Genomic DNA, 115343 nt, shown 5'->3' with positions numbered 1-115343 from the left:
GGTGGTGTTGTAGCCGGTGTTCCAGGCATCTGCAATCTTGCGCAGCTGCTCGTTTTCTTCACCGGGGGTTGCGGTCTCGATAGCTTCGATGAGCTCGTCTTCGGTCATGCCAGCCAGCTCAGCAACAACGTGGGCGGGCTTGTCGATGTCGTAAGCGATTTCCCAGTCAGCGAAAGCCTTGGGGTAGGTGAAGGAGATGGAGCGGCCGTCTTCGCTCACAACGGGGACCTCTGCGCCGCCGAGGCCAGCGGTTTCACCTGCGAAGTCGAAGTAGGTGAGTTCGCCGTCTTCGCTGTCGAAGTGGCCTGACTGAGCAGCCCATGCCAGGAGCAGGTCGCCCTTGTCGATGTCGTTGCCATCTGACCACTTCTGGTCGTCGTTGACCTTGTAGTCAACCTTGATGCCTTCGCCCTCTTCAGTCATGGAGTAGGTGCCGAACCACTCGTTGTGGCGGATGTCGAAGGTGTTGGTGATGGTGTAGAAGCCACGGTTGGTCATCTGAGCGATGATGCCGTTGGTGTCTGAGTTACCTTCAGCGGTGCCTACGTTCAGTGAGGAGAAAACGTTGGTGATAGCAATTGAAACTGACTTGTCTGATGCAGCTGCGTCGGAGCCTGAGGTGCTGGAGGCGCCGGTGTCGGAGCTGGCGCAGGCTGAGAGAGCCAGGGCAGCTACAGCTGAGAGGCCGAGAGCTGAGGAAATGCGGGTCTTACGCATTGGTGTCTCCTTGCTGAAAAGGGGAAATGTATGTTGTGGTCCGCGATCTTCACCCTGTGTGTGCGGGGGTGGCGGGAGCCTCCCCAGCTCTTGGGTGTGGTGAGTCACACGATGTGTAATGTATATACTAGGTCACTTTTGGGGAACTGTGCCACACAAACCCCTGTTTATATGTAAAACTCTTCAAAAAAATGTAAAAAGTACGTTACAGCGTCGTATTAGCTCATGAAGTGGCGTGGCTTTTCTTCTTTTGCTAGCGCTGGATGGGGCGCACCATATGCACGTGCTCGATACCGGCCTCAAGGTAGGGCTCACCTACGATTTCAAAGCCTGCCGCCCCGTAATAGCCCTCAGCTAGGTAGGCCTGGGCACTAATAGAGATACGTTCAGCCTCGGTCTTCTCTTCAATCCAGGCTATGGCTTCGTTCAGAAGGCGGCGGCCCAGGCCGGTGCCGCGGGCGTCCGGATGTACTGCCACCCGCCCCAGCGTCCAGGCGCCGGGCTCTGCCGGGTGGGACTCGTCCGAGAATGTCGCCAAATCAAAGAGCCGCAGATAGGCCAGCACCTCGCCGCGCTCATTGGCGTGGAAGAAGTGCAGGGCCTGCCGGTCTGCCCGGTCGATTTCGTTCTCTTCGGTAATCTTCTGGCCCACCACAAAGACCAGCCCGCGTAGCAGGTAAATCTCGTTGAGTTCATCAAGAGTCAGGTCATAAAAGGATTTCACGGTAAACATACAGTCATTCTAAAACCCGTTGAACTGCGCTTATTACCGGGCAGTAACTATGAGATTTGCTTAAAGGCATAGAAAGCCGCCCCGCACCGTCCGGAAGGACGATACGGGGCGGCACGCCTAGGCTGCGGCGGGATTACTTGGTGGTAACCTTCAGCAGCTCAGAGCCGGGCTGGACGGCGCCGGTAGCGCCCTCAACCTCAGCGAAGCGGTTGGTATTGGTGACCAGAACGGGGGTTACCAGGGAGTAGCCGGCGTTCTTGATGATCTCGGGGTCGAAGGTCAGCAGGATGTCGCCGGGATTGACGCGCTGGCCCTTTTCAACCTTCACGTCGAAGCCTTCGCCGTTCAGGTTGACGGTGTCGATACCCACGTGAATGAGAAGTTCTACACCGTTGTCGAGCTTCAGGCCGATAGCGTGGCCGGAAGGCATGGTGACGGAGACCTTACCGGCGGCGGGGGCTACCACGGTGTTGCCGGTGGGGACGATGGCTGCACCCTTGCCGAGCTTTTCGGCGGCAAAGATGGGGTCGGGGGTCTCAGACAGGGGAACTGCCTGGCCTTCGAGGGGGGATGCCATGGTCAGGACGGTGCCCGCTGCGGGAGCCGCTGCTTCTTCAGCGGCCCAGGGGGTAGCTGAGGTGGTGGCGGCGTCCGCTTCGTTGCGAACCTCGGTGGCTGCGGGGGTAGCTGCCTCGGCAGCGGATTCGCCAATGCCGGTTTCTGCAACGGCTGCGGCCTTGGCGGCGGCTTCAGCCTTCTGGTCCTTGGACTCGTAGCCGAAGATCAGTACACCTGCCATAGCGCCGAAGAAGGCGATGGCCAGACCAATCATGTAGAGGTACCAGGGCTGCATTGCGGGGATAGAAATCAGCGAGGTGAAGGCGAAGGCGTAGGACTTAACACCCAGGGCTGAGATGGTGGCACCACCGATGATGGCGGGGACCAGAATCAGGGGGAAGACACGCTTGTAGCGCAGGACGATGCCGTAGAGGGAGGGCTCGGAGATACCACCGAGCAGACCCGAGGCGGCCGCACCGACAGCGGTCTGGCGCAGTTCCTTGTTGCGGCGAGCCACAATAGCAACACCGGTGACAACGCCGAAGACAGCAAAGTTGTAGGCGCCCATGGGGGACTGGATGAAGTCCACACCGTCGGTCTGCAGGTTGTTAATCATGACGGCGTTCAGGGGCCAGTGCAGACCCAGGGGAACCATGAAGAGGTAGAGACCGGCGATGAGGCCACCGACCAGCCAGGGGGCGATTTCGTTAACGCCGCCGATGAAGTCAGAGATAGCCAGAGCGAACTTGATGCCGATAGGGCCGATGAGGAAGGCGGTCAGGGGCACCAGAATCATGACGGAGAGCATGGGCACGAAGACCATGTGCAGCATGGTGGGGATGACCTTCTTCAGGAAGCGCTCCAGGGGAGCCAGCAGAGCTGCTGCGAAGAGGGGCGGGAAGATCTGGCCGGTGTAGTTCATGACGTACAGGGGCAGGTCGAGACCCAGGAAGGGGACACGGACGACGCCGTCCACCGCGATGTCTGCAAAGCCCTGGAAGGTGCCGGTCATGAGGGCTGCGGGGATAGCCGCACCGACCCACATGTTGGCGCCCAGGCGCTTAGCTGCGGTTGCACCCAGCATGATGGGCATGAACTGCAGGACTGACAGGGAGGCTGCCAGCATGATGAACCAGAAGGGGAAGGCTGCGCGCCACTCATTGAGCATGGCGGCTGCGGCATCGGCGTCGGCCAGGCGGGGGCCGTTGACGATGTCGATGTTAACGACCTGGCCGGTGAGGTCGGTGTACTGACCGAAGTAGCCCAGCTGCTGCAGGAAGACGATCAGGGTCAGGATCATGGAGGTGCCCAGCAGCGCCCAGAGGATGGGGCGGAAGGAGTCTGAGAGCACGTCGAAGACGCGGGTCAGGGCGCCGGCCTTCTTCTCGTCGGTGGCTACTGCGCCCTTGGAGGAGCTTTCGCCGACGGAGCTCATGCCGGGCAGCTTGACCATTTCGTTGTAGACCGATTCGACCTTGTCGCCGAGGACGACCTGGGTCTGGCCGGACTGCTCGATGATGGAGAGCACGCCGGGGATATTTTCGATCTTGGTGCGGTCGATGGCGCTGTTGGACTTGGGGGTCACGCGCAGGCGGGTGGCGCAGTGGGTAAAGTGCGAGATGTTCTCGGGGCCTCCCAGGCCTTCGAGAATCTTTTCGCCCATCTGTGAGTTATTCACGAGTGGAACCTTACTGGTGGGTGCGGACTGCTAGCCGGTTGTTTAAGACGAAAAAGACCCGAGCTGCCTATCGAACCGTGTGCCCTGATGCGGGTAGACGGGTGCTCATGGAAGCGGCGTGGGTGCGGGTGCACCGGTGCCGTATGAGCTGATAGCAACTCAGGTCTTGCCTGCTGAACCAGTAACAATCCTGATGATTGACTACATAGAGTGTGGGGTGTTAACCCCGTTCGTGCTCAAGCGTACTCCCTGATGTTAGCCCTGTGCAAGTACCTGGGGGTGTTTAGCTCGCAACCAGGCGGTGTGCAGGCGTAGGTTGATTTCGATAGCTAGGCAGCCCAGGGCGGCTGATCCTACAGTGGCTAGTAAGTATGCCCCGGTGGGAATGGTGAACTGGTGGTACCAGAGTGAGGGAGGAAGCAGCAGAGCCAGGGCCAGGCCAGCGTACATGGCCGCCACGATAGCCAGGCGGACGCCGCGCACGGGCCGCACTACGGTGGTGATGTTGTAGATACCCATGAGTACAAGGGCGATGAAGGTGGCGGTCTGAATTTCCGCTGTCGCCACCCCGGCGAGAGCGTGCCCGTAGCCGTTGACGAAGACCAGTACCGCTGTGATGATAACGGCTGCCGGTAGGGCATAGTGCAGGGCCCTGCCCAAGAAGCCGCTGACGTAGCGACGGGTGTTGGGCAGCATGGTCAGGAAGAAGGCGGGACCGCCCACAATGAGCAGGTCGGCGGTGGAGTACTGGCGCGGCAGGAAGGGGAACTGCCAGCAGAGCACACCCAGGGTGAGGCCCAGCAGGATAGCGAAGGCGGTCTTGGTGAGGAAGAGGTTGGTGACCCGCTCGATATTGGCGATAATCTTGCGCCCCTCGGCGAGTACGCCGGGTAGGCGGTCAAAACGTCCGTCGAGAAGCACCAGGCGCGATACCGCCTTGGTGGCGGGCGCTGCGTTGCCCATGGCGATACCCAGGTCGGCGTGCTTGAGGGCCAGGGCGTCGTTGATGCCGTCACCGGTCATCGCTACTACGTGCCCGGCCTCGCGCAGACCCAGCACCATGTTCTTCTTCTGTTCGGGGGAGACCCGGCCAAAGACGGCGTGGGTTCGGGCAGCTTCTACCAGCTCAGGGCCAGATTCGGGCAGGGTTGAGGCATCGACCGCGCCTGCTGAGACGTCCATACCGGCGGATGCCGCTGCGGCCGCTACCGTGCGGGGGTTATCGCCAGAGAAGACCTTCAGGTCGATGCCCTGGCTTCTGAAGTAGGCCAGGGTTTCGGGGGCTTCGGAGCGTACCTGCTCACGGAAAATCACGAGCACCTGGGGCTCAAGACCGGCAGGAACCCGGGCGGCTACCTTGCCGGAAGGCTCGCGCAGAAGGGCGGGGGCGTGGGCCAGCACCAGCACACGCAGCCCGCTCTCGGCCAGCTCACCGGCCAGGTCGCGGGTAGCAGATCCCTCGGGCAAAAGTGCCTCGGGGGCACCGAGTAGCCAGGCACCGGTGCCCGTGAACTCAACGCCGCTAAAGCGCAGGGCAGATGAGAAGGGCAGGACGCCTGCGGCAGCCGGAGCGCTAGCACCGGCAGGGGCTGCGGCGCCCGCTGCCTCAGCAAAGGGCTCTTTCAGGGCAGCCGCGGTGGGGTTGGCGTTCTGGTCGGCTCCCAGCCAGCCCAGGGCGGCAGCCCAGCCGTCCTTAACCCGGGAAGCGGCGGCGGCGTCCTGATGCCCGGTCTCTGCCCAGAGCACCTGCCCGGTTAGGGAGCGAACCGAATCAAAGCGCACCCCGCCCTCGGTCAGGGTGCCGGTCTTATCGAAGCAGACGGTATCAACGCGGGCCAGTACCTCAACGGCGGGCTGCTCTTGAATCAGCACCTCGGTGCGGGCCAGCTTAACCGATGCCACGGCAAAGGAAATCGTGGTCATCAGGGCCAGGCCCTGGGGAATCATGGAGGCCACCGACGAGACAGAGGTAATTAGGGCATCACGCCAGGCCCCGGAATCAAGGGCCAGCTGCCAGCCACCAGCGGCCTGCATCTGCCCGTTCAGCACAATCGCGATGATGGGAACCAGAGCCCAGGTAATCCAGGTGACCACCCGCTCCATACCCGCCCGGAGCTCCGAATGGATGGTGGTGAACTGGCGGGCCTCGGCCGTAATTTTCGCGGCGCGGGAGGTAGCCCCCACCGCCGTCAGCCGCACCTTGCCCGACCCGCCGATCACGGATGAAGCCGACAGGACGCCGTCCCCCGGTACCTTGCCGACGGGGTCGTTTTCGCCGGTGAGCAGGGATTCATCAAGGTCCAGGCCGTCGCTGGTGAGCACCACGGCGTCGGCAGGAACCTGGTCCCCGCGCTTGAGCAGCACAACGTCGTCAAGAACCAGCTCATCGAGGGCAACCGGCACCAGCTTGCCGTCGCGCAGGGCGGTGGCGGGGTCGCGGCGTAGCAGAGCAATGCGGTCTAGCTGACGCTTCGCCGAGAACTCCTGGGTGAAGCCGATGACCACGTTGGCAATAGCAGCCAAAAGGAAAAGGGTATCGAGCCAGGAACCCACCAGAATCACCGCCAGCCCGCAGAGCCCCAGCACCAGGTTAAACATGGTGAACAGGTGGGTGCGGATAATGGTGGCGGTAGAGCGGGAGGTCGCATTATTCTGCGTATTCACTAACCCTGCAGAGGTGCGCTCAGCGACCTGCTCGCTGGTGAGCCCACCGGCCTCAAGGACGCTGTCTGGAGGGGTACTCACATTCACGCGGTGTGCAGGCGCGGTGTGAGACATAGGGGCTCCTTGGGCGTCGGGCTGGTCAGGGTAGTAACCAGTCTAGTGGGAGAAGCCGAGGGTACACGTCCGTCTCAAGGATGAAAACAGCCTCAGTTGCGGGCCGGAAGTACCAGCAGGCGCCCGGTCACCGGGTGGGTAAGCACCTCGATAGGGTGGCCGTAGACCGCGCTGAGCCGCTCGGCGGTGCAGACCTGCTGCGGGCGTCCTTGCGCCACCACCTGCCCCTGGGCAAGAAGCACCAGCCGGTCAGAGTAAGAGGCTGCAACATCGAGGTCGTGAAGGACCACCACCACAGCAGCCCCCTGCCGGGCGTAGGCGCGGGCGCGGGTGAGGGTCTGCTCCTGGTGCAGAATATCGAGGGCGGCGGTGGGCTCGTCGAGCAGGAGCAGGGGAGTGTGCTGGGCAAAGACCCGGGCCAGGTGGGTGCGGCCGGCTTCGCCGCCCGAGAGGGTGCGGACGTCCCTGCCCGCCAGGTGCCCGGTATCGGTGTCGGCAAGGGCAGCGGCGACAAGCTCGTGATCCTGCTGGGCCTGCTCGGTACCCCGCCAGGGAGCCCTGCCCATTTGGACCACCTGCTGCACGGTATAGGAGAAGGCTACCGAGGTGTGCTGCAACAGCATGGCACGGGTGCGGGCCAGCTCTACCGGCCGGTAGTCTGCCAGCGGACGTCCGCCCAGGGTAACCTGCCCCGAGCTGGGGGCAGCATCCCCTGCCAGTAGGGACAGCAGGGTCGATTTACCCGCCCCGTTGGGGCCGATAAGAGCTAGGACCTCACCGGGGGCAACCTCAAGTGAGACATCGTGCAGAATCTGCCGCCCGTTCACCCGGTAGCTGACCGAATCGGCGACGAGTAAAGGTGCGGTCACAGGGCCCCCTTGGTTAGGGTTCGGCGGAGCAGGATAAAGAAGGTGGGGCCGCCCACCAGGGCGGTGAAGATGCCGATGGGCAGGTCGGCGAAGCTCACCAGGGTGCGGGCGGCGAGGTCGGAGGCCGCAATGAGCAGGGCACCGCCCAGGGCCGAGGCGGGTAGTAGTACCCGGTTGGAGGGCCCCACCACCATGCGGAGCAGATGCGGCACAATCAGACCCACAAAAGCGATAATGCCCGCGTAGGCGACCGCGGCCCCGGTGAGCAGGGCGGTGCAGACGATAGCTGCCAGGCGTAGGCGCTCTACATGAACACCCGAGTGGGCAGCGGCCCGCTCACCCAGGGCGAGCAGGTTGAGCTGCCGGGCCAAGAGAAAGCTACCGATAATACCGACACCCACAATCGGGGCACTGGTGGCTACCGCCGCCCAGGTCGCCCCGTTCAGGGAGCCCATCTGCCAGAAGATAACCTGGTCGCGACTGGCGTCGTCGGCGATAAAGACCATCAGGGCAATCAGTGCGTTAGCCACGGCGGTTACGGCAATGCCGGTGAGAATCATCGACAGTACCTCTGCCCGCCCGCCGGAGCGGGAGAAGAGATAGACCAGGGCGGTGGTGGCTAGCGCGCAGGCGAAAGCGCAGAGGGGTACGGTGAACATACCCAGGGCATTCAGGCCCAGCACAATAGCCCCGCAGGCCCCCACCGCAGCCCCGGCTGAAATGCCGATGACGCCCGGCTCAGCCAGCGGGTTGCCAAAGACCGCCTGCATCAGGGCGCCGGACGCCCCCAAGGCGGCGCCCACCAGCAGCCCCAGCAGAATGCGGGGTAGGCGGATATTCCAGAGGGTGGCATCTGCCAGCTGCATGGCAGGGTCGGCGGACGCCAGCCCCAGGTTGCGCAGAATACCCCCGGCAACCTGGGGGAGGGGAATCTCAAACTGGCCCAGGCTAGCTGATATGAGTACCGTGCCGAGTAGCAGGAGGGGCAGGGCGGTAAAGACCGCCGTGAGGGTAGAAGAACGTACCTGCACAAGAACCTACTGCTGGGTGTAGATAGCGGTGGCCAACGACAGCAGCACCGCAGCACTGTTGGGCCCGAACGAGAGAACCTGGCCGTCTGCCATGTCGACCACGCGCTGGTTTGCGCCGGCAGTTGTTTCAGCTACCCCGGGGCGGGCGAAGAAGGCCTCGATACCGCCGGTGGACTCCACCCCGCCGGTCATGGTGAGGATCAGGTCGGGGTTAGCCCGCGAGAGCGCTTCGGCGTTAGCGGGCACGGTACCCGAAGCCCCGCCCTCACTGGCCACATCGCGACCACCCAGGGCGGTAATCAGCTCATCGGCCCCTGAACCGTCACCCAGGATAAAGAAGACACCGGCAGTACCCCGAACGTAGAGGAAGGCCATGCCCACCTTCTGCGCCGAATCCTGCGGGGCAACCTCGGCAATGGTGGCTAGCGCCGAATCAATCTCAGCCTGCACCCGGGCACCCAGCTGGGCGCCGGCGTCCGGAACTCCCAGAGCCTGCGCAACCGCCTCAATCTGCGGCACTACCTGACTCAAGGAACGCGAGGGGTCAAAATGCACCACGGTCACCCCGGCGGAGCGCAGCTGCTCGGTAATTTCGAGGGGGCCGTTGGTGGTGTCCATGAGCACCACGGTCGGGGCGAGAGAAAGAACCGCCTCAGCCGAAATGTCGTGGCCGTTCTGGGTCACTAGGGGCAGGTCTGCCAGGGTCGTTTCGGTCGAGGACGTGACTCGTCCTACCAGGTTGTCACCCAGCCCCAAAGCGATGACGGTCTGGGCTAGGGTGCCGTACATATCCAGGGCCAGAATACGGTCGGCACTGGTCACGGTCACCTCGGTGCCCTGAAAATCGGTGACGGTCACCGGCAGTTGCGGGGCCTGCGGGTTCTCAATCGGCAGCACGTCGGGCACGGACGCCGCCGTGGCTAGACCTGTCAGGCTCTTGGGGTTCTCTACAGCATTGGCTTTGAGGTAGTCCTCGGCCTGCTGCAGGGCGGTGCGGTGCACCTCTTCAGTCTCTGCCGCTTCGATGCCCCCGGCCGTTGCCGATGACTCTGCCAGGCCCTCAACCGATGACGAAGCTGCCCCTGTCTGCGGGCCCGTGGTGGCGGCGTCCGCCCCGCTATCTGCTGACCCTGAGCAGGCTGTCACCGCCAGAACCAGGGCCGCACTCAGAACAGAAAAACCCCGGCGCAGGGGCAGGGAAGAAAAAGAGCGCGTGAGCACCAGAACCTCCTAAGAGAAAGAAAGGGGGTGGGAACCGGGCACATTCCGGCTCCCACCCGGGGAAGGGAGAATTAGGACGCGCGGCGGCGGGCTACCACCACAGCACCAGCAGCCAGCAGGGCGGCACCTACGGTAATCAGTGTGCCCACCGAAGCGCCGGTGTTCGCCAGCTTGCCACCCTGGGCGGCAGCGCGGGCAGCCTCAGCCTTCCACTCTGCCTCAGCGTTCAGGGCATCGCAGTTAGCGCCATTCTGAGAGATATACTGGGTCTTCTCAATGGTCTGGGAAGCACCGGTGACGGTCTTTGAACCCAGGGTGCCGGTGAAGCTAATGGGGTCAAGGGCTTCACCTGCCTGGTAGAAGCCTGCGAAGGCAGCTTTGCCCTCAGCAGTTAGGGTGGCAGAAGCACTGCTGACGCTAATGCTGGATCCGTTAACAGTCAGGCCAGCCAAATCGACATTGGCGAAGGGCACCTCACCGTGGTGGGTTGTCTGCCCCTTCATGTCATTAGAACTTACGGTCAGGTAGAGGGTGCCGGTAGAACCGTTGATCTCAAGGCGGGGGTTAGCCATCAGAGTGTTCAAGGTGCCGCCGTGGCCGGTGAAACGGACAGAGCCCTCGAAAGCCACAGAGCCCTTGCCGTTAGCGTAGGTGCCTGTACCGTTGGACCAGCCAAAGGCCTGGTTAGCGTAGGTAACGCCGCTCAGTTCCCAGCCACCCTTAGCGATACCGCCACCAATGTAGTTACGGAAGGAAGAACGCACACCCCAGTCGAAAGTAGCAGCTGAGACGGTCCCGTCAGCCTGAGTAGTGGTTGCGCCGGGCACGGTTTCGGTCACGGTCACCGGCACGCACTGGGGCGCCGGGTCAGCAGGGTTAGTAGAGGGCTGGGCTGAGGGAACGACGGTCGGCTCAGCGGTCGGCTGGATAGAGGGGGCTGCCGTCGGGTCAGCAGAAGGCTGGGCTGAGGGGGCCACGGTCGGCTGGGCGGTGGGCTCTGCGGACGGGCTCGGTGCAGGGGACTCACTCGGAGCAGGAGCCGGGGTTTCGCTGGGAGCCGGGGCGGGAGCGTCCTCAACAACCGGCGCAGCCACGCGCAGGTAGAGGGGGTCAAACTCCAGACCCTCAGCGTAGCGGGACCCAAAAATGGTTGCCGCGTGCCCGGTGGCGTAGGTGGTGACGCCGCTCAGGAGCAGATTGCCCTCGGCATCGGTGGTCAGGGCGCTCGCATCGAAGCTGGCGATGGGCTGATCGGTAATCTCGCCGGTGTTAGCCGAGGTGCCGGTGGCGTAGATGTAGCCGTTTGCACCGTCGGTAACCACACGGAAGCTATGCAGGTTGATATTTAGTACCCCGCCGTGGGCGAGTAGAGAGAAACTGCCCGGCACGGTAATGGAGTAGCCGGTTTCGGTCTTCTGAGCGGTTGCACCGGCAAAGACAAAGTTGTTGCCTTCTAGGCTGGTGTGTTCGCCAGGAGTAACGGCGTTCTGGGCAATCAGGTAGTTGAGGAAGGAATCCTTGATACCCCAGGTGACGGTACCCGCTGCGTTGGTGACGTCGTCAGCGGTAGGCTCGGGTGTGGGCGTGGGGGCCGGGGCCTCGGCAGGCTTCTCGGTGATATCTGCTGAGAAAGTGAGCGGGGACAGAGCTTCGCCGGCCTTGTAAAAACCGGCGAAGGCGGCTGCGCCGTCGGCGGTGAGGGTAACGGGGGTATCGGTGGCTGATACGGTGCCGTTGCTGAAAGTGACGCCAGAAAGGTCTACGGTAGCGAAGCGGACGCCGGTGGCATCAACATCGGGAGAACCGTTGTAGCCCTTGGACTTCACATCAGCTACCAGGGTGCCCTGGTTGCCGTTGACGACCAGTTTGAGGTTGGCGTAGGTGATATCAAGTTCACCCTTATGGGCGGTGAAGTGGATGGTACCGGGGTAGGAGATAGTGCCGTTTGCACCGGTGAACTCGCCCTTGGCCCCTTGCCAGGAGAAGGTGGAGCCGTTGAAGCTGGGACCACCGGTTACCTCGACGCTACCACCGGCAAAAGCGCCGGTGACGTAGCGGATGAAGGAGTCCTTGAGCGACCAGGTCAGCTGGGCATTGCTGGCGACGTGAGTTGCGGACGCGGCAGCGACGGTGCTGCTGGTGGCGTCCGCCGCGTCAGCTACGGACGCGGTGGCTAGGGTCATGCCTGACAGGGTGAGTGCGGCTGTGGCTAGGAGGGCGCAGGAGCGCCGGGCGCTGTGCTGGGGAGACATGGGCATCCTCGTGAAAACTATGTGGTGTAGGGTGGGCATATTTCGCAACATGCCCTGCCTTATTAAATTTAATGGCATGCCTAAATTAGCATTAAGGCAAGCCTAATAAAAATAGGTTACAAGTGCTTGACTTAATTCTTTCTTGGTGACAGTCTGTCAATAAATAGTGTTAATCTAGCCCCCAACCAAGGAGGACTCCATGACCACCGCTCTCGCCAACACCGAGCGTCCTACCTTCTCAGCCCGCCTTAAGGCAGAAACTGCTGCCCGCCACGAGCAGGCAGAACACTCCAGCTTCATGGCCGACCTGATGGGCGGCAAGCTCGACCGTAAGGCCTACCGCATGCTGCTGACCCAGTACGTCTATATTTATGAGGCCCTCGAAGAAGTAGCGGCCGGCTTCCGCGCCCACCCCACCCCCATCACCGACCCCTTCGTGCTCGAGGGCCTTGATCGGCTTGCTTCTATCAAGGCTGACCTAGCTGAACTGGGCGGCCCCACCAGTGACCAGCCGCTACCGGCAACCGCTGACTATGCGGCAGCTATCCGGGCGACAGCGTCCGCCCCCGAACGCTTCTTGGCTCACCACTACCTGCGCTACCTGGGTGATCTGTCGGGCGGGCAGGCCGTGGCTGCCCTGGTCGCCCGGCACTACGGTGTGCCCGCTGAGGCTCTGAGCATGTACCGGTTTGAGGCGCTCCCGAAGCCCAAGGTATTCAAGGACTCCTACCGGGGTCTTCTGGACGATGCCCCGTTGACGGACGCCCAGCGTGACGCCCTGGTTGATGAGGCCCTGGTCGGGTTCGACTGCAACACCCGTGTGTTTGCGCAGCTGGGTGAGAGCCTAGCCCCATAGATGTGTAGCTAGGGGCCTCCATGCTGTGTGCAGGTTTCTTGGGCTGTGTGCAGGGTTTTCTCTGCACACAGCCCAAGAACCCTGCACAGGGTTAAGAAAGAAGGATGCTCCCCGGGTCGGTAACTGCCACGCTAACGCACCCGACTTATCCACAGGCCTGGCTGCTATATGACCTGTTTGTGAACCAAAAGAGCCTGCGATGTTCACACCCCTTGCAAGAGGTGAACGGGGTCGGTGACACTGCCCTTATGAATGATGTTGCAGAGATTTACCAGCAGGTGCGCTGCCTTAAAGATTTACAAGATATCGGTGTAAGCCCCTCTGTGGCTTCGACCCGTTTTAGGTCTGGTTACTACACCAAAATCAAGCAGGGGATCTATATTGAGACTTCTATATGGAACCAGTGGGGCACTCGCCAGAGATGCATAGCCCACCACGCTGCGCATATCAAAACGGTGCCGAGCGGGGTGCTGAGTCACCAGTCGGCTGCGCTTTGGTTAGGGGCTCCACTCCTGACCCTACCTAATAAGGTGCATATGAGTTTTGCGTCAGCTTCTGTGCAGCACCGCCCTTCAGTGACGGCACATCGAGGACGCATGGACGTAGTTCCCGAGTCTCGGCTGGTGACAGGGGCCCGTATTACTGCACCAGAGCAAACTCTGTGCGATGTTGCTCTGTCTTTACCTCGTGTTGAGGCGCTGGTGATTGGCGATTATTTTCTGCGGCAGGGTGTTATATCTGTAGCGTCGGCACGTACTGCTCTGACTGAGGCGGGTGGAGCTGCGCTTGCCGTGGGGCAGAGACTGAGCGCTTTAGCAGATTCTCCGGCTGAGACGATCGCGCGCGACCTTATTTATGAGTGGAATCTGCCTCTACCTCAGGAGCAGTTCGAGGTATTCACCCACTACGGCCGTGTCTACCGTGCTGACTTCGCTTGGCCTGAGCTCGGGGTCATTCTTGAGGTCGACGGTGAGGTGAAGTATTCGGGAGTCTATGGCCGCGCTGACGATGTAGTTCAGGCGGAACATCGGCGGCATCGCGAATTAGAGATGGCTGGCTGGAAGGTGGTGCGTACGCGCTGGAAGGAGCTGATGTCGCACCCTGCTACTCTCCGGCAGCGGCTGTGGGAGACCGGTGTCTGGTGAGCCAGACTGGAGGTGTGCAGGTTTCTTGGTTCGTGTGCAGGGTTTTCTCTGCACACAGCCCAAGAAACCTGCACAGGCTAAGACAGAAGGACGCCGCCACGCACCTGCCTGCCCGAAGGCAGGGGAGGGGCGGGGCGGCGTCCTTACCCAGAGTAGCTAGAGACTAGCTGGGGGCAACCTCGCCGAAGTGGCGGGCGAGGGTGCCCTCGTGGGCTTCGCGCAGCTCGTCCAGGTCGATAGCGACCTCACCCTGAATATCCAGGGCATTAGAGGCAGCATCGACCACGCCGATACGGGCAAAGGGGTAATCGCGGGCGGTACACATATCCTTGAAGCGAACTTCCTCGGAACGGGGCACAGACACAACCACGCGGCCCAGGGACTCTGAGAAGAGCAGGGTGAAGAGGTCGATACCGTCGCGCTCAGCAACCTCACCCAGGCCAACGCGGGCACCGACGCCAAAGCGCAGGCAGCCCTCAACCAGAGCGGCAGCCAGGCCGCCGGCAGAGACGTCGTGGGCAGCATCAATCATGCCGTCCCGGCTCATATTCACCAGCATGTCGCCCAGCAGCTTCTCGGCAGCCAGATCAACCTTGGGGGGCAGGCCGCCCAGGTGACCCTTAAAGCGGGCCCACTCGGAGCCGTCTAGCTCATCGCGGGTGGTGCCCAGCAGGTAGAGGGCCTGGCCGTCATGCTCAGGAGCCCAACCGGAGGGGGTGCGGCGGGTGACGTCGTCCATCACGCCCATCATGGCAACCACGGGGGTGGGGTTAATGGCCTTGCCGCCGGTCTGGTTGTAGAGGGAGACGTTACCGCCGGTCACGGGTACGCCCAGTTCCATACAGCCGTCGGCGATACCGCGCACGGCCTCAGCGAACTGCCACATGATGTCCGGATCCTCGGGGGAACCGAAGTTCAGGCAGTCAGAGACAGCCACGGGGCGGGCGCCCACGGTAGCTACGTTGCGGTAGGCCTCAGCCAGGGACGCCTTCGCACCCTCGTAGGGGTCGAGCTTGGTGAAGCGGGGGTTAGAGTCGGTTGCCAGGGCAACACCCAGGCCGGTCTCTTCGTCCACGCGGATCACGCCGGAGTCATCGGGCATGGACAGGGCGGTGTTGCCCTGAACGTAGCGGTCGTACTGGTTAGTAATCCAGGACTTGGAGCACATATTGGGGGCAGCCATAAACGCCTTGATAGCCTCGCCCAGCTCAGCGCCGGTGGGGCGGGCATCGTCCGCGTCCGAGCCAGTGAACTTGTCGGCCTGCAGGGCGTCCTGCCACTCGGGGCGGGCGTAAGGACGCTCGTAGGTGGGGCCGTCGTGAGCGACGGTCTTGGGGTCCACATCGACGATGATCTCGCCCTGCCACTCGATGGTCAGGCGGCCGGAGCCGGTAACCTCACCCAGGATGGAGTATTCGACGTCCCACTTCTTCATGATGTCTTCGAAGCGGCTCAGGTTCTCGGGGGTCACAACCGCCATCATGCGCTCCTGGGACTCAGACATGAGAATCTCGCCCGGGGTCAGGGTGGGGTCGCGCAGCAGAACCTTGGTCAGGTCGACGTGCATGCCGCCGTCGCCGTTGGAGGCCAGCTCGGAGGTGGCGCAGGAGATACCTGCGGCGCCGAGGTCCTGAATGCCCTCAACGATGGAGTTCTTGAAGAGCTCCAGGCAGCACTCAATCAGCACCTTCTCAGCGAAGGGGTCGCCCACCTGAACGGCGGGGCGCTTGGAGGGCTTGGCGTCGTCGAAGGACTCAGAGGCCAGCACGGAAGCGCCGCCAATGCCGTCGCCACCGGTGCGGGCGCCAAAGAGAATCACCTTGTTGCCGGTACCTGAGGCGTTAGCGGTGCGGATGTCCTCGTGGCGCATGATACCCACAGCCAGGGCGTTGACCAGGGGGTTGGCCTGGTAGCACTCGTCGAACTCGACCTCGCCGCCGATGTTGGGCAGGCCCAGGGAGTTGCCGTAGCCGCCAACACCAGACACAACGCCGGGCAGGACGCGGGCGGTGTCGGGGTGGTCGATGGCACCGAAACGTAGGGGGTCCATGACGGCCACGGGGCGGGCACCCATCGAGATGATGTCACGCACGATACCACCCACGCCGGTCGCTGCACCCTGGTAGGGCTCAACGTAGGAGGGGTGGTTGTGGGACTCAATCTTGAAGGTCACGGCCCAGCCGTTGCCAATGTTGGTCACACCGGCGTTCTCGCCGATACCGACCATGAGGTCCTTCTTCATCTCGTCGGTGACCTTAGCGCCGAACTGCTTGAGGTGCACCTTGGAAGACTTGTAGGAGCAGTGCTCTGACCACATGACCGAGTACATAGCCAGCTCGGCTGCGGTGGGGCGGCGGCCGAGAATCTTCTTGATGTCCTCGAACTCGTTCTCCTTCAGACCCAGCTCAGCCCAGGGCAGCTCGGTCTCGGGGGTGGCAGCGGCGTGCTCAACGGTGTCGAGGTTAAACTTCTTTTCGCTCAAAATTCTTATTCCTTATGCGAGGCGTTTAGGCCGAAACCAGCTGGTTGAGTACGGAGGTGAAGACGCCCAGGCCGTCCGCGCCACCGCGCAGACCCACGGTGCCAAAACCGGAGGACGAGGGGCCGAAGCCGGGTTCGACGGCGTGCTCGGGGTGGGGCATGAGGCCCACGACGTTGCCGCGCTCGTTGGAGATACCGGCGATGTCGTTGCGAGAGCCGTTGGGGTTAACATCCACGTAGCGGAAGACCACGCGGCCTTCAGCTTCAAGCGCCTCAAGGGTCTTGGCGTCGGCGACGTACTGACCGTCCTGATTCTTGAGGGGAACCACGATGTTCTGGCCTGCTTCAAAGTCGCCGGTCCAGGCAGTCTGGTTGGTTTCAACGCGCAGGGTCTGATCACGGCAGATGAATTTGCGGTGATCATTCTTGATCATGGAGCCGGGCAGCAGGTGGGTTTCGGTCAGAATCTGGAAACCGTTGCAGATGCCGAGCACCGGCAGGGGAGCGGATCCGGAGGTGCCAGCGGCGCTGGCTGCCTCAACGACCTTACTCATGACCGGGGCCTTAGCGGCGATAGCGCCTGCGCGCAGGTAGTCACCGTACGAAAAACCGCCGGGCACAATCACAGCATCTACATCGTGTAGAGCTGCCTCATCGTGCCACAGCGGTACGGGGGTGCCACCTGCCAGGCGGACGGCGCGGGAGGCGTCGCGGTCGTCCAGGGTGCCGGGGAAGGTGATGACGCCAACGCGCACATCGGCCAGGGCAGGGTTGGGAGTGGTCTGGGAGAAGTCGCCCACCAGGGGCACTTCGGTTGCTGCGAGGGATTCTGCCACGTCTTTTAGTCCTCCAGAGCTTCGACGTTGACGACGTCTTCAATCACGGGGTTAGACAGCAGCTCTTCAGCTGCCTGGCGGGCCTGCGCGAGCAGTTCTTCGGTGACTTCACCATCAACGGTCAGTTCAAAACGCTTACCCTGACGAACATCGGTGAAGTTGTTCAGACCGATACGGGGAAGCTCGTGAGCGATAGCCTTGCCCTGGGGGTCGAGGATTTCGGGCTTGAGCATAACGTCAACAACAATACGGGCCATGAATGGGCACTCCTTGGGTGCTGGAATCTATATAGAGCCGGGTCTCATTTTACCGGTTTGTGGGGGCTTGTGCCCCAAAGTGAGACGGCGGGGCGCAGGGCTTTTCTGCGGCATCCGATCATGACGAGCGTGCGTTGTATCGCTGAGCGTGCGGCTGCCCGGTGCACGCTCGGCGATATGGCGCACGCTCGTCTGGCTGGACCGCTGTGTGCGTGCCTAGCTTTCGGCGGCCAGGAGTTCTTGTGCGGCGTGCAGGTTGGCCAGGGCCAGGGGCTTGCTGGTGCGGGCCAGGGTCAGGGCTGAGATGGTGAGGGCAACCAGGGCGCGGGCTTGGCCGTCCGCTTCGGCCTCGGTGAGGTGCGGACGCGCCCTGCCCAGCCCCGCGCGGAAGGCGGCAAACAGCTCGTCGTAGTAGCCGCTGATGGCTGCGCTGACCACTGGGTCGGTGCCCACCGGGGCGTTAGCTGCCGCTATGAGTAAGCAGCCGGGGTGTCTATCGGTAGAGCTAATAGAGCTGGCCAGGGTTGCAAAGTAGTCGTTGAGGGCATCGGGCTTTGCGTCTTCGCTGGTGACGCGGGCAAGGAGCGGGCGGACGCTTTCTGCCAGGTAGTTCTCTACCACTTCGTCAAAAAGCCCCTTTTTCGACTCGAAGGCGTGGTAGAGACTGGAGCGCTTGAGGCCGGTTGCCTGTTCAAGGTCGGGGATTGAGGTTGCCTCGTAGCCCCGGTCCCAAAAGACGCCACGGGCTGCCCTGACGGCGTCCGCTCGGTCGAAGGTTGCTGCGCGCCCCATGGTGTGCCTCGTTTCATAGCTAACAAAATTGTGTACTGACCATTCTAGTATATATTGGAATAAGCGTTACAAAAACCTATGAAAGGATTTTCCCATGACCGTCGCCGGTATCATCGCCCTACTGCTCGCCGTTGCCCTGCACGTTTTTATCTTCTACCTCGAATCCTTCGCCTGGACCACCCGAGCCCTGCCCGTCTTCGGCATGAGCCGTGAATCAGCCGAACAGACCAAGGAAATGGCCTACAACCAGGGCTTCTACAACCTCTTCCTGGCAATCATCGCCGCCGCCGGTGCCGTGGCCCACTTCGCCGGTGCCCCCACCGTGGGCCTAGCCCTCATGCTCGCCGGTACCGGGTCAATGCTGGCCGCCGCAGCCGTCCTCTTCATCACCTCACCCGACAAGCGCTCCGCCGCCATGAAGCAGGGTGCCTTCCCGCTGCTCGCTGTCCTTCTGCTCGCTCTGGGCGCAACCCTTTAACAAACGCCCTCGACAGGCGTAGAACTGGTTAAACAGCTTTCGAAAGGAAAAATCATGACACAAGCACGTGAAATCCGCCTTGCCTCCCGTCCCAGCGGCTGGCCCACCTCCGACAACTTCGAATTTGCCACCGTTACCCTGCCTGAGCTCACCGATGGCCAGGTACGCGTTAAAAACGAGTTCATCTCGGTTGACCCCTATATGCGCGGGCGCATGAACGACGCCAAGAGCTATGTAGCCCCCTATGGCCTGGGGGAACGCATCACCGGCGGGGCCGTCGGACGCGTTGTCGAATCGCACGATGAAAGCCTGCCCGTAGGCACCCTCGTATCGCACCAGCAGGGCTGGGCAGACTACGCCCAGGGCGCCGCTCGCGAGTTTACCGCCCTGCCGGAACTACCTGCAGGGGCACCGTCCTCGCTCTACTTGGGCATGCTGGGCATGACGGCAATGACCGCCTATGCAGGGCTGACCCGCATTGCCCACCTGAAAGAAGGCGACGTCGTGTTCGTCTCTGGCGCAGCGGGCGCCGTGGGCACCGCCGTCGGGCAGATCGCCCGCCTACTCGGCGCCTCCCGTGTTGTCGGCAGCGCTGGCTCGGCTGAGAAGGTTGAGCTGCTGACCAGCAAATACGGCTACGACGCCGCCCTCAATTACAAGGATGCCCCCGTGCGGCAGGCCCTGCCCGAGCTAGTTCCAGATGGCGTAGACGTCTACTTCGACAACGTCGGCGGCGACCACCTCGAAGCAGCTCTCGACGTGATGAACCGCGGCGGCCGACTGGCGCTCTGCGGTGCGATCTCGGCCTACAACACCAACGAGACCACCCCCGGCCCTGACAACATGACCAACATGGTCAAGCAGGGCCTGACCATGCAGGGCTTCACCCTGGGGGAGTACCTGGACGTCGCCCCCGAGTTCCGCGAAAAGATGGGCCGCTGGTTTGCCGACGGCAAGATCGCCTATGACGAGACCGTCTACGAGGGGCTCGACTCCACGATCGAAGCCTTCATTGCCATGATGCAGGGCGCGAACACCGGCAAGATGGTGGTCAAGCTCTAGGCTCCGGCAAGCTGAACACGCTGAAAGGGGATCGCAAAACCCAAAAGGGACCGCATACTACGCGGTCCCTTTTAAGTTTTCAGGTCCCCTCGCGGTCGAGAGGCAACCCGTGCCCACAGGCTTAGACGCACTCGATAGCATCGAGCAGCCTCTGCCGCAGGGCCACAGATCGGTCGGCGAAGAGTCTTTGCTGGCGTACGTACTTGGCCTTACCCTCGGGGGTTTCAATGGCAACCGGCTCGTAGCCCCAGTCTTTTAGGTCATAGGGGGCGGCTTTCATGTCGAGTTCGCGCACGTCCCAGGCCAGTTCGAAGCAGTCCATGACCAGGTGTGAGGGCACCAGGGGCAGGAGCTTGTAGGCCCACTTGTAGATATCCATGTTGGCGTGCAGGCAGGCTGGCTGCTCTAGGTTGCGCTGTTGCTCGCGCGTGGGCTGTAGCTCGTTCATGGGCACCGCCTGGGGCATGAAGAACCGGAAGGCATCGAAGTGGGAGCACCTAATTTTATGGCTCTCAACCACCCGGTCGGTGCCCTCTGGCCCCAGGCGCAGTTCTAGGTAGTCGTGGCGGATATTATTCTCCACCGACTTATAGGCCATAGCCCACTCGTGCAGGCCAAAACAGCCAAAGAAACCGGGCTTGGCCGCGGTTTTACCCAGGATAATCCGCGCAAAATCAATGGCTGAGGCGCGGGCCTCAGCAAACTTTTCGGTATCGACAAGGACGCTGGTGCCCGCCTGCGCCGCCGCGGCGGCTTCGGCAGGTGGTAGGCCTGCCTCTTCCAATTCTTGCTGGGTAGCGGCCCGGTAGAACTTCCAGTCTGCCCGCTCACCGGCGTCCTGCAGAATGACCCCCGCGCCGGGGTGCCAGCGCATAAACTGCCCGGGTTTTAGGGTGTAGTAGGTGAAGAGGAAGTCTTCAACGGGGTGGGCTTGGCCGCGCTCGCGGCGGGCTGCGAAGGGGAGGGCGTAGCGGCCGGAGCGTTCTTCGTGGGCGCGCGCGAGTGCACGCCAATCGTCCGGGGCAAGGAGGGTGAGGGGCATGGGGTCTATTCTAGTGGGCAAAAGCCGGGCCCCGGGCCAGCAGCGTGGTGCTGCCAGCCCGGGGCCCGAGCGTCCTCGCGGACGAACCTAGTTACCCCTGTGGTGGGGTTGGTTATTCATCATGAGTAGTAAAGCGTACTGCCCATATGACAAGAGTGCAAGCGGTTAAAGCGATACTGAGTAGGCCAAATTGAAGGGCGAGAACTCCTGCGCCGATGTAAGCTTCGCTGTTAATGTGTGCGATAAATGCGAATATAGTTGTAAAAATATATGTAGTAAAGCATAGAATTACTAGAGTTTTCGGTATTTTGCTCAGTTTAAATATTTTTATCATGAGGGATCGCCGGAGCCTTTGTAGTGTGGTCGCCCAAATGTTCTTACCGCCCAGTAATAAACATTCGATTCATTAAGGCAGCTTATATTTTTGCTAGAATGCGGTGAGTATAGAAAATTGCATATAGAGCGCATTGAGCTATAGAAGTTATTGTCACACTCTGCGCGTGATCGCCTAAAATTATACTGTGCGGAATAACAGTAGTCATGAGTGTTGCACGCTGGGAGAAATGTTTGTTTGTATGATGACCAGGATCGGGGATCTGAGCATCCATTGGGAATGTAGTTTGATGCTGGGGTTAGGCTATTTTCTTCTAATATGTAATTCTGTGTGAAAAATTCTTCAAAATTTTTTACCTCTTGACTGGTGTACCCTGCGTGGGAGGCTGCCTCAATAAACTTTGAGTATGAATATGGGTCAGGAAAGCTTGAAATGTGGGATGGGCTGGAGAATTGAGGTTCTTTGGTGAGCGCAACAGCGCTAGGAGGTGCGAGTGTGGTTAGGGTAAATGTTATTGCTAACAGGGCAGTTGCTGTAATATTTCTTACTTCGCGCATTGATATACTCCTTTAGTGCTTGACCAGCCGGTTGGCTGAATTTGGGGGTAAAGAAGATATGATGTACAGCAATACTATATTGGTCTATATATTCCCGACAAGTCTTTGGGTGGAAAATATAGAAAATTTTTTATAAGCCCTTGAAATGGGCAAAAGCCGGGCCCCGGGCCAGCAGCGTGGTACTGCCAGCCCGGGGCCCGAGCGTCCTCGCGGACAAACCTAGTTCACGACCTAGCGGCCGGTACCACCGTACACGGTAGCCTCACCCTCGGTATCAAGGTCAAACGCTGAGTGCACAGCGCGCACAGCCTCATCAAGCTTCTCAATATCGGTGATAACCGAAATGCGAATCTCAGAGGTAGAAATCATCTCAATATTGATGCCGGCGGTGCTCAGAGCATCAAAGAACTTAAAGGACACACCGGGGTTAGACTTCATACCCGCACCCACCAGCGACAGCTTACCGATGGACTCGTTGTACTGGACCTCTTCAAAGCCCAGCTCAGCCTTCTTAGCTTCAAGCGCAGCCAGAGCGGCAGCGCCCTGGTCCTGGGGCAGGGTGAAGGAGATGTCGGTGACGTCGGGGCGGTCGGTTGAGACGTTCTGAACAATCATGTCGAGGTTCACGTTGGTCTCATTGAGAATACCGAACACCTTGGCCGCGGAACCGGGCACGTCGGGTACACCAATAACGGTGACCTTAGCCTGGCTACGGTCGTGGGCGACGCCCGAGACGAGGGGCTGTTCCAAGGGGATCTCCTTCAAATTAGTTTCCATACCCTCATTGTCGGGGATAACGAGAGTGCCTTCAAGCTGTGAGAACGAAGAGCGAACATGTAGCTTCAGGTTGAAACGGCGCGCATACTCCACCGAACGCAGGTGCAGAATCTTGGCGCCGTTAGCAGCCATCTCAAGCATTTCTTCGCTCGTAACGGTATCGAGCTTGTGGGCGGACGGCACGATACGCGGGTCAGCGGTGAACACACCATCAACGTCTGAATAAATCTCACAGACATCAGCATTCAGGGCTGCCGCCAGGGCAACCGCGGTGGTGTCTGAGCCGCCACGGCCCAGGGTGGTGATGTCGCGGGTCTGGCGGTTCATGCCCTGGAAGCCTGCGACAACGGCGACGTAGCCTTCATCAAGGGCAGTGCGAATACGCTCGGGGTTAACCTCAACCAGGCGGGCAGAACCGTGCACGCCGTCGGTAATCATGCCGGCCTGGGAGCCGGTGAAGGACTGGGCGCGGCCGCCCATGTTGTTAATAGCCAGGGCCAGGACGGACATAGAAATTCGCTCGCCGGCGCTCAGCAGCATATCGAGTTCACGCGAGGGGCCGGCGTTGGGGGTTACTTCAGCCGCAAGGTCGAGCAGTTCATCGGTGGTGTCGCCCATTGCTGAGACCACCACGACGACCTCGTTGCCAGCCTTCTGCGTGTCCACAATGCGGCGAGCTACACGCTTAATACCCTCGGCGTCAGAAACCGAGGACCCACCGAACTTTTGGACAATCAGGCTCATTGAAACTTCTCCAGTACAAAGGTGTTGAAGGTGCCGGGCATTTTCCGGCCTAAATCTATCGTAGGGGTGGGTGTCGCACTTGGACGATTTTTGCTCACATGACGGGAATATAACGTGTGTGACGGTAGATTACGCAAGAGCTTTAGCCTATAAAAATGTGGCTCCTCTAGGTATGAGGAGCCACGTTTTATGCCAGAAAGACGCTGAACTACTTGCTATGTGTTACTAGGGGCGATGCTCGGTTGGCATTCCAGCGGAAGAGACCCAGTAGGGCCGTTAGGCCGGCTACTACTGCCAGGATGTTTGTGGTGAGGTAAAGGTAGTCCGATACCGCATACAGCTGTGATACTGATGTCTGGCTAATTACCCAGGCACAACCCAAGAGCGCGATAAAAGCAAGAAGTAGCCCCGTTATGCTTTGGATATAGTTGCTGGCCGTTGTAACTGCCAGAGCCAGTACGATGCCTGCTGTTAAGCCCGGTAGTCCCAAGGGTAGAGAAAGAAGGGCAGCTATAGAAATAGAGCTAGCAATCGCTGGGAGTAAAGCGGGGGTGTGCTCTTGAACAAATCGCGTGGTGGCAAGGCAGAGAGAAAGCAGGGTAAAGATATGAGTCAGGTTAAGAGCTTGGCTCCAGAAAACACTCTGCTGAGAGAAAAATTGATCGTAATGATAATGAAGGGGTGGCGCGGAGGCTACGAGTAGGCTGTAGACAGCGTTCTGTAGAAAAATAAGCCCTAGAGTGATGATAAAAATTATGGCTATTTCCACAGGGCGAGAAACCTGGGAAGTGCCGCGGTCTTTTGTGCCGGATAGAGCTAAAGCAATAAGGCTTAACAGTAAGGATATAAGGCTCATGCTGACAATGGTCAGGTCAACATGACGGGCTGGACCGCTGTAGAAAATGAACTGAGTTATGGTTGCAAGTGCTAATGAAATTGGTATTAAAACGAGTCGGATGCGCATTGTGCCTCCTTCCGATTGCATGATTTTTAACGCCTACAGATAATGAGCTTTGGGTCGCAAACATCGCGTGGGTCGAGGTAGTCACGCCAGTTTTCGCAAACGACCGAAGGCTGGGACGTGCCAGCAGGGAGCGCACAGGGAATAGGATGTGGAAAGGCCTGTGCCGATGGGGTGAGGCCTATGAGGAAAAGAGAGCCGGCTAGAAACGCTAGGCTGATGATTTTTTTAGACATGTCTATATTTTTCCACAGGTAAAAGTGATTTTCAATACTTTTTGTGGTTTGATAGATGTCCTCTGGGTTCGACTAGGTCCAAGGGTTCACGTAGGTCTTACCCGGAATCGGCGGAATCTCGGGAGCGACCGTGCGCAAGGGAGTCTTTTTCAGCTCTTCCAGCTTGGCCTCGTAGGCATCGCGCAGCTCTTCTGACTGCACGCCCTTACCGGCTTCTTCAGCCTCAAAGGCGGCGGCCGCCGCGAGTTCAGCCTTCTCTTCGGCAGACAGCTCACCCGGAATGCCCGCCAGCTCCTGTTCCAACAGCTCTTCGTTCAGGTCCCCCTGCTGCCCCTCAGCCGGGGACGGTTCGCTGGGAGCTGCGGGGGTAGCGTCCGGACGCTTCCCCCCGCCTTCCTGCCCTTCGGCAGGGGATGGGGTGGCGGCGTCCTCGCTATCAAGATCATCGAACATGGAACCAGACCAGCGGGCCCGCGGGCCCTTAGCTGCCTGCTCCGCTGCGGCCTGCTGCTCCTTGGCCTCGGTTTCTGCCTCAAGGGCGGCCTCAAAATCTTCGGCGGGGTTTGCGGCCTCGGCACGGGTACCCTCGCTGATAATGCGGCGGCCCTCAAGGGCGCGACCCAGGGTGATTTCGTCGGCGTATTCCAGGTCGCCACCCACCGGCAGACCCGACGCCAGGCGCGACACACGAATACCGATGGGCACCAGCAGGCGCGAGAGGTAGGTGGCGGTAGCCTCACCCTCAAGGTTGGGGTCCATGGCGAGAATCAGCTCGGTGATGCGCTCATCCGACAGGCGGGCCACCAGCTCGCGGATGCGCAGCTGTTCCGGCCCGATACCGGCCATAGGGTTAATGGACCCGCCCAGCACATGGTAGCGGCCGGTGAAAGAGCGGGTGCGCTCAACGGCCACCACGTCCTTGGACTCTTCCACCACGCACAGCACCGCCGGGTCGCGCTGCTCGTCGCGGCAGATAGCGCAGAGCTTGGTTTCAGAGACATTGCCGCAGATTTCGCAGAAGCTCACGGTCTTCTTCACGCGCGCGATAGCGTCGGTGAGCTTGGCCATCTCAGAGCTTTCCGCATTCAGAATGTAGAAGGCGATACGCTGGGCTGACTTGGGGCCCACGCCGGGTAGGCGGCCCAGCTCGTCAATCAGGTTCTGGACGGCACTCTCGTACACAAAAACTCCTTGTTAGCCCTGGTGAAGGGGCTGTTCGTCAATTACTTTGCCGCCCAAAATCTTCTCAACGGCTCGCTGGCCAATCAGCACGGACGACTCAAGGGCGGCGTCGTCGTCGCTGGGGGTGAAGTCCTCGGGGGCTTCTGCCGGGGCGGGGGCCTGCGCCTGCTGGACGGCCCGCTGGCCGGCCGCAATCTGCGCCGCGTGGCGCTCTCGGAAGGAGAGCTTCTTACCGCCGGGCTGTTGGGCGGTGGCCTGCTCGGCAGCTGGCTGAGCAGCTGGTTGAGCTGGGGCACCCTGCGGAGACTCAGCCTTAAGGTAGCCGATCCCGGCGACGTACTCGGGCTCGTCCTCGGGTGCATCGTCAAAGTAGCCGCCGTCGTAGTCACCGTATTCGTAGGCTACCGGGGCCTGGTTCTGTGTCGGTGCTTGGCTCGGGGCCTGAGCCGGTGCCTGTTCCTGGTGTTGAGCCTGGGGCATGGCGCTGTTCTCGCTCTTGGCCTCTTCTTGGAGGGCGGCGTTATCGGCGTCCTTATGCCCCTGCTCGGCCAGACCCTCACTGGTGGGGACGGGCTCAAGGGAAACCGCGTGCGGGCTATCCTCGTGGGGCTCCTGGGAGGCGGGGTCGGCGTCCTCTGACTCCTGGGCAGTGTCGCGTGCCAGGGCAATATTCTGCTGTTCCTGGGGGCCGCGGGAGGGGTGCTGGGCCTTGGCGATCTCAACGGGGTCGGCCTCACCCTCAATCACACGCAGACGCGGGGCTGATGGCGCCTGTTCCTCGGGGGTCTCGGCCGCATCGCCACTGGGGATAGCTGCTACCGACCAGGAGGTGACGGGGTTGTTCCAGTCATCGGGGCTCCACGAGGGAGGCTCCGGTGAGCGAGGCTGGCCGTGCGCTGCCCAGGCCTGGTCGCCACCGCGCGGGCCCTCAGCAACATCGGCAGTGGGCTGCCTGTTCGCAGCCTGAGGCGCGGGGGTCGGGCTTCCGCCTGACGGGCCGGAGCCGCCGGGGCCGCCGGGACGTCCGCCACTAGGGCGCCCACTGCCGGGGTTATCGCCGCCGTCGCTGGGCTTCTTGATTTCACCGCGCAGCTGCACCTGCAGACCCAGCACCTGGAAGAGGGCCTGCTGAAGCTGGGGTAGGTACTCCTTGACGGCCTTAAGTACGGGCAGCTCGGCCCGCAGGAAGAGGGCTCCGTTCTCAAACTTGGACGGCTCACACAGGGCAAACTGGGCCCGGGCAAAGGGGGCGGGCACCTTAGCCACTACATCGGCCCAGGAGTTCGCCACCATATCGACCGTGTTTTCACCGGGCACCGGACGTGCTGGGCTCTGAGGCGCGGACGCCTGCTGCCCGGTCTGGACAGGCTGGGCGCTCTGGGGAGATTGGGCAGACTGCTGCGGCCCACCGAGCGGCGGAACACCCCGGCCTGCTAGCGGGGCACCGCTCAAGGGAGCGCCCGCTAAAGGAGCCCCAGCCAAAGGGGCACCGGACGTACCGGGCGTACCGGCTAGAGGCGCGCCGCCCGACTGGGCAGGAGCCTGAGGTTGCTGAACGGGCTGGCCCTGCTGGCTAGGCTGGTCTTGACGTTGGGGCTGAGCTTGCTGCTGAGACTGGGTCTGCTGAGACTGAGCCTGCTGAGCAGGGGCTCGACCTTCGACGCCACCCTGCTGGGCTAGCTGCTGCCGGGCGCGCGCCAGGGGGCTGGCGGCGTCCGCACCGGTGCCAGAAGTGGAACCTGCCGGTGCAGAATGACCGCCCGCGGGCGCAGGGAACTGACCCGAGGCCAGCCTGCGCTCAAGCCGATCCAGGCGGGCCGCTAGATTGCCAACCCCCTGCTCCCCGGCGGCCAGCAGAATGCGGGCGCACAGAAGTTCCAGGTGAAGCTGGGGGTTCATAGCCCCGCTCATCTCATTGAGAGCCTCGTTGGTGACGTCCGCAGCCCGCGACAGCTCCGCCGAACCCAGCTGCTCAGCCTGAGCCCGCATACGATCGAGCTGGTCAGCGGCCAGGCCGCGCAGAATTGAACCCGCTGAATCGGGTACAGCTTTGACGATAATCAGGTCGCGGAAACGTTCGAGCAGGTCCTCGACAAAACGGCGGGGATCCTGACCGGTCTGAACCACCCTGTCAACCGACGCAAAAACCTCGGCGGCAGAACCAGAAGCAAAAGCATCGACGACCTCATCCAGTAGCTCGCCGTGGGTAAAGCCCAGCAAGGCAACGGCCAGATCATAGGAGATGCCCTGCTCATCAGAGGCACCCGCCATGAGCTGGTCAAGAATAGAGAGCGAGTCACGCACCGACCCGCCACCGGCACGAACCACCAGCGGCAGCACGCCGTCGGCAACCTTAACGCCCTCTTCGGCACAGAGCTTAGCCAGGTAGTCCCCCAGAATCTGCGGGGGTACCAGGCGGAAGGGGTAGTGGTGGGTACGCGACCGAATAGTCCCCAGTACCTTGTTGGGCTCGGTGGTCGCAAAAATAAACTTAATATGCGCCGGAGGCTCTTCCACGATCTTGAGCAGGGCGTTGAAGCCCTCGCGGGTGACCATGTGGGCCTCGTCGATAATGAAAATCTTGTAGCGGTCGCGCACCGGCGCAAAGGTGGCGCGTTCACGCAGGTCGCGGGCGTGGTCCACACCGCCGTGGGAGGCAGCGTCCATCTCAATCACATCGAGGGAACCGCCGCCGTCGCGGGAAAGCTCCTTACAGGACTCGCACACACCGCAGGGGGTAGGCGTAGGGCCCTGGGCACAGTTGAGGCAACGCGCCAGAATACGCGCCGAGGTGGTCTTGCCACACCCGCGCGGACCCGAGAACAGGTAAGCGTGATTGACCCTGTTCTTTTCAAGGGCAGTCATGAGAGGTTCGGTGACATGCTCCTGCCCGATAACGTCGGCAAACGACTCAGGACGGTAACGGCGGTACAGTGCAGTGCTCACAAGAAACCTTCGGTAGGACGGCAGGGCCACACGCAGGGGACCCGGAGGGCTGGTTAACAGTCTAGTGGGGGTGCCTGACGTTTTAAGCGTCCCCCGCTCTCAGCAGAAGCCCCGGCGGCGGCGTCGGGGCACATGTGCCGGAAAACTTCAAATGTTCCGGCAAAGCCCACACATATGATGGCCAGCGAAACATGTTCTGCTGGTGCCAGGGTCGGGCAGCTACCAGCGGGCATAAAAAGACCCCTCACGCACCCGTCAGAGCCCAGATACCCTTGCTGCCTTCCGGCCCTGGGGGAGTTTTCCAAGATGACGCCACGTAAGGGGCTCCAATAACTGTACCCTAAGCCGCCGCGAAAAACAAAGGGCGGTAGAGAGAGCTTCTTAAGTAAGGATGGGGTGCTCCCGGGCGCGACGAGGGGAGGACGGTCGCGCCCGCCGCAGCTATGAATTTGCGCGGACGCCCGGGCATGGGGTATGCTCGTATCTGTTCGCTTTCGTGAAGCTGCGTAAGTAGCTAAGCAACAGCCTGGAGGATTCGCCTAGCGGCCTATGGCGCACGCCTGGAACGCGTGTTGGGTTCACGCCCTCGGGGGTTCAAATCCCCCATCCTCCGCTGAAGCCGGTTTCATCGCCCACTTGATGAAACCGGCTTTTTCTTTTTAGCTCTTGCGAGACAGCTTGGTCCAGTTGTACCAGCCGTAGACCGAGTTGGCGATAAAGCCCAGGTACATGGCCATAATGGCCATGTTGCCGCCGCCCTCCACGGTTGACCACAGGTAGATCTGCACGGCGTTCAGTACCAGCCAGCCGACCCACTGCTCGCGGAAGCGGTAGACCATCAGCACCTGCGAAATCAGGGCAATCACGGTGGTGAAGGCGTCAACGTAGGGCTGGTTGGACCCCCAGCCGTTCAACAGCACCCCGTAGCCCCAAGAAGCCGCTGCCAGGAGGGCCAGGACGCCCGCGATAGCGGGGAGGGTCAGGCGGCGGGTCTGCACATCCAGGGCGGTGCCTTGGGCGGCACTAGCTAGGGCGGACGCCGCTCCCTGCCCACCGGCGTCCGCGCCCGTGCTGACCGCGCGGCTACCGGCCAGCTGGCCTGCCCCGTCAAAGGAGGCACCGCCTAGCTCGGGCCGGGTCTTGGCTGCCCGCATGTTCTTGCGCCACATGTAGAGGCCCCAGAACTGGGTGAGCACATAGAAGGCGGCGATGGTGATTTCGCCGATGAAGTAGGCCTGGTAGGCCAGCACCAGGTAGGGCACGTTCTGCACGATGCCGAAGAAGTAGTTCGACAGGCGCCCCTTGCCCACCAGAATCACGCAGACCATGCCCGCAAAGGCCGTGATAAAGCTCAGCCAGCCCTCAAAGGCCACGGTGCTGACCACGACCTGCAGCAGAATCAGCGCCGGGAAGAAGACCTTCTCAAAGGGGGTGTAGCCGGTGAAGAGGTCGGTGTAGGTGGCCTTGGCAAGACGGGCCAGGGGGTTGGTCGGGGCCTGACCGGTGGTGGATGCGCTCATGATGAATCTTTCGGGTGACTGGGGTAGGAGTTAGGGGAGGAGGCGTTCGATAGCGGCCTTGGCCTGCTCGTAGCGCTCAGCGTAGCCCGCGCCGTCCAGCAGGACCAGGCGGTCGAGCAGACCGGCTGCCTCAACCTCGGCCAGCATGATGCGGGAAATCTCGCCAAGGTAGTCATCGGAGTTATTGGTTTGGGAGCGGAACCCGTCGAGGGTGTAGCCGGAGGCCCCCACCGGCGGGATAAAGAGAATCAAATCCCAGCGAGCCTTGGCAATCAGGGAATCGGCCAGGGGTAGGAGCTTGGCGTAGTCGCTCTCGCTCAGTTCACTGGCGAGGTCGGTGGCGCTCATGGCGGCGTAGGCCTTGGTGACCATGGCGTCGGTGTCCATGAGGGTAAGGCCCCGGTTGCCGGGGTTGTCGATGGTCTCCCGGTTGAGGTTGAACTGGCCGGTCAGGACGTTCTGGTAGTCCAGCAGGTCATAGTCCTCATCGCGGATATTGGCCTCGACCTGGTAGACCCGGGCGTACTCGTAGGAGTAGGGGGCGTTGTAGAGCTTGCCGAGGTCCTCCACCAGGGTGGTTTTGCCGCCCGAGGCAGCCCCCATCACCAGGACGTTGCGGGTAAAGAAACGGCGGAAGGGCGGGGCGATAAGGTCCCAGTGGGCCAGCGGGTTTTCTCGGATGTCCGGTTCGGACGCCGCCAGCTGGCAAGGTGCCAGGCGGGAGGTAGGCTGCCCGCCGGCGTCCTGATTTCCTGCCCGAAAGCGGGAGGTGTGCTCTTCACCGAGCAGGTAGAGGCGGCGCTCAGCGCCCGCCGCCACGTGGGTAGCCCAGAAGCCGTCCAGGGCTTTAGTCCAGGCTTCGGGGCTGGTGAGATCGGTTTCATCGAGGGAGTCGACAATGACGAGGGGATCGTTCTTAAAGTGCTCAGACACATAGCGGTAGCGCTTGGTGTGCTTCATGCCTGCCTGCTCACCGGCGTCCTGCTGGGAACCGGCGACAATCACCAGGGTGCCGCCGGGATTCTCCTTCTTGGCACGCAGAATCTGGTCAATGTGGCCGCGGTGCAGGGGAGCGAAGCTGCCCACCACAAGCCCCACGTGGGAGCCGGTGAGCTGTTTTTTGTAAAGCATGGTGTCCTTGGGCTGAGGCGGGCTGGTGGCCCGCGCATAGCCACGATTAAACACCGCGCGGGCAACCAAAGCAAATAAGGTCAACATGACTTTAAGTAATAGAGTGTCATGAATATGATCGGCGGCACGTTGGGGTGCCGGTGGGGCAATTCTCACCGGGCTTTACTTAGGCCCTGCCCCCCCCGCCCGGCGTACAATAGACCGCATGATTTTCAAAGGTGTAGGCGACACGCGCCCTTACCCCGATCACGGGCTTACTCAGCGTACCTGGGGCTCCATTGCCCCCTCACAGGTGCGCCTCGATCGCCTGATCACCACCCAGAAAAACCTCAACCTCGAAACCCTCCTGGCCGAAGACTCCACCTTCTACGGTGACCTCTTCCCGCATGTCGTCCGCTATCGGGGTGAACTCTACCTTGAAGACGGCGTCCACCGCGCCCTGCGTACCGCCCTACAGCGCCGCGCCGTCATGTACGCCCGCGTGCTCGACCTAGATGCCCTAGCCCCCTCGCTGCTGGCCCAGGGTTAGGGGGTGCCAGCTTCGGCTAGGAAGCAGCTACCAGGTGCACCTCGGGGGTGCCGTCCAGGCGGACGGGTCGCCCGCTCTCGTCGAAGCGCGCACCCAGGCCCAGTTGAATAAAGCGAATCGTGTTTTCAATGTGGCGTTCGCGGGCTGCCCTATCGCTGGCCTCGTCGGTGCGGTCGGCGCTGGATGATAGGGAGCCGTGAACCAGCTGCGCCAGCTCGCGGATATCATTCTCGGGCAGGTAGCCGCGCTCGATGGCAGCAGACAGAATACCTGCCAGGACCATCTGGAGCTCGCGCACATGGTCACCCAGCTTGGCAAAAGCCTCGGGGGAGAGGACCGATCGCATGGCGGGGCCGGGGGGCATGTGGCGGCGGGAAAGGTCCTCAATCTGTAGGCGCACGTAGACAGCCAGCTGGTCGATGGGGTTTTCCACTCCGGCCAGGGCCTCACGCAGTTCGGTGAGGAAGCGCTCGGTCTCATCCAGGGCATAGGCAATGAGTAGTTCGCCCATGTCGGCAAAGTAGTTATAGACCGCGGTGCGGCCGATGCCAGCGGTTTTGGCCACGTGGGTCATGGTGAGGCCGGGTAGGCCGTGCTCATAGAGCAGGCGGCCGAAAGAGTCGAGGATGGCGCGTTTGGTGTTCTCGCGCTGGGCGGCATTGGTGGCGGCAGTAATTCGAGGCATAATGACACCCTATCGCTATCTGTCACTAAAACCTATTTTTTGCCACAAAACCCAGCAAACTGTCAGCAAAACCTTCCATCAACTCACTCGCGGACGCCCCCTGCACCCCATTGCACACCCGGCGGCTCGTGCGACGCCGCCCAAAAATCGGTAAGCTAGTGGGCGCCCAGGTGGCAGGTGGGCACCTTTCAAACCGATACTCAACCCAGGGGATAACTGTGTCTACACCCACCAGCAGCTCACCGGCGTCCGCCCATCACACCACCGCCGATACCGGCTTTGCCCGCCCCACCCGCACCTACTACGACCTGCTCCTGGCAGCTACCTGCGTGGTCTTCATCCTCTCCAACATCGGAGCAACCAAGGGCGTGACCTTCGGGTCTATCATCACCGATGGGGGTTTCTTCCTCTTCCCCTTTGCCTACGTGCTGGGCGATATCATCAGCGAGGTCTACGGTTTCAAACTAGCCCGCCGCGCTATTATCACCAGCTTCATCGCCGCCGCAGCTGCCGCAGCTAGCTTCTGGATCCTCATTGCCCTACCCGCAGCCGACTTCTACGAGGGCCAGGCCGCCCTTGAAACCGTCCTTGGCCCCGTACCCCAGATTCTGGCAGGCTCCCTGCTGGGCTTTTTGACCGGCCAGCTACTCAACTCTTGGGTGCTAGTCAAGCTCAAGGCTGCCACCGGCGGCCGCCACCTCTGGGGACGCCTCATGGGCTCAACCCTGGTCGGCGAGCTAGCTGACACCCTCATCTTCTGCGCGATCGCCGCCCCCATTATTGGAATTACAACTTTCGGCGACTTCCTCAACTACGTCATCGTGGGCTACATCTACAAGTGTGCCGTTGAGTTCCTCCTGTTGCCCATCACTTACCCCGTTATCGGCTGGTTCAAGCGCCACGAACCCACCTACCAGCTGACCCGCTAAGGCAAGTGCCCACCAGACTCGCGCAGTGCCCACCTGCGGCGTAAGCACGGCGAGAGTCTCGTAGACAGCCAAGGGGAGAGGCGCGGACGCCCGCCGCCGCTGGCGTCCGTCCGTTGGCCTGGCGCGGGGTCGGCTGGCCACTGGCGTCCGCCCGCCGCGCACTGCCCGCCAAGTGCCCTGCACCTGCCGCCAAGAGGGTGATGTGTCTCTCACTGCATAATGGTGAGCGCTGAAGACCGGTTTTCCCTCAGAAAACCTGTGTAAACTTTCGGTTCATTGCATACACCACACTCTCTTGAAAGGGAGGGCACCCGTGGCATCAACCACCACCGGCCAGCAGGAGGGCGGCAACCTCAGCCGCGCCCTCTCCCACGGCCAGCTCACCATGATTGCCCTCGGCCTCGCCGTGGGCACCGGCCTCTTTTTGGGCTCCGGCGCAGCTATCTCTATCGCGGGCCCGGCCGTCATCGTCTCCTACGCCATCGGCTCACTGATCGCCGCTATTATCGGTGCCTGCGCCGGTGAAATGGCCGTGCGCTACCCCGTGCGTGGCGGCTTCGGCACCATCGCCGGTAAGTTTCTCAGCCCCTACGCGGGCTACCTCACCCGCTGGGCCTACTGGATGACCACCGTAACCCTGGCCGGTGCCGAGGTCGTAGCCGTTGGCGCCTACATGGCCTACTGGTACCCCAACGTCCCCCTCTGGGTCTGGGTGCTCATCGCGGGCGGTGCGATCTTCGTGCTCAACCTGACCAGCGTCAAATCCTTCGGCGTGGTGGAATTTTTCCTGTCCTCTATCAAGGTGAGCGCGGTCGTCCTCTTCATCATCTTCGGCCTGGCCCTGGTCTTCTTCGGCTTGCCCGGCCAGGACGCCACCGGCGTCTCCAACCTCACCGTCCACGGCGGCTTCATGCCCAACGGCCTTTCCTCCATCTGGATCGCCCTGGCCGTGGTCATGTTCTCCTTCGGCGGTATCGAGCTGATCTCCATTTCAGCGGCAGAAGCCAAGGACCCGGTCCGCTCCGTGCGCTCCTCGGCTAAGGCTATGATGTGGCGCCTGGCTACCTTCTATGTGCTCTCCCTCTTCATCGTGGTCGCCATCATCCCCTGGACCAGCGCAGCCACCCTGGGCAAGGACATCGAAGGTTCCCCCTTCGTTATGGTCTTCACCGAACTGGGTATTCCCTACATCGGCGGTATCACCAACTTCATCCTGCTGACCGCAGCCCTCTCCGGCGCAAACGCCGCCCTCTACGCCGCCACCCGCCTGCTGCACGCCCTGGGACACGAGGGCATGGCACCCAAGGTTCTCTCCCGCACTAGCTCCTCGGGCATCCCCGCCCTGGCCCTGACCGTCTCGTCCCTGGGAGCTGTGGTCGCCATGATTATGGCCATCTCGGGCGTCGGCGGAATCTTCGGCTACATGATGGCCCTGGTGACCGTCTGCGTGCTGGTGGTCTGGTCCATGATTCTGCTGTCCTACATGGCCTACAAGAAGGTCGAAGGCGACGCCTCCCCCTTCCGCGTCTTCGGCGGCTCCGCCACCGCAGCGGTTGGCCTGACCGGCGTGATCGCCACCTTCATCGCCATGTTCTTCGCCGGCGGCTCGATGATTCCCTCCGTCTTGGTGGGTCTAGGCTTCTTCGGCCTGATCACCGTCATCTACTTCGCCGGTGTCAACAAGAACATCAGCACCTCAGACGACGCCTTTGAAGAGGTCCGCACCGTCACCACCCAGGTGCCCGTCGTCGACGGCACCAAACAGCGCTAAAATCAGTAGCAGGTCTACACAAGGACGCCGGTAGCCCGCTCCCCGCCACCCGGCAGGGGAGCTGCGCACCGGCGTCCGCGCATTAACACCGCTACCGCACACGACGTTTTCTCACAGTAAGGCTTACCGTGGCACACACACCTTCGCAGGGGCAGGCCCAGGCGACCACCCTCAAACGCTCACTCACGCACGGGCAGATGACCATGATTGTGCTGGGCTCAGCCCTGGGCACCGGCCTCTTCCTCGGCTCATCTGGCGCGATTGCGCTGGCGGGCCCGGCCGTCATTCTTTCCTACGCTATCGGTTCGCTGGTAGCTGCGATCATCGCCGCCTCCACGGGCGAAATGGCCGTGCGTTACCCCGTGCGCGGTGGTTTCGGCTCCATCGCTGGCCGCTACCTGGGCCCCTACGCCGGCTACCTGACCCGCTGGGCCTACTGGACCGTCACCGCCATTATCACCGGTATTGAGCTGGTCGCGGTTGCCACCTACTTGCAGTACTGGTGGCCCTCCCTGCCCTTGTGGGTGGGCATCGTGCTCTTTGGTGCGGTGATCGTGCTGCTGAACATTCGCTCGGTCAAGTACTTTGGCACCATGGAGTTCTTCCTGTCCTCCATCAAGGTCATCGCCCTGCTGCTCTTCGTGCTGGTGGGCCTGGCCCTGGTTTTCGTGGGCTTCCCCGGTCACGAGGCCACCGGCATCACCAACCTGACCAACGACGGCGGCTTCATGCCTACCGGCTTCCACGGGGTCTGGCTCTCGCTCGCGGTGGTCATGTTCTCCTTCGGCGGTATCGAAATGCTCTCTATTTCCGCGGCCGAAGCGAAGGACCCGGTGCGCTCAGTGCGAGCCTCAACTAAGGCGAATATGTGGCGCCTGGCTACTATCTATGTGGTCGCCCTCTTTATCGTGGTATCGATTATTCCCTGGCAGTCAGCCGCTCAGCTCGACGGCTCCGTTGAAGCCTCACCCTTTGTGCTAGTCTTCTCGGAAGTCGGTGTTCCGGCCATCGCCTCTATCACCAACTTCATTATTCTGGTTGCCGCCCTGTCTGCCGCCAACGCCAACCTCTACGCGGGTACCCGCCTGCTGCACTCCCTGGCGAGTGAGAAGATGGCACCTGCGCCCCTGGCCCGCGTCAGCGGTGGCGGTATTCCCGTGCTGGCCATGTGGGCCTCAACTTCGGGCGTGGTGCTGGCGATTCTGCTGGCCCTCTTCCTGCCCGGCCAGGCCTTTGGTCTGATGATGACCCTGACTATGGTCTGCGCCCTCACCGTATGGGTTCTGATTCTGCTGGCCTACATCGCCTTCAAGGGGGTTGAGGGTAACTCTTCGGCCTTCCGCATGTGGGGCGGGCGAATCACCGCTGGCCTGGGTATCTTCCTGCTGCTGGCCATCTGGGCGGCTCTCTTCGCTCGCACCGGCAACGCTGCTCCGGCCACCATGGGCATCGCCTACTTCCTGATTCTGACCATGATTTACTTCGGCGTGGTCAAGCGCGTGCACACCGGGCACGAGGACGCCTTCGCCGAGGCGGACGCCGCCGTGGCAGCCCACAGCGGTGACAGGGGCTAGGTATGGGTGCAGTCTATGAGGTCGAGGTTCCCCTGCGCTGGGGCGACATGGACGCCTACGGCCACGTCAACAACGTGACCATGATGCAGGTGCTCGAAGAAGCCCGCGTGGCCCTCTTTGGGCCGCCGCCCTCGTCCGGTGAACCTGCCCCGCTGGTAGGGGAGGGCTCTGCCGGGGAAGTGGGGCGGGCGTCCGCTCACCTGCCCCTCTTTGAGAGTTTGCCTGCCGGCACCCAGGCCCTGGTTGCTGAAAACCACGTCAAGTACCGCAGCCCCCTGGCCTACCGCGGGGTGCCGGTGCGGGTGCAGATGCAGGTCAGTAAGGTTACGGCCGCCTCGCTGGTGGTTGCCTACGAGCTGTATGACCCGGTGACCGGCGTCCACTGCGTTTCAGCCAGCACCACCCTGGCCTTCTTTAACGTTGAGACCGGCTCCCTGGTGCGCCTGAGCGCCGAACAGCGGGAGCAGCTGGCAGCCTAGACCGCAGATGCCCTTTAAAAAGTGCACGTGCCCTCCACTTTTGGCAGGGCACGTGCACTTTTTGTATGGCGCTTGAGTCTTTAGGCTGCGAGGACGCGGTTGAGCTTATTGAAAGAGGACTTCCAGCCAGCTACCGACATCTCGTGCATAGCCGGGTCGAGCGGACCCTGGGTGATGGTGACGCGGGTGGTGGACTCGTCAATCTTCTCGAAAGCGGTGCGGTTGAGGAAATAAGAACCAGTCTCCATGCCATGGGCTTCAGCCAGTTCCTCACCAATAGCCTCGTAGCCCTCAATCAGCTCACCGGGCACCAGCTTGTGGAAGGTGCCGTTGACGGGAGAAGTGAACTCCGGGTTCTCCTCGCTGACCATGACGAACTTCTGGGCACCACCCTCACGCACGTCGATATCGACGGTATCGAGGGGCACGGTGAAGCCCTCGGGGCCGAACCACTGGGGCATCAGTTCTGCCGAGGTGAAGGCTTCGTAGAGGGCCTCGGGGGTGGCCTCAAAGTCGTGGTAAAGGTCAGGACCTCTTCAGGGGCAATGGTGCCAAAATCAAAGTTCATGGATTCTCCTTGTTGGGTAGATACCGCTTAAAAAGTGCATATGCCCTGTGAAAAATGACAGGCATGTGCACTTTTGCGGGGGTGTAGAGGACGAGAGCGAGGGCGCTTAGCGTGCGAGCAGTTTGGCCAGCTTGCCGAAGGAGCCCTGCCAGGAAGCTAGAGTCTGCTCGTGTACGCCGGCGGGTAGGGGGCCCTGGGTGAGCTTAAGGATGGTACCCTCGCCGACGCCGTCCTCGGTCACCGCGGTGCCCGCCTCAAACTCAAGGCGCAGACCAATCAGGGTATCTGAAGGCTGACCGGACGGGGTGGGCAGGGCCTCCCGGTACTCGATAGTGTGGGGCTCAGCCAGGGTCACAAACCGCATGTACATGGGGGCCTGGAACTTGGCCTGGTCCTTGTGCCGCATAACGAACTGCTTGCGGCCGCCAATCACAGGTTCCAGGGTCAGGGTGTTGGGGATGATCTTCCAGTCGGCAGGCCCAAACCACTTGATGAAAAGCGTGGGGTTGGTGAAAGCCTCAAAGACCTGCTGCGGGGTCGCCGCGAACTCGTGGCGGTAGGTGATGGTTTCCTCGGGTTTGAGGTCGTCAATCTTAAAGTCGTTCATGCTCTACTTCTCGTCGCTGGTGGGCTTGGTGGTGTCGGCCTGGTCGGTTTTAGGCTGCGCGGACGCGTCCGCCCCGGCGTCCTGACCCTGGGCCGCCTTCTCGGCTGCCCGGCGGGCCTCGGCCTCAGCTTTTGCCTTCATATTGGCCTCCCAGCGGGCCTGGGCGGCAGCTGCCCGCTCGGCGTCCTTAGCGGCCTTACGCGCTGCGGCTTCGTCCTGGGCCTTTTGCTGGGCAACCTTCTTGGCGTAGTACTTACCCAAGAACTCATCGCGGTAGTCGAAATATTCCCCGGAGTCGATCGCCGCGCGGGCGTCGTCCACCATCTTCACAATAAAACGCTCATTGTGAATCGAGGCCAGGGTCGCTGAGAGGCGCTCGTCGGCCTTGAAGAGGTGGTGCAGGTAGGCGCGGGTGTAGTGGGTGCAGGTGTAGCAGTCGCAGCCCTCGAAGATGGGGGAGAAGTCGGTGCGGTAGCGGGCGTTGGTCAGGTTGAAGCGGCCATCGGGGGTGTAAACGGCCGCGTTGCGGGCCACACGGGTGGGGGAGACACAGTCGAAAGTGTCGACGCCGTTTTCAATGCCGGTGAAGATGTCATCGGGCTCTGAAATGCCCAGCAGGTGGCGGGGCTTGTTTTCGGGCAGCTCCTCGTTACACCAGCGCACGATAGTGCCCAGGTTTTCCTTTTCGAGCGCCCCGCCCAGGCCGAAGCCGTCAAAGGGCATAGCGCCCAGGTCGCGGCAGGCCTTGCGGCGCAGGTCCTCGTACTGGGCCCCCTGAATCACACCAAAAAGGGCCTGGTAGGGCTTGCCCACCCGCTCAGCGGTCAGGCGCTGGTGCTCAGCAATACAGCGCAGGGCCCACAGACGGGTGCGCTCTAGTGCCTCCTCCTGGTAGGCACGGGAGTTATAGAGGGTGGTCAGCTCATCAAAGGCAAACATGATGTCAGCGCCAATCTGGTGCTGCACCTGCATGGACACCTCGGGGGTGAAACGGTGAATATCGCCGTTGATGTGGGACTTAAAGTTGACCCCGTCATCGTCCACGTGGGCCATGCGTTCCTTGCCCGCCGCCACGTCGTCGTCGCCGATGGGGCGGCCGTCCGCGCCGTTAGCTCCGGCCACGGTGCCCATATCAATCACCTTTTTGAAACCCGAGCCCAGGCTCATGACCTGGAAGCCACCGGAGTCGGTGAAGGTGGGGCCGTCCCAGTTCATGAACTTACCCAGGCCGCCTGCGGCGTCGAGGACGTCCGGCCCCGGCTGCAGGTAGAGGTGGTAGGCGTTGGCCAGTAGGGCCTGGGCACCCAGGTCTTTCATGGCCTCGGGCAGCACGGCCTTGACGGTTGCCTTGGTGCCCACCGGGGTGAAGGCGGGGGTGGCAATGTCGCCGTGGGGGGTGTGAATGACGCCGGTGCGGCCCTGGAAGGCCCCGCCGTTGGCGTCCACCTGCTTGCCGGTGGGCTGGGCGGTATCGGTCAGGCGGTTGCCCAGTTCAAAAGAAAAAGTGGGATCAGAAAATTCGGTATTGAGCACGGGAACAAGTCTACCGGGTGAGTGGGGAAGGACGCTGTGGCCCCGCTCCTTGAGGGTAAGCGAAAGCTTCATAGGTATGCAGGAAGAACATACCTATGAAGCTTTCGGCGATATTCGGTGCGAGTGTGGGGTGCGAGCTTAGTCGTCGGAGACGGTCACGGTCACGGGGATGTTGCCGCGGGTGGCGTTGGAGTAGGGGCAGACCTGGTGGGCTGCGTCGGCCAGCGCCTGGGCCTCGTCCTGGGGAAGTTCAGGAATGACGACCTCAAGCTCAACAGCCAGGCCAAAGCCCTCGCCCTGCTTGCCGATAGAGACCTTAGCCCCTACGGAGGAGCCCTCGATGTTCTTCTTCTGCATGCGGGCAACCATCTGCAGGGCAGAGTGGAAGCAGGCTGCGTAGCCGGAGGCAAAGAGCTGCTCGGGGTTCAGGCCCTTGCCGGAGCCACCCATCTCAACGGGAATGGCGAGATCGGCGTCAAAAGCGCCGTCAACGGTGCGGACGTGGCCGTTGCGGCCTTCGCCGGTTGCTAGGGCTTCGGTGGTGTAGAGGGGTTCCATGGGGTTTCCTTTCATGAGGTTTTAATTAGATTGTACACAATCTGATTGTGTGCAAGTAAATTGTTGGCTGATAATTTGCCCACAACCTATACTGGGTGGAATGAACCAAGACAGCAGCCTCGCCCTCGACAATCAGCTCTGCTTCTCCCTCTACCGCTCTAGCCGGGCCGTCACCCGCGCCTACCAGCAGCACCTGGGAGAGCTGGGCCTGACCTACCCCCAGTACCTGGTCATGCTGGTCATGTGGGAGAACCCCAACGGGCTGGGCATGAAAGAACTCGCTGCCCGCCTCGACCTCGACAGCGGCACCCTGACCCCGCTCATCAAACGCCTGATTGACCACGGCCTGCTGACCAAGACCCGCGACGCCCGCGACGAGCGTCGCACCCTCATCAGTCTCACCCCTGCCGGGCAGGAGCTGAGAGGACGTGCGGCGTCCGTCCCCGGGGCCATCTACGCCGCCTGCGCGGTCGAGGGCCTGGACGTCCTGGCCCTCAAAGCCGAACTCGACGCCCTGGCCGAGCACCTGGCCGAAACACCTCCACGGGCAGACGGAACCAAGTAGATTAGGGGTATGGTTCTTGCGCGTTTCAAAGCCCGACCCTTGCTCACCTGCGTCGCTCTGGTCCTCTGCATAGCGGTTGCATCGCTGCTGAGCAATATCACCACAGAAGCCCAGCTCTCGGGTCAAGCTGAGGCCATCACCTATGTGCGTAAAGTGGTGAGTAAGCTCCTCAACTCGGGCACCCTATGGGCAGCCCTGGGGTTCTACGCGGGCTGGCTGTGGTCCGATAGTAAGACGCCCCCCGCCCCGCTCTGGGTGCCTGTGGCAGCCGCGGTAGCAGCGTCCTTAGGTGCCCTAGCTGGGCACTACGCCCTGGGGAACCTGCTGGGCATCATGGAAGCCAGCATCTGGATTGAGAACTACCACTGGTTTATTGCAGCCGTCATCATATCGGGGCCCCTGGGTTGGTTGGGCGCTAGGTCCGCGCAGGACGATCGCGCAGGGAAGCTCCTGCGCTATCTGGTTCCCGCGGGGGCTGTAGCAGAGCCCCTCGTCACCGGCATGTTCTGGTATCCGTCAGGGTTCAGTTTCCCGGTGTCTGAGATTGCCTCAAGCTATACCGTGGGCTTGCTGCTGATGCTTCTGGGGGCGCTGGGATCTTGGGGCCTCTACCGCGCGAATAAGGCGGCCGCGCCCGCCCTAGAAAACCCGCGCCGCCGCTTCTAACACCATCCAGGCTTGAAGCTGGGTCGAAAGATCAACCGGCTGGGCTGGCTTGAGAACCTCAGAAATATGCCGAGTGACATCGGGTGAAAAGAGCGCGACAGCCTCACCGCGGATCTCGGTCGGGTCGATGCCGAGCTCGTTCATGGGCAGGTCGGGGTCGAACTCGCGGCGTCCGTCCCACAAGAGCTCGGCGGTTGCAAGGACGAGATCCTGCGCCTGCTCCCGCACGCCCTGCGGCAGGGCAGTGTGTGCGGCAATCTCGGCAAGGTAGCGTACCAAAATACCGGTGAAGAGCCCGCCGTCCCCGCCGCCCTGGGTCGCTAGAACCCGCAGGGTTTCTGCCTCTGACACCTCAAAATCGCGGCCAAACTCCCGGTCAATACCGGCTAGAACCTCGGCGATATGCTCAGCCGGGTCAACCGTCAGCAGCTCAGACTTACCGGCATCAAGCATCGCCAGATAGGCCGCGAGAACCGGCCCCTGGTTATAGGTGTAGAGACCACGCTCCACCGAGGAGATCTCGGCACGATTCCCGCGCCCGGCCACCTTGACCCCGTCCAGGTAGAGGCCGTGCTTGGCGTCAAAGAGGTTGGCGTGCAGCCAGTTCAGCAGGGCAGCCGCCTCGTCATACCGGTGGGCCCGCGCGAGAGCCAGGGCAATGGGAGCGGTTGCCGGGGTGTTCTTAAAATCGTGGTCCTTCGACCAGAAGGCACCCCCACCCACCTCAGGGGTGCAGGCAGCTGCCAGCTCCCGGTAGAGCCGGGTGGCAGCGTCCTGGGCAGCAGAATCTCCGTTCCCCTCCACCGCGAGCGCCAGCCGGTTGAGGCGCTCGCAGGCCAGGGTCAGCCAGGCCATGTCGTCGTAGAAGGAGTTGGGGTAGGAGCCGAAGTTGCGTACTTGAATGCCACGTAGCACCGCGCGGGCCTGCTGGAGGAACGCCCGGGCCTGCTCCTGCCCGTCGGGTGCGGTGAGCTGGCGGAAGCCGGCATCGACCAGGTTGTCGAGTAGGTGGGCCTGCCACCAGTAGTGCCATTCGCCGTGCCGCTGGCTGCGGCGGCGGGTGTCGGGGTGCAGGGTGCGTCCTAGTAGAGTGCCGGGGAGGCCTGCGACCCGGTGCCCGAAGAGTCGTGTCACAGAGTAGGCGGCGGTACCTGCCCGCTGCCCCAGCGCCTGGCGGTGCTCGGCGGTGAGCGCTGCGAGCTGGTCGGGTGAGTGCTGCAGGTGCTTGGGGCGCATGGTGTCTCTTTCTGTGGCGCGTCGGTGGGCGGTGGCCTGGGCCGGTTTTTAGTCTACCGGCTGGTGGGGCTAGTGGGTCTGCGCTGAATGCGCCTCTTATTCCCGAGCGGGGCAGTCTAACCCCCCACGCTCGGGAGTAAGTGGCACCTCTTGGCACTGGGGGGGGGGGTATCGGCTAGAGTTTGTGTTTATGCATACCTCTTCTTCCACCGGGCGGGTTTCTGCTGTCTGGGTTTATTTGTCTTCTGCTGCCCTGTCGATGCTGGGCAATTCTATTGCCGGTATTGTCTGGCCCTGGCTGGTGCTAGAGCGCACCGGTAACCCGGCTGCTGCCGGTATCGTGGCGGCTGCGATTGCAGTGCCGTCGCTGGTTTTTGCCTATTTTGGGGGCAACCTGGTCGATAGTCTGGGTCTGAAACCGGTGTCGGTGATTTCGGATATTATTTCGGGTCTGTCGGTGGTGGCCGTGATTGCGGTTGATATGGTTTTTGGGCTGACGCTGAGCTGGTTCATTGTTATCGGTATTTTGGGTGCGGTGGGTGATATTCCCGGTATGAGCGCCCGGGCTGCCCTGGTCGGCGATGTTGCTGAAACCTCTGGTAAGAAGGTCGCCCAGATTTCTGGCTGGAATCAGGCCCTGAGCGGGGTGAGTTACTTGGTCGGACCCGCTGCGGCTGGTGTGCTGATGACGGCCCTGCCCATCGAGCAGGTTCTCTGGATCACGGCTGCTTGCTCCCTGGTGGCCGCCGCGCTGACCGCCTCCCTACGCCTGCAGAAGGCAGGGGCGGACGTCCTTGCTGAGGGTCAGGACGCCCCCGCCCAACCGGGTGCGGACGGGCAGGTGCCAGCGTCCTCCCCTGAAGCCCCTACCGAAGACCCCCTCAAGGGGCTTGCGGGCTGGAAGAAAGCCCTGGGCTACCCGGTGATTCGTCTGCTGGCTCTGGATTCTTTGCTATCGATGGTCCTGGTAATGCCCTATCTGATGGTGCTTCTGCCTGCCCACTTCCAGGGGATTAACCAGCCGGGGCTGTACGGGGCGTCCATGTCTGCCTTTGCCGTGGGCATGATGGTGACCAGCATGGTGGCGGGGAAGATTATTCCCTTCCCGCGCCGGGCCTGGGTGGTGGGTATGGTCTTCTATACCCTGGCCTTCTTTGGCATGGCCCTGCTCGAAACTTCCTGGTTAGCCATCGTGGGCTTGGGGATTTCCGGCTTGGGCGGGGGTATTATGAACCCCCTGCAGACCCTGCTGGTGACCGAGGGTGTACCCGAGCAGATTCGCGGCCGGTCCTTCTCTATCTTTATGGCTATTAGCCAGGTGGCCGGGCCGATTGGCCTGGTGGCGACCTCGGCGGTTTTGGCCTTTGTGACGATTTACCAGGTGGCCTGGGTACTCGCTGGCCTTTGGCTACTGGCGGCTATCTACCTGGTGATTCGGGGCCTGCAGTTGCTGCCGGCTAGGAGCGCTGAGTCGGTAGAAGAGAGCAGTTCTGTTCCTGTAGCTGACTAGCTTCAGCCCGCCTGTATCGAATGTGCCACGTATTCCCGAGCGGGGGAGTTTATCCCCGACATTCGGGAATACGTGGCACATTCGGCATTAGTGGGCAGCTCCCTCGATGAGCCGCAGGCTCCGCCCACTTCGCACTGTCACGGTTTGCCCGGTAAAGGGGTGGGGGAAGGTCAGCGACCTGGCCAGTAGCTGGAGGGGTAGGGCGGGTTCGTCCTCGGCTATGGGTAGGACGGCCGGGTAGACCACATCCCCCACAATCGGCGCCCCGGCTGCCGCCAGGTGCACCCGTAGCTGGTGGGTCTTGCCGGTATGCGGCTCCAAAAGATAGTGGGCCAGGAGCGTACCCGCCTGCGGCAGGGGCAGGGCCGGGTTAGCCTCAGATATAGCGGGCAGGACGCCGTCCGCCACCTCAAATACCTTCAGGCAGGTAATACGTGACTGGGCATTCAGCCCCTCAAAGGACGCCCCCAAGCGGCGGCGCTCGCGCCGCTCAGCCTTGGTCTCTACCGGCAGGGGGCCGGTGTCACCGGGCAGGAGCTCAACACCGGTATGGGCTACCTGCATAGCCCCGTGCTGGTTATCAATGCGCGAGCGTACCGTCAGGCTCTCACCCACCTCCAGCCCGGTGATAGGGGCCGCGATGGCCTCGTAGGTCTTGGTGGGTTCGCGCCGCTGGAACATGGTTTGAAAGGGGGCACGGGCCTCGGGGGTCTTGGCAAAGAGAACGACCCCGGCGGTTGCCCTGTCCAGGCGGTGAATCGGAATCAGGTCGGGGTTGTTCTCCCGAACCCGCAGCTGGGTCAGGGCCGTGTGGGCGACAAAGGAGCCGTTCGGGGTGGTGGGCAGGAAGTGGGGCTTATCAATGGCCAGTACCCACTCGTCCTCGTAGAGCACCGGCATGTCAAAGGGCACCGGCTTCTCAATGCCCAGTTCCCGGTAGTACCAGATCTTTTGCCCCGTCAAAGGGGCGTCGGGGGCAACCGCTTGCCCGTCGGCGTCCTTCACCTCATCGCGCTCAAAGCGGGAGGTGAAGAGGGAGCGCTCGTGGGGGTAGAAGCGGGCCACCAGGTAGTCCAGCACCGTGGTTGCCCCCAGGGCGTCGTCCTCGGGGTTGCCCGCGTCGGGCAGCACAAAGGAGACAGCGTCAATCCCCTTGCGCTGGGGCAGGGGCTTGGGGGCAAGGTGGCGGTTGATTCGGCGCATGGGCTCTATTATCTCAGGTAGACCCCAAGGCCTGCTTGATAGAGTTGAACTGCTTCTCTCGTGGACTCCACGCGGTACATCCATCCTTAAGAAAAATCTCCGCGAGTGTGAGACCAGGGAGGAGGTAATGGCTGTGGCTAAAAGCAAGGCTAAGAAAAACAGCCCCGACAAGATTGCAGTCAGAATCGTCGCTACTGCAATACTCATCGGAGCTGTAGCAAAGCTTTTGGAAGCTATCGAACCGTTCATTCGATAGGTCCTACAGCAAGGGGCGACTCTGGTAGTAAGCGGCTACCGGGGTTGCCCCGCCTTGTTTGCTGTCATCCTTAAGATAAAACCAGTTTATCTGCTTTGTATTGTGCGTCAAGGGCGGCTAAAAGGAGCCCGCCATCAGCTCCCGCACCACCCGGTAGCTGGCCTCAAAGGCGGGTAGGGGCAGGAACTCGCAGTTGGAGTGGAAGTTGTGCGCCCCGGTGAAGAAGTTGGGGGTGTAGATTCCCTGGGTGGAGAGGTAAGAACCGTCGGTGCCCCCGCGCATGGCCAGGTTGATGGGCTCGATACCCAGCCGGGTGAAGGCGGCACGCAGACGCTCGGACGCCACAGCGTTGACGCTGGTCTTGGCATCCTCTAGGTTGCTGTAGATATCTGAGATATCCAGCTGCACGGACGCCCGCGGGTTTGCTTCTGCTGTCCGCTCAGCTAGGTCGCGCAGGAAGTCCTTTTTTGCCTCGTAGCCGGCCCGGTCATGGTCGCGGATGCTGATATCGACGGTTGCGGTGGCCTGGTTGCCCGCTATCCCGTTGACCCAGAGGTAGCCCTCACGCCCCTCGGTATACTCGGGGGTCTGGGTGCGGTCGAGGGCCGCTACAAAGTCGTGGGCCACCAGGATTGGGTTGACCAGGTTGCCCTTGGAATTCATGGGGTGGGCGGTCACGCCCTCAACGTGCAGGCGGGCATGCCCGGCATTGAAGGTAGCCTCAACCAGCTCACCCAGTTCGCAGCAGTCCAGGGTGTAGGCATAATCCACGGGGAAGCGCGCTAGATCCATGGTGCGCACGCCCAGCAGGCCGATTTCTTCATCCGGCACAAAGGAGAGGTAGATATCGGGATGGGCGGACGCACCCGCCCCGCTTCCCTGCCCCTGGGCACCTGCCTGCCCGGCGGCGTCCGCGTCCGCAGCTAAGAGCCGCACGGCTGCCTCCATGACCGAGGCGACCCCGGCCTTGTCGTCCGCTCCCAGCACGCTGGTGCCGTCGGTGACGATGATGCGCTGGCCGGTGTAGCGGGTGATTTCGGGGTGCTCGGCCTCGCGTAGCCAGATGTCGAGGTCGGTGTTCAGGCATATATCCCCTCCGGTGTAATCGACGACGCGGGCATGAACATCGGGGGAGAGGTTTACGTCAACCGTATCGAGGTGGGTGCAGAAGCCGATGGCGGGGGCTTTAGTGTCCGCGGGCAGGGTGGAGGGAATACGGGCGGTCAGCACGCAGGTGTCGCTCAGGTGCACGTTGTGGGCACCGGCTGCCGTGAGTTCGTCCTTGAGTAGGTGGGCCAGCTCCCACTGCCCCTGGCTGGTGGGCACGACCGATGCTGAGGCATCCGACTGGCTAGAAATCGCCGAGTAGCGCAGAAAGCGGGCGGCCAGGGCCTCCTGTACATCTGCATCTGGGGTATAGGCGGGGGTAAATGTGGTGGTGCTCATGGTGAGTAGTTTACTCTTGGGGCGCGGAAACTTAGCTTAGTAGCTCCTGGCAGCCGGGGCAGCGGAAGCTGATGCGGTCGGTGTCTTCCTCGCGGGCGTAGAGATGGTCGGCGGCGTAGCGGTTGGCGCCGGTGCCGGTTTCTGAGAGGTCTTCCTTGATGATGGTCTCCCCGCAGCGGTAGCAGGGGCGCTGACCCCGCCCGTAGCACCAGAGCGGCTCGGCGCTGGTGTGGGTGACCCGGTGCGGACGCCCGCGGTTAGCATCCAGCAGCAGGCGGGCAATGGAGACCACGGCAGCGATATCGGGCACCGCCCCCACCGGGGTGCGCGGGTCAAGGCCCGCGAGAAAACAGGTCTCAGCCCGGTAGATGGTGCCGATACCGGCCAGGTTCTTCTGATCGAGCAGGGCTACCCCTAGGGGACGCTCCGGCCGGGCGGTCAGGTTAGCTACCGCCTGCTCAACCGACCAGTCGGGGCCGAGCAGGTCGGGGCCCAGGTAGGATAGGTGGTCAGCCTCCTGGCTGGTGGGGAAAACCTCAAGTAGCCCCAGGGTAAAGCCCACGGCTTCGACCGGGTGGCTGCCGGGCACTACCTGCCCGTCGCTATCAAGCCTTGCATTAGCCTGAATCAGAGCCCGTACCTGATCAGCCGGGCGCCGCCACTTCTCCCGTGCACCGTCTGCATCTAGCCCATAGAGGTGCCAGATGCCGTCCATCTTCAGGTGAGAGTGCACGGTCATCTCACCGATACGTAGCAGAATGTGCTTACCCCGGGCGAGGGCCCCGTGAATGGGCTGACCCGCTAGATTGATGTCGGCAACCTGGGGGTAGCGGAAATCTGTAGTGTGGGCTGTTCTACCGGCAAGGGCGCGGTGGAGAGAGCGGGCCTGCCGCCATACGGTATCGCCTTCAGGCACTGCTAAGCACCCCTCCGTGTTATCAAAATGTGACCTGTCTAATATGACTTATCTATGACGTCCTGCGCGCCCCTCTGCTCACAGTGTAGACCAGAATTGCTGCAAAACTTGCGTGCCACCTGCTGAAAGGGTGTATAGTCGTTTCACGTCATGCTTCACCGTTGAAGTTTATGGCCCAGCACTAACTTAATACAAAGGGCAGGCTCATGCGATGTTGCTAGAGTAGGCCCTGACTCCTTAGGCGGTCTCCCAGCCGCCTGTCCCCTAGATGGAGGTCAGAACAATGAATCTGCTCTTTACCGTATTCATGATTGTTATGGTCATGATGCTTGTGATGTCTCTCGGTGCTTTCTACGTGCACCTTACCCGCAGCGTCCGCGCTTTCCGCGCTGGCTACGAGGGTGTGGAGTGCAACCTCACCGCCTAATCCATTAGAGACAGCTAGCTACAAAGAACCTCCCCTGCGCCCCAGGCAGGGGAGGTTCTTTTAAAAGCTAGGTGTAGTCCTTCCGCATACGCAGTCCGCGCGGGGTGGCGTAGAAACCAGCGGTCAGCAGGGCTCTGCGCAGTACGAGTACGGGGTGCTCACTAGCCTCACCCGATGCATCCGGCTGGTCGGGTGCGGGTGGTAGCGGCGTGGGAGAGCTCAGCACATCTACCCCGCCAGCGGTCTCAATAACGATTTTGTCGGCTACCCCGGCCCGCACCAGCTGGCCGATGAGGGGTGCGGCTACCTCCACCCGTTCGGGGCTGTCGGTGAAGGGTAGTAGAGTTTTGCCGCCACGCTCTAGGTAAAGGGTGAGTTCCCCATCCACCAGAACTACTACGGCCCCCGCCTTACGCCCGGGCTTGTGTTTGACGGGGGTGCGGTCAGCATCCCAGGGCACCGGTGCAGGCCAGGGCAGGGCAGCTCCGTAGGGGTTGGCGGGGTCAGTAGCAGCAAGCAGGGTCACTGACTGGCGGGTGCGCCGCACCGGGTTATACGAGGACGCACCCCCAGCGCTTCCCTGCTCTTCCTCACTTGCTGGGGCGGTGCCGTCTGCCGCCCGGAGCCTATCGACGGTAGATGAGGTGGCAAACTGGGCAGCGCCCAGGCCCTCGATGAAGTAGCCGCGGCGGGTCAGGCCCTTTTCTTCGGCGGCCGACAGTACCCGGTAGACCCCGGCGAAGCCGCCGGGGGTGTCCTCAACGGCCACGGCCCCGCGGGTGAGCACCCCGTAGCGGTCCATGAGCAGTTCGGCGCGGGCGGCAGCTGCCACGGTGGCATCGAGCGGTTCGGCCTCGATACGGGCCCAGCGTCCGCCGTCGATAGGGGCGACCTGGGCGGATACCGCAGGGGCCCGGCCCACGCCCACCCCTAGGCGGGAGGCCGAGAGGCGGGAGGCCCCGCGTCGCATTCCCACGGAGCGGGCCCGGGGAGCGGGGGCGGCCACCTTGTGGGCCGAAGCCCCGCCCGAGATCAGGGCCCGCACCGGGGCGAAGGTATCGCCGGTGACTAGCCCGGCCCAGATCAGGTTCCAGAGGGCGGTTGAAATCTCCTGGGCGTTCGGGGGCGTGTTACCCAGTGAGGTGGCCAGGGCGGCGAGCTGGGTCTGAATCTGGCTGAAGAAGAGCCCGCCGGTTAGCAGCTCGTAGATGGTGTTTTCGAGGGCTCCCAGGGCGGCGAGCGCCTCGGTGCGTTCTACCTCATCGGGCAGGGTCAGGGCTGCGCTCTCACCCAGGTGTAGAGCGACCCAGCCGTCGTCCCCGGCGAGCTGGCCGGCGCCCGTCCAGATGACGTCCCCGGCGCTCAGAGCCGAGTCGAGCAGGGCGGGGGTGTAGTCGCTGATACGGGCCCTAAGAATGAGCGGTTCGAGGGCTGAGGCGGGCACCCGCACCCCGGCGAGCTGGTCGATGACGGTGAGTAGGCCGTCGTAGCCGCTGAGCATGGCGCTTTCGTCCCGGCGGACGCTGATGGGCTGGGCCGGTGCCCCGAAGGTGCCGGGTGCGGCGGTGGTTTCGGTGACCTGCCAGGAGCCCACATGCTGCCAGGGCGGCAGGAAACGGGCGTAGGTGCCGGGGGTAACGGGTTCGACGTCGGCGCGCAGGGCTGCCAGGGAGCGGGAGCGTAGGGTGCGCAGGACGGAGGCGTCCACCCATTCGGTTCCGGCCAGGTAGGCGGGGTCGGTGGAGCCGGTACGGGCAGCGGCTAGCTCGGCGCGCAGCTCTTCGGGTAGGAACTCACCGGAGATAACCCGCCGGTCTGCTGCCAGGGTGCGCAGGGCGGTATCGACCACCGAGACGCCCAGGGAAAGGGCGGCAGCAGCCTGGGCAGCGGTAAAGGGGGCGTGAGTGCGGGCGTAGCGGGCTACCAGGTCAACCAGGGGAGCCTCGACCGGCTCCAAGAAGGCCAGGGGGACCCCAATCGGCAGGGGCACACCCAGGGCGTCGCGCAGGCGGGCGGCGTCCTCAATGGCGGCGTAGAGTTCCCGCCCGTGCAGGCGGAAGCGCAGGGCCCGGCCGGCTTTCACCAGGGCCTCAAGGTGGTCGGTGGCTTCGGCTTCGGTCAGGACGCGCTCACCCGGCTGACCTGTCTCGGCCTCGGCAGTCGGGGCGCTGGCGTCCACACCGGAGCCTGCCCCCGCGTCCTCACCGGTGCCCTGATCCAGGAGCACCCGCAGGCGCTGGGCTGCCTCGGCGGCGGTCAGGGGGCCGAGCAGGCGCAGCAGGTCGGCGGCTCCCTCCACCCCGCGCAGGCGGTAGCCCGCAGCGGTGCGCTGGAGTCGAGCCTCGGTGGAACGGATGACCTCAACATCGAGCAGTTCGCGCAGCTCGTCCTTGCCGAGTAGTTCAGCTAGCAGGGCAGGATCCAGGGCCAGAGCAGCGGCGCGGCGCTCGGCCAGGGGGGAATCCCCGTCGTAGAGGAACTGGGCCACATAGCCAAAGAGCAGGGTGCGGGCGAAGGGGGAGGGGGTTTCGGTTTCCACCTCGCTGATGCGTACCTTTTTGGCCTCAAGGTCCTTGTGCAGGGCGGTGAGGGCCGGTAGGTCGTAGACGTCCTGCAGGCACTCGCGGGCGGTCTCCAGCAGGAGGGGGAAGGTGGGGTACTTGCGGGCCACATCCAGGAGCTGGGCGGATCGCTGGCGCTGCTGCCACAGGGGAGTGCGGCGGCCCGGGTCCTTGCGGGGCAGCAGCAGGGCACGGGCGGCGTTCTCGCGGAAGCGGGAGGCAAAGAGGGCAGAGTTACCCACCCGCTCGGTCACGATGTCTTCGAGCTCGGCCGGGTCAAAGATGAAGAGGTCAGCCCCGGGCGGTTCGGCCTCCATAGCAGGAATGCGCAGTACGATGCCGTCATCAGCGGCCATAGCTGAGGCATTGACCCCGTAGCGTTCCTCAGCCCGGGCGCCGACGGCCAGGGCCCAGGGGGAGTGGACGGGCATACCCAAGGGGGAATGCAGAATCAGACGCCAATCCCCCAGCTCATCACGGAAGCGCTCAACCAGCAGGTGCTTCTCGCTGGGCACCTGGCCGGTTGCCTCTGCCTGCTCTGCCACGTAGGCCAGCAGGTTATCGGCGGCCCACTGATCCAGGCCAAGGCCGCGCAGGCGGGCATGGGCGGCACCGGTGTCCTTACTGTTCTCAAGGGCCAGCTCCCGGGTAAAGGCCCCCAGAGCCCGCCCCAAATCGACAGGACGGCCCGGTGAATCCCCGTGCCAGAAGGGCAGGCGCCCGGGGACGCCGGGGGCAGGGGTCACCGTCACCCGGTCGTGGGAGATATCCTCAATCCGCCAGGACGAGGCACCCAGGGCAATGACGTCCCCGGCCCGGGACTCATAGACCATCTCCTCATCCAGCTCACCCACCCGCTTGGGGGCCTTGGAATCCTCAGCCCCTGCAATGAAGACCGGGAAGAGGCCGCGGTCAGGAATCGTACCGCCGGAGGTTACCGCCAGGCGCTGGGCCCCGGGGCGGCCCTCAATCGTCCCGGCGTCCCGGTCCCAGACAATACGGGGGCGCAACTCGGCAAACTCGTCCGAGGGGTACTTACCGGCCAGTAGATCCAGGGTTGCCTCAAAGGCCGCCCGGGGCAGAGTCGCAAAGGGGGCTGTTGCCCGCAGGGCCTCGAACCAGGCCTCCACACTGATGGGCCCCAGGGCGCAGGCCGCCACGGTCTGCTGAGCCAAAATATCGAGCGGGTTAGCCGGAACAGCTAACGGCTCAATCTTTCCCGCCAGCATGCGCTGTACGGTCACCGTCGCATTCAGCAGATCACCCCGGTGCTTGGGGTAGAGGTAGCCGCGCGAGACCTCGCCTACCTGGTGGCCGGCACGGCCAACCCGCTGCAGGCCAGAGGCTACCGAGTGCGGGGCCTCCACCTGAATCACCAGGTCAACATGGCCCATATCGATACCTAGCTCCAGAGAACTGGTCGCTACCACACAGCGCAGCTGGCCCGACTTCAGAGCCTCTTCAATCAGGGCGCGCTGGTCCTTCGATACCGACCCGTGGTGGGCCCGCGCCAACACCGGTGGAGCACCGGTGGCTGTGGGCGATCCCCCCATCATCTGGGCAGGGGGCTGAGTTGAAAGGGGTAAGGACGCACCCGCCCCCGGCAGCCGTTCATCGTCAGCTTCCAGCCGGGCGGGGGCATCCTTGGCTAGAGCCTCAGCCAGCACATCGGCCAGGGCCTTCGGCTCCCCGCCGGTGGAGGCGTAGGTGCGGGCACCGGTGGAGGCGCTCGCGGTCACCTCACCCAGCTCCCCGCGAGCCTCTAGACGGCCCAGATAAATCTCGTTGAGGCGGGCCGTTAACTTCTCAGCCAGCCCGCGCGAGTTAGCAAAGACAATGGTGGAGCGGTTAGCCTCCACCAGGTCCACAATACGCTCTTCCACGTGCGGCCAAATGGAGGCCTGGTAGCCGTTAAGGTTCGGGGTTTCGCCCCCGGCGCCGGAGCCCGGGGTGGACGCCGCCACCTGCACCTCCTCGATAGTGAGGGCAGGCTGAGTTTGGGTCTGTGCCTGGGGAGCGGATTCTGTTTCCTCACCGGGGAAAACACCCACAGCGTCCCACAGAGCCTGCTCGGCACTTGCCTGCTCGGCACTTGCCTGCGCAGTGCTTGTCTGCTCAGTGCTTGCTTGCGCAGCGCCTGCTTGCTCACCGCCCACCTGACTACCGGGTGTGCGCGCAGGCAGGGGCTGGTCAAAGTAGTCAGAGGAAGACTCGTCTGGCTGGGAGCCCAGGGCAGGGCCCGCCACCGGGTGGATACCCAGGGCCTCGGCCACGGTTACCCCCTGAGGCAGGGACTCCGCCAGCCGCACAGAGACTTCCGGCCGGGTGCCAGCGTCCGCCAGGGTATCGGCCTGCACGGCCCCGTCATCGAAAGCGCGGTCCTCGAACTCGGTGGCGTCCAGGGAGCGAACCTGGGAGCGGGTACGCTCGGTGAGCTTATCCAGGTAGGCGCCCGACCCGGCGGGTGCTGGGGCTGGCCGGGGGCTACTGCCCTGCTTGAAGGAGTTATCCCCCTCCCCGTAGGCATTGGGGCCACCCAGAGCCGTCATATCGGGCACCGGCACCGAAAGGGTCAGCTCCCACTCCTTGGCCGAGGGCGGGCGCACAATCTGCACCGGCACACTACCACCCAAAAAGCGGGCGACGGTTTCAACCGGCTCCACGGTCGCCGACAGCCCCACCCGCTGGGCCGGGGTCTCAAGAATCTGGTCCAGGCGTTCAAGGGTCACCGCCAGGTGGGCGCCACGCTTGGTACCGGCAACCGCGTGTACCTCATCGATAATGACCGTATGCACCTTGGTCAGGGTCGAGCGGGCCTTAGAGGTCAGCATCAAAAAGAGGGATTCAGGGGTGGTAATCAGAATATCTGGCGGGTTAGAAATCAGCTGGCGGCGTTCCTTAGCCGGGGTATCGCCGCTGCGCACACCCACCCGCACCTGTGGAGGCTCTACCCCCAGCTGCCGGGCGGTCTGGGCAATACCGATCAGTGGAGCGCGCAGGTTGCGCTCAACGTCCACACCCAGGGCCTTGAGGGGGGAAATATAGAGGACGCGGGTGCCCCCGCCCTCGTGATTCTCAAAGTGAAGGCGGTCAAGCGCCCACAGAAAGGCCGAGAGGGTTTTACCCGACCCGGTCGGTGCCACAATCAGGGCATGGTGACCAGCCGAAATCGCCTCCCAAGCACCCGCCTGGGCAGCCGTGGGCGCAGAAAAAGCCCCCTCAAACCAGCGGCGGGTGGGGGCCGAGAAAAAGCTCAGGGCACGGGAGGTAACGGGTTCTGCCATAGCCCCCATTATCCCCTTAAAAAATGAGCCGGGCGTATCGGCCAGCCTAGTGAGACTGATCGATACGCCCGGGGTTCAGCGTGAGGACGCTGGGCGCACTGTTTTAGGGGGTGGCCCCCACAGCACCCACCGACAGCTGGGCGACGGCAGGGTTAGAGCAGGCCTCTGCTGCAAAGTTCAGCACCAGAGCCTGGGAGGAACCGGGAGCTTGAATCGAGTAACCGGCCGCGGAAACGCTCTGGCAGGTGTCCCCGTAGAGCTGGGCGCGGGTTTCACGCAGGGTAGCGGTCAGAGATCCGCCGGGGGTAATTACACCGCCCGAGGACGACCACTCGGTAGCGTTCGCAGCTGCTGCACCTACCTGCTGACCAGCAGCATTGACATAGTGCACAGCGGGGTAGCCGCTCATGGTGCAGTTGGTGCTGCCGGTGTTGTTGAATGTCAGAGTGATATAACGAGAGCCAGCTGCACCACCACCTTCAGCAACAGCTGCTTCGATGTAAAGCTGGTCGTAGTCGCAGACCGCTACACCGGCAGCCGAGCTAGCGAGCTGTCTACCTGTGACCGCCGGAGCAGGCGCGCTGGCGGTTGGCTCTACGGTAACGACAGTGCCGGTAGGCACCGGTTCAGGGGTTGCAGAGACGCTTGGGGTCGGTTCAACCTCTTGCACGGTTGGCTGAGGTGTTGTGACCGATGGAGAAGGAGAAGCGCTGGTGGGTGCTGGGCTGCCGGTGGGGGACGCCGGGGCCGATGCCGCCGCTACAGATGAGCTGCTGGGGGTGCTCTCAGCAGTGGTAGTGCCGGTGGTGGCACTACCACACGCCGTGAGAACGGTTAGCAGACCTAGAGCTGCGAGGGGGAGAAGGGGGGTGCGTATCTTCATGCAGCCTACATTCCGGGCTGCAGGGTGACGTGTGCCCCGTCCATTCCCTCGGTGTATTCGGTCTGGCAGCTCAGGCGGGAGCATTCGTTGGCGATATCGTCAATCATGTCGAGCAGGTCTTCTTCTGCTTCTTCGCGGGGCAGGGTTGCCTCGATGTGCTCGGGGTCGATGAAGGCATGGCAGGTGGCGCAAGAGGCGTTGCCACCGCAGGTAGCCAGTACCGGGAAGCCCGCGGCAAGGACGGCCTCAAGCATAGTCTGGTGGGGCTCCCAGGTGACGTCCTTGGTGGTGCCGTTCTCGTCGGTGACCGTGATGTTTACGCTCATGTGTTCTCCTGTGCTGGGGGCAGCTCTGAGGCTGCTGGTCTTGGTTCTGTCCCTATTTTATGGGTGGCGGGCCATCTAACCCCGCTTTTTGTGGTTAAAACTACGATGAGCGGACGCCTGCCGCTAGCTCCGTGACAGGATGTTAGGCTGAGCGATGGGCGGGTGCAGATAACAAAAAACCGGCCTCCCGAAGGAGACCGGTTTGATATGTGGTGCGCCCGAAGGGATTCGAACCCCCAACCTTCTGATCCGTAGTCAGATGCTCTATCCGTTGAGCTACAGGCGCATTATGCGTTGACCGGCTGTGTCAGCCCGTCGCGGCAACAGGTAATACATTACGCAGGTTTGCACCGGTGTGCAAATCGAAAATGGGTGACCCTGCTCTCAAAAAAGCTAAAGATGGGGTGAAAACCGCGTAAACACGCGGAAAAATAGGGGGTGAAGAAAGTTGAAAAAACTTACTAGGGCGCCCTGGGTGTTGGTCAGGCCACATTCTTATGGGTCTGTAACGAAATATTTACATACCAATGAGGACAAACCGGGTTGAGCTATGTACCCTGGAAACACACGATGAAGTGAAAGTGCACCGCACGACGCGTTTATTCATTGATATGGGTGGCGCGTTTTTCTGTTTCTATCGGCCTGTAGGCAGGTAGTTAGGGGAGCGGCGCATACTTACCTGAGGCACAGTGGAGTGTTTCAGGTCAACGATTTATAAGGGGAAGCGTCAGATGACTGACATTTCAATCGACAACGTAACCGCACAGGCACCCACCACTCACGCAGAACTGCTGCAGTGGGTTGCTGATATTGCCCAGATGACTCAGCCTGAGCGTATCTACTGGGCCGATGGTTCGCAGGAAGAATACGACCGTCTGGCCGGCGAACTGGTTGAGGCCGGTACCTTCCGTAAGCTCAGTGACCATGAGTTTCCAAACTCTTACGTTGCCTTCTCTGACCCCGACGATGTAGCTCGTGTGGAAGAGCGTACCTTTATTTGTTCAGCGACCGAAGAGGGCGCTGGCCCTACCAACAACTGGCGTGACCCTGCCGAAATGAAGGGCACTCTGACCGAGCTCTTCACAGGTTCGATGCGGGGCCGCACCATGTACGTCATTCCTTTCGTCATGGGCTCACTGGACGCCACCAACCCCAAGTTCGGTGTTGAAATCACCGACTCTGCTTACGTCGTCACGTCTATGCGCATCATGGCAACCATCGGTTCTGATGTGCTGAAGAAGATGACCGAAACCGAGGCCTTCTTCGTCAAGGCCCTGCATTCTGTCGGTGCGCCTCTCGCCGATGGGCAGGCGGACGTCCCCTGGCCCTGCAACCCCGAAAAGTACATTGTGCAGTTCCCCGAGGATCGTGAAATCTGGTCCTTCGGCTCCGGCTACGGTGGTAACGCTCTGCTGGGTAAGAAGTGCTACGCCCTGCGTATTGCTTCAGCCATCGGTCATGACGAAGGCTGGATGGCCGAGCACATGCTGGTGCTTAAAATGACCAACCCCGAAGGTGAGAGCAAGTACATCTCGGCAGCCTTCCCTTCAGCGTGTGGCAAGACCAACTTTGCCATGATGGACCCCACCATTGACGGCTGGAAGGCCGAAATGGTTGGCGACGACATTGCCTGGATCGAATTCCGCGACGGCAAGCCCTTCGTTGTCAACCCCGAGGCAGGCCTCTTCGGCGTAGCCCCGGGTACTGGCTGGTCCACCAACCCCAACGCTATGCGCGCCATTGCCAAGGGCAACACCATCTTCACCAACGTGGCCCTTACCGACGATAACTCTGTCTGGTGGGAGGGTAAGACCGACGAGGTGCCCGAGCACCTGATTGACTGGCAGGGCAATGACTGGACGCCTGAATCTGGCCGTCCTGCTGCCCACCCCAACTCGCGTTTCTGCACCCCTATTTCCCAGGCAGACATGCTGGCTGAAGAGTACTACGCACCGGACGGTGTGCCTCTCTCAGCCATCATCTTCGGTGGCCGCCGCAAGACCACCGTGCCCCTGGTGGCTGAGGCTTCCAGCTGGGAGCAGGGTGTCTTCCGTGGCGTAACCCTCTCATCCGAGACCACCGCTGCCGCCAAGGGTGCTGTGGGTGTGGTCCGCCGCGACCCCATGGCTATGCTGCCCTTCATCGGCTACAACGCCGGTGACTACATCCAGCACTGGATTGACCTGGGCAAGAAGCACGGCGAAGAGAACATGCCCAAGATTTACTACGTCAACTGGTTCCGTCGCACCCCCGATGGCGGCTTCGCATGGCCCGGCTTCGGCGAGAACTCCCGTGTGGTCAAGTGGATTTTCGACCGACTGGATGGCAAGGCTAGCGGCCAAGAAACCTTCCTCGGCGTGGTGCCCGGCAAGAGCGACCTCGACCTCACCGGCCTTGATATCAGCGATACCGAACTCACCGCTGCCCTGGCTGTCGACAAGGACGAGTGGGCCCAGGAACTGCCCGGAATCGACGAATGGCTGGCCTTCCTCGGCGACAAGGTGCCCGCTGAAATTCACGCCCAGCGCGATGCCCTAGCCGCTGAGCTGAACTAAGGTATATCGGACTTTCGCTCATGTAGGGCACTGTTATCAGCGTCCTTGCAACCGAAAGTAAAATAGCGACACGGTTAAGGAGGTGACCTGTATAAAAACTTTTTATACAGGTCACCTCCTTAACCTCATGGGCGTAGTAGGACGACCCCAAAGAGTGGACGTAAAGCCGACTTAATATTCTGTAGAATGCTTAAGAATGGCTGAATACTGTGTACTCTTGCTGTGCTTCCCCCACAAGCTCATCGGCTAGCCACCGACCTACCACAGAGCTTCGTGCACGGCGTCATGGGTATATCACTCGCATGTTGGAAGGAAAGAACAGAGTGGGAAATCTGCTGAGTGTCAAGAACCTCACCAAGAACCACGAGCACCTTCGCGCACTTAAAGGCGTGAATTTAGAGGTAGCTGCCGGTGAGATCGTAGGTCTTCTCGGCGAAAACGGTGCAGGAAAGTCAACCTTCCTGTCAATTCTGGGTGGCTGGGATCGCCCCGGTGGTGGCACGATCACTCTAGACGGTGAAAAGTACGCCCCCCACACCCCCGAAGAAGCTCTTGAAGCCGGTGTCGGTTCAATCCGCCAGAAATTCAAGGTGGATCCCGAACTTACCGTCGCTCAGGCGATTTTCCGCTCCACCGAGCACGCTGGTGAAGAGGAAGAAGCTCAGGTTGCCCGTGCCCAGGAACTCATTTCAGAAATTGGCCTGGCAGTAGACCCCCGCGCTAAGATGGGCGATTTGGTCCGTGCTGAGCAGGCCTTGGTCGAAGTTGTGCGTATGGAAGCCGAGAACACCCGTCTGGTGCTCATGGACGAAGTCGCTGCAACCTTCAACGACTACGAAATTTACCAGCTCCACGAGGTGACCCGTAAGCTGGCCGCCGAAGGTCGCGCGGTCATTTACATAACCCACCGCATCGACGAGATCCGGTCCCTGGCAAACCGCGCTGTCATCCTTTCTGAGGGCACCATCAATACCGAGATCAACCCCGGTACGATGACCGCCGAAGAAATTGCCTTTAAGATGTTCAACCGTGAAATCGAGATGGGTGGACGCCCTGACGAGTTCGTGGGCGAGGACGCCAAGCTGGTGATCGAGAACCTGACGAGCGCCAAGGGCTCTCTCAACAACGTCAGCTTCTCCGTAGACCGCGGTGAGATTTTTGGTCTGACCGGCCTGCGACGCTCAGGTATCAACGAGGTCGCAGCGGCTCTGGTGGGCGTGGACGAGACCGCCAAGTTTGGCACCCTCAAGATTAACGGCGAGGACGCCACTATCGGCTCCCCCGAGGAATCGGTTGCCCACGGTATTGGCTATCTGTCAGATAATGACGATGAGCTGGGCCTGGCCAACGAACGCTCCATCGCTAAGACCCTGATGGAAAACGCCGGCCTCAAGGAAAGCCCCGAAGGCTTCTTGCACGAGGTATCTGCCCTACGTGAGGTAGCTGAGCAGATTCAGAAGCTGCGCATCAAGACCACCAATATTCAGGGTGAAGTCGGTAAGCTCTCGGGTGGTGACCAGCAGAAGGTCGCCCTGGCCCGCTGGATGACCACCGACTGCGAGATTCTGATTCTCAACCACCCCACCCGCGGCATCGACGTGAGCGCTAAGAGCGAGATTTACAAGATGCTGACCGAACTCACCGAAAAGGGTACCTCTATTATCCTGATTGGGTCAGACATGTCTGAGCTCATCGGCCTCTGCAACCGCATCGCTGTGATGCGCTCCGGCGAACTTGTCTCAATCCAGCAGAACAAGGCCGCGACCGAAGACACCCTCATGGGCGAGGCCCTGGGCGAAGACCTGGTCTAGCCGCCCACCGGCGTCCTAACGCTACAAAGAACCCCGGCAAGGTAATCTGCCGGGGTTCTTGAGCTATCAGGCTTGAGAGACTGCCTCTACCTGCGACTTACAGGGAGATGCGGCCTGAGATGGCGTTCAGCTTGTGACGAGCCAGAGCCAGGTTAGCGGTGTTACGGTCGAGCACCAGGTAGACGAAGAGGCCTGAGGTCTCTGAAGCGTTCAGCACGTTAATCAGGTGGTACTGGGAAGACAGGGTAATCATGATGTCTTCGATGTTGCCGTTCAGACCCAGGTCGTTCATGGTCTTGAGCTTGGCACGTACTACGTTGGAGTTACCAGCGGCAGCAACAGTCAGGTCGAAACCGGGTGAACCGCCGGAGGCAAGAGCCATACCGGAGGAGATATCAACGAGAGCTGCACCGGTTGCGCCTTCAATGGACAGGAGTTCCTGGATGGAGGTATCAAGCTGTGACAAGATAATTCCTTATGTCTAGTTCTGCACCGGCCCGCTACGGGGGAGCGACAGGTGAAGAGACGGTGGGTGCGGTCAGCCTAGCCCTTGTCTTCAGCTGGTGTGTGATGACTGGGTGCGTGCCCGCGAGTGTTTACAGTATCAATACTACTCTCACAGGGGCTCGAACTGCTACAAGTGACTGGACAGGTGTGCCGTGTGAAGCTCCTTGCACCTAAGTGCACTTGCAACCGGTATCTGCTGACGCTGGAGTAATGGTGTGACAGCAGTGATGAGACTGAAGGTTGAATCGTGAACCTTTTTAGCGGTACCGTGAAAGAAAGCTTTATCTGCCCGCCGATGAATTAAGGAGTTGGCCCGTGCGTCTTACCGCATTTTCTGACGTGTCACTGCGCGTCCTAATGCTGCTTTCGGGCCTAGAGGGGGAGCAGATCTCTACCCAGAAAATTGCAGAGGGGGTCGGCACTCCCTACAACCATGTAGCTAAGTCGGTGGCCTTTTTGGCCAACCTGGGGCTGGTGGAATCCACCCGCGGGCGTACCGGTGGTGTTCGCCTGTCAGAAGCTGGCGCCCGAGCCACCGTGGGGCAGGTGCTCCGTGCCTCGGAAGGGGATATCCCCATGGTGGAGTGTGAAGGCGGGGCTAATGACTGCCCCATGCGTCATGCCTGTTCCCTGAAAAAAATTCTGGCTAACGCCCGCGAAGAATTTTTCAAAGTGCTTGATCCCGTTGTTATTTCTGAACTGCCCAACGAGAAGCAGATGGGGCCGGTTTTCCTGGAACTGGGTCTTGGCCCCCTGGCCCAGACGAAAAAGTTGCCCCAGGCGTCCTTTGCCTCATAAGCCGTTTCATCGCCGCTTCCGTACTTCGAGCACGGAGGCGGTTCTTTTTCTCCCAAAACTAGTATTCTGTATGCTAGATTGATGTTGGTTTAACAACACTCTGTCACCAAGGAGGAGCCATGCTCTCTGCTAAGTCCCGCCCCGTCATCGAGGCAACCCTCCCCGTCATCGCCGAGCGGATTAACGACATCACCCCCGACTTCTACCAGCGCATGTTCGCCGCCCGCCCCGACCTGCTCGACGGCATGTTCTCCCGCTCATCCCAGCTCGAAGGCACCCAGCCCAGGGCCCTCGCCGGCTCCATCGCGGTTTTCGCCTCCTACATCCTGGCCAACCCCGATAAGTACCCCGACGAAGTGCTCTCCCGTGTCGCCCACAAGCACGCCTCGCTGGGCCTGCGCGAAGAAGAATACCCCACCGTCTACAAGTACCTCTTCGAGGCTATCGCCGCTAACCTGGGCGATATTCTGACCCCCGAAATCGCAGAAGCCTGGACCGAGGTCTACTGGCTCATGGCCGACGCCCTCATCAAACTCGAAAAGGGCCTCTACGCCTCCCAGGCCAACGACGTCATGTTCGCCCCCTTCCGCCTGGTAGAGCGCAAGGAAACCGGCGAGAACGTGCTCGACCTTACCTTCGAGCCCGCCAACGCAGTTGCCATGACCGACGCCGTTGCCGGCCAGTACGTTTCTATCGTCACCAAGGCTAAGGACGGCCTGCGCCAGGCCCGCCAGTTCACCCTGCTACCCGCCGAGAAGAACCAGCGCCGCGTCGCCATCAAGCTCGATACCGCCGGCGAAATGACCCCCATCCTGCACGAGCTGCAGGTCGGCGCTATCGTTGAGGTCTCCAACCCCTACGGCGACGTCACCCTGGGTGGGTTCGGCGACGACGACTCCCAGCCCCTCTACCTCTTCTCAGCCGGTATCGGCGTCACCCCCATGATCGCCTTCCTGTCCGAACTGGCAGCAACCGGCTCCAAGCGCGAGGTCGTCGTGGTGCACGCCGACCGCTCCTTCACCACCTGGCCCCTGCGCGATGAGATGACCACCTACGTTGAGATGCTCGAAAACGGCCGCCTAGTCTCCTTCATCGAGGCCGCTGGCGAGGGCACCTTCGAGGGCCGCGTCAACGTGGCTGAGCTGAACGTGCCCGCTAACGCCTCTGCCTACCTGTGCGGCCCCCTGGGCTTCATGCAGGGCGTCCGCTCCCAGCTGATCGAAGCTGGCGTGCCCGGCACCAACATCCAGTACGAGATCTTCGGCCCTGACCAGTGGATGCTGCACGACCAGGCCCGTGCCTCCTAAGCTGACCTAAGGGAAGATAGAAAAGGACGCCCGCCCCACCTTCCTTGCCGTATGGCAGGAAAGCGGGGCGGGCGTCCTTGTTTTTACCTTTTGTACCGCACTCCGCTTACTTAAGCCTGAAAAGTGGGCAGGAGCTGGTACAAAATAGGGGTAGTTGAGATTAGCCCTCGCGTACGATCTTCAAGATGGTATCGCGCACGCGCTCCATGGTGGCCTGGTCGGGGGCCTCAAGGTTCAAGCGCAGGAAGGGCTCGGTGTTAGAGGGGCGCAGGTTAGCCCACCAGCCCTCGGTCTTGTGCTCGAAGGTGGTGCCGTCCATGTCGGATACCTCAACGGTGTCACCGAAGTACTCGGCAACGCGGGCGATAGCACCGGCCTTGTCTTCCAGCTCAGAGTTAATTTCGCCGGAGGGGACGTAGGGGGAGTAAGCGGCGCCCAGCTCAGAAAGGGGCTGCTCGCCCTCACCCAGGGCGGCCAGCACGTGCATAGCGGCCAGCATGCCGGTGTCGGCGTTGAAGAAGTCCTTGAAGTAGTAGTGAGCGGAGTGCTCGCCACCGAAAACGCCAGACTCTTCAGCCATAACAGCCTTGATGAAGGAGTGGCCCACGCGGGTCTTGATAGCGCGGCCGCCCAGCTTCTCAACCAGCTCAGGCACGGCCTTGGAGGTAATCAGGTTGTAGATGATTACGGGCTCGTCGTTGCCCTCAGCCTTGGCGCGGGCAATCTCGCGCTCAGCAACCAGGGCGGTGATAGCGGACGGAGTAACGGGCTCGCCCTTCTCGTCGATGACGAAGCAGCGGTCGGCATCGCCGTCGAAAGCCAGGCCAATATCTGCACCGTGCTCAACAACAGCCTTCTGCAGGTCAACCAGGTTGGCAGGCTCCAGGGGGTTGGCGGGGTGGTTGGGGAAGGTGCCATCCAGCTCGAAGTAGAGGGGCACGATCTCCAGGGGCAGGCCGGGCAGGATTGCATCGCCCAGTACAGCGGGGGTGGTCATGCCGCCCATGCCGTTACCGGCGTCTACAACAACCTTGAGGGGGCGGATGCCTGAGAGATCAACCAGGTTACGCAGGTATTCTGAGTAGGCCTTGAGAACGTCCTTCTCAGTTACAGAACCCGGGGTATCAACGGCGGGAATTTCACCCTCGTTCAGGTACTTCTGGGCCAGGTCACGAATATCAAAGAGCCCGGACTCAGATGACAGGGGAACAGCGCCCGCCTTAGACATCTTCATGCCGTTGTACTCGGCAGGGTTGTGGGAGGCGGTGAAGGTGACACCGGCAGCGTTCTCAACGCCACAGGCGAAGTAGAGCTCGTCGGTAGAAATCAGGCCGATGTTGATGACGTTAGCGCCGCGGGCGGTGGCACCCTCAGCGAAAGCGGCCATAAACTCGGGGCCGGAGGGGCGCATGTCGGCGCCCACCAGAACGTCCTGGCCAGCTAGGCCGAGAATGTCTACGAAAGCTGCGCCGGTTGCGCGAACGGTCTCGGCGGTGATGGTTTCGCCCACGATGCCGCGAACATCGTAAGCCTTAAAAGATGCGGTTAAATCAATAGTATTCACGAAAGGTAAGTCTAATTGCCCTGTGACCTGTTTAGACAGTATCCAGACAGATTTCCGGTGTGATTTATGGCGATAAACACCAGGTTTCTGCGCTATAAACTGCGGGGTGGTGAACCCGGGGCATGGTTTGATGGTGCCTATGGGTGAACTTTTTTCTTTAGATAATCCGATTCAGAACTACGCCTGGGGCTCCTATGAGACACTGGCCCTCATGCGCGGCGTCCCTGCCCCCACCGAACAGCCGGAGGCTGAGCTGTGGGTGGGCGCGCACTCGTCCGCCCCCTCCGTAGCTCACGTAGACGGCAGCTCCTTCCCGCTCGATGTTCTGGTGGGCGAGCAGCCTGCCCGCTTCCTCAACCCGCAGCGCACCAGCGACACCTTCCCCTTCCTCTTCAAGATTCTTGCCATTGAATCCCCCCTGTCGATTCAGGTGCACCCCACCGACGAGCAGGCCCAGGCAGGGTTCGCGGACGAGAACGCCCGCGGCATCGCCCTTGATGACCCGGCCCGTAACTACAAGGATCGCTTCTCTAAGCCCGAAACCGTTATCGCCCTGTCGCCCATGCGCATCCTGACCGGTGTGCGCGAGTTCGCGGAGCTGCGCGCTATCGCTGAGCACTTCTCCCTGCCCTGGCTCACCGGTGCTCTGGGCGCGGCTAAGACCGCCAAGGAGCTACTCACCGTCATTATCCGCATGCCGCAGGACGCCGCCGCGGCAGCTGTCGAGCAGACCGTCGCGTCCGCACGCGCTTGGATTGCCAAGAACGGTGAAGTTCCCGGCGCTGAATCAACCGCTGCCGGTGTTGCCGAGCTAGTAATCCTGATTGACAGCAAGTACCCCGGCGACCGCGGCCTGCTGGTCGCTCTGGTCATGAACCTGGTCTACCTTGCCCCCGGCGACTCTGCCTACACTCCCGACGGCCAGGTGCACGCCTACGTCTCGGGTACCGCTATTGAGCTGATGAACCCCTCAGATAACGTCATGCGTGCCGGTCTTACCCCCAAGCACATTGACGAGGAAGAACTCATCAAGATCCTCGGTGAGGGCCAGGGCGCACCTACCATCCAGCGTCCTACCCCCACCAGTGAGAAGGCCGCCGAGTACTCCATGTGGGATGAACGCCTGTCTGTCACCCACCTGGTCGTTGAAGAGGGCGAAACCATCACCCTGCCCCTGGCCGGTGTAGCCACCGCCCTGTGTGCAGGTGGCACCGTTGTGGTCAGCGACGAGGTCAAGACCTTCACCCTGACCGGCACCCAGTCGGTCATGTACGTGGGCGAGCCCACCGAGGTGACCGTCACCGGCGCAGGCGAACTCTACATCGCAGCCCAGCGCTAAGGCGGAAGGACGCCGCCGCGCGGCGCCTTTCCGTCATCTAGAGCAGGTGCGGGGGAGAGCTGGGTAAAGTAGGTAGGGACGACGTCCTGCGCTCTATCCCCAGCCGGGGGAAGGGCCGATAACTCCTACAAGGAAGCCCATGAAAATCATTCTGACCGTCACCGGCCTTGACCACGAAGGCATCATTGCCGGTGTCACTACCAAGCTCGCTGAGCGCAAGGTTAACATCGAGAACCTGTCGCAGACCCTCATGCAGGGCTACTTCACTATGATTCTGCAGGGGAGCTTCGATGATTCTGCCCAGTCGATTACCGACCTGCAAGAGGCTATGAAGCCGGTTGAAGAAGAGCAGCGCGTGCAGATTCGTATTCAGTCTGACGCCATCTTCCAGGCCATGCACACCCTCTAGGAGTTACCGACTATGTTTAGTGACCGTTCCGGTAACGTTCTTGAGACCCTGCAGATGATCGAGGAAGATAAGCTCGATATCCGCACGGTGACCATGGGGATCTCTCTGCTGGATTGCGCCGATTCTGACGGTGAGGTAGCCCGCCAGAAGATTTACGACAAAATCACCTCCCGCGCAGCCCGTCTGGTTGAGGTAGCTGAGGGTATTGAGGCCGAGCTCGGCATTCCCATTATCAATAAGCGTATTTCGGTGACCCCGATTGCCCTGGTGGCGGGTGCCTCGAACGATGAGGACTACGTGGAGTTCGCCAAAACCCTGGACGCCGCTGCTAAGGCTGTGGGGGTTAACTTCATCGGTGGCTTCACCGCCCTGGTTGATAAGGGCGCTACCCCGGCTGATGAGAAGCTCATGCGCTCTATTCCGCGTGCCCTGAACGAAACCGATGTGGTCTGTGCGTCGGTGAATATCGGCTCGTCCCGGGCCGGTATCAACATGACCGCTGTGCGCACCATGGGCGAGGTCATTCGCGAGACCGCTGAGGGCTCCGCTGAAGCCCACGGCTTTGGCTGCTCCAAGCTGGTGGTTTTTGCCAACGCTGTATCTGACAACCCCTTCATGGCAGGTGCCTTCCACGGGGTGCAGGAGGCCGACACCGTTATCTCGGTGGGTGTCTCTGGCCCCGGCGTGGTCAAGCGTGCCCTCGAAAAGGTGCGCGGTGAGTCTTTTGATGCCTGCGCTGAGGCCATTAAGAAGGCGGCCTTCAAGATTACCCGCATGGGTCAGCTGGTGGGCACCCTGGCCGCTGAGCGCCTGGGCGTGGAGTTCGGTATCGTCGACCTCTCTCTGGCCCCCACCGCCGAGGTCGGCGACTCGGTAGCCCACGTGCTCGAAGAGATGGGTCTTGAGTCGGTGGGTACCCACGGCACCGTTGCTGCCCTGGCCCTGCTCAATGACGCGGTGAAGAAGGGCGGGCTCATGGCCTGTTCGCACGTGGGTGGCCTCTCGGGCTCCTTCATCCCGATTTCTGAGGATATCGGCATGATTGAAGCTGCTGCTGCCGGCAAGATTACCCTCGATAAGCTCGAAGCTATGACCGCGATTTGTTCCGTGGGCCTGGACATGGTGGCCATTCCCGGCGATACCTCGGCTGCAACCATTTCTGCCATGATTGCCGATGAGGCCGCGATTGGCGTCATGAACCACAAGACTACCGCTGTGCGCGTCATTCCGGCGATCGGCCTGGAGGTCGGTGAGATGGTGGAGTTTGGTGGTCTGCTGGGCCGCGCCCCCGTTATGCCTGCCCACCCCGAGTCGGCTGAGGTCTTTGTGGCCCGTGGCGGACGCATCCCCTCCCCGGTGCACGGCTTCCGCAACTAACCTCCGCAGTAGGTACCATCTAAATCGGAAAAACCCACCTGGTTGGTGGGTTTTTCTGACTTAAGTGGTACCTACCCCTGATGAGGGGCGCGGACGCGGGGTGAGCGGCACCGTCACGTAGGGCAGGAACCAGCCGATGAGGGGTCCCACAGAAAAAGCGATGAGTAGGGTGCCCACACCGAAGTGGCCGCCCATGGCGATGCCTGCTGCCACCACGGTCACCTCTAGTACGGTGCGTACTAGCCAGACGGGGCGGCCGGTGACGCGCACCAGCCCGGTCATGAGCCCGTCGCGCGGTCCGGAACCGAACTGGGCGCCCAAGTAGAGGGCGTCAAAAAAGGAAAAGGCCAGAATGCCTACCGCCAGATAGACCCACTGGGTCAGCACCCCGGCGGGGTCGGGAATGATATCCATCGCTACATCGGCCGATAGGCCCACCAAAATAGCGTTGGCAAGGGTGCCCAGCCCCGGCATTTCTTTGAGGGGCAGCCAGAAGAGTAGCACCACAAAAGAAGTAATAATGGTCAGCGCCCCGTAGCTCATGCCGGTGATTTCCATCAGGCCCAGGGTGAGTACGTCCCAGCCCAGGGCGCCCAGGCCAGCCTTAATGAGTAGGGCACAGGAGGCCCCGAAACCTACCAGACCGACCACGAGTAGGGGCAGGCGCAGGGCAAGTTTTCCTGCGCGCAACTGCTGCAGAGGCCCAAGGTGGTCGAGCGGACGGGGAGCGGACTGGGCCATGTGGGTGCTTTCTGGCAGGAGAAGGGCAGGGAGCTAGGCGATGAAGCTGGTCATCATGGCTTCGAAGGCCAGTCGGGCGCCGGCGTTGGTGCGGATGCGGCGGCGGGTGGTAGCGACCGTATCGAGGTGGGCTAGGGTGCGCTCGGGGCTGGTGCGCTCGGCGTAGGCGTAGATGTCATCGGCTAGGTGGGCATTGATGATGTCTGCCCCGGTGGAGAGCTGCACGGTGAGCACATCGCGGAAGACGGTTTGAATGTCGGCCAAGAACCTGTCGAGGGTATCGGTTTGAATGCGCTTGGCGCGGCGTTTTTGATCTTCTTCGAGCTGGCGCACCTGGGCCCGGTGGGTGGGGGAGAGCTTCTCGCCGTCCTCATAGCCTAGGGCCGTGAGCAGGGCAGAACGCTCGGCTTCGTTACGGGCTTCGGCGTCCGCTTCGGCTTCTGCCTCGGCGATGGTGATCAGGTCGTCGGCGGCCTCCATGGCAGCGGCAATGGAGCGCAGAGTGATGGGCATCTGCACCACGGTGCTGCGGCGTTTGCGGGCTTCGGGGTCGGTGGCTAGCTTGTGGGCTACTTCCAGATTGCCCTGGGCCAGGCGGGCTACGAAGTCTGCCTGGTGGGGCTCAAGCGGGGTACCGCTTGCCTGCGCGTCGGCAAGGAGCCGGGCGGCGACGTCCGCCACCGAGGGCAGGCGCAGCTTGACCGGGCGGCAGCGGGAGCGGATGGTTACCAGGACGTCCGCGGGCGAGGGGGCGGTGAGCAGCCAGATGGTGTAGGGCGGGGGCTCTTCAATAGCTTTGAGTAGCACGTTGGAGGTGCGTTCGGGCATGCGGTCGGCGTCCTCAATGAGCATGACGCGCCAGCGCCCTACCGCGGGGCGATCCTGGGCTTTGACCACGAAGTCACGGGCTTCTTCGATGGTGATGGTTGTCTTTTCGGTGGTGAAGTGCAGGAAGTCGGCGTGGGAGCCGCTGAGCACCGTCTGGCAGGAGCGGCAGTGCCCGCAGCCCCGGGCAGCCGGGTCTGGCTGGTCGCAGAGCAGGGCGGCGGCGAAGGCCAGGGCAGCGGTGGAGCGTCCCGCACCGGGAGGGCCGGTGAAGAGCCAGGCGTGGGTTGGTTTCTCTTCGGCGGCGGCGCGGGTGAGCTGGGCGCGTACGTCGAGCTGGCCGGTGAGGGTGTCAAAGACGCTCATGCGATACTCCCCAGGGCCGCTGCCAGCACGTCGGCGTGGACGTCCTCGATGGGGCGGGCGCCGTCAATGCGGGCGTACCGCTCGGGGTTGGCGTCGGCTAGCTGCTGGAAGGTGGCGTGTAGGGTGCGGTGGAAGGTGTCATCTGCTGACTCCATGCGGTCGGCGGCGCCCCGGGCACCTGCGCGGGAGCGTCCTTCGGCCAGGGGCACATCGAGCAGAATGGTGGTGTCGGGCAGCAGATTAGAGGTGGCCCAGCGGCTGAGGTCGACTACGGTGTCAATGCCCAGGCCGCGGCCTGCCCCCTGGTAGGCGGCTGAAGAATCAATGTAGCGGTCGCAGAGCACCACCTGCCCGGCTTCAAGGGCGGGGCGGATCTTCTGGTGGGCGTGGGCTGCGCGGGAGGCAGCAAAAATCAGGGCCTCGGTGTGGGGGTCAATCTCACCGTTGCCGTGCTCAAGAACCAGGGTGCGGAGTTTCTCACCGATATCGGTTCCGCCGGGTTCGCGGGTGACCAGCACCGAGTAGCCGCGTTCGGTTAGGGCGTCGGCCAGGAGTTTAATCTGGGTGGTTTTGCCCGAGCCGTCCCCGCCTTCGAAGGCGATAAAGGTGCCGGGGTAGGGGCGGGCCGCGCTGCTCGCGTCCGCCGGGAGGGTGCGGACGCCCGGGTCGGCTTCTGGGGTGTAAGAAAGTGCGTGGGTCACGGGTATAAGCCTACCAAGGCGCTGCGCCTGCCGTCCGGTCTACCCGAGACTACTCTCTAGCCCGTCCCATATGTCACCCTGTGGCGTACCCCTGGCACTGGGCCTAGTGCTGCGCGTATCGTTGAATCTATGACTGAACAGAACCTCTCACCCGAAACCCGCCTGGTGGCTGGTGGTCGCCCCGCCCACGACGATCTGGCTCCCGTGAACCCGCCGATTGCCATGTCGTCCACCTTCCGCCAGACCGGCCCCTCAGACCTCAACACCTACGCCCGTTTCTCCAACCAGAGCTGGGACGGTATCGAAGAGGTCGTCGCTGACCTTGAAGGGGCTGCGCTGCCCGGCCTGGTCTTTGCCTCCGGTATGGCAGCCGTTGCCGCGGTGCAGGACCTGGTACCCGTTGGCTCTATTATTCTGCTGCCCGAGCACACCTACATGGCATCTGTGTCTATGGCCAAGCGCCTCGAAGCCCGCGGTATCACCACCGTGGTCCGTCTCGACATTGAAAACACCGAGTCCGTCATTGCCGAACTCGAAAAGGCAGCTGCCACCGCGGGCGTCACCCCCGAGACCGTCAACTACGCTGCCCCCAAGGTGCTGCTGTGGATGGAGTCCCCCACCAACCCCATGATGGAGGTCGCCGACCTGCCCGCCGTCCTCGGCGCCGCCAAGCGTCTGGGCATTGTCTCTGCCGTTGATAACACCTTCGCAACCCCGCTGGGGCAGAACCCGCTGGCCCTGGGTGCCGACGTGGTCGTCCACTCCGCCACCAAGTCCATCGCCGGTCACTCCGATGTGCTGCTGGGCATCACCGTCACCTCTAACCCGACCCTGCGCGAAGCCATGCAGGCCCACCGCACCACCAACGGCGCTATCGCCGGACCCTTCGAGGCCTGGCTGGGCCTGCGCGGCGTCCGCACCCTGGGCGTCCGCCTAGAACGCGCCGCCGCTAACGCCCTCGAACTGGCCCAGCGCCTGCAGACCCACCCCGCGGTCAAGGCCGTGCGCTACCCCGGCCTGCCCACCGACCCCGGGTTCGAACGGGCGTCCGCACAGATGCGCACCTTCGGCTCAATCCTCTCCATTACCCTGGACGCCACTGCCGAAGAAACTGACCGCGTAGTGCAGGCCCTGAACATTTGGACGCCCGCCACCAGTCTCGGTGGCGTAGAATCACTGATTGAACGCCGCCGCCGCCACGGTTCGGAGCCGCACTCAATCCCCGAGTCGCTGCTGCGCCTGTCGGTAGGTATCGAGAACGTCGATGACCTCTACAACGACCTAGCTGCGGCCCTCGACAACCTCAAGTAACGAACGGACGCCATGACCCCTATTGACCTGATTGTGTTGGTTACCTACTACGTGGGCCTTGCCCTGGCCCTGGTAGTTGCCGCCCTGTCGATTTTCGCGCTGATTGAGGCCGCCCGCGCTTCAAGCTACGCCTACCAGAGCGCCTTCAAACGTACCAAGGGCTTCTGGGTTGGCGTGACCGCTGCCTCGGCTGCTTTCTCTGTACTGATGGTCTGGCAGTCCATGGCCGTCGGTGGCGGGTCTGTCTTCATGCAGCTCATTGCCGCAACCGCCGTGGGCGTATTCCTCGCGGACGTCCGCCCCGCCGTAGCGGTGCGCCGCCGCTAGCCGCAGCTTGCGTTAAGGTCTGAAAAACCCACACATATTCACGAAGAAACCCCCGGAAAAGACCGGGTTTTCCGTGAATATGTGTGGGTTTATCTTTGCTTTGGGGGTTGGGAGTGGGATAATAGGGAGTATGACTTACAAATTGGTACTGCTCCGTCACGGGCAATCAGAATGGAACGAAAAGAACCTCTTCACCGGCTGGGTAGACGTTGCCCTGACCGAGAAGGGTCGCGCCGAAGCCACCCGCGGTGGCGAACTGCTGAAGGAACGCGGCATCCTCCCCGATGTCGTCCACACCTCCCTGCAGCGCCGCGCCATCAACACCGCCAACCTGGCTCTCGATGCTGCTGACCGCCACTGGATTCCCGTCAAGCGCAACTGGCGCCTGAACGAGCGTCACTACGGTGCGCTCCAGGGCAAGGACAAGACTCAGACCCTCGAAACCTATGGTGAAGAGCAGTTCATGACCTGGCGTCGCTCCTACGACGTTCCGCCTCCGGCCCTCGACGACAACGACGAGTTCTCCCAGGCGAACGACCCCCGCTACGCAGACATCGAGAACGCTCCCCGCACTGAGTGCCTGAAGGACGTCCTCGAGCGCATGCTGCCCTACTGGGAGTCAGACATCAAGGAAGACCTGAAGGCTGGCAAGACCGTTCTGGTTGCTGCCCACGGTAACTCCCTGCGCGCCCTGGTCAAGAACCTCGAAGGCATCTCAGATGAGGACATCGCCGGTCTGAACATCCCCACCGGTATCCCCCTCTACTACGAGCTCGACGAGAACTTCAAGCCCGTTGGCCCCGGCGAGTACCTCGACCCCGAGGCTGCTAAGGACGCCATCAAGGCTGTTGCTAACCAGGGTAAGAAGTAAATCCCCGGTAGGTACCACTTAAATCAGAAAAACCCACCAACTAGGTGGGTTTTTCTGATTTAAGTGGTACCTTCTGACGGAGATGGTACCTACCAGCCTAGATGCTGGGCACCGCGTTCCAGTCGCCGGTAACCAGGTAGGTGACCTTACGGGCTACCGAGACACCGTGATCGCCAAAGCGCTCCAGGTAGCGGGATGCCAGGGTGACGTCAACGGTGACCTGGGCGTTCTGACCCCAGTCAGGAGCTGCCATACGGTTGAAGACCTCAACGTGCAGCTCGTTGATGCGCATCTTGTTCTTGATGATGTCCTGGGTGTGGGAGAGCTCGCGGGTTTCCAACAGGCTAATGACGCTGGCAATGATTTTCTGATCCAGCTCGATGATTTCGCGGAAGACCGGCACGATGGATTCGGGCAGGACGTGCTCGGGGTAGCGCATGCGGGCCACCTGGGCCACGTGGCGGGCAAGGTCACCCATGCGCTCCAGGGAAGAGCTCATGCGCAGGGCGCCAACAATCATGCGCAGGTCGGAGGCTACCGGGCCTTGCAGGGCCAGAATGTCGATAGCGCGCTCATCGAGTTCGTTTTGCATGAAGTCGATGCGGGCATCGTTGGTGATGACCTCTTCGGCTTCTTGAATATCAGCCTGCAAGAAGGCGTCAGAAGCACGACCGAGGGCTTCTTGAACCAGGGTAGCAATATGAATCAGCTCTTCGCCGACGTGCTGTAGTTCGGCTTGGAAGACTTTGCGCACGTGCGCGTCCTTTCCATCTGGGGAAGTGTGGGGTGCCGGGCAGACTCCTGCCCATAGCTACCCCTTTAGAGTGCCAAGGCCACATGAACACAAGCACATGGTTGGGTAAACGTTAGTTGAACCCCGGGATATTTGGGGGTCTGCGGGGCGCGGGGTAGGGCCGGTAGGCTCTAAGCTGGTAGATGTGAACCCTACTGTGATTGCTTTGTCTGCCGCTGTGCTGGGGCTCCTCATCGGCGTGGTGAGCATGCTCGCCGTGCAACGGAGTGAGCGTCAGCGCGCTCGCTGGGCCGACGTTGAAGAGCCGACCATTAGCGACGGCGCCGCCGAGGTGCTGGCGGTCATTGGCCGCGCCTACATGGTGGTGGACGCCGTGGACGGCGTGGTGCAGGCTTCTCCGGGCGCCTACGCCTTAGGGCTGGTGCGCGGGCATACAGTGGTCTCTGACGAGCTGCTAGAGATGATCGGCGCGGTGCGGTCCAAGGGCATCATCGTCGAAAAAGAAATTATCTTAACCCGCGGTTTTTACGACCAGAGCCGCCTGGTGATTGACCTGCGCGTGGCCCCGGTGGGCGATGAGTACATCTTGGTGCTGGCCGATGACCGTACCGAGATCGCCCGCGCGCAGACCGTCCGTACCGACTTTGTCGCCAACGTATCGCACGAGCTCAAGACGCCGGTGGGCGCGGTGGGGCTCATGGCCGAGGCCATCGAGTCGTCGGCTGACGACCCAGAGTCGGTACTCTATTTTTCGGGCAAGCTCAAGAAGGAATCCCAGCGGCTGGCAGCCCTGGTGCAGGACGTCATCGAGCTCTCCCGCCTCCAGTCAGCCGATATGGTACTGAGCTCCACCCTGGTCGATGTTGAGCAGGTGGTTGCCGAATCGGTCGACCGTAACCGCCTCACAGCCGAGGGCAAAAACATTGAACTTCTGGTGGGCGGAAAGGCCCCCCGCCCGGTCCACGGCGACCCCGAGCTGCTGGGCACCGCCCTGCGTAACCTGATTGAGAACGCTATTCGTTATTCGCCCGAGAACACCAAGGTGGGCATCGGTATGGCTGTGAAGGGTGACACTGTTAGAATTTCTGTGAAAGACCAGGGCCCGGGCATTCCCGAGGACGAACAGGACCGCATCTTTGAGCGGTTCTACCGGGTTGATCCGGCGCGTTCCCGCCAAACCGGGGGCACAGGCCTGGGCTTGAGCATCGTGAAGCACATTGTGGGCCAGCACGGCGGCGAGGTGACCCTCTGGTCCCAGCCCGGCTCCGGCTCGACCTTCACGATTGCCCTGCCCATTGTCGATGAAGAAACCGAACAGGACCTGCTGGGGGAGCACCCGCCGACGGGATCCCTTACCCAGATAACAGACCACAACACCAACGCTGCTCCGCGCCCCGCGGGGTCGGCTCAAACTGCGAAGGAAGCAAAGTAAGTGACCCGTATTTTAGTGGTTGAGGACGAAGAGTCGCTGAGCGAGCCCCTGGCCTTTTTACTGGGTCGTGAGGGCTTTGAGGTGCAGGTGGTCGATAACGGCCTGGACGCTGTGGTTGAGTTCGAGCGGAACGGTGCAGACCTGGTGCTCCTCGACATCATGCTCCCCGGCCAGTCCGGTACCGAGGTCTGTAAGCAGATTCGCGCCACCAGCGCGGTTCCCATCATCATGCTGACCGCTAAAGACTCAGAAATCGATAAGGTTCTCGGCCTTGAACTGGGTGCTGACGACTACGTCACCAAGCCCTATTCCTCCCGCGAGCTCATCGCCCGCATCCGCGCCGTCCTGCGCCGCCAGGGCGAACCCGAAGAGCACGACGCCGGGGCGATTGAGGGTGGCCCGGTACGCATGGACGTTGAGCGTCACGTGGTGACCGTATCCGGTGAAACCATAGCCATGCCCCTCAAGGAGTTTGAGCTGCTTGAGATGCTACTGCGGAATGCAGGACGCGTGATGACGCGCTCGCAGCTGATTGACCGGGTCTGGGGTGCTGACTACGTGGGTGATACCAAGACTCTTGATGTGCATATTAAGCGCCTCCGCTCCAAGGTTGAGCCCGACCCCTCGTCTCCGCGCTACGTGGTTACCGTACGCGGCCTGGGCTACAAGTTTGAACCCTAAACCGGCACCCTAAGCTGGGCAAAGCAGTGGGGCGGGCCCTTCAGGTACCTGAAGGGCCCGCCCCACTCTTTAAAGCGAAAGGGTCTTAGCTGTTGACGCTAGCGGTTTCAGTAGCGCTGGGAGTAGCCGCTGCGGTGGGCAGGTAGGGGGCGTACTCGTCTAGGGTTCCATCAAGAACGGGCAGGCTGAATGCTTCGGTGCTCTCACCGATGATACCCTCAGCTTCGATAATCAGACCGGGAGCCTTAGGGGTGGAGGGGATGATGACTTCGTTGGCGTCATTTTCGAGAATGACAACTTCGCCGGCTTCAACAGCGACGGAGAAGGACTCCCCGTTACCGACGTTAAACGTAACGGTCTGGTCGGTTTCACCCATGTTGTAGACGGTGCCGAGCACGCGACCGGGCTGACCTTCACCCTCAGAGATAACGAGCATATTGCGCATATCAACGCGCTGACCCTGGGGCCACATGGTGAAAGAAACGCCGTCGCTGGCATCGTAGACGATGGTGGTGGCGGGCTGGTTGGTGTAGGTGCAACCGGTGGTGGCCAGCAGGGCTCCAGCGATGGCAACGAGGGCGCTGGCGCGCTTGACGGTCACAGAAGCGGTGTTCTTCACAGCTCTAGCTCCTTGTTGGGGTATGTAGTCTGCCGGTGGGGCAGAGAAAGTGTGTGTGCTCCGCGCCGAGGTACGGAATTTTTGGTCTGTTCAGGTCACATTCTATCTGGTTTAACGACAATACGTCTGTATCAACGGGGCAAAAGGGCGTAAATGAAGCACACTGGTTCGCTGAGAGCACCGGGCCTATTTTGAGACTTTAAGGGTGCTGTCTTTCGTTGCATGGTAGAATAGGTAGGCTGAAAGGGGTTTATCCATATGGTTTTTGAGGTTGGCGAAACAGTCGTTTACCCTCACCACGGTGCCGCAACGATTGAAGAAATCAAGATGCGCAAGATCCGTGGCGAAGAGAAGATGTACCTGAAACTCAAGGTCGCTAACGGTGACCTGGTCATTGAGGTGCCCGCTGAGAACGTCGATATGGTGGGCGTGCGCGACGTCGTTGACGAGCGCGGTCTGCAGGAAGTCATCGACGTGCTCCAGGCTACCGATACCGAAGAAGCAGCAAACTGGTCCCGCCGCTACAAGGCTAACGTTGAGAAGCTGGCATCTGGCGATGTGCTGAAGGTTGCCGAGGTCGTGCGTGACCTGTGGCGCCGTGAGAACGACCGCGGTCTGTCGGCTGGCGAGAAGCGCATGCTGGCTAAGGCCCGTCAGATTCTGTCGTCTGAGGTTGCCCTGGCTAAGGACATCGACGAAGAAGCTGCCGAGGTCGAACTCGATAAGATTCTCGAGGGCGTCTAAACTTTCGGGTATGCTCACTAGCTGTGAGCACTCTAGATTTTTCTGATACAGCGGGCACCGCAACCACTTCTGGTGGTTCGGTGCTCGCTGTTGTTATTGTGGCCGCCGGTTCCGGTTCGCGTCTGGGCGCAGGTGTGCCCAAAGCTGCGGTAGAGGTGGCCGGTCGCACGCTGTTGGAATGGGCACTGACCGGTGCCCTAGCGTCGGGCGTGGTAGCTCGGCTGGTGGTGACGGTGCCCCCGCAGGATGTTGAGCTGCGACAGATCTGCGCCCGGTACGGTGCCTTGGCGGTGTCCGGCGGCGCAACGCGCGCCGAATCGGTGACGGCCGCCCTGGCCGCGATTGCGGACGCCGCCCCCCTGCCGGGTGCCCCCGAGCAGCTGCCCACCGGCGTCCTGGTGCACGATGCCGCCCGCTGTTTCACCCCTGCCAGCGTCTACCACCGGGTGGCTGCCGCCCTTGAGGCGGGGGAGAAGGCTGTAATTCCGGTGCTGCCCGTGGTCGACACCATCAAAACAGTGGATAATCATGGGTACGTGAGCGGTACCCCAGCCCGGGCGCAGCTGCGGGCTGTGCAGACCCCCCAGGGCTTTGACCTGGCTACCCTTGTGCAGGCCCACCGCGATGTAGCCTCCCTGGCCCCCGAGGTTGCCGAAAGCATCACCGATGATGCCATGCTGGCTGAAACCCTGGGGCTACCGGTTGCGACCGTCGAGGGAGCCGCCGAAGCCTTCAAGATTACGACCCCCCTTGACCTGACCCTAGCTACAGCCCTCTACGACGAAAAGAGAGAATCATGATTCCCCGTATTGGCACCGGCACTGATGTGCACGCTTTTGGTGAAGAAGGCACCGAACTGTGGGTGGCAGGTTTGCACTGGCCGGGCCAGCGCGGGCTCTCAGGCCACTCGGACGGCGACGTGGTGGCCCACGCGGCTGCTGACGCCCTTTTTTCGGCTAGTGGCACCGGCGATCTAGGCTCCAATTTCGGGGTGGATCGGCCCGATATGGCAGGTGCTTCCGGTGTGCGGATCCTCTCTGAAGCTGCTGCCATTGTGCGGGCCGCCGGGTTTGAGATTGGCAACATTGCGGTGCAGCTGATCGGCAACAAGCCCAAGTTCTCCCCGCGCCGGGAGGAGGCCAACCGCGTCCTGTCTGAGGCCGCCGGTGCCCCGGTGACCGTCACCGCCACCACCACCGATGGGCTGGGGCTGACCGGCCGCGGCGAGGGCGTGGCAGCTAGCGCTGTTGCCCTGGTATACCGTAAGGACGCTTGAGCCAAGGCCCAGCGTCGGGTGCACTCAGAGGCGGGGTCAGTCAGCGCTACAATAAGCCTGTCCCTGTTAACACCACCCCAAGCTGTAAAGAAGTACCTGTGAACGCCGACCCCCTTGAACCCCGCCCTCACCTGCTAAGCCAGGACGGGGGACGCGTCATCGCCTGGCACGAATTTGGGCAGAAAGAAGCACCCACAGCTACCGTCATCTACTGCCACGGCACTCCCGGTACCGGTTATGAGGCCCTCTTCCTCGATGAGGCGGCCAGAGAACTGGGTATCCGCATTATCGCCCCGGACCGCCCGGGGCTGGGAGCATCGGATGCCGTACCCCACCGGCTGGTGGGCACCTGGGCAGAGCGGGACGTTGCAGCCATCATCGACCATCTAGAGCTTGACCGTTTCAGCGTGATGGGCTTTTCCGGCGGCGGGCCCCACGCCATGAGCCTGGCAGCCCTGCACCCCGAGAAGATAGACCAGCTCATCCTGCTAGCCCCCTTCACCCACCATCCCCTCTGGGAAACCCGGCTGGGCCTTAACCTCACTCCGCTGCGCGTCCACATGTCGCACCTGACCCTCTCCTGGTTCCCCAAGCCCCTGATAGACCTGACCGCCCGCGCCGTCAGTCGCCCGCTGGCGTCGGCCTCGACCCTAGCTTCAGCCCTGGGCCGAGACGTGCAGGGGCACACCGCCGCCTACCGCATGGCGGTCTCCCACGATTACGCCCTGCAGTTCTCCATCAAAGGCGGGGTGCAAGACGAGTACGCAATTCAGGACGACTGGGGATTCGCAGAGTCCACCGTTAAAGCCCCGGTCCATCTCTGGGTAGCCGGGCGCGATCTGGCCATCAAACCCGCCCGCGCTCGCAACTTAGGGCTCCGCCTGGGGGCTCAGATTCACGAGCTGCCGAGTGATGGACATTTTTCCCTGCTGATTAACCATGCGGCAAGCGTCCTCGCACCGGTTCTACAGCGCACGGTAAACTGTTAGGCGTGACTCTACGTTTTTATGATTCAGCAACAGCAAGCGTCCGTGATTTCACCCCGGTTCACCCCGGCGAGGCCCGCATCTACTACTGCGGTGCCACCGTTCAGGGTGCCCCGCACATTGGGCACGTACGTTCGGGCCTGGTCTTTGACCAGCTCTCCCGCTGGCTGACCTACCGCGGTTACAAGGTCACCACGGTTCGTAACGTCACCGATATCGACGACAAGATTCTGGTGAACTCGGCTGCCTCTTTTGAGCCAGGCTATGCCGGTGAGCACCCGGCTGAAGAGTGGTGGGCCCTGGCCTACCGCTTCGAGCGGGTCTTTGGCCAGGCCTACGCCTCCCTCAATATCGCACCCCCCACCTACGAGCCGCGCGCTACCGGGCATATCCCCGAGATGTTTGCCCTCATTCAGCGCCTCATTGACCGCGGCCATGCCTACCCGGCGACCGACGGCTGCGGCGACGTCTACTTCGATGTGCGCTCCTGGGAGAACTACGGTGCCCTGACCCGCCAGAAGATTGACGATATGCAGGACGCGCCGGACGCCGACCCCCGCGGCAAGCGCGACCCCCGCGACTTTGCCCTGTGGAAAGCTTATAAGGAGGGTGAGCCCGTCACCGCCTCCTGGGATTCCCCCTGGGGTAAGGGACGCCCCGGCTGGCACCTAGAGTGCTCCGCCATGGCGGGTAAGTACCTGGGCGAGACTTTTGATATTCACGGCGGCGGCCTCGACCTGCGCTTCCCCCACCACGAAAATGAGATGGCCCAGTCCCAGGCAGCCGGCTACGGCTTTGCCAACTTCTGGATGCACAACGGTCTGGTCAACTACGAGGGCGAGAAGATGTCCAAGTCCATTGGCAACATCATCACCCCCGCCCAGATGCTCGAAGCCGCCCGCCCCCTGGTCGTCCGCTACTACCTGGGCCAGGCCCACTACCGCTCCGTCCTCGACTACCACCCCACCTCTCTCGAAGAGGCGCGTGTAGCCGTTGAACGCGTTGAAGCCTTCTTGGCCGCAACCCGCGACTACCATCGTGAAGACGCTGCGGTACCCGAGGCCTTTGCTGAGGCCATGGACGATGACCTCAACATCCCCAAGGCTCTGGCTGCTCTGCACGCGGGCGTCCGTGCCGGTAACGCAGCCCTGGCTGCCGGTGAATCCGCCCAGGACGCCGCCGAGCAGGTCTACGCTATGGCTAAGGTGCTGGGGCTGGTTGAGCTCATGTCCTTCAGCCAGGCAGGGGCTGCCGCCAACGAACCCGGCGAACACGCAGCGCTTGACTCTCTGATTCAGACCATGCTGACCCAGCGTGCCGAAGCCCGTGAGGCTAAAGACTGGGCCCGCGCAGACCAAATCCGTGACGCTCTGGCCGCCGCCGGTATCACCGTCAAGGACGGCGCATCCGGCTCCACCTGGTCCCTCTAGGCCTCATAGCCCTCCCGCTACCGTGCTCCATCTCTCGCCCCACAGGGGGCAGGGGGTCGGTAAGCTAGAAAACAATTCATAGACATCAAACAAAGGACACACCCCATGGCGAAGGCAGGCTCACGCCCCGGCGCAACCAACAAAAAGAAGGGCCCCACCAAGGGCACCGGCGGCCACGGCCGTAAGGCCCTCGAAGGCCGCGGCAACACCCCTAAGGCCGAAGACCGCGTCTACCACAAGGCCTACAAGATGAAGAAGGCCGCCGAAAACCGCAAGGCAACGAACACCCTGCGGTCCCGTCAGCCCCGCCTGGGCGGCAAGCGAGCCTCCGACGAACTGGTCACCGGCCGCAACTCCGTGCTTGAGGCCCTGCAGACCGAGATTCCCGCCAAGACCCTCTTCGTCATGTCCCGCATCGAGGTCGACGACCGCGTCCGCGACATCATGACCGAAGCCAACAAGCAGGGTCTGCCCATGCTCGAAATCGGCCGTAACGAGCTGGATCGCCTGACCGACCACGCCGTCCACCAGGGCGTTGCTCTGCAGATTCCCCCCTACAAGTACCCGGACGCCGGCAACCTGGTTCTCGACACCATGGATCTCTGGTACGACAAGAAGATGAGCACCCCGCCGCTCTTCGTTGCCCTGGACGGCATTACCGACCCCCGCAACCTGGGCGCCATCATCCGCTCCGTCTCAGCCTTCTCGGGTAACGGCGTCATCATTCCCGAGCGTCGCTCGGCAGCTATGACCGCCTCAGCCTGGAAGACCTCATCCGGTGCTGCTGCCCGTATCCCCGTAGCTAAGGCCACTAACCTGACCCGCGTGATCCAGCAGGCTAAGGACGCCGGCATCTTCGTCGTCGGTCTGGACGGCGGCGGCGACATAGACCTGCCCAACCTTGAACTAGCCTCTGAACCGCTCATGATTGTTGTTGGTTCAGAAGGCAAGGGGTTGTCACGACTGGTCACCGAGAACTGCGACCAAATCGTTTCGATTCCCATTAGCTCAGCGATGGAATCGCTCAACGCCTCCATGGCAGTAGGAATCTCCCTCTACGAGGTATCCCGCCGCCGAGCTGCCTAAGCTTCTTATAAGAACGAAGTGCTCTCCCGCGATAGCGGGGGAGCACTTCTTGTTTATCTAGTCTGATTTATCTAGTCTGAGGGGCGGGACGCAGGCTCACGAGGGCTTATGTGAGCCAGAATAAGGGTCTGGCTCACAAAAAATCCCTAAAATCAAGCCTTCTGAAGAGATTCAGAAAAACTTTAAAAAATCTTTTTCTCTGTTAATTATGGTTTTGACTAGGTCATTTGCTGTTCTTGGTGGTGGTTCTTGGGCTGAAAGTGCCCCAAAAGTGTCTCTTTCGGGTTGCGCGCTCTGAAAAACCTGCGTAGAGTATTACGAGTCGCCACGGCACAGGGGAAACCCGCCAAGCGACAAAACACCTAGTCACATAGCGAATTCAGGCCCCGGCTGGAACCGAGAAATCCCAACTCGAACGAGTGAGATTTTGAAGTAACAATCCAGCCACAAGCCACTGTGAGGCACAACACGGAACACCGAGTTGACACACAGAAAAGAAACGCGATAGACTAGACGAGTTGCCCAAACGGGTAACACAAAAACTTGAGAATGACCGATACGAAACACCGGCTGGTTCCACTAGCTAGGGTTAAGAATGCGGTTTGTTGCTTGAAAACTCAATAGCGTACCAATGTTATAAATAACATTCTTATCGTCCACACTACACACTAGTGTTCACAACGAACACCAGGTAGTGCGGAAATTGAACTGATACCAAATATTTATACAACATGTGAGAAACCAAGAGTTTCTTACAGAATTTGATAATCAATTGGTTTCAGATTCGTCAGCTCGAACCACACCACCCCGTGGTGAATGGTTCGCTAACAATCAGAGACCAGGATCATCAACTACTTCATTTTTTCAACGGAGAGTTTGATTCTGGCTCAGGACGAACGCTGGCGGCGTGCTTAACACATGCAAGTCGAACGATGAAGCCCAGCTTGCTGGGTGGATTAGTGGCGAACGGGTGAGTAATACGTGAGTAACCTGCCTTTAACTCTGGGATAAGCCTTGGAAACGAGGTCTAATACCGGATACGACCAGTTCCCGCATGGGATGCTGGTGGAAAGGGATATGTACTGGTTTTAGATGGGCTCACGGCCTATCAGCTTGTTGGTGAGGTAACGGCTCACCAAGGCGACGACGGGTAGCCGGCCTGAGAGGGTGACCGGCCACACTGGGACTGAGACACGGCCCAGACTCCTACGGGAGGCAGCAGTGGGGAATATTGCACAATGGGCGCAAGCCTGATGCAGCGACGCCGCGTGAGGGATGACGGCCTTCGGGTTGTAAACCTCTTTCAGCAGGGAAGAAGCGAAAGTGACGGTACCTGCAGAAGAAGCGCCGGCTAACTACGTGCCAGCAGCCGCGGTAATACGTAGGGCGCGAGCGTTGTCCGGAATTATTGGGCGTAAAGAGCTTGTAGGCGGTTTGTCGCGTCTGCTGTGAAAGCCCGGGGCTTAACCCCGGGTTTGCAGTGGGTACGGGCTAACTAGAGTGCAGTAGGGGAGACTGGAATTCCTGGTGTAGCGGTGAAATGCGCAGATATCAGGAGGAACACCAATGGCGAAGGCAGGTCTCTGGGCTGTAACTGACGCTGAGAAGCGAAAGCATGGGGAGCAAACAGGATTAGATACCCTGGTAGTCCATGCCGTAAACGTTGGGCACTAGGTGTGGGGGACATTCCACGTTTTCCGCGCCGTAGCTAACGCATTAAGTGCCCCGCCTGGGGAGTACGGCCGCAAGGCTAAAACTCAAAGAAATTGACGGGGGCCCGCACAAGCGGCGGAGCATGCGGATTAATTCGATGCAACGCGAAGAACCTTACCAAGGCTTGACATATACTGGACCGCTCTAGAGATAGAGTTTCCCTTCGGGGCTGGTATACAGGTGGTGCATGGTTGTCGTCAGCTCGTGTCGTGAGATGTTGGGTTAAGTCCCGCAACGAGCGCAACCCTCGTTCTATGTTGCCAGCACGTAATGGTGGGGACTCATAGGAGACTGCCGGGGTCAACTCGGAGGAAGGTGGGGATGACGTCAAATCATCATGCCCCTTATGTCTTGGGCTTCACGCATGCTACAATGGCCGGTACAAAGGGTTGCGATACTGTGAGGTTGAGCTAATCCCAAAAAGCCGGTCTCAGTTCGGATTGGGGTCTGCAACTCGACCCCATGAAGTCGGAGTCGCTAGTAATCGCAGATCAGCAACGCTGCGGTGAATACGTTCCCGGGCCTTGTACACACCGCCCGTCAAGTCACGAAAGTTGGTAACACCCGAAGCCGATGGCCTAACCCGTTTGGGAGGGAGTCGTCGAAGGTGGGATTGGCGATTGGGACTAAGTCGTAACAAGGTAGCCGTACCGGAAGGTGCGGCTGGATCACCTCCTTTCTAAGGAGCTTCAACAATAGTTGAGCCACGCCGGACGCGAGTGTCGTTTGGGTGGTTTGCTCATGGGTGGAATGTTAGTTCAGGTACTGTGCTTACTCTTTGGAGTTGGTGCTGTGTGCTGATAAGGATTGTGTGTAATGTTGGTGCGCTTTTGGGTTTTGAGGTAACAAGCCATTAGGGTTTGTTGCTCTCAGGTTCCCGGCATGAGAGTAGTGGTCAGACGGTTTTGTCTGGTTGCCTCGAGTGGTATCGGGTTGTTGTTTGAGAACTGTATAGTGGACGCGAGCATCTTCGAATTTATTTGAAGAAATCTCAATTCAATTTTTGGATTGTGTTCTTTTGATACTTTTGATTTTGTACTTAGTTAGTCAAGGTTAATATCTTTGATTTTATCTGTGTGTAAGTTATTAAGGGCACACGGTGGATGCCTTGGCACTAGAAGCCGATGAAGGACGTGTGAATCTGCGAAAAGCCTGGGGAAGCCGATAACAGGGCGTTGATCCCAGGATGTCCGAATGGGGAAACCCAGCAAGCCATCATGGTTTGTTACCACCAGCTGAATGTATAGGCTGGTTGGAGGGAACGAGGGGAAGTGAAACATCTCAGTACCCTCAGGAAGAGAAAATAACTAATGATTCTGTGAGTAGTGGCGAGCGAAAGCGGAAGAGACTAAACCTGTGGTGTGTGATACCGGTTGAGGGTTGCATCATGGGGGTTGTGGGAGTACGCATAACAGTTTCAACCGGCTGTTGACGTGATGTTCTAGCATGTAGGTGAACGCCTTGGGATGGGCGACCGGAGAGGGTGAGAGTCCTGTAATCGTAATGTGTTAGACCGCGTGTGTGCCACCCGAGTAGCACGGGGCTCGTGGAATCTCGTGTGAATCTGCCAGGACCACCTGGTAAGTCTAAATACTTTCTAGTGACCGATAGTGAATCAGTACCGTGAGGGAATGGTGAAAAGTACCCCGGGAGGGGAGTGAAATAGTACCTGAAACCGTGTGCTTACAAGCCGTTGGAGCCTTTTGGGGTGACAGCGTGCCTTTTGAAGAATGAGCCTGCGAGTTAGTGTTCTGTCGCGAGGTTAACCCGTGTGGGGAAGCCGTAGCGAAAGCGAGTCTGAATAGGGCGAGTGAGTGGCAGGATCTAGACCCGAAGCGGAGTGATCTATCCATGGCCAGGTTGAAGCGACGGTAAGACGTCGTGGAGGACCGAACCCACTTCAGTTGAAAATGGAGGGGATGAGCTGTGGATAGGGGTGAAAGGCCAATCAAACTCTGTGATAGCTGGTTCTCCCCGAAATGCATTTAGGTGCAGCGTTACGTGTTTCTTGCCGGAGGTAGAGCTACTGGATGGCCGATGGGCCCCACAGGGTTACTGACGTCAGCTAAACTCCGAATGCCGGTAAGTGAGAGCGTAGCAGTGAGACAGTGGGGGATAAGCTTCATTGTCGAGAGGGAAACAGCCCAGACCATCAACTAAGGTCCCTAAGCGTGTACTAAGTGGGAAAGGATGTGGAGTTGCTTAGACAACCAGGAGGTTGGCTTAGAAGCAGCCACCCTTGAAAGAGTGCGTAATAGCTCACTGGTCAAGTGATTCTGCGCCGATAATGTAGCGGGGCTCAAGTACACCACCGAAGTTATGGCAATCAGTTTTTACTGGTTGGGTAGGGGAGCGTCGTGTATCCAGTGAAGCTGCGGTGTAAACCAGTGGTGGAGGGTACGCGAGTGAGAATGCAGGCATGAGTAGCGAATCACGGGTGAGAAACCCGTGCGCCGGATGATCAAGGGTTCCAGGGTCAAGCTAATCTGCCCTGGGTTAGTCGGGGCCTAAGGCGAGGCCGACAGGCGTAGTCGATGGATAACGGGTTGATATTCCCGTACCGGCGAAAAACCGCCCATACTGATATTTTGATGCTAACTGTGAGAAGCTGTTTGTAACCCCTTCACTTGTGTTGGGGAGCTTATGGTGGACTGCAGGACCCGATTTTTGGAGGTAAACGTATTAACAGGTGTGACGCAGGAAGGTAGCCAAGCCACGCGATGGTTGTCGTGGTCTAAGCGTGTAGGGTATCCGGTTGTTAAATGCGCCGGTGTTGGCCTGAGACGTGATGGGACCCCGTTATTGGGGGATTTGGTGATCCTATGCTGCCGAGAAAAGCATCGACGTGAGGTTTTAGCCGCCCGTACCCGAAACCGACACAGGTGATCAGGTAGAGAATACTAAGGCGATCGAGAGAATCATGGTTAAGGAACTCGGCAAAATGTCCCCGTAACTTCGGGAGAAGGGGAGCCTTGAGCGTGACCCACCTGCGCGGTGGTGAGCGTGTATGGGTCGCAGAGAATTGGGGGAAGCGACTGTTTATCAAAAACACAGGTCCGTGCGAAGTCGTAAGACGATGTATACGGACTGACTCCTGCCCGGTGCTGGAAGGTTAAGAGGATTGGTTAGCCCTTTGTGGGCGAAGCTGAGAATTTAAGCCCCAGTAAACGGCGGTGGTAACTATAACCATCCTAAGGTAGCGAAATTCCTTGTCGGGTAAGTTCCGACCTGCACGAATGGAGTAACGACTTCCCTACTGTCTCAACCATGAACTCGGCGAAATTGCAGTACGAGTAAAGATGCTCGTTTCGCGCAGCAGGACGGAAAGACCCCGTGACCTTTACTATAGTTTGGTATTGGTGTTCGGTGCGGCTTGTGTAGGATAGGTGGGAGACTGTGAAGCATGGACGCTAGTTCGTGTGGAGTCGTTGTTGAAATACCACTCTGGTCGCTCTGGATGTCTAACTTCGGCCCGTGATCCGGGTCAGGGACAGTGCCTGATGGGTAGTTTAACTGGGGCGGTTGCCTCCCAAAAAGTAACGGAGGCGCCCAAAGGTTCCCTCAGCCTGGTTGGCAATCAGGTGTTGAGTGTAAGTGCACAAGGGAGCTTGACTGTGAGACTGGCAGGTCGAGCAGGGACGAAAGTCGGGACTAGTGATCCGGCGGTACGTTGTGGAACGGCCGTCGCTCAACGGATAAAAGGTACCTCGGGGATAACAGGCTGATCTTGCCCAAGAGTCCATATCGACGGCATGGTTTGGCACCTCGATGTCGGCTCGTCGCATCCTGGGGCTGGAGTTGGTCCCAAGGGTTGGGCTGTTCGCCCATTAAAGCGGTACGCGAGCTGGGTTCAGAACGTCGTGAGACAGTTCGGTCCCTATCCGCTGCGCGCGTTGGAAATTTGAGAAAGGCTGTCCTTAGTACGAGAGGACCGGGACGGACGAACCTCTGGTATGTCAGTTGTACCGCCAGGTGCATGGCTGATTGGCTACGTTCGGGAGGGATAACCGCTGAAAGCATCTAAGCGGGAAGCCTGTTTCGAGATGAGATTTCCTGGCAGCCTTTAGGCTGTGTGAGGATCCCTATAGATGATGGGGTTGATAGGCCAGGTATGGACGCGGGGAATGCCCGTGGAGTTGACTGGTACTAATAGTCCGAAGGCTTACACTTTATAACTAGTGTGCTTGTGTGTTTGCGTCCACTGTATGGTTTTGAGATAACAACCCTTTGGGTTTGTTATTGCTGGCCCCCCTTTGTTGTGTGTGGGGTGGTCATCGTTGGTTTACGGTGGTTATAGCGAGAGGGAAACACCCGGTTCCATCCCGAACCCGGAAGTTAAGGCTCTTTGCGCCGATGGTACTGCACTGGTGACGGTGTGGGAGAGTAGGTCACCGCCGGTTTTTTGATTGGGATACAGGAAGGCCCTGGACAGATTGTCCAGGGCCTTTTTGTTTTAAGCATCAAAAATCCAATACCCACTTTATATACCCTATCGGGTGCAAGAGCTAAGCGCCCTGCACCAGCCCTCACCTAAACTAATCGTTTCCTGGGAAAGTAGTTTGAGGTTCGGTAGAAGGGCAGATATCCCCGTCAAATCACGGTAGGCTTGAATCTATCAAGAACGCACGTACGAAAGTGAGGCACATCTGTGTCTAAGGGAAACCCCTCCACTGACGCCCGCGAGCGTGCCCGCCAGCTGGCGGCACAGCAGGCCAAGAAAACCTCAAAATCATCCACTCGCTGGATTCAGTTCACCGTCCTCGGCGTCATCGCCCTCATCGTAGCCATCGTTGCAGTCGTCATCATCAACGGTAACCGCAACCAGATTGCCGATGCAGGCCCGGTGCCTTCCTCAGCTAACCAGTACGGCGGCATCGTCCTGACCGCTAACGGTATCGAGCGGAACACCAGCACCGAAGCCAGCCGTGACAGCAACGACCTGGGCACCTCAGAAGCAACCTACACCGCAGCCGACGGCTCCGAAGCCACAATGCCCCTGGGTGTAGCCCTGCCCGAAGAAGCAGACAATAACGGTGAGCCCGTCCGTCTGACCATCTTCCAGGACTACAACTGCATACACTGCGCAGCCTTCGAAACTGAAAATGCAGACACCATCGCAGCTCTCGTTGCTAGTGGCGACATCACCCTGGAGATCCGTAACCTGACCTTCCTGGATGCCTCCAGCCCCACCTTCTACTCAGCCCGCACCAACAACGTGGCCTACTCCGTAGCTAACCAGGTATCCACCGAGGACTTCCTGAACTTCCAGAAGGAAATCTTCACCCACCAGGGCACCGGTGGCCTTTCTAACGAAGAGCTCATTGCTATCGCTGAGAAGTACGGTGCAGACGTAAAGGACGACGTCGCTAACAACACCTGGCGTCCGCTTGTCCAGACCGTCACCCTCGAGTCAGCCTCCAATGGTATTAGCGGCACCCCCACCGTCTTCGCTGACGGCGAGGTCTTCAACTCAACTGACTTCAACGCCTGGATCACCGCAAAGATTGAAGCTAAGAAGAACGCCTAAGTTCACCCAGTAAACAGGCTGTAGAAGGCCTGGCCGCTGTGTACTAAACTGGTACACAACGTGTAGGGGCAGCTACACGCCTTTACCCATGCTCACAGCAGGGTAAAGGTGGGTAGCTGCCCCTTTTTCTGTGCCCCGCGCTGGGTACCCCAGCCTGCCCTCACCAGTAACCGACCACCTAGCACCGTAAAGATTTCATGACCCTGCACTTCTTCATCGACTGCGACCCCGGCATCGACGACGCCCTTGCCCTTACCTACGCTTTTGCCCACCCGCAGGTTGCTGTAGAGGGTATCGTGGCAACCGGCGGGAACGTGAGTACAGAGCAGGTAGGACGCAACGTCCGAGGTCTGCTGGAGCTGCTCGGCGGGCAGGGTACCCCCTGGGCTCTAGGAGCTGAGAACCCGCTGGCCCAGCCGCTCACCACCACCGAAGAAACCCACGGCCCGCTGGGCACGGGCCACGGCCTGCTCCCCGGGCAGACCAGGCCCACGGGGCGTCCCCGCGGCGAAGGGGCAGACCTGTGGGTGCAGACTGCCCGCCGTTTCCCCGGAAAGCTGCACGGGCTCGTCCTGGGGCCTTCAACTAATCTGGCTCTGGCCCTACGGCAGGATCCAGAGCTGCCCCGTTACCTAGCCAGCTTGACCATCATGGGTGGGGCCCTGAACCACCGGGGGAACACCATGCCCACCACCGAGTGGAACGTGCACTCTGACCCCGAAGCCCTACACGAGGTTTTGGCAGCCTACAGCAGCGCCGACCTGGACCTGCCCTACGCGCCCCTGCTCTGCCCCCTGGATACCACCGAGCACGCCGTCATGACCCCGCAGCTGCGAGAGCGCCTCCTAGCCGGTGGGGGAGAACTCTTTACCGCTTTAGACGGGGCTCTGCAGTTTTACATGGAATTCCACGAGTGGGACAAACTGGGCTTCATCGCCCACGTGCACGACCCTTTCGTGACAGCCCTGGCGGTAAACCGGGCCCTTGCTACGAACGGCCGGGCCCACACCCAGCTCGGGGAGACCACACCGGTGACGCTCGACGTTGAGCTTGCCGGTACCCTTACTCGCGGCCAGGTGGTTGCTGACTGGCTAGGACGCTGGGGGAGAGACCCCAACGCCCAGGCCCTGACCAGCGCCCGGGCCCCCGAATTTTTTGAGCACCTGATCCAGACCGTCCGGGCTGTCTACGCCCCAAAGGGGACTGGCTAGAACCGCCTCAAAAAATAAAAAGAACAATTATTCTACAGAAAGGGGTGGGCATGGCCCCCTCATCACGCACCACCGCAGAGCCCTCAACGTCTGGGCAGAGGACCTCGGTAGCTGCCGGGCTCCTCGGTAAAAACCCAGAACACAACACACCGCTCGCCACCTCCCAGAAGGTGCTCAACCTACTCGCCGCCCTGGTGATCGCAGGAACCTACACCTGGGCCGTCCTCACCGCAGGCGGTGCCACCAACTACGCGGGCTACCTGGAAGGCACCAGCGATGCCCAAGCCGCTATCTCCCTGCCGCTCATGCTGGGCTATACCGCGGGCGTCCTGCTGCTTCTGGCGGCTAACCTGAGCCGCCTACCCCTTGCCACCATCGCCCTGATACCTTTTGCGGCAGCTTTCAACATCATCGTGGGCCAGCTCATTGGCTTCTCGGGTATTCCCCTCTACCTTGACTCCGTTGCCACCGTGCTCATCGGTGTGCTGGCCGGACCCGCCGCCGGAGCCATGACCGGTATTATCACCAACCTTGCCTGGGGCCTCACCATTAACCCCACCACCATTCCCTTTGCCGCCGGTGCCGCCCTCATCGGCTTCCTTGCCGGTTACGCTGGCCGCCTGGGCCTCTTCCGCAAACTCTGGGGAGCCCTGCTCGCGGGCTTTATCACCGGCATCCTGGCCGGGTTCGTCGGCGCCCCCATCGCCGCCTTCGTCTTTGGCGGCGGCCAGGGCGTGGGTACCGGTTCCGTGGTTGCGGCCCTGCAGGCTGCTGGCCAGTCCCTGCTGGGCGCTACAACCCTGCAGTCCCTGCTCTCCGACCCGCTCGATAAGACCATTGCCTTCGCCCTGGTCTGGCTCATCATCAAGGGTCTACCCGCCCGCGCCCGTCGTCAGTTCGGCCGCTAACCGGTGAGCACCCCCGTCCTGAACCCCCGCACCTGGGTCACCCTGGGCTGCGCCGGGCTCCTGCTAGCCTTTGCCCCGCTGTCACTGATCTGGCAGGTGGGGCTGCTGGCTGTGCTTATTGCCCTGCACGGGGCGGGGCGGACGCTTGCCCCCTGGGTACGCCTGGTCCTGGTAGGGCTGGCGCCGGTTGCGGTGATGGCTTTTATCATCCAGCTGGTGTCACGAGGGGGAGAAACCGTATGGGCAACCTGGGCACCCGTGCCCTGGATGGCGTTCGAAGTGACAGCCGAGGGCGCCCGGGCTGGTCTAGCTCTAGCCCTACAGATTCTGGCCTTCGGGTCGGCCTGCGCCCTGCTGATTCTACCCACCGGGGCTACTGGCCTACGCTATGCCCTGACCGTCTGGGGACTGCCGCCTAGACTTGTCTACCTGCTGGTCGCTTCGCTCAACGCCCCGGCCCAGCTGGCCCACTACTCCCGGCTTGTGCAGCGGGCCGCCCGAGCCCGAGGTATGGCCGACGGGTCGCGAGGTGCCCGCGCCTGGTTGGGGGTGCGGACGGCGTCCGCCCTCTTCAACCTGCTGTTGCTCGACCACGAGGTACGAGGGGCAACCCTGGCTGCGCGCGGGATTGACCGGGCCGGGCCCAGAATTTTCTGGCAGGACTACGCCGACAGCCGCACCCAGTGCTACCTCCGCTGGGTGCTCCTGCCGCTGGCCTGCCTGCTCGTGCTTGCTGCCTATACGGGGGTGCTGCTGTGACTTATATGCGGACGCTGGTCTTTGGGGCCCGGGGGACGGGAAAGTCTGCCCGGCTACAGGCCTGGGCTCGGGAACGGGACGGGCTCTTTGTGCCCTCTAACCCCCATGCCCTGATGACGGGACTGGTACCCACCGTGGCTGAAGAAATTGCCCTGGGGGTAGAGCAGGCTGTGGATGGCCGGAATCAGCTTCACCGGGCTGTACGGGCTGTTGCAGCTGGCCTTGGAATTACCGACCTACTGGCAGCCCACCCCCTACAACTTTCGGGTGGACAAACCCAGCTGGTAGCCCTGGCCGCCTACCTGGTGCTGGGGTGGGTGGACGGAAACCTCGACGGGACAGCTGTGCCAGCCCTAGCCCTCGACGAACCCCTGCTCGGCCTCGATGACGCTATGCGGGCCCGGGTGCTGAACGCTTTTGCCCGCTACCCGGCAGATCTGGCCTGGGCCTCAGCCAGGCCCCAGACCGATGAAAAGAGCCTTGCCGCTAGTGTCGAAAACCTAGGGGAAGGTGTCTCACCGTCTGCAGGGGCGCCGTCTCTGCCGCCTTTGCCCGCCCGAGCCGCGGCAGACGTCCTGGCCCGTGACCTCGCTATATCTCCGGTTGCCCCGGCCCGCCGCCGGTGGAAGAAACCGGTAGCTACCCCCGTTGCTACCGGTATTAATGTCGAGATAGCACCCGGCGACTGCCTGATCCTCACCGGCCCCAACGGCACCGGAAAATCCACCCTGCTGCGCACCATCGCGGGGCTCCTACCCCCAGTTGCCGGGCAGCTCACCATCGGTGGGCTACAGCCCCACAGGCAGGACGCCCCCGCCCGCGCAGCCCTCGCCCAGCTGGTGGCGCAAACCCCCGCCCACCACTTCTTGGCCTCCACTGTGGATGCTGACATGAAGCTAGGGAACGGGGCGAAGGCTAGTAGCCCTACCCGCGAAGCCCTGCGCGACGCCGTCCTACCTACCGGCTCCGGCGAAACACATCCCCTCGACCTACTCCCCGCCGAACAGCACCTGCTTGCCCTAGCAGAAGCACTCGCCGCTGGGGCGTCCTGCCTGCTCCTCGACGAACCCACCGCAGGGCTAGACGCCCCCGGCCTCGAGCAGGTCGCAGCACTCATCGCAGCCCACTGCACCGCAGGCGGCAGCGCTATCGTCGCCACCCACGACCAACAACTCACCCAAGCCCTCACAGCTCGCCTGCCCCTGCGCCACTACCAGCTCGGCACGAGCTGGTAACGAAGCTTATTCATAAGGGGTTCAGCAGGCTCACGCTCGCTGCCGACCCTCTCGCCTGGTTCGCTAGCTGGCTCGCAAGCTCGCCAGATTCGCACCGAGATTTATTTTCCTCGCGCGCTCGGAATCTCGGTGCTCATCACCAGCGATTCACGCCAGCCGCCGAGCCAGCAGCTTCGCTGCGAGCCTGCTTCACCGCGTTGATGAATAAGCCGCAACATGCACCTGCCTGCGATATCGGGTACACTTGAAAAGTCTTGCCTCCTTAGCTCAGCTGGCCAGAGCACCTGTCTTGTAAACAGGGGGTCACCGGTTCGAATCCGGTAGGGGGCTCCACTGTATAAACTCTGCGATCGATTGGACACCCATAAACCGGTGACCATTCGGTCGCAGATTTATTTCCTCGCTCGCCAGTTTCGCTGACGCTCAACTGATTCCAGGCCCTCTTGAGTGCTCGCACGCTCGCACCCGGGCCTTCCATCCGCTCCCTCATCTGGTTCGAATCCGGTAGGGGGCTCTCTTTGTGCCCAAAAACAGGGCAATACCCACTATCTAGATACAGGGCATCCGGGCTCGCTCTCGCTGTGCAGAGTTCTTGGGCTGTGTGCAGAGAAAAGTCTGCACACAGCCCAAGAACCCTGCGCAAGCCCGGCAAGCGGCAACTTCGCTGCGAGCCCGATACCTCTACCTCACCGTTCGCACCTAGCTACCCAGCGTTTGCATAAATACGCAAGCAAAAGATAGTGTTATTCCTGGCTTAGGCTCACCTAAGCAGTTCTATAGATAGTCCTATAGAACGGAACACCCTTCCCAGGAGAACACAAGACCATGGTCGCCATCACCCGTAGCGCCTTCCTCAAGGCCACCGCAGCTACCGCCCTCACCGGCCTACTCGCAGCCTGCACCACCGGCTCCAACGACACCTCAAGCAGCACCACCAGCTCAGCCGCCTCAGGTGAGAGCTACACCGTCAAGCACGCCTTCGGCGAGACCACCTTCACCGCCGTCCCCCAGAAAATTGCCGTCGTGAACTTCTGGAAGAACCCCGACGTCCTGCTAGCCCTCGGCGTTGTACCCGCAGGCACCCCTGTGGTCACCTACGGAGCTAACGCCAAGGGTTCCACCGACTGGTTCGACGCCAAACTAGCCGAACTGGGCGGCACCGCCCCCGTCACCTATGACGAAACCGACGGCCCCGACTACGAAGCCCTCGCCACCCTGGCCCCCGACGCCATCTTCTCCGTCTACGGCGACATGACCCAGGAAGTATACGACAAGCTCACCGCCATCGCCCCCGTCGTTGCCGCCCCCGAAGGCGTCGGCGCCTTCGCAGCCTCCTGGGAAGACGTCGTCAACCAGGCCGCAGCCATGCTACAGAAGACCGACGAAGGTGCCGCCCTCATCGAGGCTACCCAGAAGACCATCGACGACGCCGCAGCCCAGTACTCTAACCTGGCCGGCAAGACCTTCGTCGCAGGCATGTTCGACCTCGAAGCCCAGACCCTCTCAGCCTACGTAGCCAGCGACTCCCGCTCCCTCTTCCTCACCTCCCTGGGCATGGAACTGGCCCCCTACATCGAGCAGAACGCTACCGAAGCTGACGCCTTCTTCATGACCATCTCAGGTGAGGTTCTGCCCGAGGTTCAGTCAGACGTGGTCTGGGCCTGGGGCACCAGTGACTCCGACGAAGAAGCGATCAAGAGCAACACCCTCTTCTCCCAGATGCCCGCCGTAGCTAACGGTGGCCTGGTCGTAGAAACCGACGCCGCTATCTCCCTGGCTCTCTCAGCGGCTTCACCGCTGTCTTTGGACTGGGCTATTAACCAGACCGAAACCCTGGCCAAGATCTCTGCCGCCGTAGACGCAAGCCAGGCGTCCTAACCTGTGAAGGTCGCTCCCGTCCGGCCCTCTAGCAGCCGCCGCGCCGCCCCCGCCGGGGGAGCGCGGCGGCTGGTCGTGCTTAGTCTGGCCCTGGGCCTGCTCCTCGCTCTTGCAGCTCTGGCTAGCTTCGGCCTGGGCGCTCGCCCCATCAGCCTGACCACCCTGCTGGACTACCTGGCTGGCGGTTCGGTTGCCGAGGCGGACGCGGCGGTGCTGACCCAGAGGTCGGTGCGGACGCTGACGGCCGGGTTGGTGGGGGCGGCGCTAGGTTTAGCTGGGGCTGGGCTTCAAGGTATTACCCGTAACCCCCTGGGCGATCCCGGGATCCTCGGTATTAACGCCGGGGCAGCCTGCGCTGTGGTTGCCGGTATTACCTTTTTCTCCGCTGATTCCACTGCGGCCTTTGCCCTCTGGGCCTTTGCAGGGGCGGTAGCTTCGGCGGTCGCGGTGTATGTCCTTGCCTCGTTGGGAGCTGGGGGAGCGACCCCCATCAAGCTAGCCCTGATGGGGGCGGCCCTCACTGCCGGCTTAGGCGCGGTAACGAGCGCCCTGATTCTCACCAACCAGAACACCCTGGATAACCTCCGCCGCTGGCAGATTGGAACCGTTGCCGGAGCCGACCTTTCTGATATGGCAGTGGCCGCTCCACTGCTCGCAGTAGGAGCCCTCATCGTGCTCACCGGTGCAAAAACTATCAATAGCTTTGCCCTGGGGGATGATATGGCTGCTTCTTTGGGGGAGAACGTCGCGGTGCGCCGCCTGGTCATTACCGGTGGAGTCACCCTGCTGGTGGGCACCGCCCTGGCCCTGGCCGGCCCTATCGCCTTTCTGGGACTCATGGCCCCCCACGCCATGCGGGCCCTAGCCGGAGCTGACTACCGCACCCTGCTGCCCCTCTCTGCTCTTTTCGGCGCCGCCCTGCTGATCCTCGCAGATACCGCCGGGCGCGTCATCGCCCCGCCCCAGGAAATCCAGGTGGGCGTCATGATGGTGGCTCTCGGTGTGCCCGTCTTTATCTACCTGGTACGACGCGGGAAGGCGGTTAACCTCTAATGTCGGCTCTACCGCGCCCCCGCTCCCAGGACGCCGCCCAAGCGGTGGCGTCCGTCCGCGCCCGGGCCCGACGCCGCCCGGCTTTCGCTGTCATCGGCCTGATTCTAGCCCTACTCGCAGCCTGCGCGGTGCGCGTGCTACTGGGCTCCTACACGGTCACCATTCCCGACTTCTTCACGATTCTCGGCGGAGGAAGCATCGAGAATGCCCGGGGCGCCCGCTACATCGTCATGGAAGAAAAACTCCCCAGAGCCGTGCTGGGTACCCTGGCCGGGGCCGCCTTCGGCCTGGGCGGAGCTATCTTCCAGCTGCTTCTGCGCAACCCCATCGCCAGCCCCGACATTATCGGTGTCTCCAATGGGGCTGCCCTGGGTGCTGTTGTCGGTATCGTCTTTCTGGGCCTGGGCGGGCTGCCGCTGACCCTGCTGGCTATCGCCGTTGCTCTGGCTGTTGCCCTCTTGATTATGGCCCTCTCAGCGGGCGACAGTAGCGCAGGTAACCGCTTCATTCTGGTAGGCCTGGGCATCTCAGCCCTGGGAGCTGCCTTCATCCAGTACCTGCTCTCTCGCACCTCAACCACCAGCGCCCAGACGCTTACCCACTGGCTGGCAGGTTCCCTGTCCACAGCCAACTGGGATCGCATCAGCCTACTGGCCCTGCTCCTGCTACCCTTGCTGCTGCCTCTTATCCTTTTCCACCGGCCCCTGCACGCCACCGCGGTTGGCGAAGAACTAGCTTTTGGCCTGGGGGTGCCCACCCGCGCCGTCCGCACCGGCTTTATCGCCCTGGGCGTGCTCCTGGTAGCCGTAGCAACCGCCGCCACCGGCCCCCTGGCCTTCATCGCCTTCATGGCCGGGCCCATAGCCCGAGCCCTGACCGGCGGACGCCACAACCTCACCGCCGCCGCCCTGGTTGGTGCAAGCCTGGTTGTGCTCGCTGACTTCATCGGCTCCAACCTGATACCGGGCGGCATCAACCTGCCCGCCGGCGTCCTCACCGGTGCCTTTGGCGCCCCCGCCCTCATCTGGCTGCTGACCCGCTCACCCGAAAGAAGCTAAGCCCATGAAAACCGTAACTTCCCGCGACCTGACCGTCTCCCACGTGAGCCTGGGCTACGGGGACAGCACTATCGTTCCGGACCTCTCGCTGAGCATACCCGCCGGAAAAATTACCGCCATCATCGGGCCTAACGGCTGCGGCAAGTCCACCCTGCTGCGCGGCATCTCCCGCCTGCTCAAGCCCAGCGACGGCGAGATTACCCTGGACGGCAAGCCCGTCGCCTCCTACGGCGGTAAGGAATTTGCCCGCATGGTCGGCCTGCTGCCGCAGAGCCCCATCGCCCCCGAAGGTATCACCGTTGCCGACCTGGTCTCCCGCGGCCGCTACCCCTACCAGGGGCTCTTTCGGGGCAATAGCAAGGAAGACGACGCCGCGGTCGCCTGGGCCCTAGAAGCTACCAACACCCTAGAACTAGCCGAGCGGCAGGTCACTGAGCTCTCTGGCGGCCAGCGCCAGCGCGTCTGGATCGCCATGGCCCTGGCCCAAGACACCGATATTTTGCTTCTGGATGAACCCACCACCTACCTGGACCTCGCCCACCAGGTAGAACTCCTTGACCTTCTGGCCGACATCAACGAACGCCGCGGCACCACCATGATCATGGTCTTGCACGAGCTCAATCTAGCTGCCCGCGTCGCCCACCACCTGGTCGCTATGAAGGGCGGAGAAATCGCCGCAGCCGGTACCGCCGCAGAGGTCATGACAGGGGAGAACCTGCACCGGATCTTCGGCCTACGGGCCTCGGTGGCTGACCCCCTGGGGAACGGCTCTACCGTCGTAGTGCCCCATGCCCGTGCCGCAACCCACCCAGCAGAAAACCTAGAAAGCCAGAGCCTTGTCTAAGCCCCGCCCGTCCGCACCTCGCTCTTCTGCCCGCCGCGAAGTCAAGCGCTCCATCAACCAGTACGGGGTCTTCCCCGTCACCGTCTCGAGGGTCGAGAAGCTGACCGATTCCTTTGTGCGTGTCTCACTAACCGGCCGTTCCCTGCTGCACGCTGCCGCCCCTATCTCTGACGGCACCGGGCAGGTCTATGATGCCTACATCAAACTCTTGATTCCCCCGGCGGGAGCCAGCGGGCCCACCATGATTGAGCTCGATACCTCCTGGCGCTCTCGTTGGCTGGCCGCTCCCGAAAGCGAGCGGGGGTACATGCGCACCTACACCGTCAGCAACTCCCGGTTGGTGCATTCGGTTGGGCTGGACGAAACACCCCTGCTGGGTATGCTCCCGGCAGCTGAAGCGGACCTCGAACCCCTGGCGCGTGAGTTGCCTGAAGGGCAGCAGCCCGAAATAGACGTGGACTTTGTGCTGCACACCGATAGTGAGGGAAAGAGCGGGCCCGGCTCAGGCTGGGCCGAACAAGCCAAGGTGGGGCAGCAGGTATCTATCCTGGCGCCCCTGCGCGGCTCTACCCTTTGGTCCTCCTACAATCCCGGGGCGGCGTCCTCCCTGCTCCTGCTCGGCGACGAAACCGCTGCCCCGGCCCTGCTCTCCATTCTGCGTTCCCTACCTACTGAAGCTACCGGGGCGGTGTTCCTTGAGGTGCCCGGCGCCGAGGACGCTCTCGACCGCCTCCCCGAGGTACGGCAGGCAACCCAGCGGGTGCCGGGCGTCCGCCTGCACGTGCTGGCCCGGACCCCCGGCCAACCACGCGGGCAGCAACTCACCCGCGCCCTGCGTACGACCTGCTCTCTTGAACCTGCTCCAGCCGTTGCTCCCTCCGACGACAGGGAGACGGACGGCATCCTCTGGCACCTGGCAGAAAACCCCACCGGCACCTACGTGCTAATCGCCGGTGAATCAACGGTGGTCAAAACCCTACGCCGTATCTGCGTGAACGAAGCCGGGCTGCCCAAAGAAAGCATCTCTTTTATGGGGTACTGGAAGGCGGGGCAGACCGAGGGGTAGAGTGGCCTGGTACCCACCTACTAGAGAAAGGCCTAGTCCACATGATGTCGATTCTCGGAAAAGACGAATCTATCCGTTACGTCGCCCTGGGAGATTCCTTCAGCGAAGGGGTGGGGGACGACGCCCCCGACCGCCCCAACGGGGTGCGCGGCTGGACCGACAGGGTGGCCGAGCAGTTCATGCTGGCAGACCCGCAAGCCCAGTACGCCAACCTGGCGATCCGCGGGCGCCTGCTCGTGCCCATCATCGAAGAGCAGCTAGAACCTGCCCTGGAACTCAAACCCAACCTGGTATCCCTCGTGGGCGGCGGCAACGACTCCCTGCGCCCGGGCTTTGACGTTGACGCCCTGATGGTGCGCTATGACGCGGCCTTTAAGACCCTGCGTGATGAGGGTATTGAAGTCTTTACCATGACCGGTTTTGACCCCGGCCCCAAGGGCTTCTTCAGCGGTAACCGCGCCCGGGTTGCCCTCTTCAACGAGCTGCTGCGCGAGGTAGCGGACGACCGCGGCGTCACCATCGTGGACTACTGGCGTATGCACGAGCTTTTAGACCTGCGCTACTGGGCCCCCGACCGCCTGCACATGAACGCCGCTGGCCATACCCTGACCGCCCGCCGGGTGCTGGAAACCCTGAGCGCTGAGAACATTCGTATCGGCGACCCCGTCATCCCCGCGCCCCTGCACAAAACCCGGGTGCAAGAGGCCCTAGATAACGCTAAATGGGCCCGGGAATTTGTGGTCCCCTGGATCGGCCGCCGCCTGCGCGGCACCAGCTCCGGAGACAATATCAGCCCCAAGTACCCCACCTGGACCCGCTTTGATGTGCTGCCGGAAGAAGCTGACTCCGCCCTTTAACAGGTGGGTGCCGGGATTAAAAGACTTAAGCTGTTAACATCACACTTAAGATTACACGCGTGTAATTTACCCGGTTGGCAGGGGCGGACGCCGGTGCCTAGGTTTGCGTGGCAGGGGCGGAAAACCGCGGATTAAAGCCTGAGATGACTTGCGAAAAGTTAAAAGCCCGGTAGAATTGATAGAGGTTCAAACGCACCAATGAGTCTATGAAAAGCAGCTTGCGCACACCGGAGCAGGTAGCACCAGCACCGGCTGACGCAAGCTTTTTATTGGCCTCATAGGTTGCGTGGTATCCCGTAATTACCTAGACTTTAAGGCTGTTCGTAGTGGTGGCAACACCTCTCGTACACCTAAGCTTCACCGTTTTTCCCGCGGCGGGGATTCCCATCGGCCTCTCACCCGATGCGGAGTCTCAAACACTCTAGCCTTGGAGAATAACCCGGTGCTCTACCTATAGGTGACGGGACGCCCATTGCTGATCGCCAGAAAACTGGCGAACGCCAACTGCGTACCGTCATTTCGTCAACATTTGGAGGAGAAAACTATGGCAGCTGTCTGCCAGGTGACCGGAGCTGTTCCCGGCTTTGGACACAGCATTTCGCACTCGCATCGCCGCAACAAGCGTCGTTTCGATCCGAACGTACAGAAGAAGAAGTACTACGTACCCTCACTTCGTCGCAACGTAACCCTGAACGTCTCTGCAAAGGGCATCAAGGTTATCGACGCACGTGGTATCGACGCAGTAGTTGCTGACATCCTTGCACGCGGAGAGAAGATCTAAACATGGCATCAAAGGCTAAGGACGTACGTCCTATCATCAAACTTAAGTCCACTGCGGGCACCGGCTTCACTTACGTTACCCGTAAGAACCGCCGCAACAACCCCGATCGTATGGTTCTCAAGAAGTACGATCCCGTTGTCCGCAAGCACGTTGACTTCCGAGAGGAGCGCTAAACAATGGCGAAGAAGTCCAAGATTGCTCGCAACGAGCAGCGCAAGGTCATCGTTGCACGCTACGCTGAAAAGCGCCTGGAACTGAAGAAGACCCTGGTTGACGAAAACGCAACCCCCGAAGAGCGCGAAGCAGCCCGCGTAGGCCTGCAGAAGCTGCCCCGCAACGCTTCACCCGTTCGCGTTCGCAACCGCGACCAGATCGACGGCCGCCCCCGCGGTACCTTCCAGAAGTTTGGTATCTCCCGCGTGCGCTTCCGCGAGATGGCACACCGTGGCGAGCTGCCCGGTGTTACCAAGTCAAGCTGGTAATCTGTAGCTGATACGGTTAGCCTTGTGGACAGGGCTAACCCAGCCACTCACTTTTTGAAAGTCTCAGGAGGAGCATTCAATGGCTAAGAACCGTAGCGAACTCGTTGCAGAGGTTGCAGAGAAGGCCGGCACCAGCCAGGCAGCAGTGAACGGTGTGCTCGACGCACTGTTCCAGGTCTTCGAAGCATCTGTTGCACAGGGCGAGAAGATCACCATCCCCGGCTGGATGGCAATTGAGCGCACTGACCGTGCAGCTCGTACCGGTCGCAACCCGCAGACCGGCGAAACCATTCAGATTCCCGCAGGTCACGGTGTTAAGCTGACCGCAGGTTCAAAGCTGAAGGCAGCAGTCTCCACCAAGAAGTAAATTCTTGAACAGACTTTAAAAGGGTCACCCCGCTTATGGGGTGGCCCTTTTGCTATACCCGCAGAGCCAAAGCAGCCCGGCTGTGAGATAATAGGCAGGCAAGATACAACCAGCACACACCTGCAGGGGAGGAACCATGCGCCGAGGGCACCAGGTAGCCCGCTCCTGGCTTATCGCCAGCAGCGCCACCGGCCTAGGCGCCACCTCCCACCTGCTAGCCGGTGGGCACCTGCCCCACCCGCTCGTCCTGGCCCTTGCAACATCCCTAGCAGCCCTGCTAACCCTCGGCGTGACGAGACTCAAACTACCCCGCACCAGCCTGGCCCTCGGCGTCCTGGCAGGTCAGGGTATTCTGCACGCCCTCTACAGCCACGGCCAGCCCCTAGCTCCGGCTGCCGTAGGACATCATCACCACGGCGTTGAGCTGCTTCCGGGCGCTGTGGGTCTTGAACCTCTGACCCACGCCGGGCCCGCTATGTGGGCCGGGCATACCCTGGCGGCAGCTATTACCTTTGCCCTGCTCGCCTACGGGGAGCATCTACTTCTGGCCCTCCGCGCCCTGCTGGGTTATGTGCGGGCCCGTCTAGAACCTGCGCGGGTGCGTCCGCTCCTAGAAGCCCCCGTCCTGGCGGTCGCCGCTACCGCCGCCCACCTGGTCAGCCTGCTCGCCAGAACCTGCCGCGCCCCCCGCGGCCCGCCCGTCCTTGCCTAACTCCGAAACACCATTCACTTTTCGACAAGCAAGGACACTCCTATGTTTAAGGCTCGTACAGCCTCACCCACAACCCGTACCCTGATGGCCACAGCGGCCCTCGCCGCAGCTAGCCTGCTCGGCATGAACCCGGCTACTGCCCACGATGAACTGGTCTCCACCAACCCCACTGACGGGGCAACCCTCACCGAAGCGCCCGCCAGCCTAGAACTCACCTATAGCGGCGACATCATGGACGTGGACGGGGCCAACCAGGTGCGCGTCACCAACGCCGCCGGTGAAAGCGTCACCGATGGAGACCCCGAAGTGGACGGCACCGTGGTCACCCAGGACCTGGCCACCGCAGCTGCCGATGACACCTACACCGTCACCTGGCGGGTTGTCTCATCAGACGGCCACCCCATCCAGGGAACCTTCACCTACACCGTAGGGCAGGGCGGCAGCGCAACGAGCGCTACTACCCAGGCTGCAACCACCGGAGCGGCTGAACCCTCAGCAGAAAACACCGGCACTAGCACCCCGGCAGCTAGTGACCCTGTAAGCCAGGCATCAGAGGGACTTTCAACCCCCCTCAAGGTTGTGCTGGCCCTTGTGGCAGTAGCAGCCCTGGGCTCAGCCCTCGTTGTCGTGCTGGCCAAGACCAAGCGCAAGTAAGCCGTCCACCTCTCGCATTCGAAGAAGAAGCACCATGTCATCACAGAAATTTTTACCTGCCCTTACCCTGCCCGCTATCGCCCTGCTGGTTCTGACCGGATGCAGCAGCGCCGATACCTCAGCAACCAGCACCGCAAGCGCGAGCACCGGCGCTGCCGCTAGCGCCTCCGCCAGCGAGGGCAGTGCCCCGCTGACCGTCGACGAAGCCTGGATCAAGGCCAACAGCGGCGATATGACCGCAGCCTTTGCCACCCTCACCAACACCGGGGACACCCCCATCACCATCGAGGGTGCCAGCAACACCTCCGCCAGCATGGTCGAGCTACACACCACCGTCATCGACCCGACGAGCGGAACCAGCACCATGAAGGCCGTAGAAGGTGGCTTCACCATCGAGCCCGGTGCCACCCTCGAACTGGCCCCCGGCGGGGACCACATCATGCTCATGGGTATGAACTGTGCCCTCGCCGCAGGTACCAGTGACATCATCACCCTGCAGACCTCAGCGGGCGAGGTCAGCTTTGAAGCTACCGTGCGCGACTACGCCGGTGCCCAGGAAGAATACGCCCCCGGTGACGCCGCGAGTACCGCAGCTGATGCAGCAGCGAGCGAATCCACCGACCACTCCATGCACTCAGACCACGCCAGCGCCAGCGAATCAGCCGCCGCTGTGCTGCCCCAGTGCAACTAAGGCACCAGCTACCTCACCCACCCCTAGCTGCCGGTAGGTAGCAAGCGGCCTGCGCCGCCGTCCGCCCTGTGTGAGAGGCGGACGACGGTGCAGGCCACCCAAGGAACACCATGACTAGCTCATTTGACGAAGACCTCAACCGGGCCCTGAGCGGTGCAGAAACTGGCTCCAAGCTAGAAGACAAGCCGGGCGACCAAGAACAAGCTGCCCACCCCCGCGGGACCAACCGGCGCGTAGCTCTTGCTGGCGCCCTGGGCCTGGGTACCGGCGTAGCTGCCACTCTGGCAGGCCAATATGCTGCAACAGCTATGAACAAAGAGGGGGAGCAAGAGCCTCCCAGCCCGCCCCTGCAAGAAGCCGTCGTCCCCTTCTACGGCCCCCGCCAGGCGGGCATCGACACCCCCGCCCCCAGCTACGGCGTCTTTATAGCCCTGACCCTCAACACGGAACTCGACCGCGACGGCGTCCGCCGCCTGCTCACCGTGCTCACCGACGACGCCGCCCGCCTCACCGCAGGGCGGGCCCCCATCACCGACCAAGAACCGGAACTCGCGACCGTACCGGCTAACCTCACCATCACCTTCGGCTTTGGCGAGCGTATCTTCGATATCGTAGCCCCCGAGAAGAAGCCCTCCTGGCTGCGCCCCCTGCCCGCCTTCGAACAGATTGACCAGCTCCAAGAGCAGTGGAACGACGGCGATATGCTTCTCCAAATCTGCTGTTCTGACCGTTTCACCCTGGCCCACGCCCAACGCGTCCTGCTCAAAAACACCCGCAGCTTCGCTTCGGTGCGCTGGGTGCAAGAGGGCTTCCGCCGTGCCTACGGCAGCGAGCCGGACGGCATGACCATGCGCAACCTCTTCGGCCAGGTCGATGGAACCATCAACCCTTCCACCGGGGATGGAACCATGGAGTCCTACGTCTGGGGCAACCACGAGGAACTTACCCCCTGGGAAGAGGGCGGTACCTCCCTGGTTATCCGCCGTATCCACATGAACCTCGATACTTGGGACCAGGCCGACCGCCCTGCCCGCGAGGACGCCGTAGGGCGCAACCTCACCAACGGAGCCCCCCTGACCGGCACCGAAGAACGCGACCCCGCAGACCTCTCCGCAACGAACGACCTTGGCTTTACCGTCATTGCCCCCTACGCCCACATCCGCCGGGCCGCCGCCCAAAACCGGGTGGAGCAGATTCTGCGCCGGGGCTACAACTACGACCTGCCGGTGCAGAACGCCTCGGGCTTCTCAGAACACCAGCAGGTCAGTGGGGGAGTGAGCTCTACCGGCCTGATTTTCTGCTCCTACCAGGCAGACCCCGTCAAGCAGTTCCTCCCCATCCAGCAGCGCCTGGCCGAGCTCGATATGCTCAACACCTGGACGGTACCCATCGGCTCAGCGGTCTTCGCCCTACCCGCCGGCGCTCGCGAAGGTGGCTTCGTGGGCGAGGGCCTCTTCAACTAAATCACCATCGACAGGAATCAAGGTATAGACATGGCAGCACACGAGATGGAGCGCGGGCTCAAGCCCAGCTGGATATGGGCCTTCCCCGCAGCCTCCCTTGTCGCTCTGGTTTTGAGCCTGCTGGTGACCGGCTCAAACGCCGGTACCGACCTAGCGGACGCCGGCGCCCTGGTGCGCTGGGGCCTGCCGGTAGCTGAGAGCCTGCAAAACTTCTCGATGGCAGCGACCATGGGCTCCCTTGTCTTTGCCTTAGGGATAGTGCCCCGCTTCCTCGATTCGGCGCGAGGTCGGGTCAATGTCAATATGGCTCACGCAACCGATGCGGCCCAGCGGCAGAAGAACCTGCACCGCACCGAACACCCGGCCTTTACCCGGACCCTGACGCTGGCCTCCGCTGCCGCTATCACCTGGACTATCGCCGCCATCGCGGTGCTCATTTTCAGCTACGCCGATATTTCGGGTCGGTCGCCATCGGGCGGGGCCGACTACACCTCGGAACTCATCAGCTACATCACCACCATCGATTCGGGTAAGCAGGAGGCCACCAGCATTATCGTGGCTGCCACTGTAGCCACCCTGGTCTTTGCGGTGCGCTCACTCACCGGCCTGCTGCTGACCCTGGGCCTGTCGCTGGTTGGCATCGTGGCTATGGCCCTGGGCGGCCACTCATCGGGCGGCGATGACCACATGGGTGCGGTCAACTCCCTGGGCCTGCACCTGCTCGGTGTGGTGCTCTGGTGCGGTGGGCTCATGGTGTTGGCTTTTATCTCCCGCGACATTACCGGCGAGGACGCGGGCACCGGCACCCTGGCTGAGGGGCAGCGGGGTGCGGCATCGGCGTCCGCCCGTCGTGTGCCCCTGGCTGTGGCTGTGCTGCGCCGCTATTCCGTGCTGGCCCTTTTCGGGTTCGTGCTGGTGGTGCTCTCAGGCGTGGTCAATGCCCTGGTACGAATAAACAGCCTGGGGGATCTTTTTACGACCACCTATGGGGCGCTGGTACTGGCCAAGCTCCTGCTCACCCTGGTACTGGGGGCCTTCGGTGTAATCCACCGCCTGCGCCTGATTCCCATGATGCAGGCTGGCATGGTCAGCGCAGCCCGCGGCCTCTGGTACGCCATCGCCTGCGAGCTGGTGATTATGGGAGCCACCAGCGGCCTGGCTGTCTCGCTTTCCCGAACCCCGCCCCCTGCCCCCGAAACTCTGGACGCCGGAGCTGAGCCCGTCCGTATCATTACCCTTTACGATATGCCGCCAGAACCGCACCTTGCCGAGTGGTTCACCCAGTGGCGTTTTGACTGGTTCTGGGTAGCCTTTATCAGCTTCGCCGCCTTCTCCTACATCTGGGCTCTGCTGAAGGTCCGCCGCGCCGGTGGGCACTGGCCCCTGGCCCGCGTCCTCTCCTGGTTCCTGGGGCTCTTGGTGCTGCTCTATATCACCTGTGGTGCCCTCGCCGTCTACTCCATGGTGCTCTTCTCTGTGCACATGGTAGAGCACATGCTGCTGACCATGGTCTGCCCCATCTTCCTGGTGCTCGGTGCCCCCGTTACCCTGCTGCTACGTGCCCTTGAACCCCGCCAGGACGGCACCCGCGGGCCCCGTGAGTGGATTTTGCGTCTGGTGCACTCGGGCTGGTCTAAGGTCATCACCCACCCCATCTTTGCGGCGGTGAACTTTGCCGGGTCAATTGTGGTTGTCTATTTCACCCCTCTCTTCGGGGTCATGCTGCGTTATCACGTGGGCCATGAGTTTATGCTGATTCACTTCTTGATTACCGGCTACATCTTTAGCCTGGTACTGATTGGCATCGATCCTATTCCCCACCGACCCACCTACCCCATGCGCCTGATTATGATCATTGCGACCCTGGGCTATCACGCTTTTGTGGGTATCTCGATTATGCAGATGGACACCCTGCTACAGGCATCCTGGTTCGGCAATCTGGGCCGCCCCTGGGGCCTACCTGCCATTGATGACCAGAAGCTAGGTGGCTCGCTCATGTGGGCGATCGGCGAGATACCCACCATGATTATTGCCGTTGCGGTGGCAGTGCAGTGGTCCATGAACGATAAGAAGGTGCAAAAGCGTATTGATCGCCAGGCTGACCGCGATGGGGATGCCGAACTCAACGCCTATAACGACATGTTTGCGCAGCTGGCAGAAAAGGACGCCCGCCGCTAGGGCGGACCAGGCTCAGAGGCTCATTAGGGCAGAGAAAAACCCGGGTAAGTAGCTCTTGCCCGGGTTTTTTCTGTCTGTTTCCTCAGAGACGGTAAGTTAGGACGCCTGGCTCCAGGGCTGAACAGGAGTGGTGGCCTCCTGCGCCGGGGCTGCGAAACGGGTACCGCCAGAGGATTGCTGACTTCCTGGCTGGGGTACAGCGGGAAGTGAACCGCTGAGCGGGCTGACCTGCTCTAGTCGGGCGGAAATCTGAGAGATTTTCTCGAACAGGTTCGATGACGAGGGAGCTGCAGTGTGCTGGGTCATCAGAAGCCTCCAAACATCGTAAAGGTGGTTTCAGAAGGGTGCTAAGCGGAGCTGGGAAATCTCTGCCCGCCCCTGGGGGTCTCTTTAAATATAACCACCCCTAGACAGGCTTATTCTTTCTTTTACCTGGGAAAACCCTTGAAGAATGACTACTTGGGGGACAAGCTACTGAGGGGGCTGCCCCTAGATTGGCCAGAAGCGGGGCTGTGCAGCCCTGACCTGTCCCCCAAACATCTTTAGCTAGGTGATGAAACAGTCGTGCTATGACGGTGGGTGAAGGCTCCCAGTGTGGCCAGCACAGCCGCAACTGCGACCGATATCAGTACCTCTACGCGGTGGGCTTCGGTGAAACCCATATAGATGAGCAGGGCTAGCAGGCCCACAATCAGTAGGTAATTAACGACGACAGTGCCCTGCCCCCCGTCTAACCTGCGGCTTCGCAAGTGGGAGACAGCTACAATCAGCCAGACAAAAATACCTACCCCACCGGTGGAATTAACCAGCAACGAGAAAACCTGTTCGGGCATGAAATAGTTGAGGGCCACCGACACCACCCCGATAAGAGACGAGAGCACAATAGCGTTGCGGGGCGCCCGGGTAGTCGAAACTCGGGAGAAGGCGAGTGGGGCGTCCCCCTGCTCTGCCAGGGCAAAGACCATGCGCGAGGCAGCATAAAGACTAGCGTTCAAGCACGACAGCAGGGCCGTGAGCACCACAATATTCATGGCCAACCCGGCATAAGGAATACCCAGGGCCTCAAACATGGTCACAAAGGGAGAAGAACCCGCCGTCACCATCGTCCAGGGAATCACCAGCAGAGTCACCGCAATAGACCCCACATAGAAGAAAAGCACCCGGAAAATCACCGACCGCACCGCCTTAGCCACAGCAACCGCAGGGTTACTAGACTCACCGGCTGCCACCGTTGCAATCTCAGCCCCAAACATCGAAAAAATCACCGCCAACAGGGCGGTAAAAATTGCACCCACACCGTGAGCAAAGAAGCCGCCCCCCGCCGTGTAGTTAGCAAAGGACGCCGTGGAGTTAGGGATCAGCCCCAGCACAGCCAGCAGACCCACCACAATAATCACGGCAATCGCCCCAATCTTGATGGAGGAAAACCAGAACTCCGCCTCACCGTAAGAGCGCACCGACAGCAGATTCAAACCCATAAAAGCCAGAACCAGCACCAGAGCCACCAGCCACTGAGGAGCCGCCGGCCACCAGCCACTCACAATAGTGGCCGCCGCCGTGGCCTCAATCGCCACCGTCACCGACCAAAACCACCAGTACAACCAGCCCACCGAGAACCCAGCCCACCGGCCAATATAGCGACGGGCATAGACAGAAAAAGACCCCGTCTCAGGAGTACGGGCAGCCATCTCACCCAGCATCCGCATCACCAGCACCAATACAGTGCCAGCCAGCAGATAGGTCACAATAACGGCAGGACCCGCCGTCACAATAGCCGTCGATGAAGCCACCAAAAGGCCAGCACCAATCGCCCCGCCCATAGCAATCATCGACAGATGCCGCGGCTGCAAAGACCGGGCCAAACGGGTATCAGATACCGGCTGCTTTATCTCGCGTGTAAGCGTCACACATACCTTCTTGATATACAGCGCACCCACATGTGCGCACCTGCTTTAACCACCGGCGTCCGCAAAAACTTCCCGCCCGCGCACCCGGTGGCAGCTGCAGATAATCCTAACCGTTACGCAAGTGTTACGCACAGTTGAGTTCTATGACGCCGCCACCTACACACAGCGCAACAAATGACCCTGCCCCTAACAGCCAACTAGGCTGGTGGGTAACTGAACCCTGCGCCTGAGCCGCGCACCACAGAAGGAGAACCATGGCAGAGAATGCAGCCGCACGCCAGACCAAAGTCCGCGCCTCAGAACTCGTCGGCCGAGGCTGGCTCAACACCGGCGACAAGCAGCTTTCCCTCGAAAACCTGCGCGGAAAAATCGTCATCCTCGACTTCTGGACCTTCTGCTGCATGAACTGCCTGCACGTGCTCGACGAACTGCGCCCCCTCGAAGAAGAATTCGCAGACGTCCTCGTTACCGTCGGCGTGCACTCACCCAAGTTCGAACACGAAGCTGACCCGGTGGCGCTCGCCGCCGCCGTCGACCGCTACGACATCACCCACCCCGTGCTCGACGACCCCAACCTGGACACCTGGAACGCCTACACCGCCCGCGCCTGGCCCACCCTGGTCGTCGTCGACCCCGAGGGCTACATCGTCGCCCACCTCTCTGGTGAGGGCCATGTCAAGGGCCTCACCTCCCTGGTGCGCGAACTCGTTGAAGAGCACGAAGCCAAGGGCACCCTGCACCGCGGCGACGGCCCCTACGTGCCCCGCCCCAAGCCCCAGGGTACCTTTGCCTTCCCCGGCAAGGCCCTTGCCCTACCCGAAGACCTGGCCGGCCGCACCGGCACCTACCTGGTCACCGACACCGCCCGCCACCGTCTCGTCCAGGTCGAGGGTGACCTTGAAACCCCCCTGGCTAGCTTCGGTGGCCCTGAGAAGGGCTACGCGGACGGCGACGCCACCACCGCCCGCTTCAACGAACCCCAGGGCCTGGCCCTGGTCCCCGCCGAATTGCGCGAAACCCTGGGCGCGGACGTCCTGATCGCCGACTCCGTCAACCACCGGGTACGCGGCCTGCGCCTAGCCGACGGAACCGTCACCACCCTGGCAGGCTCCGGCGCCCAGCGCCTGATCGACGGCGACACCGCCCGCACCGACCCCAACGTCATTGCCGAGGGCGCCGATCCCCGCTCTGTCGCTCTGTCATCCCCCTGGGACCTGGTCTACTCCCGTGAGGCATCCGCCTTCCTGATTGCCATGGCAGGCACCCACCAGATCTTCAGCTTCGACCCCGCAACCGGCCAGCTGGCTGTTTTCGCGGGTACAGGTGCCGAGGGTCTTAAGGACGGCGCGGCTGCCGACTCCTGGTTCGCCCAGTCCTCCGGCATTATCGAAGCCCGTGACGGCTCCATCTGGGTTGCCGACTCCGAAACCTCCGCCCTGCGCCACATCACCTTTGATAGGGGTGCAGCGACCGTTAGCTCCGCTGTGGGCATCGGCCTCTTCGACTTCGGCTTTGTCGATGGCCCCCGTGAGGACGCCCGCATGCAGCACTGCCTCGGCCTGGTAGAGCTACCCGACGGCTCCATCGCCATCGCCGACACCTACAACGGCGCTATCCGCCGCTTCGACCCGGCGACCGGCGTCCTGGGCACCCTGGACCGCGGCTTCGCTGAGCCTTCCGACCTGCTGGTCGAGGAGACCGAGGACGGCGGTGCCCGCCTCATCGTGGTGGAAGCCAACGCCCACCAGCTGGTGCGTGTTGCCATCCCCGAGGCCATGCAGCACGTGGACGAGGGCGCCTCCCAGGTCACCCGTAAATCCACCCAGCTAACCGGTGGAACCCTGGACTTCACCGCCCGCTTTAGTGCCCCCACCGGTCAGAAACTCGATACCCGCTGGGGCGACCCCACCCAGCTCAAGATTTCATCTACCCCCGAGAACTTCATCCTTGAAGGCGCGGGCACCTCCCAGGGCCTGACCCGTCACCTGGTGCTCAACCCCGAGATCACCGAGGCCGTCCTGCACATTACTGCCCGGGCTGCTGCCTGCGACGGTGAACCCGGCGGCGAAATTCCTGACCACGCAGCCTGCCACCTCTACCAGCAGGACTGGGGCCTACCCGTCATCGTCACCGGGGATGCCGCAGACGAGTCTGATCTGGTGCTAGACCTGCGCGGGGTGAACTAACTAAGAAGGGCTCCTAGCCAGCGGGGGTAAAGGTAAGGCTCTCCCCGCTGGCAGAGAGTGACCCTTTCAAGGAAAAGGAGACAGTCTCGGTGACCTGCTGAGTCTCTCCTGTATACAGGTCAAGCTCGGTGAAAGAAATCTCTGCCCTACCGTTGCTCTTACCCAGGGCCCACTTGCCCCCGGCCAAAGTCACCTCTGGCTGGGGGTACTCTGTGACCATCCAGGTGACATCGCCGTCCACTCGGCCAGAAAAGTCATACTCAAAGGGGCAACCAGTGGGGTAAAGGGAGCTCTGAGCGGCGCAGGTGTCGAGGTAGGTCTTAATCTGCTGCTGCACCGAAGTCACCGCAGCTTCTGAAGGAGTAAGCTCAACGGCAAGAGGGGAAGGCTCACTACCCGGAGCCGTCACAGGAACCGTCTGCGACCCAGCGCTGTACAGCGCTGACTCATAGGTAACCGTGTAAGAGCCGGGGTAGAGCACCGCAAATTCGCGGGCGCCGCCCTCAACCGACACCTTAGTGTTATTGAGAGTGGCTGCCTCCACCGAATTCGAGGTAATTTCAACGGTCGGTAACTCACCGGCATCAATCTGCCACTGGTCAAAAACACCCCAGTGGGAGCCCACCTTGTGAAGGTGGAAATCCGTACTGCCGGGCTGCCCCTCAAGCGTGTACGTGACGGTGACGGTGGCACGTTCCCCACCGTCGGTCACGGTAACCGCGCCCGTGGAGAGATCCTTGAGACCCGCGAAGGAGGTCTGCAAGGCGTCCCCATCGAGCATGGCGGCGCTGGCGTCAGGCACCTGGGCACCCAAGATGCCCAGGGCCTTCGACCCGTCCCCTTCGCGCACAGCAGCGAAGTAGGCTCGGACCTGCCCCTGGGGCCCGTACACCAGACGGTTGATGAGGGCTAAAGAAGCAAGGGCGATGAGAAGCGCCGCAAGGACACCCAACAACCACCAGGCCAAGACACGGTCTACTGAAGATCTAAAATGCACCCTTTAAATGTAGCTCACATGCGCCTGAGCCCCGTTTGGGCGGGTCTGCCGATAGAGTAGAGCCATGGCAGAACACGCTCACCAGGTACCCGATAAGTACGGGGCCGTCACCAAGATCTTTCACCCCCGTATCAACTCCTACCACCGCCGCCTCATTGCGGGCGTTCCCGCCGGCGTCCTGGCCCTAGCCTGCATCTGGTTTATGGTGGCCAAACGCCCCACCCCAATCTTTATGGTGATTCTGGGGCTCATCGTCCTGGGGGCCCTCTTTGCTATCTACTCCACCCTGCGCCCCCAGATTGTGGTCAAAACCGAAACCCACGTGTTGAGCGGGCGCCTATTCGGCTGGCAGGCAGCCGACCTCACCGAGATTTCCCAGACCGTTTTCGCTGAACGCCTCACTCCCCGCCAGGCAGCGGGCAAAGAACTGACCGGCATGGCAGCCCTGCGCTACAAGGGCGTACCGGCGCTGTGGGCCGTCAACGCTAAAGGCAAGCGCATCTTCCGTCTGGACGGGCGTATCTGGGACGCTAAAACCCTGCGCGCCATTGCCACCGCTATCGCTCCCCAGACCACCGTCTACCAGGTCATCAACGTGACTCAGATGAACAAGCAGCACCCCGGCCTGGTCACCTTCAACGAGCTTCACCCGGGCTGGAAGTCCACCACCGTGGGCGTCATTTCCCTGCTCTTCCTCATTGCTCTGGCGGTTGCCGCTGTGCTACCGGAAGAGACCCTGCAACAGTTCAACATCCTGTAGGGCGGCGCTCGCCGGTATACAGTAAGGCCCGGAGCCCCTAAACCAGGGAACTCCGGGCCTTTGCCTCGCTGCTAGGAGGAAACACAAGAACTACTGGCGGTTATCCGCGACGATTTCGTAGTCGGCACCTAGGTCGCTCTCATCTTCGTCAGAATCTGCCTCTACATGGTTCTCGTAGTCGGCGTTGATTTCAGCGATGATGTCCTCAACGAAGCTCATGACCTTGCCGCCGCCGAAGACCGGGCCACCTGCCAGCAGACCGTCCGCCCCCAGGGCCACAGCGCTGGGGGTACCATTGCCGAAGATGCGCTGGGTCTTGAAGCCGGGATCAACAAAGACCTGAATATCACCGGTAAAGCTAAAACGGTCGATATCAGAGTCGTTAGAGACCACCGGGTGAATCCCCAGCATAGGCAGCTGCTGCTGCCACTCATCAATCTTGGCAATCACGTTGTGGCAGTGGCCGCAGCCAGGGGATACAAAGAGGAGCACGCGGGCCTGCTGCAGGGCCAGATCACGCAGACTGGTCTGCTCACCCGAACCTGCGGGGAGCGAACGGTCGTCGTGGGGGTAGTAGAGGGGGGCGAAGGGAACGGGGGTTCGGACGTACTCGCCCTCCTCGTCCACGGGGGACTCCAGGGCCGGTGCGGCCTTCTCTTCCTCCGCAACCGGGACCAACTCCGAGCGGTAAATAGCCCAGAGAGTCAGTGAAGCCAAGGCTGCACCAATGACCCAGAGCCAGCCGTTGGCATCCAGGGCCAGGAGCATGGTGAGGGCTGAGCCACCGGTGTTTAGAGCCCCGATCAGGGCGCCGCAGGCAGCCAGCAGAAGGGCAGTATTGCGCACCAGAGTATAGACCGACACAGGGGCTGTAGATGCTGAACCGAAACAGTTGCAGCTGGCGGTGTTGCCCTGCACAACGGCGCGGGCGATAACGGCCCAGTAACCGATAAAGAGTAGCAGGGCGGCTAGGGCCGCGAGCACCTGGATAATGCCGGGGGCAAAGAAAAGGACGGCTGCCAGGGCTAGCTCTGCCCAGGGCAGGACGCGGGCAATCGGCTTCACCGGCAGCCACTGATCTAGCTTGAGGTTAACGATGGCGGTAACCGTGCTGGAGGGCTCTTTAGCCTTGGCGTAACCGCTCACAGCCAGCGTCACAATAATGGTGAGTGTGCATAGCACAAGGGGGGTCATAGTCTGCTTTCATGCGAGTGAGGGAAGATTCTTTGATTTTAAGAGTACGTCTCTTTCCCACAGAATAGAGGGTGGACTACGCCACGCTGTATATAGGGCATCAGCCTGGTGCTGTTGAAGTGCGGTATTTTTGAAGTGTGCTATTTTCTGATCAGGACATCCGCAAAGAAATTGATGCTGGGCGAATTGCCCTAGAGCCCTACGACCCGTCAATGATTCAGCCCGCCTCGGTGGACGTACGTATTGACCGCTTTTTCAGGCTCTTTGACAACCACAAGTACCCCTACATCGACCCTTCGCAGAAGCAAGAAGACCTCACCCGCTTGGTAGAGGTGGCACCCGATGAACCCTTTATTCTGCACCCAGGTGAATTTGTGCTCGGTTCTACCTATGAGAAGGTGACCCTGCCCGATAACATTGCTGCCCGGCTTGAGGGTAAGTCTTCTCTGGGGCGTTTGGGCTTGCTCACCCACTCCACCGCTGGTTTTATTGATCCCGGCTTCTCTGGCCATGTGACCCTGGAACTATCGAATATGGCGACCCTACCGATTATGCTCTGGCCCGGTTCTAAGGTCGGCCAGCTCTGCTTCTTCCAGCTGACGAGCGCAACCGAGCACCCCTACGGTTCAGGAGCCTACGGTAACCGCTACCAGGGTCAGCGCGGCCCCACCGCTTCGCGCAGCTACCTGAACTTCCATAAGACCCTTATTCCTACCGACACCCCGACCAGCTAAAGGAGCTCCCCATGCGCGGCTTGCTGCTTCACCCCGCCGATGTTCCGGTACTGGTGGTTTTTGAGGACGCTTCAGACCGATTATGGGAGGGATCGCTGCGAGCCTGGGGGTCTCTTGCCCCGCAGATTATTGACCCAGTTACCGATGCTGATGCTGAGGACGTCCGCCTGGTCGTGCTGACCCAGCGGTCAGCTGCCGAGGTAGTGACCGCCTACCCCAAGGGGATTGAAACCACCACCATAGATAGTGCCGATGAGGCACTCGCGGCAGAGCGTCTAACGGTTCACGTGACCATGCACCTGCTCAAGGCCCATGCCGGTAGTAAGCACCTCTTGCACGCCGCAGTGCTGGGGGACCCCGAGAGTGGGCAGGCCGTAGGCTTGGTCGCAGCTTCTGGTACTGGTAAGACCACAGCAGCCAGTGTGCTAGGAGCATCTTTCGCTTATCTCAGTGATGAAACAGCCGTGGTCAGCACCGATGACCTGAGTATTCTGTCCTATCCCAAGCCTCTTTCAGTGATTGAAGATGAGCAGGCACCGAAGGTCCAGTACGACCCGGCTCATCGGGGACTCAAGGTGGCTGCTCCCGAGCAGAGCTACACTCTTTCGCATTTGGTAATCCTTGA

General features: G+C 61.5%; 97 protein-coding genes, 3 tRNA genes, 3 rRNA genes, 1 other RNA gene and 2 pseudogenes (2 of these 106 only partly in view). 61 read left to right on the top strand and 45 right to left on the bottom strand.

Annotated elements, in window-relative coordinates; all coding sequences use genetic code 11:
* The 8 genes from ACEE43_RS07205 to ACEE43_RS07170 form a co-directional block, all read right to left on the bottom strand.
* Positions 1 to 717: the start of an ABC transporter family substrate-binding protein gene (locus ACEE43_RS07205; RefSeq protein ID WP_449107764.1), read on the bottom strand. The gene continues 1038 nt to the left of window position 1, outside the view; 717 of the gene's 1755 nt are visible here — the first part of the coding sequence; its start codon is at positions 715 to 717; its stop codon lies beyond the left edge, outside the window.
* Positions 718 to 970: 253 nt separating this feature from the next.
* On the bottom strand, positions 971 to 1450 hold the full coding sequence (locus tag ACEE43_RS07200) for a GNAT family N-acetyltransferase (protein ID WP_449107763.1): 480 nt from the start codon (positions 1448 to 1450) through the stop codon (positions 971 to 973).
* Positions 1451 to 1583: 133 nt separating this feature from the next.
* On the bottom strand, positions 1584 to 3686 hold the full coding sequence (locus ACEE43_RS07195) for a glucose PTS transporter subunit IIA (protein WP_237205854.1): 2103 nt from the start codon (positions 3684 to 3686) through the stop codon (positions 1584 to 1586).
* A gap of 255 nt (positions 3687 to 3941) precedes the next feature.
* Positions 3942 to 6464 carry an HAD-IC family P-type ATPase gene (locus tag ACEE43_RS07190; protein WP_449107762.1) on the bottom strand — a complete coding sequence of 841 codons (2523 nt, stop codon included), beginning with the start codon at positions 6462 to 6464 and terminating at the stop codon, positions 3942 to 3944.
* A 92-nt stretch (positions 6465 to 6556) separates the two neighbouring features.
* Positions 6557 to 7333, bottom strand: coding sequence for a heme ABC transporter ATP-binding protein (locus tag ACEE43_RS07185; RefSeq protein ID WP_449107761.1), 777 nt, complete (start codon positions 7331 to 7333; stop codon positions 6557 to 6559).
* Entirely contained in the window at positions 7330 to 8322 is a 993-nt protein-coding gene (locus ACEE43_RS07180; protein WP_449107796.1) for a FecCD family ABC transporter permease, read from the bottom strand. Before ACEE43_RS07180 ends, ACEE43_RS07185 begins: the two co-directional genes overlap by 4 nt.
* A gap of 48 nt (positions 8323 to 8370) precedes the next feature.
* Complete coding sequence (locus ACEE43_RS07175; protein ID WP_449107760.1) at positions 8371 to 9585, bottom strand: heme/hemin ABC transporter substrate-binding protein; 1215 nt, start codon at positions 9583 to 9585, stop codon at positions 8371 to 8373.
* Positions 9586 to 9656: 71 nt separating this feature from the next.
* Complete coding sequence (locus tag ACEE43_RS07170) at positions 9657 to 11837, bottom strand: HtaA domain-containing protein (protein WP_449107759.1); 2181 nt, start codon at positions 11835 to 11837, stop codon at positions 9657 to 9659.
* Between the two features lie 199 nt (positions 11838 to 12036).
* Between ACEE43_RS07170 and ACEE43_RS07165 the strand changes: the two genes are divergently transcribed.
* Both ACEE43_RS07165 and ACEE43_RS07160 read left to right on the top strand, forming a co-directional pair.
* Positions 12037 to 12693, top strand: a complete 657-nt coding sequence (locus tag ACEE43_RS07165; protein WP_449107758.1) for a biliverdin-producing heme oxygenase — start codon at positions 12037 to 12039, stop codon at positions 12691 to 12693.
* A gap of 248 nt (positions 12694 to 12941) precedes the next feature.
* A complete protein-coding gene (locus ACEE43_RS07160; protein ID WP_449107757.1) occupies positions 12942 to 13838 on the top strand; it encodes a hypothetical protein in 897 nt (298 codons plus the stop codon).
* Between the two features lie 163 nt (positions 13839 to 14001).
* Here the strand turns inward: ACEE43_RS07160 and purL are convergent, their stop codons facing one another.
* The 4 genes from purL to ACEE43_RS07140 all read right to left on the bottom strand — a co-directional run bounded on the left by purL (position 14002) and on the right by ACEE43_RS07140 (position 18204).
* Positions 14002 to 16320, bottom strand: coding sequence for a phosphoribosylformylglycinamidine synthase subunit PurL (gene purL, locus ACEE43_RS07155; RefSeq protein ID WP_449107756.1), 2319 nt, complete (start codon positions 16318 to 16320; stop codon positions 14002 to 14004).
* A 25-nt stretch (positions 16321 to 16345) separates the two neighbouring features.
* Positions 16346 to 17155 carry a phosphoribosylformylglycinamidine synthase subunit PurQ gene (purQ, locus tag ACEE43_RS07150; RefSeq protein WP_346875969.1) on the bottom strand — a complete coding sequence of 270 codons (810 nt, stop codon included), beginning with the start codon at positions 17153 to 17155 and terminating at the stop codon, positions 16346 to 16348.
* A 5-nt stretch (positions 17156 to 17160) separates the two neighbouring features.
* Positions 17161 to 17412, bottom strand: coding sequence for a phosphoribosylformylglycinamidine synthase subunit PurS (gene purS, locus ACEE43_RS07145; RefSeq protein ID WP_135013794.1), 252 nt, complete (start codon positions 17410 to 17412; stop codon positions 17161 to 17163).
* Positions 17413 to 17628: 216 nt separating this feature from the next.
* The gene (locus ACEE43_RS07140) at positions 17629 to 18204 is read right to left on the bottom strand and encodes a TetR/AcrR family transcriptional regulator (protein WP_449107755.1); all 576 of its coding nucleotides are present in this window, start codon (positions 18202 to 18204) and stop codon (positions 17629 to 17631) included.
* A 94-nt stretch (positions 18205 to 18298) separates the two neighbouring features.
* Between ACEE43_RS07140 and ACEE43_RS07135 the strand changes: the two genes are divergently transcribed.
* Together ACEE43_RS07135 and ACEE43_RS07130 are read left to right on the top strand one after the other, a co-directional pair.
* Entirely contained in the window at positions 18299 to 18682 is a 384-nt protein-coding gene (locus tag ACEE43_RS07135) for a DUF1304 domain-containing protein (protein ID WP_237186937.1), read from the top strand.
* Between the two features lie 54 nt (positions 18683 to 18736).
* A complete protein-coding gene (locus ACEE43_RS07130) occupies positions 18737 to 19744 on the top strand; it encodes an NADP-dependent oxidoreductase (protein WP_449107754.1) in 1008 nt (335 codons plus the stop codon).
* A 121-nt stretch (positions 19745 to 19865) separates the two neighbouring features.
* Here ACEE43_RS07130 and ACEE43_RS07125 read toward each other — a convergent pair whose 3' ends face one another.
* From ACEE43_RS07125 to ffs, 7 genes are all read right to left on the bottom strand, one after another.
* Positions 19866 to 20786 carry a 3-methyladenine DNA glycosylase gene (locus tag ACEE43_RS07125; RefSeq protein ID WP_449107753.1) on the bottom strand — a complete coding sequence of 307 codons (921 nt, stop codon included), beginning with the start codon at positions 20784 to 20786 and terminating at the stop codon, positions 19866 to 19868.
* 330 nt (positions 20787 to 21116) lie between these two features.
* Positions 21117 to 21677 (bottom strand): phospholipase A2, encoded by a 561-nt coding sequence (locus tag ACEE43_RS07120; protein WP_449107752.1) that lies wholly within the window; start codon positions 21675 to 21677, stop codon positions 21117 to 21119.
* 231 nt (positions 21678 to 21908) lie between these two features.
* The gene (locus ACEE43_RS07115; protein WP_449107751.1) at positions 21909 to 23198 is read right to left on the bottom strand and encodes an aspartate kinase; all 1290 of its coding nucleotides are present in this window, start codon (positions 23196 to 23198) and stop codon (positions 21909 to 21911) included.
* Between the two features lie 208 nt (positions 23199 to 23406).
* A complete protein-coding gene (locus ACEE43_RS07110) occupies positions 23407 to 24162 on the bottom strand; it encodes a hypothetical protein (RefSeq protein ID WP_449107750.1) in 756 nt (251 codons plus the stop codon).
* A gap of 305 nt (positions 24163 to 24467) precedes the next feature.
* Positions 24468 to 25577, bottom strand: coding sequence for a recombination mediator RecR (gene recR, locus ACEE43_RS07105; RefSeq protein ID WP_449107749.1), 1110 nt, complete (start codon positions 25575 to 25577; stop codon positions 24468 to 24470).
* A 12-nt stretch (positions 25578 to 25589) separates the two neighbouring features.
* Positions 25590 to 28523: a DNA polymerase III subunit gamma and tau gene (locus tag ACEE43_RS07100; protein WP_449107748.1), complete on the bottom strand. Its 2934-nt coding sequence runs from the start codon at positions 28521 to 28523 to the stop codon at positions 25590 to 25592.
* 232 nt (positions 28524 to 28755) lie between these two features.
* Positions 28756 to 28852: signal recognition particle sRNA small type (gene ffs / locus ACEE43_RS07095), an RNA gene on the bottom strand.
* Between the two features lie 199 nt (positions 28853 to 29051).
* On the opposite strand from ffs, the gene ACEE43_RS07090 reads away from it, so the two are divergent.
* Positions 29052 to 29136: transfer RNA gene (locus ACEE43_RS07090), tRNA-Ser, on the top strand.
* 46 nt (positions 29137 to 29182) lie between these two features.
* Here ACEE43_RS07090 and pnuC read toward each other — a convergent pair.
* Positions 29183 to 30043 carry a nicotinamide riboside transporter PnuC gene (gene pnuC / locus ACEE43_RS07085; RefSeq protein ID WP_449107747.1) on the bottom strand — a complete coding sequence of 287 codons (861 nt, stop codon included), beginning with the start codon at positions 30041 to 30043 and terminating at the stop codon, positions 29183 to 29185.
* Positions 30044 to 30073: 30 nt separating this feature from the next.
* Complete coding sequence (locus ACEE43_RS07080) at positions 30074 to 31261, bottom strand: AAA family ATPase (RefSeq protein WP_449107746.1); 1188 nt, start codon at positions 31259 to 31261, stop codon at positions 30074 to 30076.
* A gap of 118 nt (positions 31262 to 31379) precedes the next feature.
* Here ACEE43_RS07080 and ACEE43_RS07075 point away from each other — a divergent pair, with 118 nt between their 5' ends.
* Positions 31380 to 31703: a type II toxin-antitoxin system VapB family antitoxin gene (locus ACEE43_RS07075; RefSeq protein ID WP_237207049.1), complete on the top strand. Its 324-nt coding sequence runs from the start codon at positions 31380 to 31382 to the stop codon at positions 31701 to 31703.
* 16 nt (positions 31704 to 31719) lie between these two features.
* Here the strand turns inward: ACEE43_RS07075 and ACEE43_RS07070 are convergent, their stop codons facing one another.
* The gene (locus ACEE43_RS07070) at positions 31720 to 32388 is read right to left on the bottom strand and encodes a TetR/AcrR family transcriptional regulator (protein ID WP_449107745.1); all 669 of its coding nucleotides are present in this window, start codon (positions 32386 to 32388) and stop codon (positions 31720 to 31722) included.
* A gap of 218 nt (positions 32389 to 32606) precedes the next feature.
* Between ACEE43_RS07070 and ACEE43_RS07065 the strand changes: the two genes are divergently transcribed.
* The 4 genes from ACEE43_RS07065 (at position 32607) to ACEE43_RS07050 (ending at position 37141) form a co-directional block, all read left to right on the top strand.
* Complete coding sequence (locus ACEE43_RS07065; RefSeq protein WP_449107744.1) at positions 32607 to 33317, top strand: queuosine precursor transporter; 711 nt, start codon at positions 32607 to 32609, stop codon at positions 33315 to 33317.
* Between the two features lie 313 nt (positions 33318 to 33630).
* Complete coding sequence (locus tag ACEE43_RS07060; protein ID WP_449107743.1) at positions 33631 to 35088, top strand: amino acid permease; 1458 nt, start codon at positions 33631 to 33633, stop codon at positions 35086 to 35088.
* A 128-nt stretch (positions 35089 to 35216) separates the two neighbouring features.
* Positions 35217 to 36662, top strand: coding sequence for an amino acid permease (locus tag ACEE43_RS07055; RefSeq protein ID WP_449107742.1), 1446 nt, complete (start codon positions 35217 to 35219; stop codon positions 36660 to 36662).
* A gap of 2 nt (positions 36663 to 36664) precedes the next feature.
* Positions 36665 to 37141 carry an acyl-CoA thioesterase gene (locus ACEE43_RS07050; protein WP_237197579.1) on the top strand — a complete coding sequence of 159 codons (477 nt, stop codon included), beginning with the start codon at positions 36665 to 36667 and terminating at the stop codon, positions 37139 to 37141.
* A gap of 80 nt (positions 37142 to 37221) precedes the next feature.
* Here ACEE43_RS07050 and ACEE43_RS07045 read toward each other — a convergent pair.
* The 4 genes and pseudogenes from ACEE43_RS07045 to ACEE43_RS07030 all read right to left on the bottom strand — a co-directional run.
* Positions 37222 to 37635: pseudogene (locus tag ACEE43_RS07045) on the bottom strand (SRPBCC family protein); the annotation flags it as partial.
* A 180-nt stretch (positions 37636 to 37815) separates the two neighbouring features.
* Complete coding sequence (locus tag ACEE43_RS07040; protein WP_237198749.1) at positions 37816 to 38316, bottom strand: SRPBCC family protein; 501 nt, start codon at positions 38314 to 38316, stop codon at positions 37816 to 37818.
* 243 nt (positions 38317 to 38559) lie between these two features.
* A pseudogene (gene tgt / locus ACEE43_RS07035) lies at positions 38560 to 39921 on the bottom strand (tRNA guanosine(34) transglycosylase Tgt); the annotation flags it as partial.
* A 66-nt stretch (positions 39922 to 39987) separates the two neighbouring features.
* The gene (locus tag ACEE43_RS07030) at positions 39988 to 40407 is read right to left on the bottom strand and encodes an organic hydroperoxide resistance protein (protein WP_237186960.1); all 420 of its coding nucleotides are present in this window, start codon (positions 40405 to 40407) and stop codon (positions 39988 to 39990) included.
* A 100-nt stretch (positions 40408 to 40507) separates the two neighbouring features.
* On the opposite strand from ACEE43_RS07030, the gene ACEE43_RS07025 reads away from it, so the two are divergent.
* Together ACEE43_RS07025 and ACEE43_RS07020 are read left to right on the top strand one after the other, a co-directional pair.
* Entirely contained in the window at positions 40508 to 40972 is a 465-nt protein-coding gene (locus ACEE43_RS07025) for a MarR family winged helix-turn-helix transcriptional regulator (protein ID WP_237208936.1), read from the top strand.
* A gap of 9 nt (positions 40973 to 40981) precedes the next feature.
* Positions 40982 to 41638, top strand: coding sequence for a hypothetical protein (locus tag ACEE43_RS07020; protein WP_449107741.1), 657 nt, complete (start codon positions 40982 to 40984; stop codon positions 41636 to 41638).
* Here the strand turns inward: ACEE43_RS07020 and ACEE43_RS07015 are convergent.
* A complete protein-coding gene (locus ACEE43_RS07015) occupies positions 41612 to 42874 on the bottom strand; it encodes a glycoside hydrolase family 76 protein (protein ID WP_449107740.1) in 1263 nt (420 codons plus the stop codon). The genes ACEE43_RS07020 and ACEE43_RS07015 overlap by 27 nt on opposite strands.
* A 190-nt stretch (positions 42875 to 43064) precedes the next feature.
* On the opposite strand from ACEE43_RS07015, the gene ACEE43_RS07010 reads away from it, so the two are divergent.
* On the top strand, positions 43065 to 44384 hold the full coding sequence (locus ACEE43_RS07010) for an MFS transporter (protein WP_449107739.1): 1320 nt from the start codon (positions 43065 to 43067) through the stop codon (positions 44382 to 44384).
* Between the two features lie 87 nt (positions 44385 to 44471).
* On the opposite strand, the gene ACEE43_RS07005 is transcribed toward ACEE43_RS07010, so the two are convergent.
* Positions 44472 to 45587 (bottom strand): pseudouridine synthase, encoded by a 1116-nt coding sequence (locus ACEE43_RS07005; protein ID WP_449107738.1) that lies wholly within the window; start codon positions 45585 to 45587, stop codon positions 44472 to 44474.
* Between ACEE43_RS07005 and ACEE43_RS07000 the strand changes: the two genes are divergently transcribed.
* Positions 45586 to 45843, top strand: a complete 258-nt coding sequence (locus tag ACEE43_RS07000) for a hypothetical protein (RefSeq protein WP_449107737.1) — start codon at positions 45586 to 45588, stop codon at positions 45841 to 45843. The genes ACEE43_RS07005 and ACEE43_RS07000 overlap by 2 nt on opposite strands.
* Before the next feature lie 117 nt (positions 45844 to 45960).
* On the opposite strand, the gene ACEE43_RS06995 is transcribed toward ACEE43_RS07000, so the two are convergent.
* The gene (locus tag ACEE43_RS06995) at positions 45961 to 47289 is read right to left on the bottom strand and encodes a peptidase T (RefSeq protein WP_449107736.1); all 1329 of its coding nucleotides are present in this window, start codon (positions 47287 to 47289) and stop codon (positions 45961 to 45963) included.
* A 31-nt stretch (positions 47290 to 47320) separates the two neighbouring features.
* A complete protein-coding gene (locus tag ACEE43_RS06990) occupies positions 47321 to 48205 on the bottom strand; it encodes a DNA-formamidopyrimidine glycosylase family protein (protein ID WP_449107735.1) in 885 nt (294 codons plus the stop codon).
* A gap of 283 nt (positions 48206 to 48488) precedes the next feature.
* Here ACEE43_RS06990 and ACEE43_RS06985 point away from each other — a divergent pair, with 283 nt between their 5' ends.
* A complete protein-coding gene (locus ACEE43_RS06985) occupies positions 48489 to 48632 on the top strand; it encodes a hypothetical protein (RefSeq protein ID WP_449107734.1) in 144 nt (47 codons plus the stop codon).
* A 67-nt stretch (positions 48633 to 48699) separates the two neighbouring features.
* On the opposite strand, the gene ACEE43_RS06980 is transcribed toward ACEE43_RS06985, so the two are convergent.
* The 4 genes from ACEE43_RS06980 to ACEE43_RS06965 form a co-directional block, all read right to left on the bottom strand.
* Positions 48700 to 54477, bottom strand: coding sequence for a DEAD/DEAH box helicase (locus ACEE43_RS06980; RefSeq protein WP_449107733.1), 5778 nt, complete (start codon positions 54475 to 54477; stop codon positions 48700 to 48702).
* Between the two features lie 103 nt (positions 54478 to 54580).
* Positions 54581 to 55360: a DUF4232 domain-containing protein gene (locus ACEE43_RS06975; protein ID WP_449107732.1), complete on the bottom strand. Its 780-nt coding sequence runs from the start codon at positions 55358 to 55360 to the stop codon at positions 54581 to 54583.
* Positions 55361 to 55365: 5 nt separating this feature from the next.
* On the bottom strand, positions 55366 to 55686 hold the full coding sequence (locus ACEE43_RS06970; protein WP_185173557.1) for a 2Fe-2S iron-sulfur cluster-binding protein: 321 nt from the start codon (positions 55684 to 55686) through the stop codon (positions 55366 to 55368).
* A 210-nt stretch (positions 55687 to 55896) separates the two neighbouring features.
* Positions 55897 to 55972, bottom strand: a tRNA-Arg gene (locus ACEE43_RS06965).
* 445 nt (positions 55973 to 56417) lie between these two features.
* Here ACEE43_RS06965 and ACEE43_RS06960 point away from each other — a divergent pair.
* Positions 56418 to 58241 (top strand): phosphoenolpyruvate carboxykinase (GTP), encoded by a 1824-nt coding sequence (locus ACEE43_RS06960; protein ID WP_449107731.1) that lies wholly within the window; start codon positions 56418 to 56420, stop codon positions 58239 to 58241.
* Positions 58242 to 58630: 389 nt separating this feature from the next.
* Positions 58631 to 60052, top strand: coding sequence for a sugar ABC transporter ATP-binding protein (locus ACEE43_RS06955; protein ID WP_449107730.1), 1422 nt, complete (start codon positions 58631 to 58633; stop codon positions 60050 to 60052).
* Positions 60053 to 60149: 97 nt separating this feature from the next.
* Here the strand turns inward: ACEE43_RS06955 and ACEE43_RS06950 are convergent, their stop codons facing one another.
* The gene (locus tag ACEE43_RS06950) at positions 60150 to 60518 is read right to left on the bottom strand and encodes a hypothetical protein (RefSeq protein WP_135013333.1); all 369 of its coding nucleotides are present in this window, start codon (positions 60516 to 60518) and stop codon (positions 60150 to 60152) included.
* A gap of 356 nt (positions 60519 to 60874) precedes the next feature.
* On the opposite strand from ACEE43_RS06950, the gene ACEE43_RS06945 reads away from it, so the two are divergent.
* Both ACEE43_RS06945 and ACEE43_RS06940 read left to right on the top strand, forming a co-directional pair.
* A complete protein-coding gene (locus ACEE43_RS06945; RefSeq protein WP_449107729.1) occupies positions 60875 to 61357 on the top strand; it encodes an RrF2 family transcriptional regulator in 483 nt (160 codons plus the stop codon).
* Between the two features lie 119 nt (positions 61358 to 61476).
* A complete protein-coding gene (locus ACEE43_RS06940; RefSeq protein ID WP_449107728.1) occupies positions 61477 to 62664 on the top strand; it encodes an FAD-binding oxidoreductase in 1188 nt (395 codons plus the stop codon).
* A gap of 160 nt (positions 62665 to 62824) precedes the next feature.
* On the opposite strand, the gene ACEE43_RS06935 is transcribed toward ACEE43_RS06940, so the two are convergent.
* Positions 62825 to 64228: a phosphomannomutase/phosphoglucomutase gene (locus ACEE43_RS06935; RefSeq protein WP_431463681.1), complete on the bottom strand. Its 1404-nt coding sequence runs from the start codon at positions 64226 to 64228 to the stop codon at positions 62825 to 62827.
* A gap of 139 nt (positions 64229 to 64367) precedes the next feature.
* Here ACEE43_RS06935 and manA point away from each other — a divergent pair, with 139 nt between their 5' ends.
* The 3 genes from manA to ACEE43_RS06920 all read left to right on the top strand — a co-directional run bounded on the left by manA (position 64368) and on the right by ACEE43_RS06920 (position 67353).
* Positions 64368 to 65567, top strand: coding sequence for a mannose-6-phosphate isomerase, class I (gene manA / locus ACEE43_RS06930; protein ID WP_431463682.1), 1200 nt, complete (start codon positions 64368 to 64370; stop codon positions 65565 to 65567).
* A gap of 139 nt (positions 65568 to 65706) precedes the next feature.
* A complete protein-coding gene (locus ACEE43_RS06925; RefSeq protein WP_237206077.1) occupies positions 65707 to 65976 on the top strand; it encodes an ACT domain-containing protein in 270 nt (89 codons plus the stop codon).
* Between the two features lie 12 nt (positions 65977 to 65988).
* Positions 65989 to 67353: a DUF711 family protein gene (locus ACEE43_RS06920; RefSeq protein WP_449107727.1), complete on the top strand. Its 1365-nt coding sequence runs from the start codon at positions 65989 to 65991 to the stop codon at positions 67351 to 67353.
* A gap of 60 nt (positions 67354 to 67413) precedes the next feature.
* On the opposite strand, the gene yczE is transcribed toward ACEE43_RS06920, so the two are convergent.
* From yczE to tmk, 3 genes are read right to left on the bottom strand one after another with little or no spacing between them, the layout of a single operon-like run.
* Entirely contained in the window at positions 67414 to 68094 is a 681-nt protein-coding gene (gene yczE, locus ACEE43_RS06915; protein ID WP_449107726.1) for a membrane protein YczE, read from the bottom strand.
* Between the two features lie 33 nt (positions 68095 to 68127).
* Positions 68128 to 69285: a DNA polymerase III subunit delta' gene (locus ACEE43_RS06910; protein WP_449107725.1), complete on the bottom strand. Its 1158-nt coding sequence runs from the start codon at positions 69283 to 69285 to the stop codon at positions 68128 to 68130.
* A complete protein-coding gene (tmk, locus tag ACEE43_RS06905) occupies positions 69282 to 69986 on the bottom strand; it encodes a dTMP kinase (RefSeq protein ID WP_449107724.1) in 705 nt (234 codons plus the stop codon). The genes ACEE43_RS06910 and tmk overlap by 4 nt, the downstream gene beginning before the upstream one ends.
* A 129-nt stretch (positions 69987 to 70115) precedes the next feature.
* Here tmk and ACEE43_RS06900 point away from each other — a divergent pair, with 129 nt between their 5' ends.
* The 3 genes from ACEE43_RS06900 to ACEE43_RS06890 all read left to right on the top strand — a co-directional run bounded on the left by ACEE43_RS06900 (position 70116) and on the right by ACEE43_RS06890 (position 72495).
* The gene (locus tag ACEE43_RS06900; RefSeq protein ID WP_346875919.1) at positions 70116 to 71297 is read left to right on the top strand and encodes a trans-sulfuration enzyme family protein; all 1182 of its coding nucleotides are present in this window, start codon (positions 70116 to 70118) and stop codon (positions 71295 to 71297) included.
* Between the two features lie 12 nt (positions 71298 to 71309).
* Entirely contained in the window at positions 71310 to 71624 is a 315-nt protein-coding gene (locus tag ACEE43_RS06895) for a DUF2516 family protein (RefSeq protein ID WP_237207076.1), read from the top strand.
* A 130-nt stretch (positions 71625 to 71754) separates the two neighbouring features.
* Entirely contained in the window at positions 71755 to 72495 is a 741-nt protein-coding gene (locus ACEE43_RS06890; RefSeq protein ID WP_135013359.1) for a phosphoglyceromutase, read from the top strand.
* Positions 72496 to 72592: 97 nt separating this feature from the next.
* Here ACEE43_RS06890 and phoU read toward each other — a convergent pair whose 3' ends face one another.
* Positions 72593 to 73249, bottom strand: a complete 657-nt coding sequence (phoU, locus tag ACEE43_RS06885) for a phosphate signaling complex protein PhoU (protein WP_237186984.1) — start codon at positions 73247 to 73249, stop codon at positions 72593 to 72595.
* A gap of 184 nt (positions 73250 to 73433) precedes the next feature.
* Here phoU and ACEE43_RS06880 point away from each other — a divergent pair, with 184 nt between their 5' ends.
* Together ACEE43_RS06880 and ACEE43_RS06875 are read left to right on the top strand one after the other, a co-directional pair.
* Positions 73434 to 74681, top strand: a complete 1248-nt coding sequence (locus ACEE43_RS06880; protein ID WP_449107723.1) for a sensor histidine kinase — start codon at positions 73434 to 73436, stop codon at positions 74679 to 74681.
* Positions 74682 to 75362 (top strand): winged helix-turn-helix domain-containing protein, encoded by a 681-nt coding sequence (locus ACEE43_RS06875; protein WP_449107722.1) that lies wholly within the window; start codon positions 74682 to 74684, stop codon positions 75360 to 75362.
* Between the two features lie 85 nt (positions 75363 to 75447).
* Here ACEE43_RS06875 and ACEE43_RS06870 read toward each other — a convergent pair whose 3' ends face one another.
* Positions 75448 to 75981, bottom strand: coding sequence for a hypothetical protein (locus tag ACEE43_RS06870; protein WP_449107721.1), 534 nt, complete (start codon positions 75979 to 75981; stop codon positions 75448 to 75450).
* A 258-nt stretch (positions 75982 to 76239) separates the two neighbouring features.
* Here ACEE43_RS06870 and ACEE43_RS06865 point away from each other — a divergent pair, with 258 nt between their 5' ends.
* From ACEE43_RS06865 to ACEE43_RS06720, 30 genes are all read left to right on the top strand, one after another.
* Positions 76240 to 76725, top strand: coding sequence for a CarD family transcriptional regulator (locus ACEE43_RS06865; protein ID WP_185173529.1), 486 nt, complete (start codon positions 76240 to 76242; stop codon positions 76723 to 76725).
* A gap of 23 nt (positions 76726 to 76748) precedes the next feature.
* Positions 76749 to 77525, top strand: a complete 777-nt coding sequence (ispD, locus tag ACEE43_RS06860; protein ID WP_449107720.1) for a 2-C-methyl-D-erythritol 4-phosphate cytidylyltransferase — start codon at positions 76749 to 76751, stop codon at positions 77523 to 77525.
* Entirely contained in the window at positions 77522 to 78001 is a 480-nt protein-coding gene (gene ispF, locus ACEE43_RS06855) for a 2-C-methyl-D-erythritol 2,4-cyclodiphosphate synthase (protein ID WP_237197658.1), read from the top strand. Before ispD ends, ispF begins: the two co-directional genes overlap by 4 nt.
* Before the next feature lie 98 nt (positions 78002 to 78099).
* Positions 78100 to 78990, top strand: a complete 891-nt coding sequence (locus ACEE43_RS06850; protein ID WP_449107719.1) for an alpha/beta hydrolase — start codon at positions 78100 to 78102, stop codon at positions 78988 to 78990.
* Positions 78991 to 78992: 2 nt separating this feature from the next.
* Positions 78993 to 80417, top strand: coding sequence for a cysteine--tRNA ligase (gene cysS, locus ACEE43_RS06845; protein ID WP_346875909.1), 1425 nt, complete (start codon positions 78993 to 78995; stop codon positions 80415 to 80417).
* 105 nt (positions 80418 to 80522) lie between these two features.
* The gene (gene rlmB / locus ACEE43_RS06840; protein ID WP_449107718.1) at positions 80523 to 81503 is read left to right on the top strand and encodes a 23S rRNA (guanosine(2251)-2'-O)-methyltransferase RlmB; all 981 of its coding nucleotides are present in this window, start codon (positions 80523 to 80525) and stop codon (positions 81501 to 81503) included.
* A gap of 864 nt (positions 81504 to 82367) precedes the next feature.
* Positions 82368 to 83895: ribosomal RNA gene (locus ACEE43_RS06835) — 16S ribosomal RNA — on the top strand.
* A gap of 397 nt (positions 83896 to 84292) precedes the next feature.
* Positions 84293 to 87386, top strand: a 23S ribosomal RNA gene (locus ACEE43_RS06830).
* A 113-nt stretch (positions 87387 to 87499) separates the two neighbouring features.
* Positions 87500 to 87616 (top strand): 5S ribosomal RNA (gene rrf, locus ACEE43_RS06825).
* The 16S, 23S and 5S rRNA genes sit together here, the layout of an rRNA operon.
* Before the next feature lie 248 nt (positions 87617 to 87864).
* A complete protein-coding gene (locus ACEE43_RS06820) occupies positions 87865 to 88743 on the top strand; it encodes a DsbA family protein (RefSeq protein ID WP_449108011.1) in 879 nt (292 codons plus the stop codon).
* A 197-nt stretch (positions 88744 to 88940) separates the two neighbouring features.
* Positions 88941 to 89954, top strand: a complete 1014-nt coding sequence (locus ACEE43_RS06815; protein ID WP_449108012.1) for a nucleoside hydrolase — start codon at positions 88941 to 88943, stop codon at positions 89952 to 89954.
* A 50-nt stretch (positions 89955 to 90004) separates the two neighbouring features.
* Complete coding sequence (locus tag ACEE43_RS06810) at positions 90005 to 90862, top strand: hypothetical protein (RefSeq protein WP_449108013.1); 858 nt, start codon at positions 90005 to 90007, stop codon at positions 90860 to 90862.
* A 3-nt stretch (positions 90863 to 90865) separates the two neighbouring features.
* Positions 90866 to 91621, top strand: coding sequence for an energy-coupling factor transporter transmembrane component T family protein (locus ACEE43_RS06805; protein WP_449108014.1), 756 nt, complete (start codon positions 90866 to 90868; stop codon positions 91619 to 91621).
* Between the two features lie 5 nt (positions 91622 to 91626).
* A complete protein-coding gene (locus tag ACEE43_RS06800; protein ID WP_449122319.1) occupies positions 91627 to 92856 on the top strand; it encodes an ATP-binding cassette domain-containing protein in 1230 nt (409 codons plus the stop codon).
* A gap of 256 nt (positions 92857 to 93112) precedes the next feature.
* Positions 93113 to 93189: transfer RNA gene (locus tag ACEE43_RS06795), tRNA-Thr, on the top strand.
* A gap of 492 nt (positions 93190 to 93681) precedes the next feature.
* On the top strand, positions 93682 to 94734 hold the full coding sequence (locus tag ACEE43_RS06790) for an ABC transporter substrate-binding protein (RefSeq protein ID WP_449108016.1): 1053 nt from the start codon (positions 93682 to 93684) through the stop codon (positions 94732 to 94734).
* A gap of 3 nt (positions 94735 to 94737) precedes the next feature.
* A complete protein-coding gene (locus ACEE43_RS06785) occupies positions 94738 to 95787 on the top strand; it encodes a FecCD family ABC transporter permease (protein WP_449108017.1) in 1050 nt (349 codons plus the stop codon).
* Complete coding sequence (locus tag ACEE43_RS06780; RefSeq protein ID WP_449108018.1) at positions 95787 to 96845, top strand: FecCD family ABC transporter permease; 1059 nt, start codon at positions 95787 to 95789, stop codon at positions 96843 to 96845. Before ACEE43_RS06785 ends, ACEE43_RS06780 begins: the two co-directional genes overlap by 1 nt.
* A 4-nt stretch (positions 96846 to 96849) precedes the next feature.
* Positions 96850 to 97689 (top strand): ABC transporter ATP-binding protein, encoded by an 840-nt coding sequence (locus ACEE43_RS06775; RefSeq protein WP_449108019.1) that lies wholly within the window; start codon positions 96850 to 96852, stop codon positions 97687 to 97689.
* Positions 97682 to 98755: a siderophore-interacting protein gene (locus ACEE43_RS06770; protein WP_449108020.1), complete on the top strand. Its 1074-nt coding sequence runs from the start codon at positions 97682 to 97684 to the stop codon at positions 98753 to 98755. Before ACEE43_RS06775 ends, ACEE43_RS06770 begins: the two co-directional genes overlap by 8 nt.
* A gap of 41 nt (positions 98756 to 98796) precedes the next feature.
* Positions 98797 to 99612 carry an SGNH/GDSL hydrolase family protein gene (locus tag ACEE43_RS06765; protein WP_449108021.1) on the top strand — a complete coding sequence of 272 codons (816 nt, stop codon included), beginning with the start codon at positions 98797 to 98799 and terminating at the stop codon, positions 99610 to 99612.
* A 544-nt stretch (positions 99613 to 100156) separates the two neighbouring features.
* Positions 100157 to 100393, top strand: coding sequence for a 50S ribosomal protein L28 (gene rpmB / locus ACEE43_RS06760; RefSeq protein WP_083090534.1), 237 nt, complete (start codon positions 100157 to 100159; stop codon positions 100391 to 100393).
* A gap of 2 nt (positions 100394 to 100395) precedes the next feature.
* The gene (gene rpmG / locus ACEE43_RS06755; protein WP_185173514.1) at positions 100396 to 100566 is read left to right on the top strand and encodes a 50S ribosomal protein L33; all 171 of its coding nucleotides are present in this window, start codon (positions 100396 to 100398) and stop codon (positions 100564 to 100566) included.
* 3 nt (positions 100567 to 100569) lie between these two features.
* Positions 100570 to 100875, top strand: a complete 306-nt coding sequence (rpsN, locus tag ACEE43_RS06750; protein ID WP_237187198.1) for a 30S ribosomal protein S14 — start codon at positions 100570 to 100572, stop codon at positions 100873 to 100875.
* Between the two features lie 79 nt (positions 100876 to 100954).
* Positions 100955 to 101242 carry an HU family DNA-binding protein gene (locus ACEE43_RS06745; protein WP_237197087.1) on the top strand — a complete coding sequence of 96 codons (288 nt, stop codon included), beginning with the start codon at positions 100955 to 100957 and terminating at the stop codon, positions 101240 to 101242.
* A gap of 136 nt (positions 101243 to 101378) precedes the next feature.
* A complete protein-coding gene (locus ACEE43_RS06740; protein ID WP_237199891.1) occupies positions 101379 to 101954 on the top strand; it encodes a hypothetical protein in 576 nt (191 codons plus the stop codon).
* Between the two features lie 42 nt (positions 101955 to 101996).
* Positions 101997 to 102608: a copper resistance CopC family protein gene (locus ACEE43_RS06735; protein ID WP_237197083.1), complete on the top strand. Its 612-nt coding sequence runs from the start codon at positions 101997 to 101999 to the stop codon at positions 102606 to 102608.
* A 34-nt stretch (positions 102609 to 102642) separates the two neighbouring features.
* Positions 102643 to 103299, top strand: a complete 657-nt coding sequence (locus tag ACEE43_RS06730; RefSeq protein WP_449108022.1) for a copper chaperone PCu(A)C — start codon at positions 102643 to 102645, stop codon at positions 103297 to 103299.
* A 110-nt stretch (positions 103300 to 103409) separates the two neighbouring features.
* A complete protein-coding gene (locus tag ACEE43_RS06725; protein ID WP_449108023.1) occupies positions 103410 to 104762 on the top strand; it encodes a Dyp-type peroxidase in 1353 nt (450 codons plus the stop codon).
* Between the two features lie 30 nt (positions 104763 to 104792).
* Positions 104793 to 106940, top strand: a complete 2148-nt coding sequence (locus tag ACEE43_RS06720) for a cytochrome c oxidase assembly protein (protein WP_449108024.1) — start codon at positions 104793 to 104795, stop codon at positions 106938 to 106940.
* A 96-nt stretch (positions 106941 to 107036) separates the two neighbouring features.
* On the opposite strand, the gene ACEE43_RS06715 is transcribed toward ACEE43_RS06720, so the two are convergent.
* A complete protein-coding gene (locus ACEE43_RS06715; protein ID WP_237207512.1) occupies positions 107037 to 107246 on the bottom strand; it encodes a hypothetical protein in 210 nt (69 codons plus the stop codon).
* A gap of 236 nt (positions 107247 to 107482) precedes the next feature.
* Positions 107483 to 108847: an amino acid permease gene (locus ACEE43_RS06710; protein ID WP_449108025.1), complete on the bottom strand. Its 1365-nt coding sequence runs from the start codon at positions 108845 to 108847 to the stop codon at positions 107483 to 107485.
* A 254-nt stretch (positions 108848 to 109101) separates the two neighbouring features.
* Between ACEE43_RS06710 and ACEE43_RS06705 the strand changes: the two genes are divergently transcribed.
* Positions 109102 to 111033: an NHL domain-containing thioredoxin family protein gene (locus ACEE43_RS06705; protein ID WP_449108026.1), complete on the top strand. Its 1932-nt coding sequence runs from the start codon at positions 109102 to 109104 to the stop codon at positions 111031 to 111033.
* 13 nt (positions 111034 to 111046) lie between these two features.
* Here the strand turns inward: ACEE43_RS06705 and ACEE43_RS06700 are convergent, their stop codons facing one another.
* Entirely contained in the window at positions 111047 to 112000 is a 954-nt protein-coding gene (locus tag ACEE43_RS06700) for a hypothetical protein (RefSeq protein WP_449108027.1), read from the bottom strand.
* A gap of 94 nt (positions 112001 to 112094) precedes the next feature.
* Between ACEE43_RS06700 and ACEE43_RS06695 the strand changes: the two genes are divergently transcribed.
* Positions 112095 to 112790 (top strand): hypothetical protein, encoded by a 696-nt coding sequence (locus ACEE43_RS06695; protein WP_449108028.1) that lies wholly within the window; start codon positions 112095 to 112097, stop codon positions 112788 to 112790.
* Positions 112791 to 112880: 90 nt separating this feature from the next.
* Here ACEE43_RS06695 and ACEE43_RS06690 read toward each other — a convergent pair whose 3' ends face one another.
* Entirely contained in the window at positions 112881 to 113984 is a 1104-nt protein-coding gene (locus tag ACEE43_RS06690; protein WP_449108029.1) for a MauE/DoxX family redox-associated membrane protein, read from the bottom strand.
* Positions 113985 to 114121: 137 nt separating this feature from the next.
* Here ACEE43_RS06690 and dcd point away from each other — a divergent pair, with 137 nt between their 5' ends.
* Together dcd and ACEE43_RS06680 are read left to right on the top strand one after the other, a co-directional pair.
* The gene (gene dcd, locus ACEE43_RS06685) at positions 114122 to 114718 is read left to right on the top strand and encodes a dCTP deaminase (protein ID WP_237212115.1); all 597 of its coding nucleotides are present in this window, start codon (positions 114122 to 114124) and stop codon (positions 114716 to 114718) included.
* Between the two features lie 11 nt (positions 114719 to 114729).
* A protein-coding gene (locus ACEE43_RS06680; protein WP_449108030.1) for a hypothetical protein crosses the window boundary here: on the top strand, positions 114730 to 115343 show its 5' portion. 589 nt of this gene lie beyond the right edge of the window; the window shows 614 of its 1203 coding nt (coding positions 1-614); the start codon lies at positions 114730 to 114732; the stop codon falls past the right edge of the window.

The sequence above is a fragment of the Rothia sp. 11254D007BW genome (assembly GCF_053548195.1).
The sequence above is the reverse complement of the archived record's forward strand: the minus strand, read 5'-3'. Positions and strand labels throughout refer to the sequence as shown.

What these genes read in the sequence shown, in the direction of transcription:
- ACEE43_RS06735 (WP_237197083.1), top strand. Translation starts at nt 101,997, where the DNA reads ATGTTTAAGGCTCGTACAGCCTCACCCACAACCCGTACCCTGATGGCC.
- pnuC (WP_449107747.1), bottom strand. Translation starts at nt 30,043, where the DNA reads ATGAGCGCATCCACCACCGGTCAGGCCCCGACCAACCCCCTGGCCCGT.
- ACEE43_RS07140 (WP_449107755.1), bottom strand. Translation starts at nt 18,204, where the DNA reads ATGGGGCGCGCAGCAACCTTCGACCGAGCGGACGCCGTCAGGGCAGCC.
- ACEE43_RS07020 (WP_449107741.1), top strand. Translation starts at nt 40,982, where the DNA reads ATGGTTCTTGCGCGTTTCAAAGCCCGACCCTTGCTCACCTGCGTCGCT.
- ACEE43_RS06995 (WP_449107736.1), bottom strand. Translation starts at nt 47,289, where the DNA reads ATGAGCACCACCACATTTACCCCCGCCTATACCCCAGATGCAGATGTA.
- ACEE43_RS07120 (WP_449107752.1), bottom strand. Translation starts at nt 21,677, where the DNA reads ATGCGCGAAGTAAGAAATATTACAGCAACTGCCCTGTTAGCAATAACA.
- ACEE43_RS06740 (WP_237199891.1), top strand. Translation starts at nt 101,379, where the DNA reads ATGCGCCGAGGGCACCAGGTAGCCCGCTCCTGGCTTATCGCCAGCAGC.
- ACEE43_RS06985 (WP_449107734.1), top strand. Translation starts at nt 48,489, where the DNA reads ATGAATCTGCTCTTTACCGTATTCATGATTGTTATGGTCATGATGCTT.
- ACEE43_RS07200 (WP_449107763.1), bottom strand. Translation starts at nt 1,450, where the DNA reads ATGTTTACCGTGAAATCCTTTTATGACCTGACTCTTGATGAACTCAAC.
- ACEE43_RS06800 (WP_449122319.1), top strand. Translation starts at nt 91,627, where the DNA reads ATGCGGACGCTGGTCTTTGGGGCCCGGGGGACGGGAAAGTCTGCCCGG.
- ACEE43_RS07115 (WP_449107751.1), bottom strand. Translation starts at nt 23,198, where the DNA reads ATGAGCCTGATTGTCCAAAAGTTCGGTGGGTCCTCGGTTTCTGACGCC.
- ACEE43_RS07005 (WP_449107738.1), bottom strand. Translation starts at nt 45,587, where the DNA reads ATGCGCCGAATCAACCGCCACCTTGCCCCCAAGCCCCTGCCCCAGCGC.
- ACEE43_RS06745 (WP_237197087.1), top strand. Translation starts at nt 100,955, where the DNA reads ATGGCTAAGAACCGTAGCGAACTCGTTGCAGAGGTTGCAGAGAAGGCC.
- ACEE43_RS06790 (WP_449108016.1), top strand. Translation starts at nt 93,682, where the DNA reads ATGGTCGCCATCACCCGTAGCGCCTTCCTCAAGGCCACCGCAGCTACC.
- ACEE43_RS07160 (WP_449107757.1), top strand. Translation starts at nt 12,942, where the DNA reads ATGAATGATGTTGCAGAGATTTACCAGCAGGTGCGCTGCCTTAAAGAT.
- ACEE43_RS06725 (WP_449108023.1), top strand. Translation starts at nt 103,410, where the DNA reads ATGACTAGCTCATTTGACGAAGACCTCAACCGGGCCCTGAGCGGTGCA.
- ACEE43_RS06720 (WP_449108024.1), top strand. Translation starts at nt 104,793, where the DNA reads ATGGCAGCACACGAGATGGAGCGCGGGCTCAAGCCCAGCTGGATATGG.
- ACEE43_RS06765 (WP_449108021.1), top strand. Translation starts at nt 98,797, where the DNA reads ATGATGTCGATTCTCGGAAAAGACGAATCTATCCGTTACGTCGCCCTG.
- ACEE43_RS07075 (WP_237207049.1), top strand. Translation starts at nt 31,380, where the DNA reads ATGATTTTCAAAGGTGTAGGCGACACGCGCCCTTACCCCGATCACGGG.
- ACEE43_RS07135 (WP_237186937.1), top strand. Translation starts at nt 18,299, where the DNA reads ATGACCGTCGCCGGTATCATCGCCCTACTGCTCGCCGTTGCCCTGCAC.
- ACEE43_RS07070 (WP_449107745.1), bottom strand. Translation starts at nt 32,388, where the DNA reads ATGCCTCGAATTACTGCCGCCACCAATGCCGCCCAGCGCGAGAACACC.
- ACEE43_RS06900 (WP_346875919.1), top strand. Translation starts at nt 70,116, where the DNA reads ATGACTGAACAGAACCTCTCACCCGAAACCCGCCTGGTGGCTGGTGGT.
- ACEE43_RS06695 (WP_449108028.1), top strand. Translation starts at nt 112,095, where the DNA reads ATGGCAGAACACGCTCACCAGGTACCCGATAAGTACGGGGCCGTCACC.
- ACEE43_RS07010 (WP_449107739.1), top strand. Translation starts at nt 43,065, where the DNA reads ATGCATACCTCTTCTTCCACCGGGCGGGTTTCTGCTGTCTGGGTTTAT.
- ACEE43_RS07030 (WP_237186960.1), bottom strand. Translation starts at nt 40,407, where the DNA reads ATGGAACCCCTCTACACCACCGAAGCCCTAGCAACCGGCGAAGGCCGC.
- rlmB (WP_449107718.1), top strand. Translation starts at nt 80,523, where the DNA reads ATGGCGAAGGCAGGCTCACGCCCCGGCGCAACCAACAAAAAGAAGGGC.
- ACEE43_RS07040 (WP_237198749.1), bottom strand. Translation starts at nt 38,316, where the DNA reads ATGAACGACTTTAAGATTGACGACCTCAAACCCGAGGAAACCATCACC.
- ACEE43_RS06920 (WP_449107727.1), top strand. Translation starts at nt 65,989, where the DNA reads ATGTTTAGTGACCGTTCCGGTAACGTTCTTGAGACCCTGCAGATGATC.
- ACEE43_RS06910 (WP_449107725.1), bottom strand. Translation starts at nt 69,285, where the DNA reads ATGAGCGTCTTTGACACCCTCACCGGCCAGCTCGACGTACGCGCCCAG.
- ACEE43_RS07165 (WP_449107758.1), top strand. Translation starts at nt 12,037, where the DNA reads ATGACCACCGCTCTCGCCAACACCGAGCGTCCTACCTTCTCAGCCCGC.
- ACEE43_RS06810 (WP_449108013.1), top strand. Translation starts at nt 90,005, where the DNA reads ATGGCCCCCTCATCACGCACCACCGCAGAGCCCTCAACGTCTGGGCAG.
- ACEE43_RS07110 (WP_449107750.1), bottom strand. Translation starts at nt 24,162, where the DNA reads ATGCGCATCCGACTCGTTTTAATACCAATTTCATTAGCACTTGCAACC.
- ACEE43_RS06690 (WP_449108029.1), bottom strand. Translation starts at nt 113,984, where the DNA reads ATGACCCCCCTTGTGCTATGCACACTCACCATTATTGTGACGCTGGCT.
- ACEE43_RS06970 (WP_185173557.1), bottom strand. Translation starts at nt 55,686, where the DNA reads ATGAGCGTAAACATCACGGTCACCGACGAGAACGGCACCACCAAGGAC.
- ACEE43_RS07080 (WP_449107746.1), bottom strand. Translation starts at nt 31,261, where the DNA reads ATGTTGACCTTATTTGCTTTGGTTGCCCGCGCGGTGTTTAATCGTGGC.
- ACEE43_RS07170 (WP_449107759.1), bottom strand. Translation starts at nt 11,837, where the DNA reads ATGTCTCCCCAGCACAGCGCCCGGCGCTCCTGCGCCCTCCTAGCCACA.
- ACEE43_RS06960 (WP_449107731.1), top strand. Translation starts at nt 56,418, where the DNA reads ATGACTGACATTTCAATCGACAACGTAACCGCACAGGCACCCACCACT.
- ACEE43_RS06705 (WP_449108026.1), top strand. Translation starts at nt 109,102, where the DNA reads ATGGCAGAGAATGCAGCCGCACGCCAGACCAAAGTCCGCGCCTCAGAA.
- ACEE43_RS06975 (WP_449107732.1), bottom strand. Translation starts at nt 55,360, where the DNA reads ATGAAGATACGCACCCCCCTTCTCCCCCTCGCAGCTCTAGGTCTGCTA.
- ispF (WP_237197658.1), top strand. Translation starts at nt 77,522, where the DNA reads ATGATTCCCCGTATTGGCACCGGCACTGATGTGCACGCTTTTGGTGAA.
- ACEE43_RS06730 (WP_449108022.1), top strand. Translation starts at nt 102,643, where the DNA reads ATGTCATCACAGAAATTTTTACCTGCCCTTACCCTGCCCGCTATCGCC.
- ACEE43_RS06775 (WP_449108019.1), top strand. Translation starts at nt 96,850, where the DNA reads ATGAAAACCGTAACTTCCCGCGACCTGACCGTCTCCCACGTGAGCCTG.
- rpsN (WP_237187198.1), top strand. Translation starts at nt 100,570, where the DNA reads ATGGCGAAGAAGTCCAAGATTGCTCGCAACGAGCAGCGCAAGGTCATC.
- ACEE43_RS07190 (WP_449107762.1), bottom strand. Translation starts at nt 6,464, where the DNA reads ATGTCTCACACCGCGCCTGCACACCGCGTGAATGTGAGTACCCCTCCA.
- ACEE43_RS07050 (WP_237197579.1), top strand. Translation starts at nt 36,665, where the DNA reads ATGGGTGCAGTCTATGAGGTCGAGGTTCCCCTGCGCTGGGGCGACATG.
- ACEE43_RS06715 (WP_237207512.1), bottom strand. Translation starts at nt 107,246, where the DNA reads ATGACCCAGCACACTGCAGCTCCCTCGTCATCGAACCTGTTCGAGAAA.
- yczE (WP_449107726.1), bottom strand. Translation starts at nt 68,094, where the DNA reads ATGGCCCAGTCCGCTCCCCGTCCGCTCGACCACCTTGGGCCTCTGCAG.
- manA (WP_431463682.1), top strand. Translation starts at nt 64,368, where the DNA reads ATGGGTGAACTTTTTTCTTTAGATAATCCGATTCAGAACTACGCCTGG.
- ACEE43_RS07025 (WP_237208936.1), top strand. Translation starts at nt 40,508, where the DNA reads ATGAACCAAGACAGCAGCCTCGCCCTCGACAATCAGCTCTGCTTCTCC.
- ACEE43_RS07125 (WP_449107753.1), bottom strand. Translation starts at nt 20,786, where the DNA reads ATGCCCCTCACCCTCCTTGCCCCGGACGATTGGCGTGCACTCGCGCGC.
- ACEE43_RS06890 (WP_135013359.1), top strand. Translation starts at nt 71,755, where the DNA reads ATGACTTACAAATTGGTACTGCTCCGTCACGGGCAATCAGAATGGAAC.
- rpmG (WP_185173514.1), top strand. Translation starts at nt 100,396, where the DNA reads ATGGCATCAAAGGCTAAGGACGTACGTCCTATCATCAAACTTAAGTCC.
- ACEE43_RS06980 (WP_449107733.1), bottom strand. Translation starts at nt 54,477, where the DNA reads ATGGCAGAACCCGTTACCTCCCGTGCCCTGAGCTTTTTCTCGGCCCCC.
- ACEE43_RS07015 (WP_449107740.1), bottom strand. Translation starts at nt 42,874, where the DNA reads ATGCGCCCCAAGCACCTGCAGCACTCACCCGACCAGCTCGCAGCGCTC.
- ACEE43_RS06815 (WP_449108012.1), top strand. Translation starts at nt 88,941, where the DNA reads ATGACCCTGCACTTCTTCATCGACTGCGACCCCGGCATCGACGACGCC.
- ACEE43_RS06940 (WP_449107728.1), top strand. Translation starts at nt 61,477, where the DNA reads ATGCTCTCTGCTAAGTCCCGCCCCGTCATCGAGGCAACCCTCCCCGTC.
- ACEE43_RS06780 (WP_449108018.1), top strand. Translation starts at nt 95,787, where the DNA reads ATGTCGGCTCTACCGCGCCCCCGCTCCCAGGACGCCGCCCAAGCGGTG.
- ACEE43_RS06925 (WP_237206077.1), top strand. Translation starts at nt 65,707, where the DNA reads ATGAAAATCATTCTGACCGTCACCGGCCTTGACCACGAAGGCATCATT.
- ACEE43_RS07130 (WP_449107754.1), top strand. Translation starts at nt 18,737, where the DNA reads ATGACACAAGCACGTGAAATCCGCCTTGCCTCCCGTCCCAGCGGCTGG.
- ACEE43_RS07000 (WP_449107737.1), top strand. Translation starts at nt 45,586, where the DNA reads ATGGGCTCTATTATCTCAGGTAGACCCCAAGGCCTGCTTGATAGAGTT.
- purS (WP_135013794.1), bottom strand. Translation starts at nt 17,412, where the DNA reads ATGGCCCGTATTGTTGTTGACGTTATGCTCAAGCCCGAAATCCTCGAC.
- ACEE43_RS06895 (WP_237207076.1), top strand. Translation starts at nt 71,310, where the DNA reads ATGACCCCTATTGACCTGATTGTGTTGGTTACCTACTACGTGGGCCTT.
- ACEE43_RS06865 (WP_185173529.1), top strand. Translation starts at nt 76,240, where the DNA reads ATGGTTTTTGAGGTTGGCGAAACAGTCGTTTACCCTCACCACGGTGCC.
- rpmB (WP_083090534.1), top strand. Translation starts at nt 100,157, where the DNA reads ATGGCAGCTGTCTGCCAGGTGACCGGAGCTGTTCCCGGCTTTGGACAC.